Genomic DNA, 99569 nt, shown 5'->3' with positions numbered 1-99569 from the left:
GAAGACCCGGAATTTGAAACGTTCTACACGAAGAACATTTTGCTGAACGAGGGCATCCGTGCTTGGATGGCTTCTCAGGATCAGCCGCATGAACACTTTGTATTCCCTGAAGAGGTTCTCCCCCGTGGTAACGCTCTCTAATCCTTCATTCGCAGGCAACCGCGACCAAGAATCATCTGGATTTGCTTGGTGGGCTGGTAATGCTCGTTTAATCAATCTCTCTGGTAAATTACTGGGTGCTCACGTCGCCCACTCTGGTCTGATCGTTTTCTGGGCAGGTGCAATGACCCTGTTTGAGGTCTCGCACTTCATCCCTGAAAAACCAATGTACGAGCAAGGTTTGATCTTGCTGCCTCACTTGGCAACTCAAGGTTGGGGCGTTGGGCCGGGTGGCGAAGTGATTAACACTTTCCCTTACTTTGTTGTGGGTGTTCTTCACCTCATTTCTTCTGCCGTTCTCGGTCTGGGTGGAATCTACCACGCAGTTCGTGGGCCGGAAACGCTTGAGGAATATTCGTCTTTCTTCGGTTACGACTGGAAAGACAAAAACCAAATGACCAACATCATCGGCTATCACTTAATCCTCTTGGGTCTGGGTGCATTGCTGCTTGTTATCAAAGCAATGTTCTTTGGGGGTGTCTATGACACTTGGGCACCAGGTGGCGGTGATGTCCGCGTAATCACCAACCCCACGTTGAACCCCGCTAAAATCTTTGGCTATCTCACTAAAGCTCCTTTTGGTGGCGAAGGCTGGATTATCAGCGTGGACAACATGGAAGACATTATTGGAGGTCATATTTGGGTCGGGTTCATCTGCATCGCAGGCGGTATCTGGCACATTCTGACCAAGCCTTTTGGTTGGGCACGTCGGGCGCTGGTCTGGTCGGGTGAGGCTTACCTGTCCTACAGCTTGGGCGCATTGTCCTTGATGGGCTTCATTGCATCGGTGTTTGTTTGGTACAACAACACGGCTTACCCCAGCGAATTCTACGGTCCGACTGGTCCTGAAGCGTCTCAAGCGCAAGCAATGACCTTCTTGATCCGTGACCAAAAGCTGGGCGCGAACGTGGGTTCTGCTCAAGGTCCGACCGGTCTTGGTAAGTACCTGATGCGCTCTCCGACGGGTGAAATCATCTTCGGTGGAGAAACCATGCGCTTCTGGGATTTCCGCGGTCCTTGGTTGGAACCGCTGCGTGGTCCGAACGGTCTTGACTTGAACAAAATCAAGAACGATATTCAGCCTTGGCAGGTGCGCCGTGCGGCTGAGTATATGACCCATGCTCCGCTGGGTTCGATCAACTCGGTGGGTGGTGTTGCAACAGAAATTAACTCGTTCAACTACGTCAACCCCCGCGCTTGGTTGGCAAGCTTCCACTTCATCGTTGGCTTCTTCTTCTTGGTCGGTCACTTGTGGCATGCAGGTCGCGCTCGTGCGGCAGTTGCAGGCTTCGAGAGAGGAATTGATCGCGAAACCGAACCCGTGCTGTCGATGCCGAACCTTGACTAATTTTTAGTCTTGGGTCAAATCTAAGCCTCCGCCCTGTGCGGGGGCTTTTTGCATGAGAAAAGTCCGCATCAAGTCAGATGTATTGCTTAAATAAATTGCAGTGCAATAGAAGGATCAACTTGCACCGTAAAGAAGAATGACTATTGCACTATTACTCACAATCATCGCCGCGATCGCAGGCGCTCTCAGTGCAGCCGCACGCACCGCTACAAAACTAAAATCCCAGATGACTTCTTATCAGCCCAATACTGTACAAGAAGCGAAATTTGAGCAGGCAAATCAAACCAAACTGCAACCTGATCTAGATTCAGAGCGTCCCGAACCAGTTGAGGCTCCTGAGTTCTCTGAGTCTGAAGCTTCTGCTCAGGGTTCTGAAGCTTCGACGATCGCAATTCCGTCAATGATGCCGATTGCAGAGCCAGATATTTCCTTGGCAACTTCACTCAGAATTTCAGATGTGGTTGAATCGGACTTGTCGATCGAGTCTAAGCCACAAGAACATCACCATACGTCAGTTCTCGAAGAAATTGGACAGCTAGACCATAGCGAGGAGCAATTCAGCCAGCTTCAACAGCAGGCAACTGATTCAGATCATTTAGTGCGATTAACCGTTGCGGTCGAGCTAGGGGAGATGGCAAAACAAGGGCAAGCCAGCGATCGGGTCGTTGCTCTGCTGAATCAACTCATGCAAGATGCGGACATGGAGGTTCGAGTGCAAGCAGGTACCGCACTGGCGATGATTCCGATGGAAACGATCGGCGAGTAAGCGGTTAACTCCGATTGCCGTGGGTGGGGCAAGGTGGCGCAGAAATCGAGCGATCGAGCCAGCCGACCGCTTGCTGCAATCGGGGTAACGCTTCTTCTGGGTTGTCTTTCAGTAGGTAAACCAGCGCTACCGCAGATTGTTCGATCGCTCTTGCTTTCCGATTTGATTTGAGGCGATGCCAGTCGCGATCTCTGATGCTGAGGCGTTCGACGAGGGCTTGAGCGAGTTCGATCGTACTAATTTCGGAGAGGGATGGCTGAGAAGAAAGAGTGTCTGACATGATTCAGAGTGAGTAGAATGAAGCGTTCATCACTTATTCTGACGCATGGCGGCTTCTTCCGACGAGATTAACTTTGAGCAGGCTTTAGAGAACGTTGAGAGATCGCTCGATCAACTGAAAGGGCGGTATGCCCAGGTTCAGCAGGACGAACAGCAGCTTGAAACGTTACAGCAGCGAAAAGCAACGCTTCAAACTCAGAGAAAATCTGCCGCGCTCAAAGCCGAATTACGAGAAATTGAGCAACAATTAGAAGAACTGGAATTGAATCTGGAAAGTCGGCTGTTTTCTTGGTCTGGCTTGAAAGAAGTATTCTGGCAGGCGGTACGATTTGGGGGGTTGGGCATTGCGATCGGCTGGTCGCTGGCATTCATTACCCTTAAAACGCCGACTCCCACCAATTCCTCGACTCCTTCTAATAGTTTGTCTAGCCCTTAGTATTGTTATGACTCGACGTATTGCAGAACTCCTCCGCGCTGGTCAACCTGATGAAACCGTGACGATTCAAGGTTGGGTTCGTACCAAGCGAGAACAAAAAGGCTTTTCGTTTATTGAAGTGAATGACGGTTCTTCGATAGCGGGGTTGCAAGTCGTGATTAATCAGGATGTACCCGATTACGAGGCGAGTCTGAAGCGAATTAGCACTGGGGCATCGGTTGAGGTGTCGGGAGTGCTGGTTCCGTCTCCAGGGAAAGGGCAGCGAATTGAATTGAAAGCAAGCTCGGTCACGGTTTACGGGGAAGCGGATCCCGAAACTTACCCATTGCAGAAAAAGCGACATTCGTTTGAGTTTTTGCGGGAAATTGGACATTTGCGATCGCGCACCAACACATTAAGCGCAGTGTTCCGAGTCCGAAATGCCTGTGCGACTGCAATTCACCAATTCTTTCAAGAGCGCGGATTTCTGTGGGTGCATACGCCCGTGATTACAGCAAGCGATTGTGAGGGCGCGGGTGAGATGTTTGCGGTAACAAGTTTGAACTTGAAACAACCGCCGTTGAATGAACAAAAAGACATCGATTATACGCAAGACTTTTTTGGTAAGCCTGCTTATCTAACAGTAAGCGGACAGCTTGAAGCGGAAATTATGGCGATGGCGTTTAGCAATGTCTATACGTTTGGCCCCACATTTCGAGCGGAAAACTCTAATACTTCGAGACATTTAGCCGAATTCTGGATGGTTGAACCAGAGATGGCATTTTGTGATCTCGAAGGCGATATGGACTTAGCTGAGGCATTTTTGAAATATATTTTCAGCTATGTATTGGAGCATTGCCCGGAAGATATGGAGTTTTTCAATCAGAGAATTGATGACTCAGTATTAGCAACCGCAGAGAATATTATTAACAATCAATTTGAGCGGATTACTTATACAAAAGCGATCGAACTCCTCGAAAAAGCCGACAAGAAATTTGAGTATCCCGTTGAATGGGGCTTGGATTTGCAGTCGGAACATGAGCGATATTTAGCTGAGGAATTGTTTAAAAAACCAACGATCGTCACTGATTATCCAACGCAAATCAAAGCGTTTTATATGCGTCTCAGTGATGATGAAAAAACAGTTCGGGCGATGGATATTCTCGCACCTAAAATTGGGGAAATTATCGGCGGATCGCAGCGAGAAGAACGGCTGGACGTTTTAGAGCGTCGCATCGTACAGCAAGGATTAGATCCTGCAACTTATTGGTGGTATCTGGATTTACGGCGCTACGGAACTGTGCCTCATGCTGGATTTGGTTTAGGGTTTGAGCGATTGGTGCAATTTATGACAGGAATGGCGAATATTCGCGATGTGATTCCATTCCCTCGAACACCTCAAAACGTGGAGTTTTAGCGTGAGAACAATCAAGATCATTGTTGAAAAACATTCAGATGGCTATATTGCTTATCCTCTAGGAATCGAAGGTGTTGTCGTTGGAGAAGGCGACACCTATGAAGAGGCGTTAGCGGATGTTAAATCGGCAGTTCGTTCTCATATTGAGACGTTTGGGAAGAAGGTTCTCGATCCTGAGTCGCTCGTGCTAGAAGCCTTTGTTGCTGAGGCAGCGCTCTAAATGCCCAAATTTCCACAAGATGCGCCAAAAGCAAGAGTGCTTCGGGCACTTGAATCGCTTGGTTTTCAAGTAGTACGGGAGAAGCAGCATATTTCGATGAGCTGAAAAAACGAAGATGGAACAGAAACGCCCTTGACGCTGCCAAATCATCGTCAAATCAAAGCCTCAACGCTGCGATCGATTTGCACACAAGCTAATATCTCACGCGAAGAGTTTTTACAAGCTTATGAAGAGAATTGATACAGCACTATGAAGATATCAACTTTTGCAACGATCGATTGAGCATTTGCAATTTCCTTTCTTGAAATCTGTAAACTCCATAACACTTAAGGTACAGTTCAAACAATTGCTTGCACAATTAAAATAACAGGCGATATTTGTGATCCCGCTCTGTTCATTGAAGCGATGGCAATAACAAACCGACTGCCCCAACAAGCTGAAGTTGAGACTCGCACCCGCATCTTGAAAGCGGCGTTGAAACTGTTTGCAAAGCAAGGTTACGATGGCACAACAACGCGGGATTTGGCAGAAAAAGCGGGGGTGGCAGAAGGAACACTGTTTCGCCATTTCACGAATAAAAAAGCAATTCTGATTGAAGTCGCAACGCAGGGTTGGATCGAGATCCTGACCGATTTGCTGACTGAATTGAGTGAGATGGGTAGCTATAAAGCGATCGCTCAAGTAATGCGGAAACGAATGCTCAATATGCATCAGAATGCAGATCTGTTTAAGGTCTGTTTCATGGAGGCGCAGTTTCATCCGGATTTGCGCGATCGCATTCAATCCGAAGTGGTTGATAAAATGACCGATGTAGCGGAAGCATTCTTTCAAACGGCAATGGATCAAGGCATTTATCGCCCGATGAATCCAAGAATGGTCGCACGGGTGTTTTTGGGAATGTTTACGGTCGCTGGATTTAGTCAAGATACAATTATGGCTCCGGGGAGTTCTCCGAATGAAATGAAAGAGATGGCAGAGGGAATTGCCGATATCTTTTTAAATGGAGTCCTTGCAGAAAAAACTTCATGAGTCGATTGGCTGACACGCTCAAGTCTAGAAGACAACGGCTTGCAGAATTAATTGATTTCCCGGTGCTGCTGCGATCGGGAGATCCAAAACCCCGCAATTTTCCGGCGAATCCTTATCCATTTCGTGCGAGCAGTCATTTTCTCTACTTTGCGGGATTGTCTTTGCCAAAAGCCGCGATTCGGATCGAAGGCGATCGCTTGACGCTGTTTCTCGACGATCCTGATCCTTTGAGTGCCCTTTGGCATGGTGAATCACCCACTTGTGATCAGATTGCTGCGGAGATTGGAGCCGATGAAGCTTACCCGCTATCTGAAATAGCAAAGTTTGCAGCAGTATCAGATGATCCAAAGTTTACAACTGCGATCGTACAACTGCGTTTAATTCATGACGAAAGCGCGATCGCTGAAATTCGTAAAGCGGTTGCTGTGACGGTTGAAGCTCAACGGACTGGAATGCAGGCAACTCTCAAGGCGCAAAAGGAATCCCAGATTCGAGCTGCAATGGAAAGTGTGATTCTTTCGCATAACATGACCTGTGCTTATAACAGCATTGTGACTGTACACGGGGAAGTTTTGCACAATGAACATTACCATCATGCGATCGAACCTTCTGATCTGATTCTTGCCGATGTGGGCGCGGAAGCTCAATCAGGTTGGGCATCAGATGTGACGCGAACTTGGTCAGCGAGTGGGAGATTTTCGCCAACTCAGAGGGCAATCTACGAGATTGTCTTAGCAGCGCACGATCGGGCGATTGATGAAATTCGTCCTGGTGTTGAGTACCGCGATATTCATCTATTAGCTTGTGAAACGCTGGCAGAAGGCTTGCTCGATTTAGGCATTCTGCGCGGGAATGCAGCCGATTTAGTAGATCAAGATGCGCATGCGTTGTTTTTTCCGCATGGAATCGGGCATCTATTGGGTTTAGATGTGCATGATATGGAAGATTTAGGCGATTTAGCAGGATATGAAACAGGTCGATCGCGCAGTTCGCGGTTTGGACTTGGGTATCTCAGATTGGATCGACCCCTAAGAGCAGGAATGGTTGTGACGATCGAGCCTGGATTTTATCAAGTTCCAGCGATTCTCAATGATCCACAACGGCGTGAAAAATACCGCGATATGGTGAACTGGGAGCGATTAACTGATTTTGCTGATGTCCGGGGCATTCGGATTGAAGATGATGTGTTGGTGACAGTAGACGGTTCAGAAGTGCTGAGTGCTGCGCTACCAACTGATCCAAGTTTGGTTGAAAGTATTGTGGAGCAAGGTTCATGACTCGGAAATCAATTGCAAACTTCTGTGCATTGTCGTTGAGCTTATTCGTTTTATGGACAGCACCCAGCGATGCTCAAACTCTTCCGGCTGCGATTTCGGTCAGTACACCCACACAGCAAAGATTAGATCCTCAAGCGGTTCTCAAACAGTTGCGCTCTTCGAGAGTGATCTATTTGGGCGAAACGCATGATAGCGAAGCGGATCATCGCGCTCAGTTAGAAATTGTTCGATCGCTCTATCAACAAAATCCCAAGATCGCGATCGGCATGGAAATGTTTCAGCGTCCTTTTCAATCAGGCTTAGATCGTTATTTAGCAGGAGCGTCAACCGAGACGATGCTGCGGGAGTTTACCGAATACGATAAGCGCTGGGGATTCCCGTGGGAATTCTACTCTCCTATCGTCAATTTCGCTAAACAAAATCAGCTACCGGTAATTGCGCTGAATACACCTACTGAAGTCACTCGCAAAGTGGCGCGGCAAGGATTAGAAAGTCTCACCGAGGCAGAAAAGCGCTACATTCCGCCGATCGCTGAAATTCGCGCAGAGCCGGGGCGATATCGCGATCGCTTACGGGAACTGTTCAATGCGTTTCACTCTGGCAAAGGTAGGAGTCGCGGGTTTGAGCGATTCTTTCAGGCGCAGGTACTGTGGGATGAAACGATGGCAGATGCGATCGCGCAGTTTTTGAACCAGAATCCCGATCGCCAAATGATTGTGCTGGTTGGTCAAGGTCACATTGTTTATGGTGAAGGGATTCCTGATCGAGTGGCGCGACGCATTCCGCAGGTTAAACAGTCCACCGTGCTGCTGAATCCACCTGCACATTTTTTGAAAGAAGAAGCAATTGCCGATTTCTTCTGGAAAACTCGTTAAGACCGTTCTGCTAATTCCTGGACAAAGATTTGGTGCTCAGGAGATTGTAGTCCGAGTTGTAAGGTATTCATAACAGTAAACATTTCACCGTTTAACAATGCCGCCACTTCTAGCCACAATCCCGGAAATACTTGACTCTGAATGATGCCACTCTCATTCGGTTCCACTAAAACATACTGTTCATTTTCCAGTCTAAACCAGCTCAATTGATTCTCAAACGTTTGCCAAACAAGGTATTCTTGAACGCGATTCCGGCGATAGGCGTTCTTTTTTGCACCGAGATCAATGGCTGCACTACTGGTTGCAATTTCCGCCACAAGCTCTGGCGCACCTTCAACATACCTGTCCTCGCTCAAAGTTGAAGTTCCGCCTCGCACGATTCGCAGCATTGCATCGGGTTGAGGTTCATTATCAAGATCCAGTCGAGTTGTGGTGTTATCAGATCCCTGTGTACCAGGGGTTGCAATAGAGTAAATACCCAGCCAAGTGATCAGATTGAAATGCGGATCGCCATGAAAGGCGCTAACAGGGGATGCCACGTAAACCACTCCTTCAATTAATTCTGCTTCAAAGTTTTCTGGAGTGGCTGCATATCGGCGCTCGAATTCGGCGCGAGTGAGACGATCGCCGCTCGCTAGCGGCGGAACGGATTGTTGTTTGGATTGCTGCAACACCATGAGAACTTCCTTAAAGCAGATGCTTTCATTTTAGGATGCGAAATCTGTGTGTTTTCTCGATCATAAAGAATTGAATGTTGATCGATCGCCATACCTTTAACATAGAAGTATTGGGAATCAGCGCAAAGCTATGCAATTTATCGATCAAGCAGAAATTCAGGTTCAAGCCGGCGATGGCGGAGATGGCATGGTGTCATTCCGGCGGGAGAAGTATGTGCCTGCGGGTGGGCCAAACGGCGGCAATGGGGGACGCGGCGGATCCATCGTTCTCAAAACCAACGAAAATCTTCAAACCCTGCTCGATTTTCGCTACATGAGATTGTTCAAAGCGGATAACGGACAGAAAGGCGGCTCGAATAATTGCACCGGGGCATCGGGGCGCGATCTCATCATCGAAGTTCCTTGCGGTACGGTGGTTTATGATGCCGAAACCGATGAAGTGATCGGAGACTTAACCAAGCAGGGTCAGACTCTAAAAATCGCAGAAGGCGGACGGGGCGGTTTAGGCAATCATTGTTTTTTGAGTAATCGCAATCGTGCGCCGGAAAATGCGTTTCCAGGACAACCCGGAGAAGCACGATCGCTGCGACTCGAACTCAAACTATTAGCCGAAGTTGGAATTATTGGCTTACCGAACGCAGGTAAATCTACGCTGATTTCTGCATTATCGGCAGCACGTCCGAAAATTGCCAACTATCCGTTTACAACCCTGGTTCCAAACTTGGGAGTGGTTCGCAAACCAACCGGAGATGGCACTGTGTTTGCAGATATTCCGGGATTAATCGAAGGCGCACACATGGGAATTGGACTCGGACATGATTTCTTGCGCCATGTGGAGCGGACTCGATTACTGTTGCATCTGGTTGATGTCACTGCCGATGATCCGATCGCAGATTATCAAACCATTCAGGGCGAACTTGATGCTTATGGACGAGGGTTAAGCGATCGTCTCCAGATTCTTGCAATCAATAAACTTGATGCGGTCGATCCAGAAAGCGAGGAAGTGAACGCGATCGTTTCTGAATTAGAACAACTGAGCGGTACGACCGTGTTCAAAATTTCAGCCGTATCACATTTTGGACTTGAGACATTAATGCGGCAAGTTTGGCAGACTCTCGATGAGTTGAAAGCGCAGGAAGAAGCAGAACAACTCGCGATCGAAGAGTCAATCGAGGAAACAGCCATGTCTTTGGAACCCAGAAGCTAAGAGAAAAGACCGCTATTTTAGTGAGCGATCGTTTTATTGTTGGCAGCTTATCCAGCAATGCAGCGATCGCTGCATTGTTATTGATTTAACACATCATCGTAAGGGATAGCCTAAGGGCGAACAGATTAGCTCCTCAGAGATAGGGAGTTTTGGGGATCAACAGTGAGACATCCCCTCGGACAGAAAGCGACTTGGCACCCGTGGTAGAGGGGAACCTAAACGCTTCTCAACTAGATTAATTGCATTAATAAACCTTTGTGCCGCATTACCAAGATCACGTTGCTAGGCGATCACAAAAAATCATTAGATAACGCACTGAATCTCATTTAAGACACTAGGATTTATTCACTATGTATGCACCCATCTGGACAGGAAAAGTTTATCCCTTAGGCGCAGCTTGGGACGGAAAAGGAACCAATTTTTCCCTCTTTTCCGAACACGCCACTGGTGTCGAGGTCTGCTTATTTGATCCAGATGGTTCAGAATTGCGTTTACCGCTCTACCAAGGACAGAACTTTCTTTGGCATGGTTATGTTCCGGGAGTTGCACCTGGACAGCGATATGGCTTTCGAGTTCATGGAGCATGGGAACCTCAGCGCGGACACCGGTTTAATCCAAATAAGCTTTTAATTGATCCTTATGCCAAAGCGATCGACGGCGATGTTCAACATGGTGAAGCAATCTTTAGCTACCGATGGGGCGATCCAGCAGAAGATTTAGGCTTTTCTGATTTAGATGATGCTCATTTAGTGCCTAAGTGTGTAGTGGTTGATCCATCATTTAACTGGCAGGGCGATCAACTCCTACAAACCCCTTGGAATGAAACCGTAATCTATGAGATGCACGTCAAGGGATTCACAAAGAACCATCCTGATATTCCCGAAGAGCTACGGGGAACTTATGCCGGAGTTGCACATCCAGCGGCGATCAAGCATTTGAAAGCGCTGGGTGTGACTGCGGTTGAACTCATGCCTGTGCATCACTTCCTGGCGCATCCAGGGCATCTAGCCGGCAAAGACTTAAGCAACTATTGGGGCTACGATTCGATTAACTTCTTCTCGCCGTATTCCGGCTACAGTGCGGATAAGAGCCTAGGTGGACAAGTGCGAGAATTCAAACAAATGGTCAAAGCTTTGCACGAAGCTGGGATCGAAGTGATTTTGGACGTGGTTTACAATCACACCGGGGAAGGAAATCACTGCGGCCCAATGCTTTCACTGCGAGGCATTGATAACAAAACGTACTATCGCTTGGTCGAAGGCAATGAGCGGTACTACATGGATTTTACCGGATGTGGCAATTCGCTGAATGTTCAAAGCCCCCAAGTGCTCAAGCTGATTATGGATAGCTTGCGCTATTGGGTAACAGAAATGCACGTTGATGGTTTCCGGTTTGACTTAGCATCGGCACTAGCGCGGGAACTGTATGCGGTAGATAACTTAGCGTCGTTCTTCGACATTATTCATCAAGATCCGATTCTTGCAGGTGTGAAGTTGATTGCGGAACCTTGGGATGTTGGGGATGGTGGCTATCAAGTGGGTAACTTCCCAATTCTCTGGTCAGAATGGAACGGAAAATATCGCGATGAAATGCGCGACTTTTGGCGCGGACAAGATGGTAAGCTCGGCGAATTTGGTTATCGATTCACAGGGAGTCCAGATCTCTATCAACTCAATGGTAGAAGACCTCACGCCAGCATCAACTTCATCACAGCGCACGATGGCTTCACGCTTCGAGATTTGGTGAGCTACAACGAAAAGCACAATGAAGCAAATGGTGAAGACAATCGCGACGGTGAAAGCCACAATCGCTCCTGGAATTGCGGAGTGGAAGGTGAAACCGATGATGCTGAAGTTCTGAGACTGCGCGATCGACAACAGCGCAATATTCTCACAACCTTGATGTTGTCGCAGGGCATTCCGATGATCGTCATGGGCGATGAAATGGGTCGGACTCAATCCGGCAACAACAATGCTTACTGTCAGAATAATGAACTGTCTTGGTTAGATTGGGAGTTGCGCGATCGTAATGCAGATTTGCTCAATTTCACACAGCGATTGATTCATTTCCGCCAAGCGCATCCTGTGTTCCGTAGACAGCGCTGGTTCCAAGGTCAAGCAATTCACGGTTCGAGTGTGAGTGACATTGCTTGGTTTAATCCCGATGGTAATGAAATGACCACTGAGCAATGGTGTAATGGATACGCCAAAGCAATTACGGTGTTTCTGAATGGTAGTGAACTGCCCGATCGAGGCCCGAAAGGTGGACGCATTAAAGACAATAGCTTCCTACTTCTGTTTAATGCTCATTGGGAAATGATTGATTTTGTTTTGCCTGAGCGGTTACGCCAACGCAAGTGGACAGCACTGATCAATACAAAAGAGCCGCGCTTCCTGGATGAAAAGATTATCTTCACAGGGACGAAGAATGTTCCGGTTATGGGTCGATCGTTGGTTATCTTGCAATCTGGAAACGGTAAAGCTTAGGTGTGCAAAACCCTCTGCTGTTTGAGTAGACCTGCTGCAGGAATCTCTGACAGGATTCATGCAGCAGGTAATCAAGTTATTCCGCGCCCTCGATCGGCGCAAATCCCTGACGCTGAACGTTCTCTGTCACCACGCGCGGTTCTAGGAATTGGAGCAGATAATCGACTCCGCCTGCCTTAGAACCCACGCCGGAGAGCTTAAAGCCTCCGAAGGGTTGACGAGCGACGATCGCGCCTGTAATGCCGCGATTGATGTACAGATTGCCGACTTCAAACTCTGCCTGTGCTTGCTCAATGTGCGAAGGAGTACGCGAATACAATCCACCCGTCAGGGCGTAAGGCGTTCCATTTGCCATCTCTAATGCTGCTTGGAACGAGTTTGCTCGCATCACTGCTAACACTGGGCCAAAAATCTCTTCTTGAGCGATCTTCGCATCGGCTGGAACATTGGCAAAAATCACAGGACTGATGTAGTAGCCACCTTCGGGAGCGGGAAGCTCGATCGCAACTTCCGCTTCAGTCCGTCCTTTTTCGATGTAGTCTCGGATGCGCTGTTGTGCTTCACCGTCGATCACAGGACCAACTTTTGTACTTGGTCGTTCCGCTTCTCCGATATTGAGCGATCGTGTGGCTTCGATCAATCGCGATAGGAAGGTTTCGTAGACGGGTTCTAGGACGATCGCTTTAGAGCAAGCCGAACATTTCTGACCACTGTATCCAAAAGCAGATTGCACCACACCTTGAACGGCTTGATCTAAGTCTGCACTTTCATCAATGATGATGGCATTCTTACCACCCATTTCAGCAACAACGCGCTTCAAGTGCTTTTGTCCGGGTTGTAGAACGGCAGCATCTTTGTAGATTTGACATCCGACGGCTTGCGATCCGGTGAATACAATCATGTGGACATCAGGATGCTTAACCAAATGTGCGCCGATCGTATGACCTTCACCGGGAATGAATTGGAACACTCCGCGAGGAATTCCTGCTTCGATTAGCACTTCTGCAATTTTGGCAGCAATCACTGAGGAAGTCTCGGCAGGCTTCAATAAAGCACAGTTTCCAGCCACCAAAGCTGCAACCGTCATTCCCAATGGAATTGCTAAGGGGAAGTTCCAGGGAGAAATCACTAGAACAATTCCGCGAGGATGATAGCGATAGTGGTTCGTTTCACCAGGGAAATCATAGTCTACGCCTCGATCGAGCCGTTCCATCTCATCGGCGTAATAGTTGCAGAAATCGATCGCTTCTGAAACCTCTCCGTCGCCTTCTTTCACAGGCTTACCCACCTCAAAGGTCATCCAAGCAATCAATTCTTCGCGCCGTTGTTCAAATAGGTTGGCAGCTTTGCGAAGGATTTGAGCGCGTTCACTAGCAGAAGTCCGTCGCCATGCGGGAAACGCTGCTTTCGCAGAGTCGATCGCTTGATTTGCTTGCTCAATGCTGATCATGCCGATCGTGCCTACCGTTTCACTGCATCGCGATGGATTCTCGGACTTGAGCTTTTGATCGGTTTCAACAAACTCACCATTGATTAGTGGTAAGTAGGTTTTTCCGAACTGTTGCCGCACTGATTGAAGTGCTGCTTGAATGCGATCGCGCTTGGCACTATCGGCGTAGTCGGTGTCGGCTGCATTCTCGAACTTATCTAAAGGTTTCAGTTCAAGCTGTCCGTTCGCTTTCGGAGCGGCGATGAGTTCCTCGATCGGGCGTTCTTCTAAGTTCTGCCGCAAAAATGAACTATTCGCCGTGTTCTCCAACAATCGACGAATCAGATACGACATTCCCGGAATCAGTTCGCCATAAGGACAATACACCCGAACGCGATAGCCTTGATTGACGATCGCTTTCGCTAACTTATCGCCCATTCCGTACAACGTTTGAAACTCAATTCGATGTTTGGGAATGTTCAGATCTTTGGCAATCGCTAACGCATGAGCTTGCGATCGTACATTATGACTACCGATCGCAGCATTCAACACCGCATGATTTTCGAGCAATAGTTCTGTTAACCGCTCATAGTTCGCATCGGTTTCAGCTTTGTCATTAAACACAGGCTGATCCCAATCCTTCTGAACCGCTTTGATCGTTTCTTGATCCCAGTATGCTCCTTTAACCAATCGCACTGTTACCGGGGTTCCGCGCTCTTTTGCCCAATTAACTAAGCCTTGTAAGTCCTGCTCACTATCGCGCAAATAGCCTTGAATTGTCATGCCCACATCAGAGCGCGATCGAAACTCGTCTTCTAGCAGCAAATCTTTCAGCGTGGAGAGCGTCAAATCTTTGTAAGCATATTGCTCCATATCAAAGTGAACGGCTGCTCCTAGCTCTTGAGCGCGTTGCAGCAAGGTTCGAGCACGATCGGCAACTCGCGCTTTACTGCCTTCTTCATCCAACGGATCGAATTGTGAATAGAATGCTGTGAGCTTGACCGAAACCTGAACTTTCGGCAGCGGTTGACCCTCGGCAAAATCGATTTGCTCAACTTTTGACCAGGATTTCGAGGCTTCGGTTAGTTGCGCCATCAAATCGAGATAACGATCGAGATACGATTGCGCCTCCGCTTCAGTGATCACCGCTTCACCCAGCAGATCGACCGTAAACGCCATCTTTTCTTTTCGCAGCCGCTCGATCGTTTTCAACACCTGCTTGAGATTTTCACCCGCAATGTACTTATGCGCCAACGCTTCCACCGCAGTAGAAAGCGTGGTTGCAGCCAGTTGTCCGGGCATTGACTCAGCATTAGCGAAGTTAAGCAAACTTTTCAGAGCCGCCGGAAGTTCGACGGTACGATCGCTCATGTATTCTTGTAAATGTCTAGCAATTTCGGGCTTACTTCGCAGCGACGGCAAACAATCAATCAGGCGAAACAACTGCACCCGCAATCCCGGATTGCCCATTGCCCAGCCCAGCAGCTTATCATCCCACTGCATCTGATCCCGCATCTGAGCCAACCACGATCGCGACTCACGAGTCGCACTGAGGAGTTGGCGTGCGATCGCTTGCGTCTGAGATTCGTAACGGTCATGAAAAGCCTGACTCACCATAACTTCAACGTCTCCAATAGATAATCTGGGATTCGGGGCAAGTGCTTAATCTCTTACAGTTCCATTCTCAAATCTGTCATGTTCCTCACAGCAGGAAATGACAAAGAAGATTCACATATCCTCACTAAAACCAGAGGATATTTATAGTCTGTCATTTATTCCCGGTTTCGGAAGGAGATTTTTGGAGCGTAAGTTACAAAGTTTGTAGTTTTTAATTTATGTTCCGAATTTAATGATCTACTACTGTAGGATTTTTTGCATCCTACAAAATAACAATCAAATTATGCCCCGTCTTTCTGAATTACATCCCCTGCTTTACCACACTCGTATTCATCAAAAACGCTTGTTTCGTCAAATGAACGATCGCTTCCAAGGTCGTCAATTCGCCGAAGAAATCTGCACTGAATCCTTACCCTTTAGTTGTGTTAAACATCAATCGTTATTGCGGCGGAAGTTAGGTGATTCTGACCCAAGATTGCAGGAAAATAAAATTACGAATCTACAGCTTGCACACCGAACGATCGATGGAATTGTGATCCAACCTGGTGAAACCTTCTCGCTCTGGAACTGTGTCGGAGAGGCGACCGCACAAAAGGGTTATGTTGAGGGAATGCAGCTTTCGCGTGGAGAAGTCAAAACCGGGATCGGTGGCGGTTTGTGTCAATTAGCCAACCTTTTATATTGGATGGCGCTTCATACGCCATTAACCGTGATTGAGCGTCATCATCACAGTTTTGATCCCTTTCCCGATGAAAATCGTACCTTACCCTTTGGTAGTGGAGCCGGGATTTTTTACAACTACATTGATCTTCGATTTTATAATCCCACTGACCAGCCGTTTCAAATCCGAGTGTGGCTCACAGAAAATCATCTAAAAGGTGCAGTTTACACTGATCCAAATTGGCCCTATACCTATCATGTCTTTGAGCGGAATCATCGCTTTATTCAAAAGAACGATCGCGTTTATCGTTCCAATGAGATTTGGCGATCGCGCATCGATAAACGCACCGGAAATCATCTAGATGAAGAACTTTTAATTACAAACTTTGCTGAAGTGAAATATGCGATCGACTTATCTGAGATCACTCAGAAAGAAGCCCTGATTTCAGAATCAGGTGTACTATAAGAGCTTGTAGCGCGAAACAAAGACGCATGAGTTCAGCCGTACAGTTTGGATTGATTTGCTTTTTGGTATTCTTTGCTCTATCTCAAGTCTTTCAATGGGCGCAAGAACTGACGCTGCCTCTGCCATTTTTTATCTTGGCGGGAGCAGCTTTATCGATCGCCTCAAACTTCGATCGACGGGCAGGATTTCCCTTCAACTTAATCAATCTTCCAACACCTGAAGCGCCTCCAGTCGAATCCCCAACCCTCACTCAATCCTCGACCCCAAAATTCCCCCGCGAAGTCTCCTTCACCATCCGCAAGCCTGAAAAACAGGATCAGTAAACTGCTCCCCTCTTCCGTCACAATGGATTCATAGTGACGTTCATTTCTCTGACCTTTATGTTTAACCGCTTCGTATTGGCGTTTGTCGCGATCGCGCTCTTTTGTTTCACGATCGCACAACCCGCTTGGGCAAGTCTCGACGACGATCGCTTTGATGGCGAAATCTTTGCGCTTTATGCCGGAAACGGCTCACTGGTGCCGCCAAAAGTCACGTTAGCGGATGCGTTCAACCAGAAAAAACCTGTCCTGATGGTGTTCTACACCGACGATAGCAGCGACTGTAAACGTTACTCCAGCGTCGTTTCGCAGGCGCAAGCCTTCTACGGTCGCGTGATTGACATTATGCCGATCCGGGTCGATTCGCTTCCTGTGAAAGACAAGTTTGACCCGAAAGAACCTGGCTACTACTACAAAGGCTTTGTGCCGCAAACTCTGGTCTTTGACCAAAACGGCAAAGTGCGGCTCAACGAAGTCGGAACCATCCCTTACGAAAAGATCGATGATGAATTCCGAAGCATTTTTGATCTTCTGCCACGATCGGAGTCCGTGATTCTCAAACGCCGTCCGGTGAACGAAATCAACACGGAGCTGGTTCCGCAGACGAAATAACCTTGATCCTTAAGAATCACGTCAAGAAAGCCCACACGAGCGGATTTCCTCGATAAGATTTCGAGTAGGACACCTAGCCCCTCTTCCTGAGATGCCCGACACCTACAGCACTGAGGAACTACTCCAAATTCTGTCACGAGAGCGGCAAGCCTGCATCAACGGGCAACGCTTAAATCTTGCCGCAATGCCGTCTGGAATTAATCCACTGCTCGATCGCTTTGTTAACTCAGACGGCATCCAGCGCTTTACGGCTTACCGCGACTTCCGGAGTGCCATTCACCAGTACCAGATCGAGCATCAAGTTTCGGGCATCGTCTGGACGGCTCTAACGATCGAAGGTAAAACGTGCCGCTGCCCCAGAATCCACGAGCAGTTAATTAGCTTGCCGTCTGATTTGGCAATTCTCAAAGCTGAGAAAGCAAAGATGATCGAATTTTGGCGCTCCGTCACGATCGGATTTGATTCTTATCTGAGTCTGAATAGCGGCAAACTGCATCAACGGGTGACTCAGGAAGACATTGAGCGAATTGATGCGCGATCGGAGTGGGCAGTCTTGAGCCAGCAGGGAAAAGCGGAAACCCTAGAACTAATCTTGCAACTCGGTTGGGGTAAGCCTGAAGAAGCTGTTTACCGTCGAGGATTTCCAGAGTCAGGCAGTGAATATATTCATGCAGTGCGACCGGGACGAGTGCCGATCGGGTGATGGCGCAATTTTTGATCCCAATCAAACGTATCGCTATGCACTTTAGCGGTCTTGGGATTCTGCGCCTCGCGTTGGTTTTGTCCTACTGAACCCGAATCCAGCGAACGCAGAACACAATGATCCAACCATTCGGCGCTGTATTGGATTTGCAAAACGCTGGGACACTACCTTAGAAGTAGATAGCATTAGAAGTAGATAGCATTGAAAGCTGATATTTCTATTCCAGAAGTATGTAGTAACACGCCTTTAAGGTGATAGAAAGAATTACCTGATGCTAATCTTTCGTAGAAGTTTTGTGACAAGCTTGTGTCAGAATTCGCTACTTGCCTGATAAACTACACTCAATAAAATAGTTTTTGTCACTAGAATAAATTTTATTGAGTTGAGTTAGCCTTACAGTGAAGTTTTTGCTAATGTTTTAGGCAGAGTCTGTTCTAGTGATACTTAGCACCCTCATCAGCATTTTTTACTCATATTTTTTCGCATTTAAGCATTGATTCAGCGCCATGAATTTCGCCCTTAGTTTTATCAAACTGTTCTGCGATCGCGCAGTCTTCGGTTCTGGAAATCCTGCTATTCCGCACACCTCTGCCGACAGGTCAATCTAAAATGGCGGGCGAAAAAATTGCTATTGTCGAAGATGAAGCGATTGTTGCACTTAGTTTGCGAGCGCGATTAGAAGCCGCGAATTATGCGGTCACTGGAATTGCTGACTGTGCATCTTCCGCGCTATCACTTGTTAAAAATACGGCACCCGATCTTGTTCTTTTAGACATCAAATTAAAAGGCGATCAAACCGGAATTGACATCGCTCAAATAATTTACGATCGCTGGCGAATTCCAGTGATTTTTCTCACAGGTTATCCTGATCTAGCCATACTTCATTCTGCCGAAACAGCAGATTTATTCGGCTATTTAGTAAAGCCAATTGATCCCATTGCTCTCTATGGCGCAATCAAAATTGCACTGCAAAAGTATCAGTATCAACAGCACCTTGAAAAAGTCATTCAGGAACGCACGACTGAATTAGAAATCATGAGTCTGTGCTTGCAGCAAGAAACTGCAAAATCTCAACGTCTAGAGAGCGAAATTCCCCAAGCCCTCGACGAACTGCACGCCCTCAAATCACGACTTGTCACCACCGTTTCTCATGAACTTCGTACACCTTTGGCGATCGTTCTCACTTCGGCTGAATTGATCGAGCGGCTCGGTGCAGACTGCTCATCAGAACGACGATCGCGCTATTTCCAAAAAATCCGCGATGCGATTCAAGCCATGACAACCATCTTGACTAACACGCTAACCCTTGAAAGAACGAACGCAGCTACACTCAAAGCGCAGTCCGCTCCCTTCAATCTGCATCAGTTGTGTCTGGAAATTCTTTCTACTGTCGAGCCTCAGTACCGCATCCAGTCTCGATTTTTTGGTGAACCACAAGTTAATCTTGATGCTGAGTTGTTCCGGCTGATTTTGACTCATCTGCTCAGTAATGCGCTCAAATTCTCAGAAGAAGACATCGATTTAGAAGTTCGATACTGCGGAGATCGAGTGACGCTGATCGTGAGCGATCGCGGTCTAGGCATTCCACCCGAAGAGGTGGCTCTGGTGTTTGAGCCATTCTATCGAGCAAAGAACGTGAGTACGATCGCGGGGGGCGGCTTGGGTCTCGCGATCGTCAAGCAATGCGTCGAGCTTCATGGCGGCACGATCGCAGCGCAGAGCGAATTAAGGCAAGGAACGATCATGCGGATCGAATTGCCGATCGACGCAACAGTCTAAATTGAAAGCCGTTTAATTATTGCCCTCAAACTACTTGGTAAGAAAAGCAAAACGTTGCCCAAACACTGACATCGAGCGCAAAAAGCTCAGAAGCGTTAATCCAGGAGGATGTGCCGCTTGCACAATGAAGATCTTGTAAAACTGCTTGTGCAACCTCAAGAAAGTTAGGCAAAGAGCGCACAAATCCTGTTCCTGAACCGAGTACTGCCTGCGCTTGCTGAAACGGAACGCGACTGCAAACTAGATAAATTTCAGCGAGTCCAGAGGGAGCTTGAATAATCCAATCTGTAAGAGACTGCGGAACGATCGCGGCTTCGCTCGGCGCGATCGACGTTTGCGCCTGTCCATTCTGCATTGAATTTAACAGAATACCTGCTCCTTGGTGATCAAGCCCCAACACCAAAAAATGAATCGGACTCAACTCTCCATTTTCAATCCGTAGCCGAATCGGAGTTCCGACAGGAAGCGCAAGAACTTTTCCATCTGAAGGCATAACCGTTGCCGCAGACGATCGCTCGGTGTGTTGCGCTGCTACCTTAACATCGTTGACCTCAAGCGATGCTCGCACCGCCAACTCAGAAACCGTAGAATTTGTGGTTAAGCTCAGCAGCTTCGCCCCTAAAAGCGTTTGCAGTCGTGGTGCAAGGCGGCGAACCGCTAACTTTATGGCTTCACCCGATTCACCCGATGTGCCTACGATCGCGTCCCGTCCTTGCGAAAATAAGCCATACCTCGCAGGTGGAATCGTGCCTTTCATCGCATCAGAAGTCAGCGCTGCCACTTGAGTCGTTTCCTCAACTTTGCTGAATAGATAGTCTGCCGCTTGTTCTCCCGCGATCGCGGCTGATACTCTTGGCAATCCAGACAGCGCACTCACCGCATCCACCCGCTCAACCCGATTCAAAGCGGCATCGATTGCGATCTCTAATTTGACATCCTTTGCAAAGGTGCGGATTCTTTCTCGAACTCGTTGCCCAATCTGTAAATTTGCTGATTCAGTTAGCAATCGCGCTTTTGCAACCAATCCATTACGCTCAGCAATTTGTAACAGGGGACGATCGTCCGTTTCGACCCGCAGCACCGCACCCGGACTATACGCTTCTAACACTTGTGGCGGTAGTCCTCCCAGCCAGAGTTGCACTAGCTTATCGTCGATCTCCCTGATTACCCCATCTGCGGGTGGTTGAATCGCGGCAACGTGGAAAGGTTTAAGGGGACGATCGCGGTTTTTTTGCCCTATTAATGTTGGCTGTTGCCTGCTATCCACCCGTTTCGCAATCAGTTCCGAAGCTTGTTGCAGGCTAATCCGCAAAGTGGTTTCGGGTGCTGCTTGCCACAGTTGTTGCGTCAGCGCATAAGTAAACAATCCTGCAGTAAACCCATTCCACAGCGATTCTGCCGTCAACTGTTGGTCTGTTGCAGCCGAGAGAACAACTCCGGGCAGTTGTCCCGATCGCCATCTCACCCGCGCTTGAGTGCGATCGAGTCCGGTACTGGCAAGCAGCGTTTCTTGGAATTCCAGTTCTGCGGCGATCAGTTGAGAAGCTGGGTCACTGGGGCGCGATCGCAGCTTTAAGTTACCGCGCTGTGAATAGCCAGGATAAAAGTATCCTGCATCCAGAACCGTTGTGACTTGTGAAGTTGCAAGCGATCGCAGCAATAACAATAAGGTGTCTTGAGAAAGCGCGTTGGCGATCGCGTCTTCTTTTGGATCATCTACCGTTAGCAAAACAGGCTGAATATCATCTGCGGTCGTACCCAGTTTTTGTAAGCTGCCAAATCCGCTAAAGTGAAACACAACCACATCATCGGGTTGCGCTTGTCGAGTCAAATGCTCTATGAAATGCGTTTCGATTTGCGATCGCGTGGCTTTCTGGTTTGTGAGAACCACGATATCACTGGGATGAAACCCAAAGCGATGAATTAACAGTTCCCTTTGCAATTCCAAATCGGTTAAACAACCATTTAACGATGAATTGCGATATTGGTTAATCCCAACCAAGAGCGCGAGTTTGCGCGGCGTGGGCTGTGCCAAAACTCTAGCCGCACGACCGAGTAAGAGTTGATCGACTCCCCAGGCTCCGCAAAAGATTCCGGCTGCTTGCAATAGCGATCGACGTTTCATGCCCTGATCCCGCGCCTCTCTTTTTCAGAGTAGCAGGTTGAGATTCTTCTCGGAACCCGCATCGATCTGGATCGCTTACGTTTTGCTTCGATCTTTTGCTGTACTGAGAATAAGCCGATACACTGCAAGGTCAGGTGTATCATGTAAGCCGTTTAATCGGTGTCAGGGAGAATCATCAATGGGTTTACCTTTTGTTTTAGAGATTGCGATCGGATTGGTGTTTACCTATCTAATTTTGAGTTTGTTGGCATCAGAGATACAAGAGCTAATCGCAACAGTGCTGCAATGGCGAGCCAAACACTTAAGAGACTCGATCGAGGTGCTGCTTGGAGGCGGCATTCATTCCCCAGAAGAACAGCGCGTTCGGGATTTAGTGGCGCAATTGTATGATGATCCTCTGCTCAAGAATGTCAATCAAGAAGCAAAAGGCGTAATGGCGCAAGGGTTTCGGAAAATTACTCGCGCCCTGGTTCCCGGAAATCGACCTGGAGCGTTTGGCAATCAAGCAACAGGCCCGTCCTACATCGCCCCGGAGACTTTCGCAACTTCGCTGATCGAGCGTTTGGGTGTGAATTCAATGGTCGATAAGCTCTCAGCAGTGCGATTTGAGAAATTTGTCGATCGCATTGCGGGGCATTATTGGGTGAATCAGTATGGAGAAGTGGAATTGCCCTCGGATGACACCTTTAAGGATGGCTGGGAGCGCGGCGCAATTCGAGAAATCGCTGCCAAGTCAAATCAACCGAGCCTGAGTGCCGATCAAAACTTCCGCTTGCTGGTTGAAGATTACGATCACATCCTCAAAGCTTATCAATCTGGACAAGCCGATCTCGAAACGAGCATTGCGCGACTCGGAGAAGGATTAGATGCTTACATCGCTGCTTGCTCCAACTTAGATCAAAGCTTTTCTGACACTAAGCTGTATGTGCGGCGATTGCAGTCTTATAAATCAAGCCTATTTGGTCAAAACAACGATCGCGCCGTCCTCGCTGGCGGATTGAGACCGAGCATTGCCGAGATTGCAGAACTCGTCAATCAAGGTACCACGACGCATCAAGAAGTCGCTGCTGCTTACGATCGCATTGCCAATCAAGCTCGCCCGATCGAGGCTCAGGTGAATGCTTCACTCCGGTCTCAGATCGAAGATTACCGCATGGGGCTTGATCCGAATGCTCTGGATCAACCGACGAAATTTGAAGACTTAGACTATGGCCTCCAGCAGATCTTTCTCTCAAATGCAGTGAAGGATCTCACCCCGGAAGAGCAGAAGATGTATACAGAGTATCAGTCTTATAAAAAGATTCGCGATGGACTGAGCCGTCTGCCGGATACAGTGAAGGAAAGTATGTCAATTTTGGCGCGACGGGCACAAACGCGGGTGCAGAGAACAGAAAACGAGATTAATCAGTTTCGCGATGAGGTTGCGACTTGGTTCGATCGATCGATGTCTCGCGCTTCTGGAGTGTATAAACGCAACGCAAAAGGGGTCGCGCTTATACTCGGTCTTGCCCTAGCGACGACGACAAATTCTGATACATTTCATATCTCCAGTCGCTTAGCAGGTGATGACAGTCTACGACGCGTCATTACGAATCGTGCTGCTCAAGTGACAACTCAGAACGCTCAAAATCCGGTGATTACTCAAGCACAGCTTAATGAGCTAAAAGCCGCAACTGATCAAGCGCTGCAAGACATTCCGTTTCCGATCGGCTGGAGTCCAGCTAATCTAACGCGGCAACTGGGCTGTCAGACCGTTTCTGGAACTGCCGCAGCCTGGAATGATGTTTATAACCGTTGTTTCACGTCCCAGCAATCTGTTGCTGCTTCAAATCCGCTGAACCTCCTGCTGGGTCTGCTGCAAATGATTGCAGGCTGGGCAGTGAGCGGACTTGCGATCGCGATGGGTGCGCCGTTTTGGTTTGATTTACTCGGTAAGTTGGTGAATGTTCGCAATTCGGGTGGCAAACCAAAACGTACCGCTGAAGAAGAACAGAGAACGAATTAGGGCTGAACAAATTAGGGTTGATACCGAATCAATTTGTTGATGCGACAGATCCTTCGCCCCCTAAATCCCCCATACTGGGGGACTTTGAGAATCCGAAACAGATTTGGCTTGAAGTCCCCCACGAGTGGGGGATTTAGGGGGCTTCCAAGATCTGTCGCACTCAAAAATCAATTTGGTATGAACTGCGATCGTAGGAGCGACACGATCGCAGTTCAAAAAATTTACCGAGTAAGTTTCTTTACTCTGGTTGATCACAGGATCATTTTTTCCATTGCAATTTGCAAATCTTGAGTTAAATCAGCAACCGCTTGTTTAGCTGCACGACGACTGCTTTGATAAACAGCAGCCCGATCGCTAACTGAAATCGGATCGCCAATAGTCATTAAAACTGATTGTTTCCCTAACTTAGGTCGCTTAAACGCATTGCCGCCTTTAATCCGCGTAATCATATCCCACAACAGCAGCGTGGTTTCGGCAAAGCGATCGAGCGACGGTTTTTCCAGCACATACTTTCCGGTCACAGCAACAAAACTTTCAACCAGTCGCATATGCCAAATTCTTAAGCTCGCTTCTTCAGCAACGCGATCGGCAAGTCCGCGATCGACCGGAGGAATTTCGCCCAGTTTGAGATCTTCGCGGAAGATGAGATCCCAGGCTGCCTGCTCTAGCCGACGACAGCGATCGATCACATTGCCTTTTGTTTGCAAGTTAAAATACTGTTCTGCCACCGTCAAAGCGGCATCGAGTAAAATCTCAAGCCGGAGTGCCAGTCTTGCATTCGGTTCAGCGTTTTCAACGGAGGGTAAATCCTGGTGATAAAACCTTCTGTAGAATGATTCCATGACCGTTAGCATATGTTCTGAGATCGCGTACAATCTCGCATAACGATCTGAGGTATTCGGCTTAATTCCTGTGTCTGCTTCTAGCGATTTCAAAAGCTGATCTACAGGTTTCCAATCTTGTTTCACATAGTGGTATTGAATTCCAATTGGAACAATCACAACTTGTTCTGAGCGATCGGCTTTCTGCAAGTCCTCAACGCACCAAAAAGCCATTTGCGCGATACCGGGTTCGAGCGGGCTAACAATCTCGTTATGTCCGTTGGTTGCGCCTTCTGGGGCTGCCATTAGCGGGAATTGTCCATTTGTTAAGAGATCGCGGGCGGATTTTAATCCGACACGATCGAGCTTGCCCCGATGAATAGGAGTGCCGCCGAGTTTAGAGTACATCCAGCCGATGTGAGCACCCGCCCACAAAGGAATGCCGCGATCGTACATAAAGTGGGCGTGAGTGGGAGATTGGAGCCGAATTCCTGTTTGGCGTGCCGTTCGCGGTAAAAGATAGTGAACCAGATACATCAAGCAAAACGGATCGTCTGCACTGGGATGCCGAAAGGCCAGCAATAGCCGGATCTTTCCAGCTTGGAATTGCTGATACAGTTCTGCAAGCTGTTCGACGTTCACCGCATCGATTTTGGCGATCGAGGTTTTGCGACGCATCCACACTGGAAGGATCAATCGTGCCACGCGCAGGATGTTGCGATCGAGGTCAGGCGGGATGAATTCTAAAGGTGGCTGGACGAATTGACGCGGGTGCGGCACGATCGGAAGCTCCTACAAAAACAAGATATAAACACAAGCGATGCTTGTATCTTAGAGGCGGTTTTTTCAGTTGATCACACTGGCGTTACAGATTGAAAAGCGGCTCAAAAAATGAAATTCAACTTCAATTTCCATCCGGTTTCAGTGCGGATCAATTCGATTTGACGAATAAATTCGCGAAAGTAAAATCGGCGTTCTGCCTCGGATAGATCCAGCCAAAATTGCGGAATCGAAACCGTTTGCGCGATCGCCTTCAAATTCACGGGCGGTAGCTGAGACACTTTATTTTGTAGTTCCGCAATCTCGCTCCGAAGTTTGTACGATCGCAGGTCTGCGGTTTCCGCATCTAGAATTCCGGTTTCAGTCAATGATGGGATCTGATTTAAGATGGCTTGCTTTTGCCCGATCGCGCCTTGAATGTTCGATTTGATTGCATCAATATCTGGAGTCCCCATTTCTGAAACTGCGCGGGGTAAGTCTTCACAAATCTGATCGATCGTGCATTGCAAAATTTCTTCGTAGGCAATTCCTTTACATTGTTTAGGACATTGCATCGGGCGTAGATATAAATATTCTTTTTTGCCTTTTTTGTGCGATGTCACTCGCGTTACGGTCATGCCAGATTGACAATCGCCACAGGTGACAAGCCCCGCCAGCGATCGAGGAGCGCTGGCAGTTCGAGCAGGCAATCGGCGGTTGCGTCGGAGTAAGCGATCGATTTGGGCGGCTTCGTCGCGCGACAAAATTGCGGGATGCGTATCGGGAATCGTTTCACCGGTTTGGTATTCTAAATCGCCTCGATACACCGGATTGGTGAGCCAGCGCTGCCCCGTGGAGACGGAAATTTTTTTGGCGTATTTCTTTTCTAAAAATCGAACTGCACCCCGTAAAGAACCATACAGCAAGAAATGATCAAAGAATTCTTTAACCACAGGAGCAGTGGCGCGATCGAGAATATATCGGTTGCGACTGCGCCGATATCCGTAAGGGGCTTTTCCCGGTGGCGCAAGGCTTTTGATGCGGTTACGGGCATGACCTTGGCGGATTCTTCGGCTTTTCTGATTGTGCTGTAGCTCCTGTAATTGTTGTAATGTCGCCGCTGATAACTCGTCTGATTCAACAGAAATCACTTCAACGTTAAGAGATTCGAGTTGAGTTAAACGATCGCGAATCTCTGCAATCGAACTTCCCAGATCTTCAAGTCGTCGAATGAGTAATTGCACCGTTTCAGTTTCACAATCCCGAAGCAGTTGATTGAATTGAGCGCGATCGACCGTCTCACCCGCAAAATCCTGATAGATCTGATCAATCTTCTGTTCCCACAGCGTTGTATTTGGCGTTTCTTCCAGTAGAGGATCGCTGTAGAGATAGGCAATCACTTTCATGTTAGAGATTATGCTTCTCCCAGTTCAACAATATTGTGATCAGGATCTTTGACAAACAATGCAGCCCGACCCGATGCGCTCATTTGAAATTCGCAATGATGGGCAATTAACTGCTGTTTCGCGGCTTCCAAATTTGCCACCGAGAATGCTAAGTGCCGATTTCTTCCCCACTTTTCAGCATTTAAAACTTCCGTCGCCCGGCTCGAATCAGCAATCAGATGGATCTGAAACGATCCAATTTCGTACCAAGCCCCCGGAAACTTCAAGACGCGCTCAACCTTTTGCAACCCCAACACCGTGCCATAGAAATGCTCGGATTTCTCTAAGTCAGAAACAACGATCGCAGCGTGTAGAAATTGCGTCAATTGAATCATTGCGCTCGGTTGAAGTGAGGGGGATTATTATACGGATTATAGGGCGCGGGTTCCGATTTAGCAGACGGTTGCTCTGCTGTCTTAAAAATGTTGACAAATAGAATATTGCGAGCGCGATCGACACAGCCAATAATGTCAGGATTTCTTGTGCCTGTCGGCAACTGAAAATAATTTGAGCGACCCGGCTGCGGAAAATCATCGCGGTTGCTCGTTCCTCCCGGACGCGGAAAATCAAAGCCATCTCCGGGTAAGGCTCTAGCGCGGCGAATCTCCGAGCCACAAAGGTTAGAATGGTCTCCCGCTTTTCTCACCCGAATCACAATTTGGCTGTCGGTTGAGGATTGGCTGAATTGTTCAATTAATAAATTCTGAGGAATGCCATATTCCTGTGCTTTAACAGCAGCGGGAATCAGCGCCGCAGTCGTCATCAGTAGAACCATTAGTTTACGTTTCATAACGAAATCCTTTTAGAAATTGAATGAAGCGGATTAAGGCGATCGATCTGAGTTAAAAGATCTAGTAATCGTGGATTTTCGCTGCGATTGGGTCGGCTTTTTGCCCCCTAAATCCCCCACGAGTGAGGGACTAAGAGAAGAGGAATTCCCCCGACTTGAAGAAACCTTCTAATCTTCAAAGTCCCCCAGAATGGGGAATTTAGGGGGCTAACCCGAATCCACAAACGCAGCGATCGCTCTCACATCAGTTCAGTAGGAATTACTTCAGCGAGTTATGCAGGCTTATGCGATCGCGTCACGAAACTTTAGAAACGTTTTCCACTTTTTTGCAGTTTGAAGGCGATCGAGCTACCACTTGGGCGATCGATGCTCGGTTGCGACGCAGTATGCAAAAACGGATGGAGACAGCCTCCGGATCGTCAGAGTTTTGGGCATTGTATTGGTACAAATTCTGGCGAGAATCCTGCGATCGCGTGTCGATCGATCATCTCACCGCATATCTACAAGAAACCTGCTACTGGTCAGCGCACAAAATGTTGCTGAGCTTTGCGGCGGTGCAATACACGCTACCGGACTGCTTTCAAGTTGCGATCGCCAAAGTTGAGAAAATCTTACAGAACTTTAATCCACAACACGGATTTAATCTGCAAAACTATGCCAGCGCGATTTTCTCAAGCACAATCCGAGACACGCTGCGCCAACGTCAAGAAATTGATATTTGTACAAACTGGGCATTACTGAGAAAAGTCAGTCAAAAACGCTTAATCGAGTCACTTGAGAATGCAGGATTATCATCAGGAGTGATCGCATCCTACATCCTCGCGTGGAACTGTTTCAAAACACTCTACACTCCACCCCAAAACGCTTCTACGCGCAAACTCCCGCGCCCAGATGAGCGAACCTGGAGCGCGATCGCTCATCTGTACAACAAAGAGCGCGAATCTCTCCCGGAAGCCTCATCTCCGGCGATCGAGAAATGGCTTATCGCTTGTGCAAACTCAGCCCGAAACTATCTCAACCCCTCGGTCGTTTCCATCAACACGCCCAAACCCGGATACGATTCCGGTGAATTGCTAGACGATGTGCCCGAAAGTCCGCGAGAATCTTTGATCTCTGATCTAATCGCTGAAGAAGAACTAGAAGAACGGCAAGACCAACGATCGCAAATTAACCAAGTCCTCGAAATTGCGATCGCTGAACTTGATGCAGAACTGCGATCGATCTTGCACCTCTACTACGCAGAACGCTGCACCCAGCAGCAAATGGCAACCCGCCTCAATATCAAGCAATACACGATTTCTCGTCGGCTTACCAAAGCCAAAGAACTCCTACTAAAATCCCTTGCCGCTTGGAGCCAAACCACGCTGCATATTTCCATCACCCCTGCCCTACTTCAAACCATGAGCGCAGTTCTCGAAGACTGGCTGCAATCCCACTACACTCCCTAAGCGCAATCCCTAACAATCCCTAAAATGTATGTCCTTCGATCTTTTTCTCGACACCGATCCCGTCCAACTCCAGCAGCCCAACTGGACTGCTTATCTCAATCAGCTTTCTCTCACAGCGCTGCTTCCTTGGTTTGAGGCAGAATCATCAAATGTGCGGCTCTCACTCAACACCAGCGCCCGCCAAAGCATCTGGGCATTCGTCACCGGAACGGCTTTCACCGTTAACGGCTTTCGATTCGTCGTGATTCCAACTGAAGCGATCGACCACGACGAACTCCGCATTCCCCAAGAGTGGATCGATTTACCCGTTTGGGCAGGCGACTATTACCTCGCGGCACAGGTTGAACCCGACGAAGGACGAGTCAGCATTTGGGGCTACGCCACCCATCACACGATCAAAACTCAGGGCAGATTCGAGGGGAGCGATCGCACCTACAGCCTCACCGCCGATCAACTCAGCAATCCCGAAATTCTCTGGCTCACTTCCGAGCTATGCGCCCCGGTTCTTCGAGCCGAAGTCGCGCCATTACCTGCGATGTCGATCGAGCATGCGAATAATTTGATCGATCGCGTGAGTAATCCCGATATTCTCATGCCGCGCCTAGCGATTCCGTTCCCATTGTGGGGTGCATTAATGGAGCATGGTGGTTGGCGACAACGGTTGCATCAATCTCGTCAGGGTCTAGCAATTCAGCCCTCGATTCTAGAATGGCTGCAAACCGGAATAACGAATCTTTTCGGATGGGAGCGGGTCGAGCTTCAGCCAAGCTACGCCGCCGCCCGCAGCACAGAGCTTGAGACTCCCACACTGGCTCTATCTCGCTTGCTAGAAATTGCCGGACAATCCTATGAATTGCGCGTGATGCCACAGCCTGACGAGTCGTGGCGGCTTGAGCTGAGCAATACGCTACCGGGCGGAATGATTCCGGGCGGATTTAAGCTGCGCTTGTTAACCGAGGATTTACAGCCCTTTGAAGGCAATGAGGCGATCGCACCAACAGCAGTAGAATCCTTGTCGATCGACGTTGCCTTAGAACCCGGAGAAGGGATTGTCTGGGAAACCGAACCAATCGCAGCGCAGTACGATCGAGAAATTCTCCAGTTTTAGCACGGCTGCCATGCATTCTCAGCGAGGTGAGGCTGACGCTCAAGCCCTACAAACGACCTGGATACTCGATCGTGCGCGAGGCGATACCGTTTTCAGCAAATCACAGCCCACGAACCTGAGAATACTACCTAACCTAGAAGAATAGATTAGTCGGTTCTCGGTTCTCGGCTGTTCTAACTGTCCTCATCACGATTTGCGGGTTGCGGACGCTGGAAAAAATTCGCCACCGTTTTCAGCGTCACAGGTTCGCGCTCTCGACGGCGTTTGCGATGATTTAAAGCAGAATTGGGACGCTGGCGTTTGCGCGATCGCGTCTGTTGCTCGACACCTTCATCTGATCGGCGCTTGCGGGGTTCGATGTTCTCGTCTTTTGTCAACCACCAATCGACAATAAACCCGCTTGCCAGCCCCCCAAGCGCGCCTAATAAGATGCTAAATAATGCAGGGTAGCCAAGCCCGTAAAAGCTAATCAGGAACAATAGCCAAATCTGAAGCCCAACGGCAAAGCCTTTAGAAACTGGTTCTCCTTTCGCAGCCACAATGGTTCATCCCTAAAACGCTTCTTGAGAATACAGCGAATTTAGCCCGATCGTGCTTCGCTGGCTGCTTTTATTATGGCGAGTTTTAGCGAACCTGCTGCAAGGACGATCGCTCTTAACGATCGTCCGTCTCACTCTAAGCTCGAAGTGAACTCGGCAAAACCCGACTCAAAATCACATACAGCACTGCTGCTGAAACCACTCCGTTAATTGGCGCAATCCCAAACCCTGTTGCACTAGAGAACTGGGCAATCGCAGCCGCGACCCCATAAGCAATCACACCTGCCCAATTAAACGCAGGGAGCGGTGATTCGAGCGATGGGAAACTTCCCTTACGGGAAAACCAATAATCCGCCATGATAATGCCTCCCACTGGAGGAATCACCGTTCCTAGAAAGAGCAGAAACGGAATCATCTGTCCGTAGATTCCACCTAGCGCAAGAATCAATGCGAAGGTTGACCCCCCCAACACAAAAGCGGTTCGCTTTGAAGTACGGAAAAAGTTACTGCCGGCGATCGAAAACGCATAGATTGTGTTGTCCTGAGTTGTCCAGACGTTCAGGATCAGTAGAATTAATCCACCCAGCAGCAATCCTTGTTTTGCCATCGCTTCGATCAAATCATTGGTACCGTACACCAAGGTACAGAATGCACCCGCGAAGATGAGCAAGCCATTGATCAACATAAACGCAGACAAGGTACTCCAGACTGCATTCTTGGTTGAATCTGCGTAGCGGCTCCAGTTTGTTGCCTGAGTTCCACCAGAGATAAAGGTTGCAATCACAACGGCGATCGCTTCTGTAAAGCCAATTGACTGAGTTGGAACTAAAGCAAACAGATTGCCTGCGTCTCGAAACCCGATCGACAGACTTAAGGCAATCAGAACGAGCATGGCGGGGACGGCTAATCGGCTTAACCAGTCCATTGCCGTATACCCCAGATAAGCCGTCACACAGAACGCATAGGTGAAAAACGCGATCGCAAACCACTCTAGCGATTCTGGCAGATTCAGCAACTTTAGCAACGCATCTGCAATAAACGCATTCGTCACCGCATACCAACCGATTTGGGTAAAACCCAAAATAAAATCGACCCAGCGCGACCCGATCGCCCCGAAGCTAAATCGCGCCATCAGCACGGTACTCAACCCGCTTTTTGCCGCGATATAGGCGAGTGCAGCACAGTATGACCCTAATGCCACATTCCCGATGACCATCACCCAGAGCATATCCGCAAAGCGTAGCGATGATCCGAGTTTGCCCCCTGCAAGCAGCGTCGTCGAAGTCAGCGCAAACCCCATTAATAAAGGAGCCAACGACCAGATCGGTTTACGATCGGACAGGGGCACGGCAGACAAGGGATAGTCCTGATTCGCCTGTGAGCGATCAGGGACTTGTGATTCACCAATAAGACTCATACGAGAATTCGCCTAGTAAAGATTCCCGATATTCTGCAATACTTAGGCAAATCTTAGGGTATTAGACGTTACCGCAAAACGTTGCGGTAGAAAGCAGGCTTTCCGCTAACCACACTGCCCGCGCTGTCTTAAAAAGTGATCGCATAGCACGAGGGCAACCATCGCTTCAACCATCGGAACCGCACGCGGCAACACACAGGGGTCGTGTCTACCTTTCGCTGCTAACGTTACGGCTTCCCCGGTATTGGTCACGGTCTTCTGTTCCTTGCGGATGGTTGCGGTCGGTTTGAATGCTACACGAATGACGATATTTTCTCCGTTTGAGATTCCGCCTTGTACTCCGCCCGATCGATTCGTCACGGTGCGAATTTTGCCTGCTTCATCGGTGTAGAACTCGTCATTGTGTTCGCTTCCGGTCATCAGCGTTCCGGCAAATCCCGAACCAATCTCAAATCCCTTCGTCGCGGGCAGAGACATCACTGCTTTTGCTAAGTCTGCCTCTAGCTTGTCAAACACAGGCTCACCCAATCCCATCGGAACGCTACGCGCGACGCACTCGACCACGCCGCCGATCGAATCTCCCTGCCCCCCGACTTGCTGAATCAGATCAATCATTCGTTCTGCACAGTCTTGATCTGGACAGCGCACAATGTTGCTTTCAACTTGCTCTAGTGTGACCAAGTTCGGATCGATCGCAGCTTCGAGATCTTTAATCCGCTTAACGTACCCGACAATTTCAATGCCGGATTGCTGAAGCACTTTCTTAGCGATCGCGCCTGCTGCGACTCGTCCGATCGTTTCTCGCGCCGACGATCGTCCGCCACCTGCCACCGCTCGAATGCCATACTTCGCATCGTAAGTTGCGTCGGCATGAGAGGGACGATACTTCACTGCCATATCGCTATAGTCTTGCGATCGCTGGTCTTTGTTGCGTACCAGAATCGCGATCGGCGTGCCCAGCGTTTTGCCATCTACGATGCCTGAGAGAATTTCACACTGATCGGCTTCATTTCGCGGAGTCGTAATTTTGCTTTGACCGGGGCGACGGCGATCGAGTTCGACTTGAATTTCTTCTGCAGATAGCTCGATCAACGGTGGGCATCCATCGATTACGACACCGACACCGCCGCCGTGTGATTCCCCAAAGGTGCTAATGCGAAATAAATGTCCAAACGTACTGCCCATGTTGATCTATTGGTTGATCCATTAATTGCTTAAGGTTTCGATCGTACCGGAAAACAGCCTATCGCAAGATAGATTCTTTGGGGTTGTGCATCTTTGAGGCTTTAGGGTCGTCTGTAATAGAAAGAGTCTAATGCGTTATTTGTGATGTCTTACTTAAAAAAATCAATTGCATCATGTCTAGGAATCGGGATTGCGCTTTTGGTCGCGAGTTCTCCAGCGATCGCGGCAAAGCGAGTTGTGCTCAAATACAAAATTCTGCGCGAGTCAGTTTCGGTTGAAGAACTGGCTCAGTTTGCTAGAACCGGCGAGGCTTCCAGGGATTTGAAAACTTATCTTCGGCTCTCGCGTCAGAATCCTCAAGCGGTTCAACAAACCTTGACTCGACCAATCAAGGTCAACCTAGTTTTGCTCGATCGCGTTCTCAATAGCCCGATTGGAAATGGGGTTCTCGATCAATTGGGGCAGGGAATTCAGACCTCAAAAGGTGGAGCTGAACGCCAAGCGCTACGGGCTGCTTTAGTGCTGTCTGCTAGCGGAGACGGAGCGATTTCAATTATTGAAATTCTGCAAAACTATCCAACGGAAGACGTGGTTCTCGATGGTGATCGGATTGAAGGAACATATCGACAGTTGAACGAGTTCGCCGATCGCTTACGTCCGCTAGAACGGATTCTGCGCTAAAAACAAAGCAGTCGATCTACAACCGGATCGACTGCTTTAACCGAGATAAAAGCCTGTTAATACGCTAAGGTCTCAAGCGTTTCGCGCAAATATTGATGTACCAGCGCATCTAAATCGATCTCCTGGAGGCTGCGATCGAGCTGCCACCGCTGGAACCCCGAACTTTCTGAGATCGCAAGCTTCAGACTTTCCCACATTTGAGAATCACTGAGGTGAGCTGGGTCGGTCGGATTTGCCGAAAAGGGAGAATTTGCCATGAGATACCTTGGTGTGAGAGAGCAAGCAGACCGTTCAGGCTGAGAGCAGAAGCAATAGTCTAACAAAGTCTGCCTTGTACTTCAGCATAGCTTAGTTATTTGTAGTGTCTGTGTTACGGAAAACATTTTAATACTGATTAATACTGATCGTAGTTTCACTGGCTCAAAGAAACGTACAAGAAAAGGAACAAGAAAGGTGGCGCAACCTTTGAGTCACGCCACCTGCTAACCTTCACCTACAAACCTTGAATCGCGCTTATGCAGAGACCATCTCTCGCAATTCTGCCTCTAGAGCGCGTAATAGCTTCTCATCGCCGCGCTCTTTTGCCGCCTGCATTCGACGGGTCACGTTGCGCTGAATCGTGATGCGGTGAGCATCGCTTACCGAGGGCGATCGCCGCACAAGACTCAACCGCCGGAATTTCGTCGGAGCTTGCAGGGGTTGTACTGTACTGCGGGGTCGCGGTGCTTCCGACCAGTCTGCACGAGGAATATTCATCTCAGCGATCGTCTGACAAGTCCAGCCTTTGGGAGCGCGGCGATCCTGCATTTCTGCTTCGGTGACTTCGATGCTCGGAGCAGAATATTGATAAGATTGAGCAAAACGGGAGTGGCGCATAAGAAAACTCAGAATTTTATCTAACTGACTTGCTCTAAACCGGATGAGCAACTTAAATATATTCTGTATCTTATGCGACAGCCTGGAAATAGAAAATACTCCTTAAGAAACATTCAAAAATCTGACTCCTGCGATTGGAGGCTCTTTAAGTGGGCGCAGACATCGCCAGAATCCCACTGAAGTTCTGCCAGCAGCAGCGTACTGATGCCCGTAATTAATCCCGTCGCGAGAAACTGCCACTCGCTCACGATCGGCAAGACAGTCAGCCCTGCCAGATTTAATAAGCCAATAAAAGCGAAAGCACGCGACTGCATTTTTACGCCGGTGTAAAGATAGCCCACGCCATCGATCACAAGCCAGAGTGGGCATAGATTCAGCAGAATATAGCCCCAGCCCAAAAAAACTCCTAAATCGGTCAGCACCACTCCAAGCACCATCAGAAACACCCAAGCGTTGATGACATCGTTGAGCGGTTTAATCGTGCGCCAGTGCCGGGAAAGCCTGAGCATTGCGATCGTGCCTACGATCGTCAACCCTGTCCACAGCACTGCTTGCAGTTGCCAATCCACCATCCAAAACTGAGCGATCGAGAAAATCAAAGTCGAGATTATTCCCCATAAGAGACAGGCTTGGTCGATGCGGGTGTAAAACGTGGACAAAACGGTTTTTTCGCCTAATTGCCAGTGAACTCGCCACAGCCCTGGTAAATCTTCGATTTCAAACGCCGATCGCTTTCTTCTCAGTAAGGGTGAGGTGAAGCTGAACCATTCCGGCTCAAGTAGAATTCTCCAGTTCATTTCTTAACAAAAGTTATTATTTTTCTAAGGATACTGCGATCGCACCATAGAAGCTACTCTTCGATGCAAACAGTAAAAAATTGATGTTAGTTAAAAGGTTTAAACAAAAGGGTCAGTTAATAATTAATTTATGAAATGCTTTTGATTAAAGCTGTAGCAATAGTTTCAATTCGGTACAATTAATACTTAAGAGACACCTTCTGAAACATTATCTAGATTTCTAGAGATATAGCTATGAAAAAAGTAATCAGCAACAAGCAGACAACTTATTACCAATTACTTTTTTCCTAGCATTAATTTAGCGTTGCGTTATCCGTTGACAACGTTGCCGCCGTTTGGATGCAGAATTTGACCCGACATGTAACTCGAATCATCCGATGCCAAAAATACGTAGCTGGGTGCCACTTCTTCTGGTTGTCCCGCTCGTTGCATCGGTACTTGCTGACCGAACGATTCGACCTTTTCCGGTGGGAAGGTAGACGGAATCAAGGGTGTCCAAATTGGGCCTGGCGCAACCCCGTTCACTCGAATTTCTTTCTCAACCAGCGATTGAGATAACGATCGCGTAAACGCCACGATCGCGCCCTTAGTCGAAGAGTAATCAAGCAGCGAGGGACTCCCCTGATATGCCGTTACAGAAGTTGTGTTGATGATTGCGCTTCCCGCTTTCAGGTGCGGCAGGGCTGCCTTTGTCATGAAAAACATGCTGAAAATATTGGTGCGGAAGGTGCGCTCTAACTGCTCTGCGGTAATATCTTCGATCGTCTCTTGCGGATGTTGCTCCGCCGCATTATTCACCAAAATATCAAGATGACCGAATTCCTCGAGCGTCTTTTGTACCGCTTGTTGACAAACCGCTTCTTCACCAATGTCGCCCGGAAGCGCAATACAGCGACGACCCTCTTGTTCAACTAGGCGAACAGTTTCCTTGGCATCTTCATGTTCGTTCAGATATGAAATTGCGACGTCCGCGCCTTCTTTAGCAAAGAAGATCGCAACAGCGCGACCAATTCCACTATCGCCACCTGTAATTAATGCAACTTTATCAAGTAACTTATCGCTGCCTTTGTATTTAGAGTCCTGGCTCCGAGGCAGTGGATTCATTTGGGACTCGCGCCCCGGTTGCTGGTCTTGCTGTTGAGCGGGCTGTGTTGGTTGCTTCTCTGAGGCTTGTACCATTGGATCCTCCTGTAATGTTGCACATTGGCGGCTTGGGCAATCCTGAGAGGATCACCCAATGTGAAAAACTACCGCCAAACCTGATTGCCGTTCTCGTCCAGACGAGCCATACGAATCATGTCAGAGATTTCCTCAGCATCTTTGACGTGGTGCAGCGCTTTCTTTTCACCTTCGGGCGTGTCAACCACGAAGTAGGTCGGAACGGTAATATGGTCGCCTGTAATGTCAGGGGCATCGACTGCAACTTGTTGTGCTTTTTCTTCGATCGACATCGATTCATCGATGCGATCGCCAGGATTTGCCGTCAAACCACCTTTTTCAAGCTCTTTTAAATGCGCTAATTTCTGTTTAGGATCAACCTCTTGAGGAGTCATCGGTTGATTAATTTCACCACTATTGTCAGCAGGTTTTGAGTCGTTATTCATAAAGTAAAAAATTGAACTCTATCTGATATAAAAATAAAAAAAAGAGGCAGTAACTACCTCCTTCAAATGTATGAGTTAACTAATCGTCCAAAAGCGTGAAGTCCATTCGCATAAATCGGCTGAATTGATTAGGGTCTTCCTTTTGGTCCAACTCCAATGACTGCAACTTTGTGTCGATAAATTAACTCAGCGCCATACCATCCGGTAATGCCTAAAGTGGCTGCAACAAGCACTGAAATAATGATTCCAGTCGGCAAAATTGCGCCCGTTTGATTGCCCCAACGAAGCCACAAGTTTGCTGCCGATAATGCCAGTGCTGCAATATTGCCAACCATGTGCGCCCAGCCTGCACTGTGTTCGCGCACTCGTTGAATTCGCAGAAAATCACTCATGCCTGTTGCCGCAGCAACCAAACCTGAGATTAAGCCACCAATCAGGAGCCAGAAAGAAGCACGCGCCCAGAAAGCATCACTGGTCAGCCAGTAAGCGCCATCGGTGAGCAGCGTACTGGTTAACAGCGCGATCGGAAAGGTGACAATCAGCGGGTGCAGCGGGTGCTTGGCGACATGAACGGTACTGGGAACGCCACTATCGCGCAATTCTGCCTCATCCGATTCAATCAATAGCGGAATATTTGGAGTGGTTCTAGACATGGTGTTCTCCTGTTAGAGTAATCTAGCTTCTAAGATGACGGAAACTGATGGACGATGGCTTCTGACTGAAGGATTAATTTTCCTTTCAATGCAGCCAATCGTTTGATCTGGAGCGACATGTCTCCGACCTCGAAGTTTTTTAGGTCAAGTAGTTCTTTCGCTTCATCTAGCATCGCTTCGGTAAAGGCAGGGGGTAATTCTTGATGGTCTAAATACTCGACATTTTCGAGTACCACTCGCTGCCCGTCTGAGCTAATTTTTGGAACAGCAGTAAAAGCAACTGTTTTTCGTTCTTGTGAGTTTTGTAAAACTACTTCTGTACTCAGGCGAACTTTGCCGTCTCCGGGTAGCCCAAAGTTGATCTTTTCCGTATCAACGATTGCCGTTTCACTGTCAACTTGCACTTCTAAATTCAAATCCTGCATCTTGCTACGAACAAAATCAGATCGAAATGCCCGGTTAATATCGGCTTCTGTTAAGGTGACGATCGCCTCTGCTTCGGTGGGATGCGTTAGCTCAATTTTTCCAAAGGCAAGGCTGAGTGGATTAACCGCAACTGACCCAGTGTTAAACTCCATGCTCTCGATGCGGAGGTCTTGCTTCATCACCATTCCTTCGCCTGCGATCGCGACGGAATTGAGTGTGCCAGTGATGACTTTAAGGGGATCAATATCAATTTCAACGTTTAAGTTTTTAACTTCATCAAGCTGACTTTTTATTCCTACTTCTGCAACTTTACTAATCGCTTGATCATCTAAATCGGGCATGATTTGCTCCTAAGCCAGTCTAATCAGCCTTACTTTAGACAATTCAAAAAGCTTCTAAATCTACACACTGACAGAGTAAAGTTGTAATCTCGCTCTCTCTAGGGGCGGGAGACGCGGGATGGCAGTTCGATCGTAAATGTAGAACCGAGTCCAAGTTTGCTCTGGACTGAGACTTCGCCCCCCATTAACTCGGTCAGCGCTTTGGTAATGGCAAGTCCTAACCCTGTGCCGCCATGCTGCCGCGTTGAAGTTTGATTGATTTGCCGAAATTCCTGAAAAATGGTTGCGAACTCAGAGTCGTCAATACCCATGCCAGTATCTTGAACCACAATCTGAATCCTGTCGTATTTTCCAGACTGAACTTGAACGCAAACCGATCCAGAATCCGTGAATTTAATTGCATTTGAGATGAGGTTCACAAGAATTTGTTTGACGCGGGCACGATCGTTAATCAAAATGGGATTGTTTGGAGCAAGATGGGTATGAATGGATAAGTTTTTTTGTGCCGCTAGCGAGTGCATTTCTTGAACGGTTTGTGTCACTAACTCATTCAAGTCAAAGGCTGCTAGCTGAAGTTCAATTTGCTTTGTGCGCAGATTAGAAAAATCTAAAATATCTTCAATTAAACTGAGTAAATGTCGTCCATTTTCAAAAATCCGCTCGATCAACTTCATTTGATGCGGCGGAATTTGGCGATGAAATTGCCGTAGTAGCAGGTCAGAAAATCCAAGAATCGCAGTTAAAGGGGTTCGCAATTCATGAGACATGGTTGCGATGAATTGCTCTTTCAATCGATCGGATTCGATCAGCTCTAAATTTTGTAATTGGATTTTTCTTAATTGCTCTTCAATTTGCTTACGATTTGTGATATCACGCAATAACCAGCGAAGCGCGACCGTTTCTCCACTTTCTGTCTTGACGGCTACGATCGTTAATGCGGCTTCAAATCGCGCGCCATTACGGGCGACAAATGAAATCTCCCACTCGCGTACTCGATCGATCGATTGCAGTTGCAGCAAAAGGGATTGAAAAACATTGCGATGTTCTTCTGCAATAAAATTAATTAAAACTTTCCCGACAATATACTTTTTCTCGATCTGTAATAGCTCACATGCAACGCGATTTGCTTCCTGAATTTTGCCGTGCTTGTCGGTAATCAAATATCCGTCTGGAGCAAAATCAAATAGCTCTTCATAACGCCGCTGCTCAGCTTCTAAGGCTTGTCTTGTCTCAGAAAGTTGTTGATTTTGTTCACAGATCTCTTCTTCGATGACTTTTAGCTCTTCTAAAGCTTCTGATAGGGCAGAAAGATACTCTGGAAATGAGGCATCTGATGTAGCCGAAGGTGTTTTATCAGCTGCTTGGTAAAGTTGGTTAAATTGTTGATCGACGGTTTCTAATTGTTGTATTAGTTTTTGCCGATCGCGGATATTTTTTGATTCATTCATAACTCTACGATCGAAGTCTTCTAAAAAAGATTTATCTAAATTCGCTGTCTAAAAATCAGAAGCAATCCGTCTGAATTGATCATAGGTGGGGTGTAATAGCCACTCAAGCTTACGAAATTTTAAGTTTGCGTTAGGCGGATTTGGCTGCCACTCCTAGATTGCATCATTACAAATCCTATAGATTCTTGACTCTATCGTGAGGACTGATCACGGAATGTTTAGTAAAATGCGCTAGATTGTCAGAATCTGTCCGCCGATTTGACTCATGCCGACTCACAATCATCGATGGTTTTTTCCCTCTGTCCACATCGAGCCAGAATTATTCGAGATTTACCGCTCGACGCATCAGTTTTATCAAGAGGTGCAGTCGCGTGAAGCGCACGATCGCTACTGTGAATGGTATGCTGCGGCATCAGAACAACATCGCCGCGAACTTGAAAAAATGCGCGGCGATGTCAATGTATTCGGTTGGTTTCGGCGCAGAAGTTAGATCGCTTCAAGTTCAAACTCTTGCAGATGAGCGCGGAATTTTCCTTCAAATTTCACTAAATACGGAAAATTTGCACTCACCGGACGACCTTGCCATTCTTTTACGATCGCCATAATTTCGCCTTCTTGACCCTGAATGTCAAACGGCTGATTGCGGTGTTCTGGATGGTGATACACCACGACTGATTCTTTCACCCGAACACGATCGCCAATTTTCATCACCTTGAGTGTTCCTCTCTCCGCAAGATTCACCACAATTACTCGACCTAACCGCAGGATAGACAACTTTTTAATCTTTGCATAATGCGTGTCGATCGCTCTATCGTTTGAGCAAATCGTTATTGATGCGCTGACGCAATGATTCAAGCATCGGCTGAATTCGACCGGCTTCGCTCTTAACGCGCTGCTGCATTCCGATCGGATCGCGGTAGTACCAAGTTCCTAATGCTGCACCCCCACCCAACATCAAAACCAGTAAAGTTTTCAGCACAAATCGATTCTTGCGCTTCGGCTTCACGATTTCAGTCGGTGGAATCACGATCGGGGGTGGAATGTCCGGAGCTTCTGCGCTCGGTAACGGCATCGAAACGGGCACTCGGACTTCTGGCAAAGCGGCGGAAACTTGGCAATGAGTGAGAGCGATCGAAGCGTTATCGTGTCCGTTGCGCTGATTGGCAAAATCGAGCCAGGACTTGACGGCAGCTTCGATCGAGAACTTATCCACTAAAATCAGTTCTGCATAGTCTGACCAAGACTGCTCGACAAAGCCGTTATCGCTCATGCCATCCGAACACAGCAGCAGCATTCCGTCTTCTTCGAGAATAAAGCGCCGCACACTTGGATGCAGGTGATGTCCGGCACGGGTTCCCATTGCCTGAGTCAGTGCGCCGGAATCCGGACGTTTTAGCGCTTCTCGATACAGCGATCGACCCATCCGAACTTCCCGCACCGCGACATCATCATCGACAGTGAGCTGATGACAGTATTCCGGCGTAATCCAGTAAGCGCGGCTATCTCCGACACTGACGATATAAAGTTCGTGAGCGTTATTCGCGATCGTTCCTCCGGGTAGCGTGACCCGCTGCGGGATTTGCAGCGCCATTACGAGCGTTGTGCCCATGCGCCGACGCGCTGCGCGATTCTGGGCATCATTTTGCGCGGCGATCAGATTGTTTACGACTCGGACGATCGCTGCCAACTGATCCCCAATCAAATCCGGTGGCAAGGGTTCTGGCTGTCCCGCAATTTCCGAAAGCAGCGCTTTTACCTGCAATTGAATCGACTGTACAGCTAACTGACTGGCAACTTCTCCGCCCTCATGTCCGCCAATGCCATCACAAACGATCGTTAACCGTGCTGACAAGTCATCAAACGTCTGAGTTTTAGAAGTCATCGGGTAACAGGTGTCTTCGTTATGCGGTTGGCGACCGATATCCGTTGCACCGTACACCTGAGTTCTAAGCGGCAGTTGGGCAGCCTGTTCGAGTAGAAGCTGATTCAACCGTCTGGAAATGTCGCGATAATTAGCATCTACCGCTTGCATCAAGGCGCAAATCGCTTGTAGAGAGTCTGCGATCGCAGGTTTGGCATCCAAGAGCAACATCAGCCAACTTTCTGCCAGATTTGCCAGCGTCGGCTGATGGAACGATTCCTCGGTGTTGGCTTCATCTAGAACTAATTCTCTCAACCGAATTCGCCAGCCTTCAACCCGAATGTGATCTGGAGAAAGCAAACTAGAAGCAACTCCCAACTCCTGGAGCGGTGTCCACAGTTCCAAAATTTGCCACAGCCAGTAAATTTGTCGTGTAGGGCTGCCTTGATACCACGCTTCGGCGATCGAAGGCTGCAATTCCCCAGTTTCGGCAATCGGAACATTTTCCAGCAGTAAAATCTCGTCGCCCCCGTCGCGGCAGACTCCATACACCTCGGGAATGTGCAGACGATACGGATACAGCAGCAGATAGTTTTGTGCCAATTCTGACGCGAGGAGCGGCACTTGCGGATCGCTTTCCGGTTGCGTATCTAGCCAAATTTGGGAAGTCTTGACCTCGTAGCGATCGCCGATCGTCGTTCCATTTTTTTTGCGCTGTGCAGCCGTTCCCACTGCCCAGACGTAATGAAACCCTTGAGGCTGAGCGCGACTCACGGCAAGGGTGGAAGGACGATCAAAGAGTTTGCCAGTTAGGTTCATAGTGCCAGGCTAGGATGAAGGGGCGAATCGCAACGAATCTTACCGCCAACTGTGCCGAAATGATCAACAGATTGCCGGAATGTTGCATTCACGGTTTGAAGTTTGTATTAAAGCATGACTTTCCAGTACGCGATCGCTGCACGTTGGATTGGGATGAAAAACGGTCTGAAATTATGACTCCTACGATGGTTTGGCTGATTGTCGGTGCGGGACTCTGTTTGGTTGAATTCGTTCTGCCGACTGCGTTTATTGCCTTTGTGTTGGGCTTGAGTGCTTTACTGGTTGGGATCGTCGCTCACCTCTTGCCGCTTGGGGCACAAGTGGTACTGTGGGTGATTTTGTCGATCGTATTGATGTGGGTGTCTCGTCGGTTTGTCAATCGTCGCGCCTCGTTTAAGCTCGATGCTACCGAAGCCGAAACCCTCACGGCAATTCCCCCCGGAGAAGTCGGCCGCGTTCGGTATGAAGGGAATTCTTGGGCGGCAAAGTGTGAAGGCTCGCTGATTGAGATTCCCGCAGGCCGGCGCGTTTACGTCGTGGGACGCAAGGGAACAACTTTGATAGTGATGCCAGAAGAATTTTAAGGAGAGGTTTTATGTGGGGTTGGTTTATTGCACTTGTGGTTGGCGGTGGAGCGATTTCAAGCGTCAAAATTATTCAGCAGGGAAACGAGGTGCTGATTGAGCGATTGGGGAGCTACGATCGCAAACTTTCTCCGGGTCTGAGTTTTGTGATTCCGGGACTCGATCGCGTTGCCTTTCAAGAAACGATTCGGGAAAAAGTCCTCGATATTCCGCCACAAGGCTGTATCACTCGCGATAACGTTTCGATCACGGTGGATGCTGTCGTGTACTGGCGCATTGTCGATATGGAGAAAGCCTATTACAAGGTGCAAAATCTACAATCGGCAATGGTGAATCTGGTTCTAACGCAAATTCGCGCTGAAATGGGACAGCTAGAACTCGATGAAACGTTTACGGCACGATCGCAGATTAACGAGATTCTGCTGCGTGAACTCGATACGGCAACTGATCCTTGGGGTGTAAAAGTGACCCGTGTCGAACTGCGTGACATTGTTCCATCGAAAGCGGTTCAAGAATCGATGGAACTGCAAATGTCCGCAGAACGCCGCAAACGGGCTGCAATTCTCACATCTGAAGGGGAACGAGAATCGGCGGTGAACTCGGCACGCGGTAAAGCAGAGGCTCAAGTGCTAGACGCTGAAGCGCGTCAGAAAGCGGCGATTTTGGCGGCTGAGGCGGAGCAAAAAGCGATCGTCCTCAAAGCCCAAGCGGAACGTCAGCAAGCCGTCCTGAAAGCTCAAGCGACCGCAGAAGCGATTCAAATTGTGACGCAAGCGCTGAATGGTGATCCGCGTGCGGCGGAAGCAGGTAAAGTGCTGCTCGCGATGAGCTATCTGGATATGGGTACGACAGTCGGTAAGAGCGACAGCAGCAAGGTGATGTTTATGGATCCGCGCAGCATTCCGGCGACGTTGCAAGGAATGTTGTCGATGGTGGACGAAAACGGGAAGGGTTAATTACCTTCTGGTAGAGGAGATCTCGCTTCGTTTGAGGTTGATGTCCTGATAGAACAGCGATAAACTGATCCCCTTAAATCTTAAATAGAGGAGAGGTTCGCCGTATATTACGGATTACAGCGGGATGGGCATGACTCATCCTGCTTTCTGTTGTCAGTTGACAGCTTCCAGGAGTTCTTCTGCATTTTGAGATTTTGAGCATTTTCCTGACGATGCTTAAGAATTCGAGGTTTTTGAGAGGCATAACGATGCCCATCACCTACTGAGCAGCAAGCTAACGGTTCAAATCAGCGGCGGCTAATAATCTCGAAGTCAGCACCAGTAACTTTTAACTGTCCGCTGCATTTGAATTGTTGTACCGCTCACGCTGTTATCATTTCAGCTTTTGCACCGGGTGGTACTGGCTCGAAGTGCAAAACCATGATTTGCTCTAGACGCAACCCTAAAGATTCGTATGTACGCCCATTGCGATCGCTGAATTCAACTTCAAATGCAGCACCCTCCGCTAGTGTCTCAACAACTGTACCAACCTGCCCACGCCACAAATTGTATTGGGGAAGGTCAACGACCAGAGCGACAACATCTAGCAACTTAACTGTATTATTTATCATGCTTGTTACCTCCACCAATTACAGAGGATAGCAGGTCGTTAATTTGGGAATCTCTGAACCCTGCTCAATGATCCAACCACTGCGGAGAGTTGCACTTCTATTTTGCCATTCAATTGTGAAGTCTAGAGTGTAACGTTGCCCAAACTCATCCTGTCTTCCTAACTGGGCTTCCTGAACTTTGACGACCTCAAGCAGAATTTGACGCAACTCTTCAGCATCATCAGCCGTCATTTCAAGAATTGACGAAAAAAGTCGCGCTTTGTGCTTGCCATCGTCATGCTCTAAATTGAGGCAATAGTCGCGTAGCTTACGAATATCAACAATTGCATTCTCTGAGTTTGGAATGAGCATCTTAAAGCAGCACTATTTCATAAGTGACTTCATAAGTGTTTGCTGCACTTAAGCCTTTGCCATATAGCACTTGCTTCTGGTCTAGTCGCTATCCAGCCCAGTGGCAAAATGGACAATGGGTTCGTCACTTCATCCTGTTTCACAACAAGTTCACTAAAATCGAGGCTTAGTTCTGCTAGAGCCTCGACGAAGCTTGTGAGTTGTCTGGATTGATTAACAAGAGCGATCGATTACAGCGATCGCTCTTGTCCACTCAACACCTTTTCGCAATCAAGTGCCGCTAAAAGTTGCCATGCTCCGTATTCGCGGTTTTAAGTCGATCGACCACTTCCACGACAGGAAGCGCACCTAACTCACCCGAAGCACGAGTCCGAATACTCAAGGCATTCGCTTCGACCTCTTTGGCTCCAATCACCGCCATCACCGGAATTTTGTCTTTTTCAGCATTGCGAATCAGCTTACCGAGTCGATCGCCCGCCGGAGCCACTTCTGCCCGAATTCCTGCTTGCTTCATTTGCTGAGCCACTTCGGTTGCAAACGATCGAAACTCATCGCTCACCGGCAACAGTCGAATCTGCTCTGGAGCGAGCCACACTGGGAAATCTCCCGCATACTCTTCGATCAGAATTCCAATCAGTCGCTCCAATGATCCAAAGGGCGCACGGTGAATCATGACGGGACGCTTACGGCTTCCATCTTCTGCGACATATTCGAGGTCAAAGCGCTCTGGTAAGTTGTAATCGACTTGAACGGTTCCGAGTTGCCATTCGCGATCGAGCGCATCACTAAAGATAAAGTCGAGTTTCGGGCCATAAAACGCCGCTTCCCCAATACCCTCGAAGTAGTTCATGCCAAGCGTTTCAACCGCACGACGAATTGCACCCTCAGCTTTCTCCCACGCTTCATCTGAACCGATGTATTTATCAGAGTTTGGATCGCGGAAGCTGAGACGCGCTTTGAAGTTCTTCAGTTGCAGACTCTTGAACACCGAGAGAATCAGATCGACAACACTGAGGAACTCTGCATCAAGTTGTTCAGGAGTGACGAACAAGTGAGAATCATCCACCGTAAAGCCGCGCACTCTGGTTAATCCACCGAGTTCACCGGATTGCTCGTAGCGGTAGACGGTGCCAAACTCAGCCAAGCGCATCGGCAAATCGCGGTACGATCGCAGTTCACTTTTATAAATCTGGATGTGAAATGGACAGTTCATTGGCTTCATCACAAAGCCTTGCTCCTCAGTCCGGGCTTTGTCATCCTCTGCCATCATCGGGAACATATCTTCGCTGTATTTCTGCCAGTGTCCCGAAGTTTTGAACAGGTCAACTCTAGCAATGTGAGGCGTAACAACCGGGAGATAACCGCGCTTAGTTTGCTCCTGTTTGAGAAAGTCTTCCAGGGTCGATCGCAGCACGGTTCCTTTCGGTGTCCACATCGGTAAACCAGGCCCAACTAAATCCGAAAAGATAAACAGCCCTAGTTCCTTCCCTAACTTGCGATGATCGCGCTTCATCGCTTCTTCTTTGCGGCGCTTGTATTCGGCTAACTGCTCTGGGGTTTCCCAAGCCGTACCGTAAATGCGCTGCAATTGGGCTTTGGTTTCATCGCCGCGCCAGTATGCCCCCGCAACCGATTCGAGATCGATCGCATCCGGGTTCAATTCGGCGGTGCTGTCAACGTGTGGGCCTGCACAGAGATCCCACCAGTGATCGCCCAGATGATAGATCGTGATCGGCTCTTGTTTGATGTCGTCGAGAATTTCTAGTTTGTACGGCTCATTGATCGTTTGAATTCTGGCTTTTGCTTCTTCGCGGCTCACTTCCTCGCGGGTCACAGGCAAATTGCGACGAATAATTTTCGCCATCTCTTTTTTGATCGCCTTGAGATCTTTTTCGGTAAATGGCTCCGGGCTATCAAAATCGTAGTAAAACCCGTTTTCGATCCAAGGCCCGATCGTCGCCTGCGCCTTCGGAAAAAGTTTTTGCACCGCCATCGCCATTACGTGCGAAGTCGTATGACGAATCTTCTGTAAGGCTTCGGATTCGCTAGTTTTAGGCAAGTAAATTTTTTCCGACTGAGAAGAAGCGTCTGACATAGAACGAGTAAATGGATGAATGCCTCATCTATCTTACCGATCCCCTGTCATTGTGTGTTCAATCATTATGTGTTCAATCATCGCGTGCTCAATCTGTAGGGTTTCGGGGTAAGATGAGGAAAGGTTACGAAATGTAAAGAAAATAAGGAAACTCTGACGCAGGCTTCTGTTTTTAACGATGTTTAACTCAAATCTACCCGACCGAGACTTACTCAAAACTGTCTTAGAACCGCTGCTGGATGATTTTCAGTATTGGTTTTCGCGATCGCGCACTCTGCTCGAAACCGAAACCCTTTTCTTTCTCTCACCCAAAGAGCAAGCCAACCTGCTTGATCGTGTGATCCAGACGCAGCAGGAAGTTAACGCCGTTCAAGCCTTGCTCAAAGCGACCGACGGACAAGCAGGTGTTGATACTTCTGTTTTGGTCGCTTGGCATCAACTCGTGAGCGAATGTTGGCAAGTGAGTATGAAGCTGCGATCCCAGAGATCCTCCTAGCGGCTTCAAACTCTCTCTTAAATGGGATGCCAGGATTTAACAAAATCTGAGAGACTATTAGATAATTAGAAAACCAATTTTCATACTTCCAGACGGGACTGACTTAATTTCTGTTTGGGTAAATCTCTATTTCGTCGTCCACTTGGCTTGGGAAAGAGGCATATGATACTGCACCTGCTTTACATTCTGGCGTTCACAACACTGGCATTCTTAGCCGTTGGTAATTTGATTCGGAATATGATGGCCCTGGGAATTGAGTCGCAGCGTCAGTATGCGCCGACTGCACGATCGCAAAATCGCCCGGTTCCCCATCCTGAACTGCTCGACGAAAACGGCAGAATGATCAATGAACCGCTGTTGGTGATGCGATCGATGAGCGTGGAAGATGCGCGTGAGCAATTGGACGCAATTTATAAATCTTCGCCGGGTGGGGAATCCGCCCCATCGGGAGACGACTAGCCCCAAGCACAAAAGCCATAATTTAGAGTAAGGCGCATCGATGACGATCGCGCCTTTTCTATTCTGTGGGGGTGAATCATGACAGGCGGCCCTTCTTGGTGGAACCAGATTCGAGAAACAGTGGGACAAGGCGTTTCGGAAGCGGGCAAACGAGTTTCGATCGAGTCGCTTTCCCGATCAGTTTCCGGTTGGTTTCGAGTGGACGAAGCCGAAGTGCAGGAAATTTTGCGACAAGTGAGAGCAGAACTGCCGACGACTGAAGCGCTATTAGTCGGAAAACCGCAATCGGGGAAAAGCTCGATCGTGCGGAGTTTAACCGGGGTGTCAGCCGAAATCGTCGGTCAAGGATTCCGCCCGCATACGCAGTACACGCAGCAGTACAGCTATCCCACTCAAGAGTTACCTTTGCTTGTGTTTACGGATACGGTCGGTTTAGGCGACGGAATGCAAGAAACTTCAGAGGTGATCCGCGAATTAATCGGCGAACTCCAGCCTGATCAAACTCGTGCTAAGGTTTTGATTCTCACCGTAAAGATCAGTGACTTTGCCACCGATACTCTCAAACAAATCGCGAGCCAAATTCGCGCTAAACACTCTGAAGTCCCTTGCTTACTTGCTGTCACCTGTTTGCACGAATTGTATCCAGCCGAGGTGAGTGATCATCCTGACTATCCACCCAGTTTTGCGAATGTCGATCGCGCCTTTTCCACAATTCAGCAGAACTTTGCAGGATTGTTCGATCGCGCTGTCTTAATCGATTTCACCCTAGAAGAAGACGAATTTCACTCGCCGTTTTATGGATTGGAAGCGTTCATCGAAGCGTTGTCGGAACTATTACCCGAAGCAGAAGCAAGAACGATCGCGCAACTGTTGAACGATCGAGATGAAGGCAAACAAATCGGTGAACTCTATCGCGATGCCGGACGACGCTACATTTTGCCGTTTTCCGTGATGGCGGGGGCTGCGGCTGCGATTCCGATACCTCTGGCGACGATGCCTGTATTAACGGCGCTGCAAGTTTCGATGGTTGGTGCATTGGGGCAGTTGTACGGTCAGACCTTAACGCCATCGCAGGCAGGAGGAGTTGTGAGCGCGATCGCGGGGGGATTTGTGGCGCAAGCGATCGGGCGAGAATTGATTAAGTTTGTGCCGGGATTTGGCAGTGTGATTGCGGCATCTTGGGCGAGTGCGTACACTTGGGCACTGGGAGAAGCAGCTTGCGTGTATTTTGGGGATTTGCTCGGCGGGAAAAATCCCGACCCGCAGCGGATTCAAGCTGCGATGAAAGAATCGTTTCAGTTAGCAAAAGAGCGGTTCAAGCGACCTTGATCGGGTATTGAAGTGCGTTTAAAGCAGAGTGCAAGTTCGCCTGCAAAAAGTAACAGTGAAGTGGTAGGATCGCGAACTAAATAAAATGAAGCGGGATTAGATTTAGATGCCTGATCCCGCTTGAAGAATTATGCCGAGAATGACTTACCGCAGCCGCAGGTTTGATTGGCGTTAGGGTTAGTGAACTGGAATCCGCCGCCGATTAAAGCAGTGCTGTAATCCAGCATCAAGCCATAGAGATAAAGTAAGCTTTTCGGATCGCACACAACTTTAAAGCCGTCATAATCAGAAACATGATCATCAGGGCGAATGTTGTTTGGATCTTCAAAATCCATGGTGTAGGACATTCCAGAGCAACCGCCGCCGCGCACACCGACGCGCAGACACAGATCTTTACCTTGCTGTTCTCGAAGCATCATTACGTGCTTTAGGGCGGATTCGCTCATTTGAATGCCGCGCTGGGGCTGAGTAGCTGGAGTAGTTTGAGTCATGCGATCGCTCCTACGAAATCCCAATTGAAACTGGTTATATCCCTATTTTAGCAATTCTGCTCTTGCAATCACGGGTTTCCGTGCAATCGACGATTAAAAGTTACGAAGATCATTCAAAAACAAAGCCTATTTTTGATCTAAGTCAAGGCATTCGCACAATGATTCCCCTACGCTTGAATTGTGAATGGTTCAAGGACAAAGCAATGACAACTTTCGAGATTAATAACACTGTCGGCGCGGTCGTGCGTGATTATCCTGCTCTTTCGCGTCAGTTTGAACAAGTAAACATTGACTATTGTTGCGGCGGCAAAAGAACTTTAGAAGAAGCCTGTCGTCAACGCGGTATCGATCCTGAAGCATTCCTAACGCAGTTAGAGAACAATGCAGCTAAAGAACCTGCCTCGGAGATGAATTTGAGTGGTTTATCGTTGACCGCCCTAGCAAATCATATCGAGCAGACTCATCACGCCTATCTGCATACAGAACTTCCACGCCTCGAAAAGATGGTGACAAAAGTTGCTGCGGTGCATGGAGACAAAGAACCTCGTTTACTTGAAATCAGAAACGTCTTTCTAGAGCTATCGGCAGACCTGACAACCCATTTGCTTAAAGAAGAGCAAGTTTTGTTTCCGATAGTTCGACAGTTAGAAGCGAGTAATGTTCTCCCTATCTTTCATTGTGGTAGTTTGTGCAATCCTGTTTCTCGGATGGAACTTGAGCATGATGCTGCTGGACGTGCATTAGAAAAACTGCGCCAACTCACCAACAATTACACTCCGCCAGAATGGGCATGTAATACCTATCGATCGATGCTGAACGCGCTAGAGGCTTTTGAACAAGATATGCACCAGCACGTCCACAAAGAAAACAATGCGCTGTTTCCGGGTGCGATCGCATTAGAGCAAAAGTTTATCCACTCCTGATTAATGCTGTTCAAAATTCTAGTCATTCTGCATACTCTAGGAGCGACCGTCTGGACAGGTTGGGTGGGCTAGGTTAGAGATCAAGGTGCTGTAATCACAAAGGATAGTGCAATGACGCTTCCAGGCTCTAGTTCGCTTCCAGAAAAAGCTTCTCACTCTTCTGGTCAGGCTTGGTATCGTCCGATCGTGTCACCCGAACATGGAGTCTATGTGATGTTGCTAGTGTCATTTCTCACTGGAGCGGCAGCCGCACAACATTGGACAGGGGCAACTACACTCGCGCTAATTTCTGCATTTGCAGGATTTCAGGCAGAACATCCATTAGTGCTGCAAATCAAGCAGCGACGAAGTTGGAAACCTCGACTCTTAGCTTGGGGCGGACTGTATGCGGTTGTCTCATTTAGTATTGCAGCTTATTTATCTCTGCAAGCTTCTGAATTGTTGTGGTTGTATCTAGGTGCGATCGTCGCTTTTGCGATCGATGCAATTTCAGTCTTTTACCGACAGCAAAAATCATTTAGCAACGAACTATTAACCTTTGCAGCCGTTTGTCTTGCCGCACCATTTGCTCATATTGCAACAGGTGGAGCTTTGACAGCTTCAATTGTAGGACTGTGGCTGTTGAACACTCTATTCTTTAGCAGTGCCATTTTTACGGTAAAGCTGCGTAAACCGAAAACAGCATCATTAACGCCAGCACTGATTTATCACGCGATCGCAACTTTGATGGTTTGTGGACTTTGGTACTACGGCTGGTTGAGCTTGTATTCAGCGATCGGGTTTGGTGTGGTTCTGCTGAAGTTTACTTTGATTTTGGCACGACGCAATTGGTATCAAACAACAGCAATTCAAAATGTTGCCATGCTTGAAACCAGTTCTGCATTGTTATTTTTGGCAATCGTGGCACTGTCCCTACTGCCTGCCCATCTCAACTAAAGATCTTCACGGCAGAATAGCGGTATCTTGAGAAGGATGAATCAACTGTTGCAGAAGCTGTTTGAGCGATCGTCGCTGTGGTTCCCGTAGCCAAATCAAAGGCAACAGTGCCAAAAGTCGCAACACACTAGAGAACACAAACAATCCCGTCATTCCGCCAACATCCGCAAACTGCGCGAACCACCCACCGACTAAAGCGCCCATTGCTCCAGCAACACCACCGATCGCACCAGTAATTGCGAAATACTTCGTATGATGTTGAGTGGGTGCGATCTCAAGCTGCAAATTGTTGATGCACAAATCGACGGCTGAGATCGTTCCACCGCCTAATAGATGCAGCATGGGAAACCAAAGCCAGATTGACAACGAGCTTGCATCAGTTCCTAGCCACAGCACCGGAGTAACAGCAACCAGTATTCCATCTAGCAAGAGAATTGCTCGATTGCCGATTTGATCCGCTAATTTGCCCCAAAAGAACAGCATCAATAAATTGGCTCCAGCCCCCAAACCGTTATAGAGTGTGACCCAACTCAAATCAAGAGCCAGATTATCCAGCAAGTACAAATTAAAAAACGGATTGCTCAGATTAATGCCAAACGCCCAGATGCTGAAATAAAGCAGGAACAGTAGAAAATGGAAGTTGTTTAGAATGCTGCGGGATGCGGTTTCTGGTGGATCGATCGTAAAAACTTCCCCAGCAATTGCACAGTTCTGATCAACTTCTAATGTCTGCGAACAACGAGCTTGCGGATTTACATCGCTCATTCGAGACTGAAAGCCTAAGCTAATTAACCCAGCCAAAACTCCCACAATCACCATCACGCCATATCCTTCAATGCTGCCACCGCTCCAGCGCGACACCATCACCCCCAAACAGGGCAAAGCCACTAAACTGGTGAGGCTGAAGGTACTATTGCGAAAGCCGAAATATCGTCCGCGCAGTTGTCGAGGCACTAATGTTGCTAACCAAGACAGCCAGGATGCCCCACCCAGTGCACCCAGAGTATGGGTTGCCAACATTACTGCTAACGTTGCCACAATCATTTGCTGAGGGTGTGTGGGGTGAACACTAAAGACGATGATTGCGATCGCTAACGGCAACCAAAGTAAGCGAGAAATACTATAAATCCATAGGCTGTAGCGCCGTCGGCTAGTTGTTGAATCTGCCCAATAAGCTCCTAAAGGTTGCAGTAAGTTTGCCAGCATCGGAATGGAAGCAAACATTCCGATCTGGATTGGTGTTGCTTTTAGCTCGACAAGAAAATTGCTCAGTAACACTCCACCCGTAATATTAGAGAAAATTGTTGCGAAAACACCATCCAGCGTTGAAGCACGGAGGCTTGATCGAATTTCATCTTTGGAAGGTTTTGTAGCGAGAGTGGAGGGAACTGAAGTGGATATTGTCAGAAATTGTGCGGGAAGCTCTTCGAGTGGAGAAACACTCGTTTCGTCTAAATAATTTGTCACACAGGGTTAATCAAGCTCATCCCTTTCATTCAAGCACTTTATGGTGCCGATCAAATCGTCGGTTAGCGATGAAGATACTGAGTCGATGAATAGGCGAATGACTACATTTCGCAACCAGCTTAATCTTCACAAGTTTCTCACGATCGCGATCTATCCTTGGCACATAAGAGAAGCAAGAGGCTACTGGAATGCTTAAGTGCTTCTGTATTCCATCTTTGCTTAAAGCGAGGTCTGTTTTATGTCAAAAACGATCGTTAACTTAACAGAACATCATATTCTTCAAGAAATCGAACGAGTCGTAGAAGACTATCCGCAACACCCATATCAACAAGCATTTTCTCATCCTGACTTCCGTCAGCAATTGTTAGTGTGGGTTCTAAACCGGGTTCCGAGTGTGTTTACCCTGGTTGAGGACACTCAAGAAGTCAGTGTTCATCCAACCTATGCTCCCTACTGTAGCGATCCGCAGTCTTGTACCGAATTCGTCATTCGTCAGGGCATTGAAGAAATTTTGGTGCAGAATCAGCAAGAAATCGAACATTGCTTACCTGAAGAGGAAGATGCTGGGTTAGCGCCTTCTCACTGGTTCGGCTAATTGTGCATTCTTTGCTCCGCGCTGAGAAATAGAGGTTGTAACAGCATTAGGTTTTTCCTATGAAATGGCTTTCAGCATTTGTTTTAACTATCGTGCTGCTATTAACCAGCAGCGCGATCGCGCAGACCGATATCAACATCAACAATAAGAATTTAATTCGCGTGGGTGGAGATGTTACTGTTCCGGAAAAACAAGTCGTAGAAAATGCTCATGCAATCGGAGGATCGGTGACAGTACAACCGAATGCACGAGTGACGCAAACCGTGATCGCAATTGGCGGAGATGTCACCCTGAAGAAAGGCGCACGCGTAGATGGTGATGCTTATGCCGTTGGCGGTAATGTGGTGCAGGAAGAAGGAGCCACGATTGGGGGCGCGAAACAAACGTTTAATGAGGATGCAATGCGGGGAATGCAGCGCGATCGTCATTCCTTTTGGGCAGGTTACGCCGCTCAAAGTATTTTTCGGATCATGAGCGCGATCGTTTCTGCCATTGCTGGCGTGATTCTCCTCCGCGCTGCCCCCTCATTTCTGCCTAATTTGGCGGCAACCGTCCACCGCTATCCTAGCCAAAGTGCGTTATGGGGGATTGGAGCGTCTATCACTTTGGTTGCTCTCATCCTCTTTCTTGCGATTACTTTAATTAGTATTCCGTTGATCCCACTCTTGATTCTGGTTGCGAGTCTCGCCACCTTTGTTGGAACATTGGGCATCTCATTGGGGGTGGGTCAGCAAATTACAAAAAGCGACCAGCGCACTCGATTGCAACAGTTCTTGATTGGGTTGCTCATCATCACGCTCCTGTCTTTGGTTCCAGTTTTAGGCGGAATTGTGACCTTTATTGTGAGCCTACTTGGATTGGGAGCGTTACTTGCTTGGAAAGTGGGTAGAGTCCAGCCTTTGCTGATGGAATAATCTGCTAAGAATTGCTTTATTTGAGTGCGATCGACTGATCCTGAATAGGTCGGAGCTTTGCAGCAATCCATGGAGCCAGAAGCAGCAGGATTAGACCGATCAACATCAAACCCCCTTGAAACAAGTTGTAATTCGCAGCAATTCGCTCCCAAGAATAGCCCAGAATAAAGCGACCCAGAACAATCTCAAACGCCACTGCTAAAACCATCCACAGAAAGCCAACCGTGAACAATTGAGACAGCCGTGATGCTCCTAGCCAACGAATAAATAGAGCCGCGATCGTCAATATCAAAATTGAGCCCGTGATAAAAGCAACTTGATGTGCTCGAACATCACCTAGAACTGGAACTAACCAAAGCTCACGAATTGTTCCATTCAAACTTTCAGCCATAATAAACATGAGCCAAATGAGCATTGCTTTGAAAACCATCTCTTAACTCCTTTATCGAAACTCTGCCTGCTCAAGCGTCATACGGAAGAACTCGAAATAGCGGTCTGTTCCGCTCCACCACCCTGCACTGATTTGCGATGGAATCGTATAGCCATCAAACGTCTGTTCAGCTTCGTATGTTGCACCAAAGGGAATTTCAGCGTAGTGTTTATCCTCGGTTTGGTTACCCCACCGCAGAAAAGAACTCCGCAGCAGTCTGCCTTGGGCATCAATTACAAAGGTCAGCCTCAGCAGTTCACCGTCTGCCTTCAAGCTTGCTTGAATCGTGTTGGCATCAATCGCTCGCCAACTAACTCCACGAGACGGCAGCAACGCCGTCGGAAGCCAGAAGCACTCCCCCATCCAGCGCCCGATCGACGAGCGCATCACATCAGGACTCTGAGCGTTCACGACTGGGATCAAGCCCCAGAGCGAAAAGCGCGATCGTCCTGCTCCATGCATGTAGTAATCGGCTCCTTGCATCTGCATTAAACCTTTCCCTGCCGTTGCTTTCCAGACAAATCCCTGAGTTGAAAGCAATTCCTCAGCTTGCAGCGGCATCCACTCTTGGGTCGGTGCCAGTCGAAGGGTTCCGCTCATTTTGAGATGAACTGAGGAAGCAATCGGAATTTCAGGCGCAGTATCTTCAAACGCATGAAGAAAATACCGCTGCACAGGTTCCGGTTGATCTGCAATCATCTCTTTGCTAAAACGCTCGATCGAGGATGCCCTAGTTTGCAGTGTTCTCCAAGCTTGTGCGATGTCTGCGTTGTGTTTCGCTTGAGTGAATAGTAGCGCGACGATCGCGACTGCAAATAAAGCGCCGATCTCAAGTAGGATTTTTATCAGCACCAAATCACCTCCGCTCTTCTGAGCTAGTGTGTTGTTCATTAGAGGATATTTAATGCGATCGCACTTCCCAAAAGCGCGGTTGTGATTCCAAGCGCAATGATCACCTGCTTTGGAGTAAAGCGCCGTTTTTGAACTGCTGGAGCAGATGGCGAAATTACGATCGCTCTAGCGGGTTCGATCGACGGGTCGGCTTTTTGAAGTTGGGTCTGATTGGCAATGGCGAGTGTCTCTAATTCTTGGTCTGAAGCAACTGTCTGTGCTGGTTCAACCGATGTGAATGGCTCAGACGAGTCTTGCGGTTCTGAAACTTGAGGATCTGAAACTTGAGGAATAGTAGGGCGGTTCGGATCAAGTATTTTACGAGAGTTATTTGGATGAAAGTTTGTCATAGCTACACCCTGATTCAAAATCAACTGGTTCAAAGTGATAGCGGCGATCGTATTTCAGGGACAATTCTTCTGATGATGTACAAGAAAGCTAATCTCTACATCAGTTACGAAATGAGTTGCTCAGGGCGTAGAAGCTCGATATTCCTGAAAAACTTCCATCGTCAGAATATGCAAAAAGTATGGGGAAGTTGTGAGCTTTAATTAGTCTCTCGTTTGTTAAAAAAGACCCTCATTCCCTCTTGCGGAGCGTGGCGTTAGCCCTCTCCTTCTCCCTTGGAGAGAAAGAGAACCAGACTTCTAGTTCCCTCTCCTATGGGAGAGGGTTGGGGTGAGGGCAGATTGACGGTCTTCTTTTTAATTAGGTTTGTCTACTTATCAACCAATAAACTTTTGAATCGTACTCATTAGCAAATCAATTTCGTTCTCCGTTGTAAAGTAGTGAACGCAAGCACGAATACAATTCGGATTTAATATCACTCTCAAAAAAATGCTTTTCTCCTCAAGAAACTGAACTAATTGAGAATGCTTTCCATCTACTAGCTGAAATGAAATTAATCCCGCTTCTGGAGCAATTTGTTTTAAGCATTTCACATCTGATAGCTGATTTAACTGCTGCCATAGATAAGCACTCCGATCGCAAATCATCGGGTACCGCTCCTGAGCAAAGGGAGCATGAAACTCGATCGCTTCACGCAATGCTGAATATAACGGAATCGCTGAAGTGGCAATCTCATATTTGCGACCATCGGACTGAAACCGAACCGGATTTCCAGTAGCATCCGTAATCACACTCCGCCAGCCGATAAACGTCGGACTCAATCTTTCTCGCGCTTCAGGGCGAACATACAATCCGCCCACACCCGCTGCGCCACACCACCATTTATGCCCCGTAAACGCATAAAAATCAGCCTGCAACTCTGTAAGATTCAGCGGCAATACTCCGACAGATTGTGCCGCATCAACCAGAACTTGCACTGATCGCGCATGACAAATTTCAACCATTTGCTTCAGCGGTAAAACTTGCCCAGTATTCCAAAGAATATGACTAACAACAAACAATTTAGTATTGGGTTGCAGGAATTGCTCAACGATCGCACAAGGATCACCCGAATTCAGAGTCTCCAACAAGGGGCAGAGCGTTACTTCCAAATCAAAGCGCCGCTGAAGTTCGCGGACTGCTGCCACAATTCCTTGATGTTCACAATCGCTGATTAAGATGTGATCTCCTGCCTTCCAATCAATGCCCCACAGCGCAATATTGCATCCGACAGAAACATCTTCAGTGAGGGTAATCGTGTCAGCAGTTGTGCCAAGTTCCTTTGCGATCGCTTCCCGCGTTAAATTCCCTTCCTGCACAATCCAAGCATTCGCCGCACTCGAAAACGGGCCTAATTCCTGAAATCGATCGTGGGCTTGGTGCAGCGCCGCGATCGCAGGTCTTGGCATTGTGCCTTGTCCACCATAGTTAAAATAAGCTTTGCCTTTGAGATAGGGAAATTCGCTGCGGTGCTGATCGAGTTGAGACGACATGGTAGAAGGCAATTGATCTGTTTTCTAAACATAACAAAAGGAGCAGCACCGCGCTCTGTCACTCCTAGCAGTCCAGTTAATTTTGCATCAAGAAACAAAACTTCATTAAGGTATCGCTTAATCCCTCATTAATTTTGAATTGCTATTATAGGGAGAATGAGCACGATTAACGTTAACTTTCTGCAATTCTCGCTTTAGAATTAGACATAATCGATGCCTCTGGTTGATGCCGCAGTCCGCTACCTTCTACCTTTATAGAGATGTTCATCACCGCCGACCTGCTGCTAAATTATCAACGCTGTAGCCGCCGAGCTTTTCTCGATCGATATGGGGATGTGGAACAAAAAGACCCCCCCAACGATTACCTGCTAAAGCTGATACAAGATAGTGCAGAAAATCGGCGACAAGTCCTTTCGAGCCACGAGCATCGAGAGCCTAGGTATCAATCAGGCGACTGGCAAAAAGGCGCAGAAGAAACTTTAAAGTTAATGCGGGAAGGAGTCGAGCGAATTTATCAGCCTGTGTTGCTGGCTGAGGAAGCAGGCGTTACGCTCGTTGCCAATCCTGACCTGCTAGAAAAACAGCCGGGACAATCCATCTTTGGCGATTGGATTTATGTACCAAGCGAAATTAAATTGAGCAAGCGCCCAAAGCAAGAGTATCAAATTGTTGTGGCGTATTTTGCCAAGGTACTCGCAGCAGTTCAGGGGGCTTGGGTCGAGGAAGCTTGGTTAATTTTGAAAGAGCGCGGCGCGTTTTCGGTGGACTTATGGGAAACTGTTCCCCGCATGGAGGCGATTCTTGCCAATTGCATTCAAACCATAGCGCAGCAACACGAACCGGAAGTCTTTATCTCTCGGAGTCGCTGTAGTTTGTGCCATTGGTTTAGTCATTGCTACGCGATCGCCAAATCTGAACAGCATCTTTCTTTACTTCCAGGGGTGACGCAACCTCGCTACGTTCAACTGCAAGCCCTCAATCTCACGACCCTCGAAGCTCTTGCAGAAACGCCTCCTGCCCGTCTTGAACCACTTCCTGGCTTTGGCAGCGAGACGGCGCACAAAATTGTCCGACAGGCGCGATCGACGCTGCAAGATACCGCACTTTTAGGCGAAAGTCTTGCGGCTCACACCGTTGGTAAACGACCATTCCGAATGCCAACGATCCCCACTGCCGCGATCGAGCTTTATTTTGATATCGAAGCCGAGCCAAGTTTGAACCTAGTCTACCTGCACGGAATATTAGTCGTCGATCGGATAAGCCAGACCGAAACCTTCCACGCCTTACTGGCAGAAACTCCTGAAGAAGAATCAATAGCGTGGCAAAAACTAATTGACTTACTATGGGCGTATCCGAATGCGCCCATTTTTCATTTTTGCCCCTATGAAGTGCAAACCGTTGAACGACTTGGAAAGCTGTTTGAAACGCCAGAGGAATTAATTCGACCGTTGTTAGCCCGATTTATTGACTTGCATGATTGTGTGACTCAGACCGTGACGCTTCCTGTGGAAAGCTATGCGCTCAAGCATATTGCTCGTTGGGTTGGGTTTGACTGGCGCGATTCGAGTGCAAATGGGGCGCAGTCGATCTATTGGTACGCCCAATGGTTGACGACAGGCGATCGCAGTTATTTAGAGTCAATTTTGATTTATAACGAGGATGACTGCCGTGCCACCTATCAGGTGAAAGAGTGGCTGGTGAATTTTTTGAATCACGCGACTACTTCGTGCAGCGGAACGATCACGCACAATGAATTAGGTTACGCAGTGTGATTCTTATGGCAAAACTTGAAACAATTCTGATTTACCCAATCAAGTCTCTCGATGCAATCTCGGTAAGCCAGGCAAAAATTCTACCGGGCGGCAGCTTGGAACACGATCGAGAATTCTGCATTGTCGATCAATCCGACAACTGGGTAAACGGCAAACGTACCGCAAAGATTCACCAAATTCGATCGCAGTTCGATCTTAAAGCGCGACTTGTGACGCTCTCGGTGCAGAACGATCGTCCGGTGAGCTTTCACCTCGATCACGGTCGGAGCGGCATCGAAGGCTGGTTGAGTGATTATTTTGGCTTTCGGGTGTTTCTCAAGCAAGATCTCACAACTGGATTTCCAGATGATCCGGTATCGCCAGGGCCGACGATCGTCAGCGTTGCAACCCTGAAACAAGCCGCTTCTTGGTTTGAAGGAATGACGCTTGCAGAAATGCGATCGCGCCTCCGCACAAACTTAGAACTCTCTGAAGTTCCGGCATTCTGGGAAGAACAGCTTTACTCAGCAGATAAACGTTCGATCACCTTTCAGGTTGGTGAAGTCGAAATTCAAGGAATTAATTCCTGTCAGCGCTGCATCGTCCCGACCCGTGATGCCATTTCAGGAGAACCTTATCCCCAATTTCAAAAAATATTCAACACACAACGCAAAGAAGAACTTCCCGACTGGGTGCCAAAAGAGCAATTCAATCACTACTATCGTATGGCAGTCAACACTCGAATCGCCCCTGCTGAAGCCGGGAAAGTTCTCAAAGTCGGCGATCGGTTATCGCGCCGGACGAGTTGATCCTGCCGCAATCACATTCAATCGCTGTGTCACCATCGTCATGCCGCCATGCCGAACCAGCACAGCCGATATCCATTGAGATCCAGCAGTATTCGGTGCTTTACCGACTTTGAACAATCCGCCAGAAGTCAGCAAATCTAGATCGACTGTTGCAGGCTTGAGATATCCATTGGCATTGACAGGCTCTTGCACCACTGCACCCAGCAGCAAGTCATTCTCAAGCGGCTCCTGCACGATCGCATCAAAGTTAAATTCCTGTCCGGTTCGCACCTGCTCCGGTAGATTCACCTTCACCAAGGGCGGCTTCTCTCCAGTTGTAATCAAGTTGCTCTCAGACAGAACTTCCTGGCGCACGATCTTCTGGTTCTGGAACTGTTGGCGCGATCGCAGAGTTGCGTTTAATTTGACCTGCTGTCCGTCCTTTGTCTGACTTCCTGTAATCTGAGTGAGGGTCTCTGCCTGAATTCCATTTGCACTCGATCGCCAGGAGGTCAGCTCTGTTTTATAGGTCAGATTCGGGTATTGTTTCCACAGTTGCGCGAGAGACTGTTCCAGCGATCGGCGATTCAGTCCATCAGAATGCGTAAAGTTTGGGCTATAGAACTGGAGCACCTCTTGAACATTTCTACGGTTTGCAGCAGCATCGAGTTGCGTTAATGCTTGTCTGAGTTCTTGGGGGGCGGTGGCTGGAGTGCTAGCAATGGAGCGATCGCTCCCGACAGATCCTGACGCGATCGCAAGACCCAAGCTCAGTAGAAATAAAATTTGCCGAGACCGGACGCTCAGCGGGGCAGAAACTCTCAAGCGCATAAGCACACTCATCCAACAACAAACTTGTAATCACTATACACGCGAAATTCAAAGCAAACCGAACTTCTACGCTTCAAGCGGTGTCCATTCTGCCTGATAGATGCCGACAGTATTGATCGGATATTGATCGGATGATGAGCAGATCGATCGGTACAGTCAGTGATGATTTGCTGAAATAGGAATGATTTTAGCTAGTGCAGAGTCATAGCTTAACTTTAGAGTAAGCACAGTCGGAAAGAGTTACCAGGTGATCTCAAATCTCCAAACCCTCGCTACAGATCTCGGTCTCGCTACAGCTCTGGGTAAAGACGCGATTAGGAGTTACACAGAGGAGGCTGATTTATCACAGGACTTTTGGAAAGATGCGAGCTATGAAGTTAACTAAACCCTCATCTATCTTAAGAAAATTTTCCAAATAAACTTAATTATTTGTTCTACTTTATGTAACAGCTATTTCACAAACAAATGTAAGTTTATTTTGTAAAGAAGTTTATCGATAGGTGTACTTAAGGTTTAATAATCAATGCCTTCGTATTAGCAAAACGATTTTGTTTGCATTTCTTAGCAGTCAAAATAGCCGCTAGCTTCTACTTACGAACTTTTGCTAAATAAGATTGATTAAGTAAGTGACAGTTAGACACAAAATTTCATAAGTAGACACTAGAAAAATAAAGATAGATATCCATAATATGAGGTCAGGTAAATAACGGATTCCGAAGTTTGCCGAATCGTACTTCTTGTATTTTTTAGTAATCATCAAAACCATGACCACAACATTACAAAGACGCGAAAGCGGCAATGTGTGGGAGCGCTTCTGTAACTGGGTAACTTCAACCGATAACCGAATCTACGTCGGCTGGTTCGGCGTATTGATGATCCCCACCTTACTTTCGGCGACTATCTGCTACATCATCGCCTTCGTCGCTGCTCCTCCTGTAGACATCGATGGCATCCGCGAACCCGTCGCCGGCTCCTTGCTCTACGGCAACAACATCATCTCCGGTGCCGTTGTTCCGTCCTCGAACGCAATTGGTCTGCACTTCTACCCGATTTGGGAAGCCGCATCGCTCGACGAGTGGCTGTACAACGGTGGCCCTTACCAACTCGTGGTATTCCACTTCCTCATCGGCGTATTCGCTTACCTCGGTCGCCAATGGGAACTCTCCTACCGTCTCGGTATGCGTCCTTGGATCTGTGTTGCTTACAGCGCTCCAGTGTCTGCTGCAACCGCCGTGTTCTTGATCTACCCGATCGGACAAGGTTCGTTCTCGGATGGAATGCCCCTCGGTATCTCTGGAACCTTCAACTTCATGATCGTCTTCCAAGCCGAGCACAACATCTTGATGCACCCGTTCCACATGCTCGGCGTTGCTGGTGTATTCGGCGGATCGCTCTTCTCGGCGATGCACGGTTCACTCGTGACCTCCTCGCTGGTACGTGAGACCACCGAAGCTGAGTCGCAAAACTACGGCTACAAGTTCGGGCAAGAAGAAGAGACCTACAACATCGTGGCAGCGCACGGCTACTTCGGTCGGTTGATCTTCCAATACGCATCGTTCAACAACTCTCGCGCACTGCACTTCTTCTTGGGTGCATGGCCAGTCGTATGTATCTGGTTTACTGCACTGGGTATTTCGACGATGGCGTTCAACCTGAACGGATTCAACTTCAACCAGTCGATTTTGGATTCTCAAGGTCGCGTGGTCAATACCTGGGCAGACATGATCAACCGTGCGAACTTGGGTATGGAAGTGATGCACGAGCGTAACGCTCACAACTTCCCGCTTGACTTGGCTGTAGGGGATCAAACACCTGTTGCAGTACAAGCTCCGGCAATCAACGGCTAGTTGATAAAAAATTGTGGAGGTTACTCTTGCAAGTAACTCTCCACAACATAACCCTTGATTGAAAGATATCCCTCAGTTTTGGCTGGGGGATTTCTTGCTTTAAACTAGCTTACACTTAACAAAAGTTAAAGTTAAGCTTTGCGTCAGCGTTGAGCGGCGATCGCGATCCTTTCCGCATCATTCACGGATAACGACTGTACCACTGCACATTTAGCAGGATGCGCGAGAAAGCGGCACCTCTTGAACAACGCTTGAGGAGCCATTTAGGATGAAATGAGGGAAAATTCAGTCTCTTTCAATTTGCTTGGTCACGTCACGATTGACAAGAAATGCTCTAGCTTACGCTAATCTTGACGGAATCACATCGAAGCCGCTCGTTTTGGCATGATCGCGAAAATTTGCAGGACGGGGTAAGCTTGAGTGGCTCCGTACCAGTCATCAGTCTTGGTGTGAGGTTTTTTGATTAATGAAAGTTTTACTTCTTTACCCGCTGTTTCCAGAGTCGTTCTGGTCTTTCAATAAAGCGTTAGAACTGATCGATCGCAAGGCATCTCTGCCTCCGCTTGGCATGATTACCGTTGCTGCTATCTTGCCGCAGACCTGGGAATTTCGGTTGATTGACCGTAATGTGCGATCGGAAACAGATGCCGATTGGGAATGGGCCGATTTGGTGATTTTATCGGGCATGATTGTGCAGAAGCCTGACCTGTTACATCTCATTCACGAAGCAAAACGGCGGGGTAAATTAGTAGCGGTTGGTGGTCCGTATGTCACCTCTGTACCGGATGCAGCCCGTGATGCTGGCGCTAACTTTTTGGTGCTGGATGAAGGAGAGATTACCTTACCAATGCTGGTAGAGGCACTGGAACGGGGGGAAACATCAGGGATTCTTCGCGCTCCTTTGGGTGAAAAGCCAGATGTATCTGCTTCTCCTATCCCCCGTTTTGACTTGCTCGACCTCAACGCCTACATCGAGATGTCTGTTCAGTTTTCGCGAGGATGCCCCTTTCAGTGCGAATTCTGCGATATCATCGTTCTCTACGGACGGAAGCCACGCACAAAAACCCCGGCTCAACTGCTGGCAGAACTGCAAACTCTTTATGATCTCGGTTGGCGGCGATCGGTCTTCGTAGTCGATGACAACTTCATTGGCAATAAGCGCAACGTCAAACTCCTGCTCCGTGAGCTGGGTCCCTGGATGGCAGCGCACAAGTACCCGTTCCGGTTAAGTACAGAAGCCTCAGTGGATCTGGCGCAAGATGAAGAACTACTAGACCTGATGGTGCAGGCAAACTTCACGGCGGTCTTTCTGGGGATTGAAACGCCCGATACAGAGAGTTTGGCGATGACCCAAAAGTTTCAAAACACGCGCAATTCGCTGGTCGAAGCGGTGCAAACCATTAACCGGAAGGGCTTGTCTGTGATGGCGGGCTTTATTCTGGGGTTTGATGGCGAGAAACCGGGGGCTGGCGATCGCATTATCCAGTTTGTCGAAGCAACTGCGATTCCCAAAGCCATGTTTGGGATGCTTCACGCCCTACCGAATACCGCTTTGTGGCATCGGCTGGAAAAGGAAGGTCGTTTGCTGGCATCAAGCAAAGATCTGAGCGGGCAACAGATGGGGCTGATGAATTTTATCCCCACTCGCCCGATCGACGATCTGGCGCGGGAGTATGTCAATTGTTTTTGGGAACTGTATGAACCCAGCCGCTATCTTGCACGAGTGTATCGCCACTTTATGAATATGCAGCCAGCGCCACACAAACGCCCCTTTCAGATGTTGGAGTGGGTGGAACTACGGGCGGTGCTAACGATTTGCTGGCGACAGGGAATCAAGCGTAGTACGCGTGTCCAGTTTTGGCGGCAGCTTTTTTCCATGCTGCGGCGCAATCCAGGGGCATTTGTCCCATACATGAGTAACTGCGGCTTGCTAGAGCATTTTCTTCACTACCGTCAATTGGTACGTAGTGAAGTAGAAACTCAGTTAGCTAGCTATTTAACCGAGGCAGCAGTCCATCAAAAAGTTCAACCAGATGCGGTAGCCAGCGAGATCGCTCGCTAGAAAGTACGTTGTTGGTTGTAGGAACATCTAAGTGATCGGGGAAGCTAACCCAGCGAATTAAATTCGCGTAATCCTCTCAGAGCTTCATTTCACAACCAACAACTAACCCCTTTGCGACAGCACCACGAGACCCCACTTCACAGTCTGGAAAATCCTTCAGAATTTCAAAGTCTAATGCTGCTGGGCATTCCACCACGATCGCACCAGTCGAATTTCATCCCATCCGTAAGTTTCATCTAATCGCTCACGAATTTTAGCCAGTGAGAATTCATCGGCTTGCTGAACCGCTTCGAGAATTTTAGCTTGTCGATCGCGTGCGACTAAGCGATCGAGATCGATCGGATATTTCATCTCGATTAGTTCTGCTAAATGCGTCATCACTGTACTAAGTCGGAGATTTCGCTCCTCGGCAATGTCCGCAGGCTTCTTGCCGCGCTGAAATAGTTCAAGCGTGTAAAGCTGAGTGTAAGTTGCTTCATTCGCACTCGGCGGAACTGGAACCGAGTCGAGCTTTGTGACTTTTGGGTCAAGCTGAATAACGGTTGGCTCCGGTGTGGTTTCGGTCTGAATGGGTAAACCGTTTTCCTGGCGGAACGATCGAATTTCTGTCAGAAATACTTCTCCATACTGGGCTAGCTTGCGGCTTCCAACCCCGGAGATGTTAAGAAACTGTTGACGAGTTTGGGGCTGCTGCTGCGACATCAACCGTAAGCTTGCATTCGAGAACACGACATAAGGCGGAACGGATTGTTCATCGGCTAACCGCTTCCGTAGTTTTTGCAACCGATCGAACAATGCTTCAGATTCGGGCGTATCAACCACAGAAATGGTCGGAACCGTTAAAGCAGGTTTGGGTTTATCAATGGCAACCATCACCGATCGCTGTCCCCGCAGCACTTCCCAACTTAATTCATTTAGTTTCAGCACTGAATAACCGTCTGTGGTCTCATCCACTAATCTTTGATGAATCAACGATCGACCTAACAGCTTCCATTCTTCAGCACTGATATCTTTACCAATCCCATAGGTGCTGAGTGTGTTGTGATTGTTCTTCATCACACGATCGTTTTTAGAGCCGCGAAGAACATCGATCGTATGTGCCATTCCAAAGGTTCGACCCCGTTGATCAAATCGCGCTATACAAGAGAGAAATTTCTGTGCAGCAACTGTCCAATCTTCGACAGGTTTTGGATATTTACAGTTATCGCAGTTATCACAGTTTCCGGGAAAATCTTCACCAAAGTAGGAAAGCTGAATCGTGCGGCGGCATTCGGTTGCTTCTGCAAAGTTGATTACTCGGCGCAATTGTTGTGTTGCAATGCGCTGTTCATCTTCAAGCGGATCGCCTATGTTTGGATCAACTTTTTGCGAAATGATGTACTCGATCGTTTTCACATCAGCATAGCTATAAAACAAGGTACAAGTCGAAGGTTCTCCGTCTCGTCCGGCTCTGCCTGATTCTTGATAGTAGCCTTCGATGTTTTTGGGAATATCGTAGTGAATCACAAATCGAACATCTGGCTTGTTAATTCCCATGCCGAATGCGATCGTTGCCACAATCACCCGCACATCATCCCGAATAAATCGCGTTTGATTCTCTTTACGGGTTTCTGCGTCTAGTCCTGCATGATAAGGAAGTGCTGCAATTCCGTCCTGCTTTAATCTTGCAGCGATTTCCTCAACTCGTTTTCGGCTCAAACAGTAAATAATGCCTGCGCCCGGAGTTTCTTTAATTTGTTTAACCACTTCTTGATAAGCGGTCTTTGTTTTCGGGCGGACTTCGTAATAAAGGTTGGTTCGATTAAAGCTCGAAACATGAATTCGTGGTTCATGTAAGTTCAACTGCTGAACAATGTCTTCTCGAACTCGATGTGTTGCCGTTGCCGTTAAAGCAATAATCGGAATGTTGGGATAGCGCGATCGCAGAATGCTTAATTGGCGATATTCCGGTCGAAAGTCGTGCCCCCATTCAGAAACACAGTGCGCTTCGTCGATCGCAAATGCTGAAATCCCTACGCGCTCTGTAATATGGGGCATTACACCTTGCAAAAAGTCCTCGCTTAGCAATCGCTCTGGTGCAACGTAAAGCAGCTTAATTCGTCCTTCCATCACAGCGCGTCCTCGCGATCGGCGTTCTTCTGCCGACAAACTACTATTGAGAAACGTCGCTGCAATCCCGTTATCGCGTAACAATTCCACTTGATCCTGCATCAATGCAATTAGTGGAGACACCACAATCATCAATCCGGGTTTGAGCAAGGCTGGAAGCTGAAAACAAATCGACTTCCCGCCCCCGGTTGGCATAATCACCAACTGATCGCGATTTGAGAGTGTGTGTTCGATAATTTCGCGCTGACCTGGACGAAAACTGTCATACCCAAAGTAATGTTTGAGTGCCTCTTCGAGCGATGGAGATTCGAGTGCGAGCGGCAAGGACGTAGACATATTTCGGGGGTCAGCAACGCTATTGCTTAGAATGCCCCAAGTGTTGGAGCGCTGTAACTGCAATAGAATAGCAGTACCAGTTTAGGATAACAAGAAAATTTTAGGAGTTTGACGGGCTAGACAACAATGGCTCTTCAAAATTATGTCAACTCCTAAATCTTCTCAAGACAGTTCTGCGATCGTACTCAAATTATCTCAACCAGAAAATTCATCTTGGGTCAGACACTTGAGAAATGGAGTGACGATCGTCCTCACCCATCATTAGATTTGAAGCATTAATCGAGTCGAGCACGATCATCCAAATCAACTTGCAGCTTTCATGCTGGGGTCAAGCCATTTGCCAAGTCATTTCTTGACCTGCTAGTAAGGGCACAAGACCGGATTCTGGAAATAGCAGCTCATCAGGAACAAGCCAGGTCGTTTTGGTCAAAGTAATCTGTTCAGTGTTGCGTGGAAGTTGATAGAAATCTGCCCCATAGAAGCTGGCAAAAGCTTCAAGTTTATCAAGGGCATCGACGCTCTCAAATGCTTCTGCATACAACTCCATCGCGTGCAAAGCCGAATAGCAACCTGCACAGCCACAGGAACTTTCTTTGCTATTTCGAGAATGAGGGGCGCTATCGGTGCCTAGAAAAAACTTAGGATTCCCAGAGATTGCTGCTTGCAAAAGCGCCGATCGATGCTGCTCTCGTTTCAAGACTGGCAAGCAATAAAAATGGGGGCGAATGCCACCTTGGAATAGGCTATTGCGGTTAAATAACAAATGTTGGGGCGTGATGGTTGCAGCAATGTTGTTTGCAGAGAGGACATACTGCACGGCGTCTGAGGTAGTAATGTGTTCAAGAACGACGCGCAGGCTGGGAAATCGTTGCTTGAGCGGGATCAGATGTCGATCGATAAACACCTTCTCGCGATCAAAGATATCAACCTCGTGATCGGTCACTTCCCCATGCAGGAGTAAAGGCAGATCTACCTGCTGCATCGCTTCAAAGACGCGATCGCACTTGCGAATATCCGTCACTCCAAGGTCTGAATTGGTCGTTGCCCCAGCAGGGTAATATTTGACGGCTTTAATAAACTGAGATGCTTTTGCCGCAATAATCTCTTCAGGACTTGTGTTGTCCGTCAGGTAGAGCGTCATCAGAGGATCGAACAATTGTCCCTGTGGAACTGCTGCAAGGATGCGATCGCGATAGGCTGCTGCGTCAGCCACCGAGCGGACTGGAGGCTTCAAGTTTGGCATGACGATCGCGCGGGCAAACTGACGCACCGTATGGGGCAGAACCGCTTTCAACGCTGCACCGTCGCGTAGATGAAGGTGCCAATCGTCAGGTCGGGTAATCGTGAGCTTTTGCATTCTTCAATTATAGAGATGGCTGAATTCCGATCGCTCTCCTCCCCAAAATCATAGAATAACTTGAGCCTTTAGCCTTGATTCTGCTGTCTCCTTTCGATCTATGGTCTAGACTTAAGCAGTTAGACAGAAAGAGTCAGTCCAAGTAAATAATTCTAAGTAAATAGTGCGGTGGCTCAAGCGGTGCTTTAAGATTATTGGTGAAATACATTCGTTTAGGGTGCAATCGATACATACGCGCCCGGATGAACACAGCTATTTCTGAAGGGGTATTGTTATGAACTACCTTTGCAAATATTTTCGCAGGCTTGAAGATCGAGAGCAATTAGAACGAGGTAAATTTGATACGCAGATTCCGCCTTTAGAAGTACCTTTTCCGGCAGGTGAAACAGCCTATGATGTAGGCATTGCCTGGTGGTTAGCTCAATGTTCAAGCCTAGCTTATGAGAATAAAATTACCGTTGTCACTGAGTTAAAGGATGTGGGCTTTGATCGCATTTTTTTATTTGATACCAAGGGCACACAGGCGTTTTTAGCAAGTCATCCCGGCGTGAATGGGGGCGGCAAGTTTGCAGTGCTCGCTTTTCGGGGAACAGAGCAAGACTCGATCGATATCTTGACCGATATTAACTGCGTTACGAGATTGTTTCCAGATGAAAATCTGTTGGAAAATACAGAATTAGAAAAGAAATCAACCGAGAAACTTCCTAATCTTTATGCCCATGGGGGCTTTGTAGAAGGTATCGAAAATATCTGGGGCACAGCTATAAGAAAAGAAATTGAAGATCTTAATAACGAGCCAAACGTAGGGATAGAGTGGCTTGGTGCACCGGGGGTGAGTAATGCCTTGCTTGACTTATATAAGCAATCTAACAATATTCCGCTTTACCTTACGGGACATAGCTTGGGCGGTGCTTTAGCTACATTGGCAGCTCACAAATTGCTAGTGTATAAAGAGAGTTTTCAGGTGACAGCACTGTATACCTTTGGCTCACCCAGAACTGTTCAGCAACCTCTAGCCGACAAGATCAATGAGAAGTTTGAAAAGCGATCGGATCGGGGTGTGAATTTCCGATCACATCGGGTTGTGAATTTCATTGATGTTGTGCCTCGTTTACCACCGCGAGTTCCAGTTCTTCTAGATTTCCGTCACATCAAGAATTTGGTTTATTTCCCATGCGATCGCCGTCATAAGGAACAAGCAACGGGAAACGAAGTCAAAGGCTTTTGCGATGCAATCAAAGGCTTTTTGGGAGACACAGGTGTCCTTCTAATCTTGATGTTTGAGTTTGTGTTATCGCAAGCAACACGCTTGATCTGCACAGTTCTCGCTCTGGTGGGAATCCGCAGAGCCCTTAAGCAGAGGAAAATATTTAAGCAGAAGGAAATAGAAATCGAGCCCTATGTTCCTCGCACACTCAAAAGGCATAAGATTTCTGAATATATTCGACATTTAGAAACTGATTTGCCGATTTCGAGGTGATCTACCGCCGCACGACATTATCGTTTAGGGAACTTGAGAATAAGCTGCGGCGGAGTATGCTCAAGGTGCAACGAAGAGAACAATGCCCTGGGCTGAAGTGCAAAAGCGGTTGGATTTATGATTCGATGTCGATCGCATCTCTCCCCAAAATCATAGAATAGCTTGAGCCTTTAGCCTTGATTCTATGAATTCTCGCCAATTAGAAATTTTCCTCGACATCGCCACCGAAGCCGCTCTTGCTGCCGGAGCCGTTCTGCAAACCCATTGGGGCAAACTCGAAGACATTCGCGAAAAAGGTCGCCCCGGAGATTTAGTCACCGAAGCCGATCGCGCTGCTGAAGATGCAGTTCTCTCGGTTCTCAAGCGCCATGTGCCAGAGCATCCGATTTTGGCAGAAGAATCTGGGCAATTGGGCGATCGACAAAGCGAATTTCTCTGGGCGATCGATCCGCTCGATGGCACGACGAATTACGCGCATCAATACCCGTTTGTTGCGGTGTCGATCGGCTTACTGATCGAAGGAGTGCCGCAAGTGGGTGTAGTATTTAATCCGATCCATCAAGAACTATTCCGCGCCGCAAAAGGATTAGGGGCGACTTGTAATCGGCGGTCGATCCGCGTGTCCTCTACAACTGAACTAGAGAAAAGCTTATTGGTGACGGGATTTGCTTACGATCGAAGACAAACTCCAGACACCAACTACCCAGAATTCGCACATCTGACCCACCTTACTCAAGGCGTGCGACGCGATGGAGCCGCAGCACTCGACCTTGCTTACGTGGCAGCCGGTCGATTCGATGGATATTGGGAGCGGGGATTATCAATCTGGGATATCGCAGCCGGAATTGTTCTCGTCGAAGAAGCAGGCGGCAAAGTGACTGCCTATGACCAAACTTCTATGCAGCTTTCATCCGGAAGAATTCTTGCCACGAATGGAAGAATTCACGATCGTCTCAGTGCTGAACTGCTGCACGTTCAAGCCCATTGATACCCTAAAATTAATAGTTCTATCTCAATTCTGAGACTTGTAAACGAGAATCGATCGCAGCAGAATCCATTTAACAAATGGCTCCTATAATGAGTCGAGAGGTCATGTGCGATCGCAAAACAACACAAGTCACAACAGGTGGTGATCAGCGTGATGAATTCCCTTCGCTCTTGGATGCAACACTTTCAGCGAATTTGTAGCGAAGGAGAAAAACATCTCCATCACTCTGCGTCCGTGCGATCGCTCAAGCGCGTTAGTGGGCTGCGAAAACAACTCGCGCACAAGCCTGCGATTCCAACGCCCATCCTGATCATCGCCACCTCGATCGTATTTACAGGCGCATTGGGACGGCAGTTTTATAATCAACCCCGGTTGAGCGTGGGCAAAATCGCCCCTGAAACGATCGAGGCTCCCAGCGATGCTGCCGTTGAAAATCAACAAGCGACAGAAGAACGGCGCAGAACTGCTCGCGATACCCTAATGCCAATGTTAAGACTGGATGCGCTCGCCTCAAATCAGTCTCGACACGCCGTACAAGCCCAGCTCGCAAAAGGAGTCTTATTACGGCAGCAGCTTGGACAATTCCCCTACATCGAATCGCAAATACTTTCAGAATCCGCTCAGCAATACTTACGCAAAGCGAAAGATTGGGAATGGGAAATAGTGATTGCTGCAACTCAGGATCGCACGAATCACCTGAGCACTCAGCTCAATGATGCCATTCAGCGCCAAGCGACGATCGAACTCATTCGCTACCGCAATCAAAATTCAGCCGAGCGCTTATCTAGCCTGATTCGTCAGATTACGATGGTGCGACAACGCTATGCGACGACGATCGGGCTGATTCAACCGCCGTATGATTCGACGGTGCTAGAGATTTCTGATCCGATGTGGCAGAAGACCCAAAGCGAAGTCATGCAAATTGTTGATCGAATGCTAGCGCAGGGGATTGCACCTGGACTGTCTCCAGACCAGCTTGAAACCGCGATCGAGCGTAACGTCGAAGACACAATGCCACCAGAAACCAGAGCGATCGCAACGAAATTGTTGCTGGCTTCGCTAAAGCCTAATTTAACGCGCGATGATGAACAAACTCATGTGCAAGCTGAAAAAGCGGCGCAAGACGTTAAACCAGTGATGATCGAAATCCGGCAGGGAGAAACGATCGTTACCAGTGGACAAGTTATTTCAGCCCGTGATTTCATCTTGCTGGACTACTTCAACCTGAGTCGGCGCGAAACCAATTGGTTTGGTCTGATTGTGTTTGGTGGATTAGTTACCGGAACAGTCACAATCTTTTGGAGACTAGAGCAGCGCTATCATCCCAAAGGACTACGATATCGAGACTATTGGCTGGTGGGATTAATGTGTCTTAGTACCCCGTTGATGGTGATGATTAATGCACCTTCGACAAATTTACCGGCGATCGGGTTTTTGATGGGCACGTTTTACGGCTCGGTGTTGGCAGTGACCGGAGTAGGATTGCTGACGGTGATGTTACCGATCGGCATGGGATTAGGGGCAATGCAATGGATTCCTAGTGCAGCAGCCGGATTAATTGTGGCAGCTTTGGCGGCGCGAGTGCGATCGCGTGAGGAGTTAGCTTTGCTGGGATTAGGTGTAGGACTAACTCAAGGATTACTCTATCTATTGTTAGGTGCAGTGTCGGGAATGAGTTTGTATGGTCTGATCGGTCGGGTCGGACTTGAAGCATTGTTAGGGTTAGCTTGGAGCATTGTCGCGATCGGGATTAGTCCTTATCTAGAGCACTTGTTTGATGTTGTGACTACTTTACGCTTGGTTGAACTTGCAAATCCTAATCGATCCTTGCTCAAACGCTTAGCTGCTGAGACTCCCGGAACCTTTCAACATACTTTGTTTGTGGCAAATCTAGCAGAAGCTGCCGCACGAGAATTAGGCTGCAATGTTGAACTTACTAGAGCCGGAACGCTTTATCACGACATTGGTAAGATGCACGACCCCCTAGGATTTATCGAGAACCAAATGGGTGGTATGAACAAGCACGATGCGATCAATGACCCGTGGAGGAGTGCAGCGATCATTAAAAAGCACGTCACGGAAGGAATTGTGATGGCACGTCGAGCCAGATTACCCAAGGCAGTACAAGCTTTTATTCCTGAGCATCAAGGTACGATGACGATCGCGTATTTCTACCATCAAGCCCAACAACAAGCGAAACTTGATCCTGAGATCAAAGTCAATGAGGCGGATTTTCGCTATGACGGCCCTGCACCGCAGTCTCGTGAAACTGGGATTGTAATGTTAGCCGATTCTTGTGAAGCAGCTTTGCGATCGCTCAAAGATGCCACACCCGAAGAAGCCTTGAACATGATCAATAAGATTCTGTCCGCACGATGGAAAGATGGTCAATTAGATGAATCGGGACTCACACGATCGCAGATGAGTACGATCGCGCAAGTGTTTGTTCAAGTGTGGCAACAATCCAACCATCAGCGCATTGTGTATCCAAAGGTGAAGTCTTAGCTATTTCATTGCGCCCATTGTAGTTTTCCAAGCAAGCTCTTTGCACAGCACAATTAATGCTCTTTCTTCAGCTCCCTGAAATAACTTGGATTCGATTAGTTCTTCTAGCACTTGATGGGTTAACTGTTCCGAGAACGTTCCGCCACAGTGCAGTAAATGACTGTAGTAACAGAACTGCGATCGGCCCATCTTATTCAGGTGAAAGTGATAGATCTCTTCCCAAGTCATTCTCTGTACAGGGGTATTCACCGGAACGACCACACGCGGAATGCCTTGAATTCCGTATCGTCTACCGTTATGAGTATCTAGCTCTCCCACCAAAACTGTCCAGAGCAGCGTCCGAACTTCTTGCACTTGATCCGGTGTGAACAATGGATCAGGCTCACTGGTCAAGCGAATTCCAGAATTGAGAAACAGTGGATTGAATAACTGCGAATTGTAGACAATTCCTACTGCCCAATGGCGCGAACTACCCCCATTTCGCGACTCATCTTCGAGCTTGACGAATGTTCCAAAGCCATAATCATCAGGCAGTGGAGCTTCGGCAAAATCCATTACATCATCTACCTGCACAATGTAATCACAATGAGAATTCGACTTCACCACTTTGCCTAATCGCATAGCCTTCTCCTCGCTCATTCACTGGCATTTTACAGTGATGTGAGTTTTTGTACTATCAAATTTTGATCATTTTGTCCCAACCTGAATCACTCCTGTCTCTACCACTGTGCGATAAGATGAATCTTTGCTTGTATACGTCACCACATCACTACCATGAGTACCGGGACATTGTTCGATAAAGTTTGGGACTTGCACACCGTCGGGATTCTGCCATCGGGACAAACTCAGCTTTTCATCGGGCTACATCTCATTCATGAAGTCACCAGTCCACAGGCGTTTTCGATGCTGCGAGAGCGCGGACTGAAAGTGCTTTTTCCCGATTGCACAGTCGCAACCGTTGACCACATTATTCCCACCGACAATCAAGCCCGTCCGTTTCTCGATTCACTTGCTGAAGAAATGCTGCAAGAACTTGAGAAAAATACTCAATCGAACAATATTCGCTTTTATCCGGTTGGCTCTGGCAGTCAAGGCATTGTTCACGTCATTGCACCCGAACAAGGACTCACTCAGCCCGGAATGACGATCGCTTGTGGAGATAGCCACACCTCGACCCATGGAGCATTCGGCGCGATCGCATTCGGTATCGGAACGAGTCAAGTCCGCGATGTGCTTGCCTCTCAAACCCTAGCGCTCTCTAAGCTCAAGGTCAGAAAAATCGAAGTCAATGGCAAGCTCAATCCAGGCGTATATGCCAAAGATGTCATTCTGCACATCATTCGCAAACTTGGCGTGAAAGGTGGAGTCGGTTACGCTTACGAGTTCGCAGGTACAACCTTCGAGCAAATGAGCATGGAAGAGCGCATGACCGTTTGCAATATGTCGATCGAAGGCGGCGCACGCTGCGGCTATGTAAATCCCGATCCAACGACTTACGACTATCTCAAAGGGCGTGAGTTTGCACCCAAAGGCGAAGAATGGGACAAAGCTGTGTCCTGGTGGAACAGTCTCCGCAGTGATGCCGATGCTGTTTACGATGATGTTGTTGTTTTTGATGCGGCTGATATTACTCCAACTGTGACTTGGGGGATTACTCCGGGACAGGGAATTGGTGTAACCGAAACGGTTCCTACTCCAGAGGTAATGCCGGACGACGAAAGAGCGATCGCGCTTGAAGCCTATCAATACATGGATCTCAAACCGGGCGAACCCCTTCAGGGAACTAAAATCGATGTCTGCTTTATCGGAAGCTGCACGAACGGACGAATTTCTGATTTGCGCGAAGCAGCGCGAGTGGCTCAAGGGCGGCGCGTTGCTGAAGGCGTGAAAGCGTTTGTGGTGCCGGGATCGGAACGAGTGAAATCCCAAGCTGAGCAGGAAGGACTCGATCGCATCTTTGTGGAAGCCGGATTCGAGTGGCGTGAACCTGGATGCTCGATGTGTTTAGCGATGAATCCCGATAAGCTGCAAGGGCGGCAAATCAGCGCGTCCTCATCGAATCGGAACTTCAAAGGACGACAGGGATCAGCATCAGGTCGCACGTTGTTAATGAGTCCCGCAATGGTTGCAGCAGCCGCAATTACCGGGAAAGTAACGGACGTGCGCGAATTGATGTAGTGGAACGAGGACGCAGTGCAAACCGAAACGATCGTCAAAAGGTCGGTTCGGTTGCACAACAATACAGGGATTGGTGCACCAATCAATGGCTCAGGCTGAAGAGCATAAAGGGGGGTTGTCTTCGTTGCTATTCTGCCTCTGAATAGAACAAACGACATTAAAATGAGCTACGAACAGCAAATTATTGATTTCTACAACACCAGAGCAAATTGCGATAATAATGTAATACCAAATCAATGAGACAATTCACCCAAATTTGTCATAGCCATTACCACCGCTTTCTTTGAGTGTACTCAATTTGGGTTTACCGTCACAGTTTGCAAATCCATCTTCTGATCAGTATGTCCTGTTGTTCCCTCGTGTTAGCCTCAAACAAATAGGGAAGGGCAATTAGGGAAGGGCAATGGCTCCAGTTCAATTCCCACGACGACGGTTTATGCAAGCGATCGCAGGGACAAGTGTCCTAGCCCTGTTAGGCTGCACACGAGAACAAACCATGGTAACGCTGTACACGTTTGGCGATTCGATTCTCGATTGTGGACGATACAACGAGTCTGGAGTTCACCCAGGGCAACTGCTCGTTCAGAATGATGATCGTTTGTTTCCCGAATTTCAGGGTCAGGATCTTGCATCACGCGGTCCGGCTCGCCTTGACCATCGTGCCCGTGATGGTGCAACTGTAGAAGGGCTACAGTTGCAAGTCCAGGGATTGCAGGTTCAAGAACCTGCCATTGCTTTAATCACGATCGGGGGTAATGATCTTCTGGGTGGATTAATCGGCGATCGGGGCGTAGGCATGACAACCTTTGCCAACGCGCTTGACTGCTTCGTGCAGCAGTTACCCATTCGTCCAGTTCTGCTGGGCAATGTGTATGACCCTACACTGGGCGATGACAATCGAAATTTCTTAGGCATTGAGGCAAAAGTTGCTCGCAAAAATCTTGAGCGCATGAACAGGGCGGTTGCAGACATTGCCCACCGCTACGGGCAACTAATCGATCTCCACGCTCATTTTCTGAGTGGTGACTTATCCTGGTTCACAGCCACGATCGAGCCAAGTCTAAAGGGTGCATCGGAAGTACGACGCGCCTTTCTTCCCTATGTCCTGCGGATACGTTAACTAACAGCAAGCGATGAATGGTGGATAGACTCTGCATGATCGATCACGGTGGTAACGACAAGTCAAAACGCCAATAAAATCAATACTTTTGAGCGTTACCACCTCTACAATTAAGGTGGTAACAGGTGGTAACAGGCGTAATCCTAATTAACTGAGCGCAATACCTGAAATCTACTAATCGCAAGGATTTAACAGGGTTACCACCTCGCAATCTAAGTGTTACCACCTCTGAAGGCATGATCGCGCTTCTGCTAACAGTTGCACCCCCTACAGAAGCGCGATCGCGCCAAACAGAAAGAGGTTTTCCTGCAAAGCGGATCAAGTAGCAGGCAATCGTTACATCAAGCAACGATCGCTTCCGTTATCGCGATAGGCTCCTGAACCGTTACAAACGATGAGACTTGGTTCGGCAGGACAGCCCGGCATGGGATGATATCACTATCTAGAGTCTTGAGCATTCATCCTCGATCACATGGCTAGAATTCCCGTCTTCCGCGCTGGTAACCAATTGCTGAAAGTCCGTTTCATCATGCTGTTGTCACTCGCTACCTTGGTTGGAACTACATACGCAGGCGCCAATTTAGTGCAGCATTATGGTGAGGCTCCAGGAGATGGTGGCAGGTTAAAACCGCTGCCGGAACGAATCGCGATCGGTGCTTTTGTTGGGAGTCTCGGTGCTGTCTTCGCGGGCAGTATGTGGCTGTATGGCAAGTTCTATGTGGCTAGCATTGACTTTGATGATACCGAACAGAACCTTTACCTGAACACGGTAGAATTTTTCGGCACCAAACGCCATGAGATTGAACTCTCGAACGTGCTTGAGAGTGAAGAGCGTGCAGGGCAATTTGATTTGACTGCTTTCGACCCCGCTTCTATTTCTGTCAATGCCCCTTGGAAGTCAGTCCGTTTAGCAGGGTGGAGGTTGCCCGTGATCATCGATAGGCAAGGTGAAATCTTGCAGCCAGCGTTGTTTGAGAAGCTTTTTGAGGATGGAAGCGATTGAGAGGTAGAGTCTAGAGAAGCTGAAAGCGAAGTCTATGTCGATGCCGCCTACACCGACTATCAAGCTGAAGATGACCTCAAGAACACCGAAGAAATTTGCTTGCAGGTCGCCCGCAAACGCAATTCCACTCGTCCCGATTTCCCTGCCTTGGCATACATCCAGCAAACGACCCGTCATGCCATCGAAACGGTCTTTAGTCAGATTACGCTGCGCTTCCCGAAGTCCATTCATGCTGTGACAATGGATGGCTTTCTGCCCAAACTCACTGCATTCATCTTCGTCCAAACGCTCGAAGCTGCTTTCATGCCATAACCAGAAGTATCAGCGACGACCTGCATCGTTCTCATTGCTGCCAGGACGGGCTAGTTTTCATGACCATTTCTCTGCCAGTAGCCCTCCTTCCTTGAACTCGCAACTTGGGTTAGTAGAAGTATTTCAAAAAATGGGCTGAAACAGAAGTGGAAATCAACGGTTCTTAATTCTGGGCTTAAATCTCTGGAAAATAGCGACCATTTTAGAGCATTTCAAGGATTGCCTAAGATTGCTCATATCGGGCTTTAGCCTTACTGTATATAGGTTTTGCGTGTTACGGGACTGGCGGGACTCGAGCCTTAAATCAGAAGGCTATAAAGTAGATGAGAAGGAATCTATGGCAAGTCTTAATTCTGACGTACCTAAATCTGTACCTAAAAACAAAAGGGAGAGTCAAAACAAAAGAATCAAAAATAGTGTCAACAATGTCAACAGTTGCATCTAATCATCTAGAACCTATATATATCAATACTTTCAGGCTCTAAATTTGTTGACAGGGCAACGTCAACATTGTCAACAGTTTGTAAGCCTAAAATCCTGAAATCCAGTCGTAGCAAAGCTTCTCGATTGTTGTCATCGTGTCAACAAAAGGATCTTGTCCACTTTTGGTGAAGCAAAGATACGATCGCGAATCTCTTCAACGAAAATACTGAGGTTCGGGACAGTTCAAAGATCTCGATCAGTGTACAGTGACTTTTTATTTGGACTCTTACGCGATTTTGGTGATTTTGGAATTGAAGTCTCCTGAACCTGTGAGCTTACAAAACTCGTTTGTACGATCTCTCCCTTTTTCACCAAAATCGCGTAAGAGCCTTTATTTGTCGTGGAGACACATTAGTGTCGCTCAAGAAACAGAGCTAGACCTGGCTTACTTTTCTGCCTAAAGCCAACTTGGTAATCCTGGTGATCTAAGGCTAGGTTGTTGAACGAACATGTTCTGAAATCCTTTAATAAAGAGGATTTGCTCAGCGACATGAATTTGTTTTGATGTCATCTAATTTGGCATTGTACAAGAGCGCTCTAGGTTTTTGCAGTCTCAAGGCTCTAGATAATGTTCTTAGGTAGATCGCAGAGGCAAATCTGTTCCAAGAAATTGAGGCAGGGAATCGTGATTACGAACTTTTTAGATACTCAGAGTCTTCCACAAATTCCGTTTATCGAAATTGAGTTTCTACAGTCAGACACAGACCATTAGATCTTTTATTGTTCTCCAATAGCAGTAAATAGTTAAGGATTTAACAGAAATATCTACTGCTGGTTTGCCTCTAACCGCTTCTTATCTTTTTCAAGCTTCCTGATAGCCTCGTCCAGATAGTGTTGAATATCGAGTGCTAAAACAAATCCACTAACTTTTCCTTTTCTGCTTTCAACTTCTATTTGTAGTAGCTGTTGGACAGACTTAAGCCACTCTAATTCCTCAATTAACCTTGAATTGATGTTTTCAAATCTATACCGTTCCCTTAGCGACCGAAGAACGAGTCTTTTGCTCTCAATGTTCAATTGCAGTAGTGTAGCTATGAAAGTAGTTGGTTTTATGTATTTTAATACGGGGAGTTCGTGGTACTCCTGGCTGAGAACATCTCCATATTGATATCTGCTTAGGCTGATCATTCTGGAGAACTTCCAGGAATCACTCTGCATGATTGTAAGCAGATCTTGACCAGCAGAAGGCAAATTCTCTTCTTGTGCTGACTCTAGCACGTCGCCAATATAAGAGGATAGCTCTTGAAACTCTTTAAATTCTATTCCTTGGAATCCAAGGCTACCGTAACTATCCTCGGTTATGGAATCAATTACTGAAGGAGTAGCAATGGTAAGCCGTTTAGTGTTTTTCAGGTGGTCAATGTAGCGCTTAGTGTCCCTGAGTATTTCGTCTTTTCCTTTGTTGTAAAGTTTAACGTCAGAGAACATGAGAAAGAGTCCAAAAACGTGCTTTACTACTCCAATCTCAGTATAATTTCTACTATAAAAATCTACTTGAACGCTGCTAAGTATACTATCAAAATCGTCATCAGAAAGATCAGAAAAATACCAGAGTCGAACCCAGTTCGGAGTATTTTCGTTTTGAAAGTATCTACTATTTGATATTGATTGATTTAACTCTTCAGTATCTACAACACCCATATCAAAAAATGCTTTCCACCATAATCCGTTTGGGAATGGAGCGTGTAAGTCAAGCGAGGGGTACCTGTTGAGTACTTCTTGAAGCTTGGTATATTCTTGATTCTCATCTTTATTGGAATCAAAAGTTTGACTCGCAATCCGCTTACTTAAGCTAGCTGAATATGCTTCTCGTAATCTGCTAATATCTTTCGGAAGCACATTTCCGCGCTTGATCTCAATAGAAAAAGCTATAAGTAGCTTCAATAGATCCTGTACTAGCTCTATTTCCTCTTTTGCTTTCTTTGGCAAAGCATTGAAGATTCTCTCAAAATCTAAAACAATCTGCTTCAGGCTTCTTAGATTTTCATACCCAGCTTGCTCGTAGAAATCTCGTATCAAGTCAGTATTGTCAGATAAAAACTTTCTGATCTCTAGATTGTTTACCATACTAATGAAATTCTCAAGCGCACCCTCAAAATCTAGACACACACCAAAAGTTTTACCAATCAATTTCTCTTTAACAACCTGATATTTCTCGTCTTTTACCAGTTCATCTTCATTTGCGATAAGGAGTACTTTCAAGTCTTGATGTTCTACAAAGAAATTGACATATCCTAATAGATTAATCAGGTCAATTTGACAGCGCTCTAAATCGTCAAATATCAATATGCTTTTATCGGCATCTCTAAGATACTCCGGCAGATTAATATCCGGAGTCTGCAAATTTATGCTTCCGTCATCTTTGTTATCGTTATTTAGATCAATCTTCAATGTGCCTTTCAGTAAACCTTTAAGAATTTTTCCTGTTATTGCCATTCCTTTTGAAGAAAGTACAGGATGTAGTTGCTGAAAAAAAGCATTTTCTATCTCAGAAAAAGAGGTCATTCCATAAAGGCTAACGTACAGGCACTTGTGATTGTTCTCTTTAAGCTTTTCGCGATACCTACTAATAAACCATGTTTTCCCAGATCCCCATTGACCCTGTAAAAGAACAGCAAATCCGGGTGCGTGTGACAAATTACAGTAATAGTCTAGGTACGTTTCTATGTGACTGTTGATTGTTTTTTGCTCTTGGTTCATCTATTCCACAACTTTGCTTCATGATGCTTGGCGTAAATATAACAGTTATGCAGATGCAGGTGTTATGAGCAGGGTTTTACCGTTAGTCATTATGGCTTGATCTTGACTAGAGATTCGATGGATTTTGATGCTCCTAGATGTCAAGAAGTTGCGCGACAATCCACCATTACATGCTTTTCACTCGTTCTCGAACTGAGTCTCATCTGCTATCAATGCTATCGCTGTTTTCGCAATAGCAAAGGGTTATTCTCAATAAGCACGTCGCTTTTCGATGAGACAGAGATGAAAGCACGAGAAAATGAGGGTTTTATGCCTCTACCTTACAAAATACTAAATCGTAAGGTTAGGCTACGGGGAAGGTTTTAGGGATGCAGCAATGATTAGTTTTGAGATTGATTTGGGAGATTTAGAAGCGAGTGCCAAAGGGCGATGGGCATGGACAAGTGAAAATTTTGAGCGATGAAGAATTGGGGCGATTGTTTGAGAAGAGATTTCAGTCGTTTCGCGATCGTGCTCTATTCGCAATCTGTATGTTTTGCGGCTGTCGGATTAGTGAAGCGCTGCAACTGAAAGCGGAAATGATTCGAGGAAGCTTTATCACCTTCACCTGCGAGACTCGCAAGGGGAAGACGGGCACTTAGCAGGTGGAAGTTGTGCCTGCGCTGCGATCGATGATCCTTAACACCTTAAGGCTTTGATCGCGAATTGAACAACTGGAGTAGGTTGCGACCTCGGACAAGATTGATTACGTTTTGTCCAGGGTCATAGTTTGAATGCTTTTTGTGTGAGGTCTTTGCGCTAAGTGAATATTATGCTCGACTAGGTTAGACTAACACTTGCGTTACATCCTATATTAGGGCTGCTATATATTAGGGCTACATAAACAGCTAGATCCCCGATCTTCCCTATGGCTCCAGAGAACTCCCCTAGCCCTACTATTCACTTGGCTGGGATTGCTCAGTCACTCCTATCCGGATTTGCTCACAAAATTCTTCCGGGTCTAGATTCAGATACCGTATTGTTTGAATGAACACAGGTGGCAGTGGGCGACGGCACAAGGCGAAGGGGACAACTAGGCGCTTGAAGTCTTCTAACTCCGCTTCAGCAAGCTTTAGCCTTCTAGCGTGTCTTGCAGCTTCTCTAATAAGAGCATTTTTGGATCGCAACCCATTTTTGAGACTATTTGCACTAACAATGAGGCGACCGAGTTCAGTTGTAGCGCCTCTGGTCTTCTCCCAAGGCTTTGTGCGCTGAATCCTTGCGCGAAGTTCCTCCGATGTAGCAGGCATAGGCTGATCGACTCCCAAATTGACGTTGTTCAGAGTAATCCAACCTGGATTAACTAGGGTCATTCATTGAAGCACCCAATTCAGCATGACTCTCCCCTATGCGGGTGGTCAAGCTGCGAACTTTGCTATTTCTTCTCGGAGTTCTGCCAACTCCATTAGAACAGGGGCAAGCCGCTTTTCTAAATGAGCATTTATGCGAGCGTCTAGATGTTCAGAACGACGGGCTGAATCGTCGCTGGATTCGTCCCCATGGTCTCGAACATATTGCAGGAGAACGGCTGAGGCATTGCTACCGTTTGCCTTAGCCTTCTGCTTGAAGGCTTCCCACAAGGCATCATCACATCGGAATGTCGCAAGCTTTTCAGGCATCGTTGCACTTGTCTAGATTTTGTCTAGCTCAGTCTAACAGCCCTGACTTCAGTTGAGCGATCTTTCTGAATCCCAAAATGCCCGCATGAAGTCCACACCTCTGTCTATACAAGTCTAGATTCTGTCTAGCATTCAGGACAAAATGAATACAACATAACTACCGTTTTGGTGTATTCGGGTTTAATGGGGAATTTTTCGATGTTGGCAACCAGACAGGCAACGCTACCGACATTCGCGATCGTTGAGTTTCTGCGAAACACCGCAGACGTTCCGCTTGAACTACTTCATTCATGCTTTCTCAACGTAGAGTTCACTTGCAAACTTGTCAGAAACAATGAATGGTTATTCCTCATGCGCTCGGCAGGTGCTGCTTCGGTCCGCACCATCTGAATGACTCTAGGACTCCTTGGAAGATAGTTTTCAAGCGCTCCATTGACTTGATAGAGACATCAACCTCTCCGCAGTAACCGTCTGCCATAGTACAGGTGTATTTAGAGCCATTTAGGTTATTTAGGAAAACTACCCCTCCAGATGGGGCACTGATCATGTTATTTGCGATTGGTTGGAGATTGAGCGGTTGAGGATTCCTGCCAGCACCAAGCCCGCGTGAACGATCTTCGAGATGTTGGATAGAATTGCGTACAGCTCGAAGGTTAGGAAGGTCTATGAGCATTTGATTGTGCAACACCTCGATCTGGCTTGGAACGCTTACTTCTTTAGCAAGAACGCCAAGAAATTTCTCGAACGTATCAAGTGCGTAGAGAAATGCACGAGCGTAAATGAATGGCAAGTTGTGCTCGAACGTATGAGGAAGTCCGCCGTTCGCCCATTTTTCTCGCTTGAGGCGGAGCTCAGTTTCAAAATTAATATTGTCCCAGTCTTCACTATGCATGACTCCACGCTCCTGTTCGACAGCGCGTTGAATTTCCGAGCGGCGTATTGAGTTGCGCTTCCAATCGTTCAGGTCTGCAAACGATGGGGGAGTTGACTGTGCATCGCGAAATAGGTTCAGTGCTAAATTGGCATCAAAAAACTGCGACTCAAGAGAACTAAGAAGCTGCTGAATTCTATGCGCCCAGTCCTTGTCCTCATAATCAAGCCGGGTTCCGGGAGTGACGATTTCAAATACGATCATTGTCAGGAAGTCAGATGAAAGGTTTCTGTCTAACACTCTAGTGCAGCGTCAAGACTAAAGTGATCTCTAAAAGTCCTGCTTGATGCCTCTTTCTAAGTGTGCTTACCCTAAAATTAAGCTGTGACGATGCACTAGCTTGAGCAAGCGATCGTCGCTCAATGCAACGGCTGCAATGTACCCAACCTTCTGCTCGCGCCGCAGCAATCTAGGAGATCGCTTCGCTGCCCACACCGCAGAAGTCCAACCCGAAATGCCCATTCTGCCGTTGCCCTTGTGACAGTCGCTCTACAAAGGAATGCGGGTTTCAGAACATAACCGAATGGTGATTTATGCCATTTTTAGTCCAAGGCAAATCCTGAAGTCCAGTGTGACAGTTCCAGCAGGTCATGCCAGCGTAGCGGCGGGGGGTATGCTCACTTTTCCGGCGGTAGCCCTAGCTTCTCGCGGAAGCCTAGGATGATCGGATAGGTTTTCACTTGCGCTTGACTTAGTAAGAATGACTCGCAGCAAAAAAAAGCACCCAAGATCGAGTGCTTGTTGTGTTTTGTTTCTTAAATAGAACATGATCTCAAACCAAAGGATTCTCTCTAGAGAATGAGGGCTAGATCGTGGCATTAACATGATTGAGCGGATAGACTCAAACCAGCAGGAGGAGAGCAAATGCCAGAGTCATTCGAGCGACAAACGCTTAAAACATTGGTTGAACTGTTGGCAAGTGTGAGAGACAACGATCAGACAAACTTCGATCGCGTCACCGCATCGATCGACGCTCTAACGCTCAACATTGCTCAGTTGGCAGCACAGCAGAAACAGACTGCCGCGAATATCGATAAATTGGATGGGAAGCTAGACCGCATGATCACAGCGCTAGATGGTCATTTGGCACTAGCACAGCAACAGAGTGCGAATATTGAAGCCTTAACAAGACTGGCTACCGCTTTAGTTTCTAACAACCGCTAGAACCGCTCTGCTCGTCTTCGTAAGCGTTAATCCACAAAAAGAGATCGCCCTTCTCTTACCGTCATGTCTGGAGCTGAGGGTTGTTTCGGAACAGTACAACTTCATTCCTCTTGACGTAGGAATGAAGTTGCTCGACAACTAGAAAAGTAGGCTGTTACTCTGCTTAACATAAGGGCTAAACATCCTGGACACTTAGGCAAGACGATAAAAGGGAAGTTTGATGATTAATCCGGCATCTGAGCGTCTTCAGGAGCATGCAGATCGAATCATGCGATTGTGGGAGGAGCGGGCACGCGCTGAAATCAGCCCCTCCATGCATCACACCTCGCTGATCTTGCAAGATTCGCTACCGCAGTACTTAAGCTTCCTCGTCACTGAATTATCAACCACTATTGAACGCACCTCTGCCCGCATCAACGCTGATAAAGTGGAAAGCGATCGGATAGGCAGGAAGCATGGACGGGAACGCGCGGAATATGCTGATTACTCAATTACTCAACTGATCCTGGAGTATCACATTCTCCGCCAGGTGGTTTTTCAGGTGCTAGAGGAAGAAGCGCCGTTAACCATCCGGGAACGAGACATTATCATCAGTTCCATTGAGCAAGCTGTCAATGATGCAGCAACGCAGTTCTCACAAACGTTGAGCGAGATTCAAGAGATGTTTATGGTGACCCTGACCCATGACCTAAAAAATCCCCTGAATGTGATGAAAATGGGCACACACCTGGTTTTACGCCGATTTGAACGCGGTGATCGCTACTTTGATGTCACAGCTCGAATGATCGGTGCGATCGACCGACTGGATGGGATGATTCAAAACTTGCTCGATACGAGTCGGTTACGGGCAGGGCAGGGCTTGAGTTTAACGTTCGAGAATTGCGATTTAGAGCAGCTCCTTCAGGAAGTTATGGAGGACTTGAACTTCGCTTATGAAGAACGCTTTGTGCTGGTTTCTGGTGGTGCGGTTGAAACCCGTTGCAGCCGCAAGGAATTACGGCGAGTCATTGAAAACATCGCTGTGAATGCGGTGAAATATGGTGCTCCTAATACGCCAATCACGCTCACGCTGCAACACACTGCAACGACAGTCCACATCACTATTCATAACGAAGGTCAGCCCATTTCTCCAGAAGTACAATCCATTCTCTTTCAACAATTTCGTCGTACTAAGACTGCTGGAGAGCAGAAAGGATGGGGCTTAGGCTTATTCTTAGCAAAGAGCTTAACTGAAATGCATCAAGGAACAATTGAGGTTGAAAGTGCAGAGGGCAAGGGGACAAGCTTTATCATCAAGTTGCCAATCGCCCCGACCGAGACAGCTAACCCTCAGTCAAACCAGATCGAGAATGGCTGAGATAATTTCTTCTGAATCAATGTGCTTGGGCAAGAACCGATCAAATCCAGCTTCCAACACCGTGTTTGCGGCAAATTCTCGCGTGTAAGATGTAACGGCGATCGCGGGAAGGTGAGCCATTCTTCCTGATTCTGCCTGACGAATTTCTTGGATCAGCCAATCGCCATTCTGGTCAGGCAATTTGATGTTAGAAAGGAGGATATCTGGACGAGAGCGATGAAGGTGCACCAAAGCGTCATTGGCTTGCATGACCCAGATAGCTTCTGCTCCGGCTTCACTCAGGATAAACAGCAGTAAATCTGCCATATCACACTCATCCTCCACCAGCAAGACTTTTACTCCTGCTAAGGGTTGCGTTTGATGTGCTTGTGTTTTGCCAGTAATATTCACCTGACTAGAAGAATGTTCCATGTCTTAGTCCTTCTCTTTCTCTGACTTAATGGAGCCAATTAGTCAGTGTGCTTGCCTCATACTCAGGGGAGAAACGTGGAGAAGCCAACCACACATCAATATGTATACTTTTGTAACAAACAATGAAGGTCGTACACTTCAGGGAGATGAACAACCTAAAACCGAAGTTATAAGGACGCGCTGACGATTTTCACAGAGATCTTTAGCCACATATAAAAATGTAAGCCACGTATTTGATCGTGGCTTTTCTAATAGTTTCATCCTGCATTTATTCACCGTCCTAATTCCCCAAATAGCGGTAGGATGAATCCCGACTACTGCCCCGACTGCCCCCGACCGTTAACTGACCAGTCGGGGCACTCCATTAAAAAACGGTCGGAGCACGACCGTTCAGAGATATAGGGGTTTCAGTCTTTCGGTCGGTTCCGGTCGGCTCATCCTTCATCGTCAGAATTCCAGTCATCAGAGCAGAATTGCAGCCGATCGCTATCGAACCGACCGACCCCCAAGCTAAGCTCAATTAATGTTAGGAATTCGCTTCTAATTTCGCCAGCAGATTTGCCGCTAAACTGCCCCCAGCCTGATCGTTGACAATCCTTTGCTTTCAGCCATCCTTGACGGATTGAAAGCTCTAGAATCGCTTCCTGGATGGGGCTTAATTGGATGCCTTCATCGTCAGCTTCTTCATAGGCATCGGTTGACATTTCATACAGTCGATTCAGGCGATCAATTGATGGTGAAAAATCAATCGGAGCCATACCAATAGGATTACCATTTGCATCTAGATCGGGCACTGATGCCGGAAACCAACGACCCTGAGAATAGACCAATGCAGGACGCTTAACACCTGCTAGAGAAGCTTTTAACTGTTCTCGCAGTTCCTTGTTTTGCTTGGCTCCTAACTTAAAGATGCGATCGTCAGTCATCGCTTTTGCAATCCCCTTCAGTCCGGGAAAGATAATCGTTGCATCGTTTCGGGATTCTGCCCCCGTCCCAAAGTCCGCACCGGATAACTTGACCGAAACAATACACATCCGCGCTTTGATTTTGCGGGTGACTGTGGTGAACTTGCTCACCCAGGAATCAACCGTCTTTTGAGCATCCTTGCTCATTGCTTGCAACGTCTTGAAGGTATCCGCCCCCTCCTCAACGACTCGGAACACTCCAACGAAGTCATTCTTGCCAGCGCGATACTCTTGCAACCTTGTAGCAATGACATCCAGATCAGCGCCCATAGCTTCGATCATTTCCTCATGCTCAGTAACAATCGAGCATCCCTGCCAGTCATCTTGTCGCGCATAGATATCGAACACGCTGATCTCTGGATTCTGTCCCGGAAACAGGATGTAACGCGCCAAATATCGCGCCAATCTGGACTTGCCGCCGCCCATTGGGGAGACGATGCCTAAAATCGGGTGTTCATCTGCATCGCTCAACTCTGTCCAATCAAACAGCGGCAGAAGCTCGACGGGTTCCGGTTCAGATGGAGCCAGTGCAACGGTCGGCGCGTTAGGCTTCATTGCTGCATAGAAAGCATTTTGAAATGCGGTCTGGCTTAAGTCAGCCTGATCATTTCCGCTTCGCTCGGTGTCGATCGCAATCTTACGAATCGGCTGGGCGATCAATGCCGTGGCAAGTGTGCCAGCAAAAAATCCCATTTTCCCCTGCGGCGTTGTGGCATTGGAGGCGCAAGCCAGAAGAATCAGACTTCCCGCGAGAAGTCCCCATGATGCAATGTTCGCCCGGAAATTCGCATCAATGAAGTGCTTAATTTGGGACGTGTGCAACTCATGAGTCATAGTGGGCGACCTCCGATAATGACCCCAATAACGACAAATGCAACCTTAAGCAGAATGGGGATTTGAGCGTCAGGCACTCTGAATAAGCCATAGGCGACTGCCCCGATACCTACCAAGCAAAGCAATCCGAACGGCAGCCAGAACGCGCTTAGAAAGGGCGTATGAAAGCAGAGCGAAGTTAGGAAGCCACTACCAGCGACCCATGAAACAGCATTCAGCATCGCATCGGTGAATCTTGCCTGAATCAACGATCTCCGCATCAAATCGGCAGCTTCACTTGCGGGGTCAAGTCTGTTTGTATCCGACTTGATGACCTCCACGCGCTTTCCAAATAGGCTCTCTAGTTGCAGTTGGACGTTTGGCGTTCCGGGTGGCGAATTGTTATTTTCTGACTTCATGCTTCACCTGCGGCTGGATAGAGTTTGCGATGCTGTGCTTAAGCGCTAAAAGTGCGGCTCCGGTGAATAAACCACTGATTCCAACCGAGAGCAAAAGGAAAGCCCAGACATCATGTGGCTTGCTCTTTTGGGCGCTTTCCTTGGCTTGTGCTGCATAAGTCCGAGAGATATCGGCGGCATCTTTCGCGTTCTCGATCAGCAGTTCAATCTGGTGAATGGAATGATGCAGCGTTCGATTGAATTCAGCGATCGCGGACGATTCCGGTGAGGCGTTCGATGGCGGTTTTCTGGATTTGTTGGAGGGCATAAGCTTGCATCTTTTGAGTAATGAGTGGGGATAAGTCGATGGCGCTTCTGGCTAGGAAGTACAGCCAAAGAAAGCGCCAGGTGAGGCGCTTCGCCGTGTTCATTCGCGGGCATCCCCTCCCCCAACCCAGAACGGAGTCAGGATCGCCGCATAGAAAAGCGCGACCGCAATCAAGAAGGTTTGTCCAATGCCCGTAAGAACGGCGATTTCAGCCTCTAGGGATCTGCGTTGCACATTGCAACGGGCATCTGTGGCGACTGGGGGGATTGCCGCCAGTTCAGTTGAGGGGACGGGTTCCGGTTCAAGTTCAAGGGAGGGGACAAGATAACTTTCTGCCGCATCCCTAAACAGTTTGGCGCGAGGGGAATCGATCAAGAAGCCCAGGCGCATGATGCCGCGCTTGCTCCAGTAAATTCGGGCGATATTGTCGGGGTCAATGACCTTGATCCAGTGCGCCCCCTCCCTCAATTCGGAGCGGTTCCGGGTTTTGTGAGATCTGACAGCTTCAGCAGTACACCCGAACCCCTCAGCTACTAAAGCGGTCGGGAGTGCCCAGTCTTGAAAATCGGATGAGAACTGAGCTTTTTCAAGGATTGGCAGGAATTCATTCATAATCGATCTACCTCAATTAACCAGGGGTAGCCCAGGCCGGATCTGTGGAAGGTGGGGGACTGGGTTTTTAATTTGGTGCGCTTCGGTAGATTACCGAAAGTCACTTAACGCTATCATAAGGCAATAAGTCTTTGATGGAGGTAGGATTCAATGGTTGTTACTGCCAATGAGCCGCAAGTCCAAGTGCCTGCAAGAATCCCAAAAGTTAACGTTTATCTTCAAGACGACGTGAAAACTGACTTGGAGAAGCTAGCAAATGCAGAAAGGCGCTCTCTCTCTCAAATGGCGGCAATTCTGATCGAACAGGGGATTCAAAGAGCAAAGGCAGACGGGAAGATTCCCCCTGATCCACCACAAACGGAATGAGCTTCGGACACTTTTTGGTTGGATATTTCCGAGGGTAAGGGCTTGATTTTCCAGTACGAATCCACTACAATCCACGAAGCCTGCTAGACAGGAAGCCCTAAGACTGGGAAGCCAAATCGTTAATCTCCACATCTCCGCAGTAGGAGAGGTTTCCCAATGGTTAAAAGACGAACTCATCCAACAAGTATTAGATTGCCAGAGCAGCTCAAGTTAGCACTAGAGGCTAAGTCTGAGCTAACTGGTCTGCGCCCCGCCACTTTAGCGGTTATGGCGATCGCGCAATTTCTTGACCCGAATAATCAACCCCCCCCGAACGCTACGTAGTTGAGTGTGGGGGGTTTTGTGTTTTGCTTCTGCGCCTAATAGCAAAATTCCCCAACTGCTGCTGAAACAGCAATCGAGGAACTCCTTTGATCAACCTGATAGCGTACCTACAAGCCTGCTATCAGACAACCTGCGCTCAAACGGGCGCAGAAACAAGTTTTATGTCAGAAAAAATTGTTGAACTAATTGTAGCAAGCCAGCCGCTCAAGGCACAAGTGAGGGCGAAACAATACCCATTGAGTCTTGCACCCAGGGCGCTCTACGACCTGCTTTGGACACCACAGCGAAGTCTACGGCAGGATCTGCTGATCGCCCTGGCTGAAGCCCTAGCCTTTCAGCAGAAGGGAGGTGTGCTTTGAACCTCCCTTCTAATCGTAACTTTTGCGATTTCCCTCAAGAATGGCGCTTTACCCCGATCGCGAAAGGAGGGAAAGCTCCGATCGGCCAAGGTTGGCAGAACAAGCCTTTTCAATGGCAAGACGTGATCAGGCTTTTCAGTAAGACTTACCAGGATCGGCAGGTCAGCGCAGTTGGCGTAATCTCCGGTGAGGTTTCAGGTGGATTACTGCTACTTGACCATGACGGCTCTAGCTGCGAAAAGCTTCTCAGCGAATGGGGACAAGTCCCCCAAACCTGGAAAGTCAGCAGCGGTAAACCTGGGCATTATCAGCTAGCGTTTACGGTTCCCAAAACGTATTGGGGTGCAATCGCAACCCGGAAGTACCGAACAGGCGCAATTGATAAGGACGGCAAGCACGAACAGATTGAATTGCGTTGGAATGGGTGTCAATCACTTGTGTTTGGGGAACACCCAGAAACCCACCGGAACTACGAATGGACAGATATTGGTGGTCCAATCGCGGAAGCTCCGTTGTGTGTGATTGAAAAGATGCTCAAACCGGAGCTAGAGCATTCACGCCAACAACAGCATTTACAGAAATGGTCAGATCAGGATTGGGCGAACTCATATTTAGGTGCAATCGATCCAAATCCACTTGATTGGTATACATGGCGAGATTGTCTGTTTGCTGCACATGAAGCAGGCTTATCCGAACATGAAGCGCGATCGTGGTCCAACCGAAGCACAAAGCACACCGATAAAGGGTTTGATGCGGTATGGCAGCACATCAAGGGTAACAAGATACGAAGCATCACACTGGGAACGCTAGGCTATTTAGCAAAACAGAATGGCTGGACATCTCCGTTTCCAAGGCGGGAAAACGTCAAGGCTAACCGCGCTCAACCTGTATTAGAAGCGGTGAGTGTCGCGAAAATGCCGATCGAGCAGCTTCAAGCCGAAGTAAGTGACTTATGCGAACTGTCGCTGTCACAATCTGATCTAAGTGCAAAAATCCTTTCTTTGGCAGAACGGAGCGGTCGCCAATCGAAAGACGTTTGGGGGCTTTACACCGCAAGGCAAACAGACCTCAGCGAATCAGACAACGTTAGCAGTATTAACGAGTTGCTTTCGCTGCAAAAATCGACACTTAAAGCACGCGACATTCTGCGCCCTGAACTGGCAGAGTTGATTGAAAAAACCGCAATCGCACTTCCAACAGCGGAATCTTGGCTGATTACGACGTTGCTACCTGCAATTGGGAGCGCGGTCGGAGGAGGGCAGCGGCTTGTGGTTAGCCCAAAATCAGGCTACGTAGTCACTCCGATTTTTTGGAGCGCGATCGTTGCCAAATCCGGAAGAAAGAAGTCCCCAACCCAAGGCGCAATCCTAAAACCTTTGATGGAACTTGAAACTGACGCATTCAAGCGCTACAAAAACGCCGTGCAGTCGTACAAAAATTCGGTCAAGCAAGAAGATCCTGAGCAGCCTCCTGAAGCGCCGGTTCGAGAGAGATTCGTTACGAATAGTTCAACGCCCGAGGGGCTAGCCCGCATTCTCAGTGAAAGTCCGAATATCCTACGGTACACGGACGAACTGCGAGGATTATTCTCATTCAACCAATACAAGAAGGTTGGGGACGAAGAACAGTTTTATCTATCTCTGTTCAACGGCGAGCCTGTGATTGTCGATCGCGCTGATCCCGACAAGTCAATCGTTGCGAATCGTCCATGCGCGGGAATCACGGGAACAATTCAATCCGGAGTTCTAGAAAAGCTGCAATCCAAACTCGGATTCGACGATGCCTCTGGACTAATGGCGAGATTTTTATTTTGCTGTGAGGACTCGCCACTAGGCTACCTCGATTTGAATGACGAGGATAACTCGGCTCAACAGTTGCAGATTGTTCTCAAAGAGCTTTACGGGGCATTTCGAGGAATGTCCGATCGTGATTACCTTCTGTCTTCAGAAGCGAAAAAGTACTTTCAGCACTGGCAACACTATTTAATTGATCTTGCCAGTGCTGAAGCTCACGCAGGATTAGCGGCTGTGTACCCAAAAATCGAAACCTATACAGCCCGATTTGCGTTATTGCTCCACGTTGTAAATGCGATGTTTGTGGATAGAAATCCTGCCGTTACGATTTCGGGTGAAACGATGGAAAAAGCGATCGTGCTGGCTCAATACTATTTGAACCAAGCAAAAATCATTTACGGTACAAACGACCCGGAATCGAAGCAGGATAAGGCTTTGATGGCACTGATTGAATTAGGACGCAAGAAAGGCGTTCTAACAGCTCGTGAGGCGAAAATCGGTGTTAGAGCACTGCGAGAACAAACACCCGCACAGATTCGCGAATTGTTTACGAAGCTTGTCGAGTTGGGACACGGTTCAACCGAGGGTGAGGGAATTCGCGCAAAGTGGGTTTATTCGGAGACTCGAACCAAAAATAAAACGGAACCCGTTTCGCCTGCGGTGAAAGAATCGACATTGGTAAAACCTGCGATCGCAGAATCCAAATCGGTCGCGCTGACCGATTTGGTGGTGAAACCTGCGACTCCGATCCCGATACAAAAGGCTAGATGGCAACCGAAAGAGGGCGATCGGGTGCGTTACGTCGGTGAGAACGAAATCTTCAAAGCTCAGTATTCAGGCACTTTGAAAGTGAACTCGACAAGCCCTGACGGGGTTTCTTGTTTCACTGATGACGGTCGCCTTTCAACTTGGATTCCAGAAAAAGAACTTCAGCTATTGAACTCGGAGGTAACAGCATGACCGCACCATCACGAGCCGAAATCAAGGAACTCATTCGAGAAGTCTTTCTCGAAATGTGTGGAGGTGTTCAGCCCGACACCTCTAAACAGTGGTTAGACCTTGAGCAAGCATGGGAGAGACTTGGGTTTCCGAGCTATCACGCCTGCTACAAAGCAGTTCAATCCGGGCTGTTCCGAGAGGGTAAAGAGGTTCGTGATCGTAGAAGACCAGGCGCAAGAAGAGCTAAATGGCAAGTCAACATTGCACTTGCAAACAAGCGATTAACGCAGGACGGCGAAAAGCGCTCTAGTCGTTAAGTATGGGGGATGATTGGCGGCTTCGGTCGATCATCCCTACTCATAATGCGCTGTGAGGCTTCTATGTTCTGCTTGTCGCTGATGTGGCGGTGATAGCGTTTTAGATGAACATTAGGGCTATGACCCATCAAAGCGGCTGCAACAGTCGGATGATAGTCGAACTTAACAGTCCTAATACCAAAGGCATGACGCAACGCATACGGTGGAAACGGGACGTTGTAGCGTCGAAACTGACGCGCTACCTTGTCCCCAAGTTTTCGTTCTTCATACAGGCGATCGACATCCTTGACTTTTGGGAGTCGAATATTCCTTAAACCGAATTCATCAACCCATTCAGGGTAGAGCGCTTCAAAAACAAGCCTTTGCCCTGTTTTGCCTTTGCGAACAAACAACCCATCCTCACGCCACTCACAGAAAAACACTTCATGATCTCGTAGTCCGAATGCAGCCATCACGCCATAAATCCAACGCCAATTAGCGTTAGGGATTTTGCGCCAATAGCGCACGATATCTTCATCAGAAGGGATTTCACGGTCTTGCACCTTAGAAGCTCCGTAAGAGCCTTTGTACTGGCGCAAATTGACATTTAAACCAATGAAGTCTGCTAATATCTGAAGCTTGTTGCAGGTTTCAAGACGATTACGGGTATTGCGCTCGGTAGTAAAAACAATTTTTGTCAACAATTCTGAGGTCACAGGTTCGTCTGGCGGCAACCGCTTGTAAATCTTCTCCCAGTCGCCTTTCCATGTGCTCTCTGACAACGAATGAGTTTCAAAGTAGTGTCGCTTGAAGTCATTAATCCACGATCGCGCCGTTCGATTCTCTGGCAAGCGATCGCTATCAATGTATTGGCTCCAGTCAAATTCTTTCGAGATCAGCCGAGAACCCAATAACCTTGCCTCCTCCTCCGCACGTTTGAACCCTTTCTCGGTTGCAGGTACACCCACGCTAATCGACTGCTGGTAAGGCATTGGTCGATCGATGTGAGGTTTAGGCGGAAGAGTTGCTTTCATCCAAATCATATTCCCACGCAGAAACAGGCGCACCTTCACATGACTGTCCTTGAGACGCTGATTCACCGCTTCGAGCGCGTATTCGAGTTTTGGGGGCATAGATCAAAAATGTTGACAACTTCGTTGACACGATGACAACAGTTGAAAAGCGTTGCTGTAACTAGGCTTCAAGATGTTTCCTAGAAAAATGTTGACAGACCCTTAGAAATGTTGACATCAAGCGTCAACACCGTTAAAGCGCTGCTACATCAAGTTTCAAGGAAAAAAACTTTAATTGTTGACATTGTTGACGCTTTTCTAGAGTAAGTAATTTTTTCAGAAATCAGGGAACAGGAGGAGAGGGAGGCAAGGTTTCTTAAGATTGTCCCTAAATCTGTACCTAAATTGCTGGAAAATAGCGACGATTTTAGGGCGTTTCAGGAATTACTTAGAATTACTCCTACTAAGCCTTAACCTTACTGTATAACGGCTTTGAGTATTACGGGACTGGCGGGACTCGAACCCTCGACCTATCGCTTAGGAGGCGATCGCTCTATCCAACTGAGCTACAGCCCCGGATGAGTGGCATTATAGCAATCTCATCTAAAACGGGATTAGTGATGTAAGAAATGTTCGAGAAAGCGCGAAAAGAAAGCCGCGATCGCACCAAAGAAATGAGAGCCATCACCGGGTTCTGCGCCGATCAGTCCGTTTCCGATCGCTTCACTCACAGGCGTATAATCTACAGGTTCGGAATTGCGAGATTTGAGCGATCGCCCAATCAGTTCCCCCAGCGAAATCAACCCTAAAACCATCAATACAACTACAGCAAACACGAGCAAGTTTTGCATGATTGTCCTCCTTAAAAATTGAGCCCACATCCAGAAGCCCAAGTTTCATCCCAGGGAGCGCCACCCGTTTCTAGTCCACATAAATCGCTCGTCGCTCTTACAATCAGACGTTCTGCCTGATCCCACAGTTCCACCGTCACATTCCCTCGCATCGTGTCACGGCAAACAAACTGCATTCCGTCGATCGTCGGTGCTCGTAACGGTGTTCCCGGTAAATCTGTGGTTCCGGTCACGGTGACTCGATACTGTCGGTTTCGAGCATCCATGCGCCAATAGCCCCAAGGACGAATCACCCAATTCACTTCGGCATTCCAGGGCACAAATTCGTAGAACTGACCCCGATAGTGAATTCCAACCATCGCAACCGATTCTGTCCACCAAAGCACTCCGCGCCGTCCCCCGCCTGCGGTAAGCGCTAAATCTGGTTCATTGTCGAATGCGTTGCAGTTGAGCCAAAACCATTTACTCGGAAATGCTCCGCCCCAGTTCTTTTCACTATAGGCGGGAGCATTGACAAATTCATAGTTCTTGTCATTCCAATTGATGTAACCTGTGGCGTGTCCATGAGCCATGAGAATTTGCCATCCAGGTTCAAAAATCTGGAGCGATGAGAGCAAGCCTGCGGTGGATTGTCGATCGCCCCACCCATACACAGGCGCGATCGCATATTGCCATTCTGCAAAATTCCCGTTTGGCTCTTTCAGTCGTCCTTGATGCCAGGTTTCTGTGGCTTGATATCCTTCAGAAATGGTGCGATCGAACGCTTGCGGATCTAAAAGCTGAGGTTTGCCCGATTGCCGCCAATGTCCTAAAGCCAGTCGATCAGGTGCTGCCCAAAATCGATTCGGGTCAGGAAAAGTCCGGCACAGATACTCATCATCAATGCCTAAAATTTGAGCCACACCGCCGCTTGTGGGTTGCCCGCCTTGAGGATCTTCGATCGAATACATAAACGCAAACGTTTGACCGATTTCCGGTAAGGTGACGCGGTAATACCACCCCTCAAAAAAGCGGCGAGGAATTCGATTCCAGTGATAACCACTGTGGGGAGTCGGCAGGGGGCTAGTATTTTGAGGCATACAATCGACAATTTTCACAAGGGCCGGAGGGATTGACCGCGCATCGAAGATAGGGCGATCGCGCATTATAAATGCAGGTAAAATCGCCGACGAGGGTTCCGATCCCTTCGACACGGTGATGATCCGGGGGGAGGCGAAGCAAGTTTTGGAGTTGCCGCCGCTCTGCGGCTGCCATCGCTGCTCGAAGGCGCTGCTGAGCTTGAGACTCCAGCCGATGCTGGAGCAGCAACGTCAGAACCGAGGGAACAAGCGCGATCGTAAGAATCAGGAATACTGAAAGCATGATTCTATTTTGAGCGATCGTCTAATAATTTGGGATCAATTTGATCCTAGAAGAATTCGATCGTTTTTCCAATGCTGCCAAGACATTTCGGCGAAACGCCTCAGCAGCATTGACCGCATCACTATTGACCGCATCACTTAGGCTCTACGCCGGATAAAATGCGCCCACACCTTCCCATCGGGGCCGCAAACGCGATTCGTATAGTCATAAGGATAAAGCAGCTTACGTCCCTCGGTATCTGCATATCCAGTTAAAGCATCCCCCCAAGGATCATTCACAATATAGCCATTCGGCGTATAGCCAATCACCGTCACAATATGACCATAAGACGTAAACATGCCACACAACACCACCGGACGACCATTGATCAGTTCTTCTCGCACGTCCCGAAATGTCCACTCGGTACTAAACGTGCCATCAAATCCATAAGCATCGATCAGCTTCGATAAGGTGTTGTGATTGATTTGAGATCCTTCTCCATCTTCGTTGAAGCACCACTGCAACAATTCATCTTCAAGTTGACCGCCTTCACGGGCGCGAGTTCCAAGATAGGACATACACATCGCGATCGCCGTCACATTACAAGTAGACCAGTAAAACCGGGGATTGTCTCGCTGTGAGAAGTACGGCACATTCAATTCAACAGAACCGGGAATCGGATTAAAGGCGCGATTGCCCCGACTCATCCGCACAAAGTCCGGGAATATATAGCCCGTATTCCCAAAGTTCGGCAATTCTTCATTCAGTGACACTTTGATATGTCCGCCTTCAATCATGTAGCTTGCGACCCCGTAAAACTCATTCGCATTAAAGGTCGATCGTTCATCCGGTTGAAGCTCCGACGAATCCACCGGCCGCTTTTTGATCACGGTGTCGCGTAGCGCTGTCACCGTTAAAGCACTCGAATCATAGGGCACTTCCCGCCCGTTGCGCTCAATCTGGGCATACTGCCAGAAGATAAAGCCACGATCGCCAAAACCGGGGATCGGATCTTTCAGCGTCACTCGAAAATGTCCGCGAGTGCAGGCATATCCTGTAATTTGAAAGACTTGACCTTTCAGCACGTTTGTTCTTTGATTAGCTGCCAGCAGCGAAGAATCGGCAGGAGAAGTTTTGAAAAAGGTGGTTTGGGTGATCAGAAGATGTGCTGCTAAAGGAATATCGGGAACATCATCAAGCGAAAACCTGAGAATCTGTGCTCCTTTCGTCAGTTGCACATGGTCTTCGTAGAAATAACCAAAATTTCCGATCGGCGCGATTGTGCTCCCTAGCTCTAATTTCAAATGCCCATCAATAAAGCCGTATCGCAGTACGGGAAATGTTTGTCCGGCTTTGACTAATACCTTTTGCTGAGTGTTGAGCCGCGCAGAATCCTCGGTTGAAACCTTGAAAAAGGTGTCTCGCAGCAGTTTCACAGAAAGAGACTGTCCCACCGTTAGCGGATTACGGCTCACAGTAATGTAAAAGACGCGATTTTCGATG

Annotated in this window: 99 protein-coding genes, 1 tRNA gene and 3 pseudogenes (1 of these 103 running past the window's edge); 53 read left to right on the top strand and 50 right to left on the bottom strand. The window is 47.9% G+C overall.

Annotation, left to right across the window (positions count from 1 at the left end; all coding sequences use genetic code 11):
- The 3 genes and pseudogenes from NC981_RS19750 to NC981_RS19740 all read left to right on the top strand — a co-directional run.
- Positions 1–141: pseudogene (locus tag NC981_RS19750) on the top strand (photosystem II protein D2); the annotation flags it as partial.
- On the top strand, positions 125–1507 hold the full coding sequence (gene psbC / locus NC981_RS19745; protein WP_190378172.1) for a photosystem II reaction center protein CP43: 1383 nt from the start codon (positions 125–127) through the stop codon (positions 1505–1507). The pseudogene NC981_RS19750 and the gene psbC, both read left to right, overlap by 17 nt.
- A gap of 136 nt (positions 1508–1643) precedes the next feature.
- Positions 1644–2273: a HEAT repeat domain-containing protein gene (locus NC981_RS19740; protein ID WP_348244497.1), complete on the top strand. Its 630-nt coding sequence runs from the start codon at positions 1644–1646 to the stop codon at positions 2271–2273.
- 4 nt (positions 2274–2277) lie between these two features.
- On the opposite strand, the gene NC981_RS19735 is transcribed toward NC981_RS19740, so the two are convergent.
- A complete protein-coding gene (locus NC981_RS19735; RefSeq protein WP_348244496.1) occupies positions 2278–2553 on the bottom strand; it encodes a DUF6439 family protein in 276 nt (91 codons plus the stop codon).
- Positions 2554–2598: 45 nt separating this feature from the next.
- On the opposite strand from NC981_RS19735, the gene NC981_RS19730 reads away from it, so the two are divergent.
- From NC981_RS19730 to NC981_RS19700, 7 genes and pseudogenes are all read left to right on the top strand, one after another.
- On the top strand, positions 2599–2988 hold the full coding sequence (locus tag NC981_RS19730; RefSeq protein ID WP_348244495.1) for a hypothetical protein: 390 nt from the start codon (positions 2599–2601) through the stop codon (positions 2986–2988).
- Positions 2989–2995: 7 nt separating this feature from the next.
- Entirely contained in the window at positions 2996–4384 is a 1389-nt protein-coding gene (gene asnS / locus NC981_RS19725) for an asparagine--tRNA ligase (RefSeq protein ID WP_348244494.1), read from the top strand.
- A gap of 1 nt (position 4385) precedes the next feature.
- Positions 4386–4604, top strand: coding sequence for a type II toxin-antitoxin system HicB family antitoxin (locus tag NC981_RS19720; protein ID WP_348244493.1), 219 nt, complete (start codon positions 4386–4388; stop codon positions 4602–4604).
- A pseudogene (locus NC981_RS19715) lies at positions 4605–4844 on the top strand (type II toxin-antitoxin system HicA family toxin).
- 165 nt (positions 4845–5009) lie between these two features.
- Complete coding sequence (locus NC981_RS19710; protein ID WP_348244492.1) at positions 5010–5633, top strand: TetR/AcrR family transcriptional regulator; 624 nt, start codon at positions 5010–5012, stop codon at positions 5631–5633.
- Positions 5630–6910 (top strand): aminopeptidase P family protein, encoded by a 1281-nt coding sequence (locus NC981_RS19705; protein WP_348244491.1) that lies wholly within the window; start codon positions 5630–5632, stop codon positions 6908–6910. The genes NC981_RS19710 and NC981_RS19705 overlap by 4 nt, the downstream gene beginning before the upstream one ends.
- A complete protein-coding gene (locus NC981_RS19700) occupies positions 6907–7785 on the top strand; it encodes a ChaN family lipoprotein (RefSeq protein ID WP_348244490.1) in 879 nt (292 codons plus the stop codon). Before NC981_RS19705 ends, NC981_RS19700 begins: the two co-directional genes overlap by 4 nt.
- Here the strand turns inward: NC981_RS19700 and NC981_RS19695 are convergent.
- The gene (locus tag NC981_RS19695; protein ID WP_348244489.1) at positions 7782–8462 is read right to left on the bottom strand and encodes a Uma2 family endonuclease; all 681 of its coding nucleotides are present in this window, start codon (positions 8460–8462) and stop codon (positions 7782–7784) included. The two genes, NC981_RS19700 and NC981_RS19695, sit on opposite strands and share 4 nt — an antisense overlap.
- A 130-nt stretch (positions 8463–8592) precedes the next feature.
- On the opposite strand from NC981_RS19695, the gene obgE reads away from it, so the two are divergent.
- A complete protein-coding gene (gene obgE / locus NC981_RS19690) occupies positions 8593–9669 on the top strand; it encodes a GTPase ObgE (RefSeq protein WP_348244488.1) in 1077 nt (358 codons plus the stop codon).
- Positions 9670–10019: 350 nt separating this feature from the next.
- Complete coding sequence (glgX, locus tag NC981_RS19685) at positions 10020–12155, top strand: glycogen debranching protein GlgX (RefSeq protein ID WP_348244487.1); 2136 nt, start codon at positions 10020–10022, stop codon at positions 12153–12155.
- Positions 12156–12231: 76 nt separating this feature from the next.
- Here the strand turns inward: glgX and pruA are convergent, their stop codons facing one another.
- The gene (gene pruA / locus NC981_RS19680) at positions 12232–15201 is read right to left on the bottom strand and encodes an L-glutamate gamma-semialdehyde dehydrogenase (RefSeq protein ID WP_348244486.1); all 2970 of its coding nucleotides are present in this window, start codon (positions 15199–15201) and stop codon (positions 12232–12234) included.
- A gap of 283 nt (positions 15202–15484) precedes the next feature.
- Here pruA and NC981_RS19675 point away from each other — a divergent pair, with 283 nt between their 5' ends.
- From NC981_RS19675 to NC981_RS19650, 6 genes and pseudogenes are all read left to right on the top strand, one after another.
- On the top strand, positions 15485–16327 hold the full coding sequence (locus tag NC981_RS19675) for a VanW family protein (RefSeq protein ID WP_348244485.1): 843 nt from the start codon (positions 15485–15487) through the stop codon (positions 16325–16327).
- Positions 16328–16353: 26 nt separating this feature from the next.
- Positions 16354–16650 (top strand): hypothetical protein, encoded by a 297-nt coding sequence (locus NC981_RS19670; RefSeq protein ID WP_348244484.1) that lies wholly within the window; start codon positions 16354–16356, stop codon positions 16648–16650.
- A gap of 57 nt (positions 16651–16707) precedes the next feature.
- Complete coding sequence (locus NC981_RS19665; RefSeq protein WP_190378187.1) at positions 16708–17259, top strand: thylakoid membrane photosystem I accumulation factor; 552 nt, start codon at positions 16708–16710, stop codon at positions 17257–17259.
- A gap of 91 nt (positions 17260–17350) precedes the next feature.
- Complete coding sequence (locus NC981_RS19660; RefSeq protein WP_348244483.1) at positions 17351–17962, top strand: hypothetical protein; 612 nt, start codon at positions 17351–17353, stop codon at positions 17960–17962.
- A gap of 58 nt (positions 17963–18020) precedes the next feature.
- Positions 18021–18161, top strand: a pseudogene (locus NC981_RS19655) (DUF1643 domain-containing protein); the annotation flags it as partial.
- A gap of 410 nt (positions 18162–18571) precedes the next feature.
- Positions 18572–19741 carry an ATP-binding protein gene (locus tag NC981_RS19650; protein ID WP_348244482.1) on the top strand — a complete coding sequence of 390 codons (1170 nt, stop codon included), beginning with the start codon at positions 18572–18574 and terminating at the stop codon, positions 19739–19741.
- 25 nt (positions 19742–19766) lie between these two features.
- Here the strand turns inward: NC981_RS19650 and NC981_RS19645 are convergent, their stop codons facing one another.
- A complete protein-coding gene (locus NC981_RS19645; RefSeq protein WP_348244481.1) occupies positions 19767–21866 on the bottom strand; it encodes a caspase family protein in 2100 nt (699 codons plus the stop codon).
- Positions 21867–22044: 178 nt separating this feature from the next.
- Between NC981_RS19645 and NC981_RS19640 the strand changes: the two genes are divergently transcribed.
- Positions 22045–23871 carry a hypothetical protein gene (locus NC981_RS19640; RefSeq protein WP_348244480.1) on the top strand — a complete coding sequence of 609 codons (1827 nt, stop codon included), beginning with the start codon at positions 22045–22047 and terminating at the stop codon, positions 23869–23871.
- 251 nt (positions 23872–24122) lie between these two features.
- On the opposite strand, the gene NC981_RS19635 is transcribed toward NC981_RS19640, so the two are convergent.
- From NC981_RS19635 to NC981_RS19620, 4 genes are all read right to left on the bottom strand, one after another.
- Positions 24123–25472 (bottom strand): 1-acyl-sn-glycerol-3-phosphate acyltransferase, encoded by a 1350-nt coding sequence (locus NC981_RS19635; RefSeq protein WP_348244479.1) that lies wholly within the window; start codon positions 25470–25472, stop codon positions 24123–24125.
- A gap of 104 nt (positions 25473–25576) precedes the next feature.
- On the bottom strand, positions 25577–26857 hold the full coding sequence (locus NC981_RS19630) for a recombinase family protein (RefSeq protein ID WP_348244478.1): 1281 nt from the start codon (positions 26855–26857) through the stop codon (positions 25577–25579).
- A gap of 8 nt (positions 26858–26865) precedes the next feature.
- Complete coding sequence (locus NC981_RS19625) at positions 26866–27228, bottom strand: VOC family protein (RefSeq protein WP_190378432.1); 363 nt, start codon at positions 27226–27228, stop codon at positions 26866–26868.
- A complete protein-coding gene (locus NC981_RS19620; RefSeq protein WP_348244477.1) occupies positions 27228–27686 on the bottom strand; it encodes a hypothetical protein in 459 nt (152 codons plus the stop codon). Before NC981_RS19620 ends, NC981_RS19625 begins: the two co-directional genes overlap by 1 nt.
- A 284-nt stretch (positions 27687–27970) precedes the next feature.
- On the opposite strand from NC981_RS19620, the gene NC981_RS19615 reads away from it, so the two are divergent.
- The 3 genes from NC981_RS19615 to NC981_RS19605 are packed head-to-tail and all read left to right on the top strand — an operon-like array spanning position 27971 to position 30387.
- Positions 27971–29134, top strand: a complete 1164-nt coding sequence (locus tag NC981_RS19615) for a sigma-70 family RNA polymerase sigma factor (protein ID WP_348244476.1) — start codon at positions 27971–27973, stop codon at positions 29132–29134.
- A 28-nt stretch (positions 29135–29162) separates the two neighbouring features.
- Complete coding sequence (locus tag NC981_RS19610; protein ID WP_348244475.1) at positions 29163–30242, top strand: DUF1822 family protein; 1080 nt, start codon at positions 29163–29165, stop codon at positions 30240–30242.
- Positions 30243–30252: 10 nt separating this feature from the next.
- Positions 30253–30387, top strand: coding sequence for a hypothetical protein (locus NC981_RS19605; protein ID WP_348244474.1), 135 nt, complete (start codon positions 30253–30255; stop codon positions 30385–30387).
- A 28-nt stretch (positions 30388–30415) separates the two neighbouring features.
- Here the strand turns inward: NC981_RS19605 and NC981_RS19600 are convergent, their stop codons facing one another.
- From NC981_RS19600 to aroC, 3 genes are all read right to left on the bottom strand, one after another.
- Complete coding sequence (locus NC981_RS19600; protein WP_348244473.1) at positions 30416–30781, bottom strand: hypothetical protein; 366 nt, start codon at positions 30779–30781, stop codon at positions 30416–30418.
- 136 nt (positions 30782–30917) lie between these two features.
- Complete coding sequence (gene codB, locus NC981_RS19595) at positions 30918–32198, bottom strand: cytosine permease (protein ID WP_348244472.1); 1281 nt, start codon at positions 32196–32198, stop codon at positions 30918–30920.
- 105 nt (positions 32199–32303) lie between these two features.
- A complete protein-coding gene (gene aroC, locus NC981_RS19590; protein WP_190378199.1) occupies positions 32304–33383 on the bottom strand; it encodes a chorismate synthase in 1080 nt (359 codons plus the stop codon).
- Positions 33384–33527: 144 nt separating this feature from the next.
- Here aroC and NC981_RS19585 point away from each other — a divergent pair, with 144 nt between their 5' ends.
- A complete protein-coding gene (locus NC981_RS19585) occupies positions 33528–34064 on the top strand; it encodes an alpha/beta hydrolase (RefSeq protein ID WP_190378200.1) in 537 nt (178 codons plus the stop codon).
- A gap of 56 nt (positions 34065–34120) precedes the next feature.
- Here the strand turns inward: NC981_RS19585 and NC981_RS19580 are convergent, their stop codons facing one another.
- The 8 genes from NC981_RS19580 to NC981_RS19545 form a co-directional block, all read right to left on the bottom strand.
- Positions 34121–34321, bottom strand: coding sequence for a hypothetical protein (locus tag NC981_RS19580; RefSeq protein WP_348244471.1), 201 nt, complete (start codon positions 34319–34321; stop codon positions 34121–34123).
- Between the two features lie 256 nt (positions 34322–34577).
- Positions 34578–34940: a hypothetical protein gene (locus NC981_RS19575; protein ID WP_348244470.1), complete on the bottom strand. Its 363-nt coding sequence runs from the start codon at positions 34938–34940 to the stop codon at positions 34578–34580.
- Positions 34941–35053: 113 nt separating this feature from the next.
- Positions 35054–35737, bottom strand: a complete 684-nt coding sequence (locus tag NC981_RS19570; protein WP_348244469.1) for a hypothetical protein — start codon at positions 35735–35737, stop codon at positions 35054–35056.
- Between the two features lie 309 nt (positions 35738–36046).
- Entirely contained in the window at positions 36047–36916 is an 870-nt protein-coding gene (locus NC981_RS19565; protein ID WP_348244468.1) for an SDR family oxidoreductase, read from the bottom strand.
- Positions 36917–36984: 68 nt separating this feature from the next.
- Complete coding sequence (locus tag NC981_RS19560) at positions 36985–37290, bottom strand: hypothetical protein (RefSeq protein WP_348244503.1); 306 nt, start codon at positions 37288–37290, stop codon at positions 36985–36987.
- 179 nt (positions 37291–37469) lie between these two features.
- Positions 37470–37994 (bottom strand): DUF2231 domain-containing protein, encoded by a 525-nt coding sequence (locus tag NC981_RS19555; protein WP_190378205.1) that lies wholly within the window; start codon positions 37992–37994, stop codon positions 37470–37472.
- A 29-nt stretch (positions 37995–38023) separates the two neighbouring features.
- Entirely contained in the window at positions 38024–38761 is a 738-nt protein-coding gene (locus NC981_RS19550) for a DUF2993 domain-containing protein (RefSeq protein ID WP_348244467.1), read from the bottom strand.
- A gap of 98 nt (positions 38762–38859) precedes the next feature.
- Positions 38860–40209 carry an ATP-binding protein gene (locus NC981_RS19545; RefSeq protein ID WP_348244466.1) on the bottom strand — a complete coding sequence of 450 codons (1350 nt, stop codon included), beginning with the start codon at positions 40207–40209 and terminating at the stop codon, positions 38860–38862.
- 265 nt (positions 40210–40474) lie between these two features.
- Between NC981_RS19545 and NC981_RS19540 the strand changes: the two genes are divergently transcribed.
- Positions 40475–40699, top strand: coding sequence for a hypothetical protein (locus NC981_RS19540; protein WP_190378208.1), 225 nt, complete (start codon positions 40475–40477; stop codon positions 40697–40699).
- Here NC981_RS19540 and NC981_RS19535 read toward each other — a convergent pair.
- Positions 40696–40917: a ferredoxin-thioredoxin reductase variable chain gene (locus tag NC981_RS19535; RefSeq protein WP_190378433.1), complete on the bottom strand. Its 222-nt coding sequence runs from the start codon at positions 40915–40917 to the stop codon at positions 40696–40698. The genes NC981_RS19540 and NC981_RS19535 overlap by 4 nt on opposite strands.
- A gap of 100 nt (positions 40918–41017) precedes the next feature.
- Positions 41018–42889 carry a protein phosphatase 2C domain-containing protein gene (locus tag NC981_RS19530; protein WP_348244465.1) on the bottom strand — a complete coding sequence of 624 codons (1872 nt, stop codon included), beginning with the start codon at positions 42887–42889 and terminating at the stop codon, positions 41018–41020.
- A 14-nt stretch (positions 42890–42903) separates the two neighbouring features.
- Between NC981_RS19530 and NC981_RS19525 the strand changes: the two genes are divergently transcribed.
- Positions 42904–43473 carry an NfeD family protein gene (locus NC981_RS19525; protein ID WP_348244464.1) on the top strand — a complete coding sequence of 190 codons (570 nt, stop codon included), beginning with the start codon at positions 42904–42906 and terminating at the stop codon, positions 43471–43473.
- An 11-nt stretch (positions 43474–43484) separates the two neighbouring features.
- Positions 43485–44429, top strand: coding sequence for an SPFH domain-containing protein (locus NC981_RS19520; RefSeq protein WP_190378210.1), 945 nt, complete (start codon positions 43485–43487; stop codon positions 44427–44429).
- 362 nt (positions 44430–44791) lie between these two features.
- On the opposite strand, the gene NC981_RS19515 is transcribed toward NC981_RS19520, so the two are convergent.
- From NC981_RS19515 to thrS, 3 genes are all read right to left on the bottom strand, one after another.
- The gene (locus NC981_RS19515) at positions 44792–45040 is read right to left on the bottom strand and encodes a DUF4926 domain-containing protein (protein WP_348244463.1); all 249 of its coding nucleotides are present in this window, start codon (positions 45038–45040) and stop codon (positions 44792–44794) included.
- Between the two features lie 18 nt (positions 45041–45058).
- Positions 45059–45391, bottom strand: coding sequence for a DUF6883 domain-containing protein (locus NC981_RS19510; RefSeq protein WP_348244462.1), 333 nt, complete (start codon positions 45389–45391; stop codon positions 45059–45061).
- 280 nt (positions 45392–45671) lie between these two features.
- Positions 45672–47486, bottom strand: a complete 1815-nt coding sequence (gene thrS / locus NC981_RS19505) for a threonine--tRNA ligase (protein WP_348244461.1) — start codon at positions 47484–47486, stop codon at positions 45672–45674.
- Between the two features lie 178 nt (positions 47487–47664).
- On the opposite strand from thrS, the gene NC981_RS19500 reads away from it, so the two are divergent.
- The 3 genes from NC981_RS19500 to NC981_RS19490 all read left to right on the top strand — a co-directional run bounded on the left by NC981_RS19500 (position 47665) and on the right by NC981_RS19490 (position 49770).
- Positions 47665–47982: a DUF2605 domain-containing protein gene (locus tag NC981_RS19500; RefSeq protein WP_190378214.1), complete on the top strand. Its 318-nt coding sequence runs from the start codon at positions 47665–47667 to the stop codon at positions 47980–47982.
- Positions 47983–48144: 162 nt separating this feature from the next.
- On the top strand, positions 48145–48441 hold the full coding sequence (locus tag NC981_RS19495; RefSeq protein ID WP_190378215.1) for a DUF2973 domain-containing protein: 297 nt from the start codon (positions 48145–48147) through the stop codon (positions 48439–48441).
- A 78-nt stretch (positions 48442–48519) separates the two neighbouring features.
- On the top strand, positions 48520–49770 hold the full coding sequence (locus NC981_RS19490; RefSeq protein WP_348244460.1) for a GTPase: 1251 nt from the start codon (positions 48520–48522) through the stop codon (positions 49768–49770).
- Between the two features lie 128 nt (positions 49771–49898).
- Here NC981_RS19490 and NC981_RS19485 read toward each other — a convergent pair whose 3' ends face one another.
- Entirely contained in the window at positions 49899–50261 is a 363-nt protein-coding gene (locus NC981_RS19485; protein ID WP_190378217.1) for an iron-sulfur cluster assembly accessory protein, read from the bottom strand.
- Positions 50262–50464: 203 nt separating this feature from the next.
- Here NC981_RS19485 and ric point away from each other — a divergent pair, with 203 nt between their 5' ends.
- Together ric and NC981_RS19475 are read left to right on the top strand one after the other, a co-directional pair.
- The gene (gene ric, locus NC981_RS19480) at positions 50465–51184 is read left to right on the top strand and encodes an iron-sulfur cluster repair di-iron protein (protein ID WP_348244459.1); all 720 of its coding nucleotides are present in this window, start codon (positions 50465–50467) and stop codon (positions 51182–51184) included.
- A gap of 111 nt (positions 51185–51295) precedes the next feature.
- Positions 51296–52120: a YwiC-like family protein gene (locus NC981_RS19475; RefSeq protein ID WP_348244458.1), complete on the top strand. Its 825-nt coding sequence runs from the start codon at positions 51296–51298 to the stop codon at positions 52118–52120.
- A 6-nt stretch (positions 52121–52126) separates the two neighbouring features.
- Here NC981_RS19475 and NC981_RS19470 read toward each other — a convergent pair whose 3' ends face one another.
- Positions 52127–53587: an MFS transporter gene (locus NC981_RS19470; protein ID WP_348244457.1), complete on the bottom strand. Its 1461-nt coding sequence runs from the start codon at positions 53585–53587 to the stop codon at positions 52127–52129.
- Positions 53588–53825: 238 nt separating this feature from the next.
- Between NC981_RS19470 and NC981_RS19465 the strand changes: the two genes are divergently transcribed.
- Together NC981_RS19465 and NC981_RS19460 are read left to right on the top strand one after the other, a co-directional pair.
- The gene (locus NC981_RS19465) at positions 53826–54182 is read left to right on the top strand and encodes a hypothetical protein (protein WP_190378222.1); all 357 of its coding nucleotides are present in this window, start codon (positions 53826–53828) and stop codon (positions 54180–54182) included.
- A gap of 59 nt (positions 54183–54241) precedes the next feature.
- Positions 54242–55096 carry a hypothetical protein gene (locus tag NC981_RS19460; RefSeq protein WP_348244456.1) on the top strand — a complete coding sequence of 285 codons (855 nt, stop codon included), beginning with the start codon at positions 54242–54244 and terminating at the stop codon, positions 55094–55096.
- A 16-nt stretch (positions 55097–55112) separates the two neighbouring features.
- Here the strand turns inward: NC981_RS19460 and NC981_RS19455 are convergent, their stop codons facing one another.
- The 4 genes from NC981_RS19455 to NC981_RS19440 all read right to left on the bottom strand — a co-directional run bounded on the left by NC981_RS19455 (position 55113) and on the right by NC981_RS19440 (position 58297).
- Positions 55113–55526 (bottom strand): hypothetical protein, encoded by a 414-nt coding sequence (locus tag NC981_RS19455; RefSeq protein ID WP_348244455.1) that lies wholly within the window; start codon positions 55524–55526, stop codon positions 55113–55115.
- Between the two features lie 12 nt (positions 55527–55538).
- Positions 55539–56417: a DUF6544 family protein gene (locus tag NC981_RS19450; protein ID WP_348244454.1), complete on the bottom strand. Its 879-nt coding sequence runs from the start codon at positions 56415–56417 to the stop codon at positions 55539–55541.
- Positions 56417–56767: a hypothetical protein gene (locus tag NC981_RS19445; protein WP_348244453.1), complete on the bottom strand. Its 351-nt coding sequence runs from the start codon at positions 56765–56767 to the stop codon at positions 56417–56419. Before NC981_RS19445 ends, NC981_RS19450 begins: the two co-directional genes overlap by 1 nt.
- Before the next feature lie 375 nt (positions 56768–57142).
- On the bottom strand, positions 57143–58297 hold the full coding sequence (locus tag NC981_RS19440; protein ID WP_348244452.1) for an aminotransferase class V-fold PLP-dependent enzyme: 1155 nt from the start codon (positions 58295–58297) through the stop codon (positions 57143–57145).
- Positions 58298–58557: 260 nt separating this feature from the next.
- Between NC981_RS19440 and NC981_RS19435 the strand changes: the two genes are divergently transcribed.
- Together NC981_RS19435 and NC981_RS19430 are read left to right on the top strand one after the other, a co-directional pair.
- Positions 58558–60069, top strand: coding sequence for a TM0106 family RecB-like putative nuclease (locus NC981_RS19435; protein WP_348244451.1), 1512 nt, complete (start codon positions 58558–58560; stop codon positions 60067–60069).
- A gap of 5 nt (positions 60070–60074) precedes the next feature.
- Complete coding sequence (locus tag NC981_RS19430) at positions 60075–60857, top strand: MOSC N-terminal beta barrel domain-containing protein (RefSeq protein ID WP_348244450.1); 783 nt, start codon at positions 60075–60077, stop codon at positions 60855–60857.
- On the opposite strand, the gene NC981_RS19425 is transcribed toward NC981_RS19430, so the two are convergent.
- On the bottom strand, positions 60837–61667 hold the full coding sequence (locus NC981_RS19425) for a nuclear transport factor 2 family protein (protein WP_348244449.1): 831 nt from the start codon (positions 61665–61667) through the stop codon (positions 60837–60839). The genes NC981_RS19430 and NC981_RS19425 overlap by 21 nt on opposite strands.
- A gap of 764 nt (positions 61668–62431) precedes the next feature.
- Between NC981_RS19425 and psbA the strand changes: the two genes are divergently transcribed.
- Both psbA and NC981_RS19415 read left to right on the top strand, forming a co-directional pair.
- Positions 62432–63514: a photosystem II q(b) protein gene (gene psbA / locus NC981_RS19420; protein WP_190378230.1), complete on the top strand. Its 1083-nt coding sequence runs from the start codon at positions 62432–62434 to the stop codon at positions 63512–63514.
- A gap of 466 nt (positions 63515–63980) precedes the next feature.
- Positions 63981–65576 (top strand): B12-binding domain-containing radical SAM protein, encoded by a 1596-nt coding sequence (locus NC981_RS19415; protein WP_348244448.1) that lies wholly within the window; start codon positions 63981–63983, stop codon positions 65574–65576.
- A gap of 171 nt (positions 65577–65747) precedes the next feature.
- On the opposite strand, the gene recQ is transcribed toward NC981_RS19415, so the two are convergent.
- Complete coding sequence (recQ, locus tag NC981_RS19410) at positions 65748–68021, bottom strand: DNA helicase RecQ (protein ID WP_348244447.1); 2274 nt, start codon at positions 68019–68021, stop codon at positions 65748–65750.
- A gap of 328 nt (positions 68022–68349) precedes the next feature.
- Entirely contained in the window at positions 68350–69378 is a 1029-nt protein-coding gene (pyrC, locus tag NC981_RS19405) for a dihydroorotase (RefSeq protein WP_348244446.1), read from the bottom strand.
- Between the two features lie 274 nt (positions 69379–69652).
- Between pyrC and NC981_RS19400 the strand changes: the two genes are divergently transcribed.
- The 3 genes from NC981_RS19400 (at position 69653) to NC981_RS19390 (ending at position 74351) form a co-directional block, all read left to right on the top strand.
- The gene (locus tag NC981_RS19400; protein ID WP_348244445.1) at positions 69653–70858 is read left to right on the top strand and encodes a lipase family protein; all 1206 of its coding nucleotides are present in this window, start codon (positions 69653–69655) and stop codon (positions 70856–70858) included.
- Between the two features lie 184 nt (positions 70859–71042).
- Positions 71043–71846: an inositol monophosphatase family protein gene (locus NC981_RS19395; RefSeq protein WP_348244444.1), complete on the top strand. Its 804-nt coding sequence runs from the start codon at positions 71043–71045 to the stop codon at positions 71844–71846.
- A gap of 153 nt (positions 71847–71999) precedes the next feature.
- Positions 72000–74351 carry an HDIG domain-containing metalloprotein gene (locus NC981_RS19390; RefSeq protein ID WP_348244443.1) on the top strand — a complete coding sequence of 784 codons (2352 nt, stop codon included), beginning with the start codon at positions 72000–72002 and terminating at the stop codon, positions 74349–74351.
- Here the strand turns inward: NC981_RS19390 and NC981_RS19385 are convergent, their stop codons facing one another.
- Entirely contained in the window at positions 74352–74972 is a 621-nt protein-coding gene (locus tag NC981_RS19385; RefSeq protein ID WP_190378237.1) for a hypothetical protein, read from the bottom strand.
- A gap of 153 nt (positions 74973–75125) precedes the next feature.
- Between NC981_RS19385 and leuC the strand changes: the two genes are divergently transcribed.
- The 4 genes from leuC (at position 75126) to NC981_RS19365 (ending at position 78964) form a co-directional block, all read left to right on the top strand.
- Positions 75126–76529 carry a 3-isopropylmalate dehydratase large subunit gene (gene leuC, locus NC981_RS19380; protein ID WP_348244442.1) on the top strand — a complete coding sequence of 468 codons (1404 nt, stop codon included), beginning with the start codon at positions 75126–75128 and terminating at the stop codon, positions 76527–76529.
- Positions 76530–76932: 403 nt separating this feature from the next.
- On the top strand, positions 76933–77649 hold the full coding sequence (locus tag NC981_RS19375; RefSeq protein WP_348244441.1) for an SGNH/GDSL hydrolase family protein: 717 nt from the start codon (positions 76933–76935) through the stop codon (positions 77647–77649).
- Between the two features lie 472 nt (positions 77650–78121).
- Positions 78122–78652, top strand: a complete 531-nt coding sequence (locus NC981_RS19370) for a hypothetical protein (RefSeq protein ID WP_348244440.1) — start codon at positions 78122–78124, stop codon at positions 78650–78652.
- A gap of 99 nt (positions 78653–78751) precedes the next feature.
- Positions 78752–78964, top strand: coding sequence for a hypothetical protein (locus NC981_RS19365; RefSeq protein WP_348244439.1), 213 nt, complete (start codon positions 78752–78754; stop codon positions 78962–78964).
- 1248 nt (positions 78965–80212) lie between these two features.
- On the opposite strand, the gene NC981_RS19360 is transcribed toward NC981_RS19365, so the two are convergent.
- Positions 80213–82147, bottom strand: coding sequence for a P-loop NTPase fold protein (locus NC981_RS19360; RefSeq protein ID WP_348244438.1), 1935 nt, complete (start codon positions 82145–82147; stop codon positions 80213–80215).
- Positions 82148–82563: 416 nt separating this feature from the next.
- Here NC981_RS19360 and NC981_RS19355 point away from each other — a divergent pair, with 416 nt between their 5' ends.
- Positions 82564–82788 carry a hypothetical protein gene (locus NC981_RS19355; protein ID WP_348244437.1) on the top strand — a complete coding sequence of 75 codons (225 nt, stop codon included), beginning with the start codon at positions 82564–82566 and terminating at the stop codon, positions 82786–82788.
- A 294-nt stretch (positions 82789–83082) separates the two neighbouring features.
- Here the strand turns inward: NC981_RS19355 and NC981_RS19350 are convergent, their stop codons facing one another.
- The 4 genes from NC981_RS19350 to NC981_RS19335 all read right to left on the bottom strand — a co-directional run bounded on the left by NC981_RS19350 (position 83083) and on the right by NC981_RS19335 (position 85198).
- Positions 83083–83499, bottom strand: a complete 417-nt coding sequence (locus NC981_RS19350) for a hypothetical protein (RefSeq protein WP_348244436.1) — start codon at positions 83497–83499, stop codon at positions 83083–83085.
- Positions 83500–83544: 45 nt separating this feature from the next.
- The gene (locus tag NC981_RS19345; RefSeq protein WP_348244435.1) at positions 83545–83805 is read right to left on the bottom strand and encodes a hypothetical protein; all 261 of its coding nucleotides are present in this window, start codon (positions 83803–83805) and stop codon (positions 83545–83547) included.
- A 349-nt stretch (positions 83806–84154) separates the two neighbouring features.
- Positions 84155–84940: a hypothetical protein gene (locus NC981_RS19340; RefSeq protein WP_348244434.1), complete on the bottom strand. Its 786-nt coding sequence runs from the start codon at positions 84938–84940 to the stop codon at positions 84155–84157.
- Positions 84941–85042: 102 nt separating this feature from the next.
- Complete coding sequence (locus tag NC981_RS19335) at positions 85043–85198, bottom strand: hypothetical protein (protein ID WP_348244433.1); 156 nt, start codon at positions 85196–85198, stop codon at positions 85043–85045.
- A 61-nt stretch (positions 85199–85259) separates the two neighbouring features.
- Here NC981_RS19335 and NC981_RS19330 point away from each other — a divergent pair, with 61 nt between their 5' ends.
- From NC981_RS19330 to NC981_RS19320, 3 genes are all read left to right on the top strand, one after another.
- Positions 85260–85400 (top strand): hypothetical protein, encoded by a 141-nt coding sequence (locus NC981_RS19330; protein ID WP_348244432.1) that lies wholly within the window; start codon positions 85260–85262, stop codon positions 85398–85400.
- A gap of 200 nt (positions 85401–85600) precedes the next feature.
- A complete protein-coding gene (locus NC981_RS19325; protein WP_348244431.1) occupies positions 85601–85900 on the top strand; it encodes a hypothetical protein in 300 nt (99 codons plus the stop codon).
- A 268-nt stretch (positions 85901–86168) separates the two neighbouring features.
- On the top strand, positions 86169–87257 hold the full coding sequence (locus tag NC981_RS19320; protein WP_348244430.1) for a HAMP domain-containing sensor histidine kinase: 1089 nt from the start codon (positions 86169–86171) through the stop codon (positions 87255–87257).
- On the opposite strand, the gene NC981_RS19315 is transcribed toward NC981_RS19320, so the two are convergent.
- The 5 genes from NC981_RS19315 to NC981_RS19295 all read right to left on the bottom strand — a co-directional run bounded on the left by NC981_RS19315 (position 87234) and on the right by NC981_RS19295 (position 90784).
- Positions 87234–87668, bottom strand: coding sequence for a response regulator (locus tag NC981_RS19315; RefSeq protein ID WP_348244429.1), 435 nt, complete (start codon positions 87666–87668; stop codon positions 87234–87236). The two genes, NC981_RS19320 and NC981_RS19315, sit on opposite strands and share 24 nt — an antisense overlap.
- A 434-nt stretch (positions 87669–88102) precedes the next feature.
- Positions 88103–89467, bottom strand: coding sequence for a hypothetical protein (locus NC981_RS19310; protein ID WP_348244428.1), 1365 nt, complete (start codon positions 89465–89467; stop codon positions 88103–88105).
- The gene (locus tag NC981_RS19305; RefSeq protein ID WP_348244427.1) at positions 89464–89865 is read right to left on the bottom strand and encodes a hypothetical protein; all 402 of its coding nucleotides are present in this window, start codon (positions 89863–89865) and stop codon (positions 89464–89466) included. The genes NC981_RS19310 and NC981_RS19305 overlap by 4 nt, the downstream gene beginning before the upstream one ends.
- Positions 89849–90172: a hypothetical protein gene (locus NC981_RS19300; protein WP_348244426.1), complete on the bottom strand. Its 324-nt coding sequence runs from the start codon at positions 90170–90172 to the stop codon at positions 89849–89851. The genes NC981_RS19305 and NC981_RS19300 overlap by 17 nt, the downstream gene beginning before the upstream one ends.
- A gap of 99 nt (positions 90173–90271) precedes the next feature.
- Positions 90272–90784, bottom strand: a complete 513-nt coding sequence (locus tag NC981_RS19295; protein ID WP_348244425.1) for a hypothetical protein — start codon at positions 90782–90784, stop codon at positions 90272–90274.
- Between the two features lie 150 nt (positions 90785–90934).
- Between NC981_RS19295 and NC981_RS19290 the strand changes: the two genes are divergently transcribed.
- The 5 genes from NC981_RS19290 (at position 90935) to NC981_RS19270 (ending at position 94882) form a co-directional block, all read left to right on the top strand.
- Positions 90935–91150, top strand: a complete 216-nt coding sequence (locus tag NC981_RS19290; RefSeq protein WP_348244424.1) for a hypothetical protein — start codon at positions 90935–90937, stop codon at positions 91148–91150.
- 156 nt (positions 91151–91306) lie between these two features.
- Positions 91307–91474 (top strand): hypothetical protein, encoded by a 168-nt coding sequence (locus tag NC981_RS19285; RefSeq protein ID WP_348244423.1) that lies wholly within the window; start codon positions 91307–91309, stop codon positions 91472–91474.
- 161 nt (positions 91475–91635) lie between these two features.
- Positions 91636–91833 (top strand): hypothetical protein, encoded by a 198-nt coding sequence (locus NC981_RS19280; RefSeq protein ID WP_348244422.1) that lies wholly within the window; start codon positions 91636–91638, stop codon positions 91831–91833.
- Positions 91830–94586: a DUF3987 domain-containing protein gene (locus NC981_RS19275; protein ID WP_348244421.1), complete on the top strand. Its 2757-nt coding sequence runs from the start codon at positions 91830–91832 to the stop codon at positions 94584–94586. The genes NC981_RS19280 and NC981_RS19275 overlap by 4 nt, the downstream gene beginning before the upstream one ends.
- Complete coding sequence (locus NC981_RS19270) at positions 94583–94882, top strand: hypothetical protein (RefSeq protein ID WP_348244420.1); 300 nt, start codon at positions 94583–94585, stop codon at positions 94880–94882. Before NC981_RS19275 ends, NC981_RS19270 begins: the two co-directional genes overlap by 4 nt.
- Here the strand turns inward: NC981_RS19270 and NC981_RS19265 are convergent.
- From NC981_RS19265 to NC981_RS19240, 6 genes are all read right to left on the bottom strand, one after another.
- Entirely contained in the window at positions 94879–95994 is a 1116-nt protein-coding gene (locus NC981_RS19265; RefSeq protein WP_348244419.1) for a hypothetical protein, read from the bottom strand. The genes NC981_RS19270 and NC981_RS19265 overlap by 4 nt on opposite strands.
- 382 nt (positions 95995–96376) lie before the next feature.
- Positions 96377–96450 (bottom strand) — tRNA-Arg (locus NC981_RS19260).
- A 38-nt stretch (positions 96451–96488) separates the two neighbouring features.
- The gene (locus NC981_RS19255) at positions 96489–96725 is read right to left on the bottom strand and encodes a hypothetical protein (protein ID WP_348244418.1); all 237 of its coding nucleotides are present in this window, start codon (positions 96723–96725) and stop codon (positions 96489–96491) included.
- 11 nt (positions 96726–96736) lie between these two features.
- On the bottom strand, positions 96737–97804 hold the full coding sequence (locus NC981_RS19250) for a tocopherol cyclase family protein (protein WP_348244417.1): 1068 nt from the start codon (positions 97802–97804) through the stop codon (positions 96737–96739).
- Positions 97788–98087, bottom strand: coding sequence for a DUF6464 family protein (locus tag NC981_RS19245; protein WP_348244416.1), 300 nt, complete (start codon positions 98085–98087; stop codon positions 97788–97790). Before NC981_RS19245 ends, NC981_RS19250 begins: the two co-directional genes overlap by 17 nt.
- 137 nt (positions 98088–98224) lie before the next feature.
- Positions 98225–99569: the 3' portion of a C39 family peptidase gene (locus NC981_RS19240; protein ID WP_348244415.1), read on the bottom strand. It continues 281 nt past the right edge of the window; 1345 of the gene's 1626 nt are visible here — the last part of the coding sequence; the start codon falls outside the window, past its right edge; it ends in the stop codon at positions 98225–98227.

This window comes from Leptolyngbya sp. DQ-M1 (assembly GCF_039962505.1).
Taxonomy (GTDB): domain Bacteria; phylum Cyanobacteriota; class Cyanobacteriia; order Leptolyngbyales; family Leptolyngbyaceae; genus Leptolyngbya.
This window is presented reverse-complemented; position numbering and strand designations above follow the sequence as displayed.

What these genes read in the sequence shown, in the direction of transcription:
- NC981_RS19740 (WP_348244497.1), top strand. Translation starts at nt 1,644, where the DNA reads ATGACTATTGCACTATTACTCACAATCATCGCCGCGATCGCAGGCGCT.
- NC981_RS19735 (WP_348244496.1), bottom strand. Translation starts at nt 2,553, where the DNA reads ATGTCAGACACTCTTTCTTCTCAGCCATCCCTCTCCGAAATTAGTACG.
- NC981_RS19730 (WP_348244495.1), top strand. Translation starts at nt 2,599, where the DNA reads ATGGCGGCTTCTTCCGACGAGATTAACTTTGAGCAGGCTTTAGAGAAC.
- asnS (WP_348244494.1), top strand. Translation starts at nt 2,996, where the DNA reads ATGACTCGACGTATTGCAGAACTCCTCCGCGCTGGTCAACCTGATGAA.
- NC981_RS19710 (WP_348244492.1), top strand. Translation starts at nt 5,010, where the DNA reads ATGGCAATAACAAACCGACTGCCCCAACAAGCTGAAGTTGAGACTCGC.
- NC981_RS19705 (WP_348244491.1), top strand. Translation starts at nt 5,630, where the DNA reads ATGAGTCGATTGGCTGACACGCTCAAGTCTAGAAGACAACGGCTTGCA.
- NC981_RS19700 (WP_348244490.1), top strand. Translation starts at nt 6,907, where the DNA reads ATGACTCGGAAATCAATTGCAAACTTCTGTGCATTGTCGTTGAGCTTA.
- NC981_RS19695 (WP_348244489.1), bottom strand. Translation starts at nt 8,462, where the DNA reads ATGGTGTTGCAGCAATCCAAACAACAATCCGTTCCGCCGCTAGCGAGC.
- obgE (WP_348244488.1), top strand. Translation starts at nt 8,593, where the DNA reads ATGCAATTTATCGATCAAGCAGAAATTCAGGTTCAAGCCGGCGATGGC.
- glgX (WP_348244487.1), top strand. Translation starts at nt 10,020, where the DNA reads ATGTATGCACCCATCTGGACAGGAAAAGTTTATCCCTTAGGCGCAGCT.
- pruA (WP_348244486.1), bottom strand. Translation starts at nt 15,201, where the DNA reads ATGGTGAGTCAGGCTTTTCATGACCGTTACGAATCTCAGACGCAAGCG.
- NC981_RS19675 (WP_348244485.1), top strand. Translation starts at nt 15,485, where the DNA reads ATGCCCCGTCTTTCTGAATTACATCCCCTGCTTTACCACACTCGTATT.
- NC981_RS19670 (WP_348244484.1), top strand. Translation starts at nt 16,354, where the DNA reads ATGAGTTCAGCCGTACAGTTTGGATTGATTTGCTTTTTGGTATTCTTT.
- NC981_RS19665 (WP_190378187.1), top strand. Translation starts at nt 16,708, where the DNA reads ATGTTTAACCGCTTCGTATTGGCGTTTGTCGCGATCGCGCTCTTTTGT.
- NC981_RS19660 (WP_348244483.1), top strand. Translation starts at nt 17,351, where the DNA reads ATGCCCGACACCTACAGCACTGAGGAACTACTCCAAATTCTGTCACGA.
- NC981_RS19650 (WP_348244482.1), top strand. Translation starts at nt 18,572, where the DNA reads ATGGCGGGCGAAAAAATTGCTATTGTCGAAGATGAAGCGATTGTTGCA.
- NC981_RS19645 (WP_348244481.1), bottom strand. Translation starts at nt 21,866, where the DNA reads ATGAAACGTCGATCGCTATTGCAAGCAGCCGGAATCTTTTGCGGAGCC.
- NC981_RS19640 (WP_348244480.1), top strand. Translation starts at nt 22,045, where the DNA reads ATGGGTTTACCTTTTGTTTTAGAGATTGCGATCGGATTGGTGTTTACC.
- NC981_RS19630 (WP_348244478.1), bottom strand. Translation starts at nt 26,857, where the DNA reads ATGAAAGTGATTGCCTATCTCTACAGCGATCCTCTACTGGAAGAAACG.
- NC981_RS19620 (WP_348244477.1), bottom strand. Translation starts at nt 27,686, where the DNA reads ATGAAACGTAAACTAATGGTTCTACTGATGACGACTGCGGCGCTGATT.
- NC981_RS19615 (WP_348244476.1), top strand. Translation starts at nt 27,971, where the DNA reads ATGCGATCGCGTCACGAAACTTTAGAAACGTTTTCCACTTTTTTGCAG.
- NC981_RS19610 (WP_348244475.1), top strand. Translation starts at nt 29,163, where the DNA reads ATGTCCTTCGATCTTTTTCTCGACACCGATCCCGTCCAACTCCAGCAG.
- NC981_RS19605 (WP_348244474.1), top strand. Translation starts at nt 30,253, where the DNA reads ATGCATTCTCAGCGAGGTGAGGCTGACGCTCAAGCCCTACAAACGACC.
- codB (WP_348244472.1), bottom strand. Translation starts at nt 32,198, where the DNA reads ATGAGTCTTATTGGTGAATCACAAGTCCCTGATCGCTCACAGGCGAAT.
- aroC (WP_190378199.1), bottom strand. Translation starts at nt 33,383, where the DNA reads ATGGGCAGTACGTTTGGACATTTATTTCGCATTAGCACCTTTGGGGAA.
- NC981_RS19585 (WP_190378200.1), top strand. Translation starts at nt 33,528, where the DNA reads ATGTCTTACTTAAAAAAATCAATTGCATCATGTCTAGGAATCGGGATT.
- NC981_RS19580 (WP_348244471.1), bottom strand. Translation starts at nt 34,321, where the DNA reads ATGGCAAATTCTCCCTTTTCGGCAAATCCGACCGACCCAGCTCACCTC.
- NC981_RS19575 (WP_348244470.1), bottom strand. Translation starts at nt 34,940, where the DNA reads ATGCGCCACTCCCGTTTTGCTCAATCTTATCAATATTCTGCTCCGAGC.
- NC981_RS19570 (WP_348244469.1), bottom strand. Translation starts at nt 35,737, where the DNA reads ATGAACTGGAGAATTCTACTTGAGCCGGAATGGTTCAGCTTCACCTCA.
- NC981_RS19565 (WP_348244468.1), bottom strand. Translation starts at nt 36,916, where the DNA reads ATGGTACAAGCCTCAGAGAAGCAACCAACACAGCCCGCTCAACAGCAA.
- NC981_RS19560 (WP_348244503.1), bottom strand. Translation starts at nt 37,290, where the DNA reads ATGACTCCTCAAGAGGTTGATCCTAAACAGAAATTAGCGCATTTAAAA.
- NC981_RS19555 (WP_190378205.1), bottom strand. Translation starts at nt 37,994, where the DNA reads ATGTCTAGAACCACTCCAAATATTCCGCTATTGATTGAATCGGATGAG.
- NC981_RS19550 (WP_348244467.1), bottom strand. Translation starts at nt 38,761, where the DNA reads ATGCCCGATTTAGATGATCAAGCGATTAGTAAAGTTGCAGAAGTAGGA.
- NC981_RS19545 (WP_348244466.1), bottom strand. Translation starts at nt 40,209, where the DNA reads ATGAATGAATCAAAAAATATCCGCGATCGGCAAAAACTAATACAACAA.
- NC981_RS19540 (WP_190378208.1), top strand. Translation starts at nt 40,475, where the DNA reads ATGCCGACTCACAATCATCGATGGTTTTTTCCCTCTGTCCACATCGAG.
- NC981_RS19535 (WP_190378433.1), bottom strand. Translation starts at nt 40,917, where the DNA reads ATGAAAATTGGCGATCGTGTTCGGGTGAAAGAATCAGTCGTGGTGTAT.
- NC981_RS19530 (WP_348244465.1), bottom strand. Translation starts at nt 42,889, where the DNA reads ATGAACCTAACTGGCAAACTCTTTGATCGTCCTTCCACCCTTGCCGTG.
- NC981_RS19525 (WP_348244464.1), top strand. Translation starts at nt 42,904, where the DNA reads ATGAAGGGGCGAATCGCAACGAATCTTACCGCCAACTGTGCCGAAATG.
- NC981_RS19520 (WP_190378210.1), top strand. Translation starts at nt 43,485, where the DNA reads ATGTGGGGTTGGTTTATTGCACTTGTGGTTGGCGGTGGAGCGATTTCA.
- NC981_RS19515 (WP_348244463.1), bottom strand. Translation starts at nt 45,040, where the DNA reads ATGATAAATAATACAGTTAAGTTGCTAGATGTTGTCGCTCTGGTCGTT.
- NC981_RS19510 (WP_348244462.1), bottom strand. Translation starts at nt 45,391, where the DNA reads ATGCTCATTCCAAACTCAGAGAATGCAATTGTTGATATTCGTAAGCTA.
- thrS (WP_348244461.1), bottom strand. Translation starts at nt 47,486, where the DNA reads ATGTCAGACGCTTCTTCTCAGTCGGAAAAAATTTACTTGCCTAAAACT.
- NC981_RS19500 (WP_190378214.1), top strand. Translation starts at nt 47,665, where the DNA reads ATGTTTAACTCAAATCTACCCGACCGAGACTTACTCAAAACTGTCTTA.
- NC981_RS19495 (WP_190378215.1), top strand. Translation starts at nt 48,145, where the DNA reads ATGATACTGCACCTGCTTTACATTCTGGCGTTCACAACACTGGCATTC.
- NC981_RS19490 (WP_348244460.1), top strand. Translation starts at nt 48,520, where the DNA reads ATGACAGGCGGCCCTTCTTGGTGGAACCAGATTCGAGAAACAGTGGGA.
- NC981_RS19485 (WP_190378217.1), bottom strand. Translation starts at nt 50,261, where the DNA reads ATGACTCAAACTACTCCAGCTACTCAGCCCCAGCGCGGCATTCAAATG.
- ric (WP_348244459.1), top strand. Translation starts at nt 50,465, where the DNA reads ATGACAACTTTCGAGATTAATAACACTGTCGGCGCGGTCGTGCGTGAT.
- NC981_RS19475 (WP_348244458.1), top strand. Translation starts at nt 51,296, where the DNA reads ATGACGCTTCCAGGCTCTAGTTCGCTTCCAGAAAAAGCTTCTCACTCT.
- NC981_RS19465 (WP_190378222.1), top strand. Translation starts at nt 53,826, where the DNA reads ATGTCAAAAACGATCGTTAACTTAACAGAACATCATATTCTTCAAGAA.
- NC981_RS19460 (WP_348244456.1), top strand. Translation starts at nt 54,242, where the DNA reads ATGAAATGGCTTTCAGCATTTGTTTTAACTATCGTGCTGCTATTAACC.
- NC981_RS19455 (WP_348244455.1), bottom strand. Translation starts at nt 55,526, where the DNA reads ATGGTTTTCAAAGCAATGCTCATTTGGCTCATGTTTATTATGGCTGAA.
- NC981_RS19450 (WP_348244454.1), bottom strand. Translation starts at nt 56,417, where the DNA reads ATGAACAACACACTAGCTCAGAAGAGCGGAGGTGATTTGGTGCTGATA.
- NC981_RS19445 (WP_348244453.1), bottom strand. Translation starts at nt 56,767, where the DNA reads ATGACAAACTTTCATCCAAATAACTCTCGTAAAATACTTGATCCGAAC.
- NC981_RS19440 (WP_348244452.1), bottom strand. Translation starts at nt 58,297, where the DNA reads ATGTCGTCTCAACTCGATCAGCACCGCAGCGAATTTCCCTATCTCAAA.
- NC981_RS19435 (WP_348244451.1), top strand. Translation starts at nt 58,558, where the DNA reads ATGTTCATCACCGCCGACCTGCTGCTAAATTATCAACGCTGTAGCCGC.
- NC981_RS19430 (WP_348244450.1), top strand. Translation starts at nt 60,075, where the DNA reads ATGGCAAAACTTGAAACAATTCTGATTTACCCAATCAAGTCTCTCGAT.
- NC981_RS19425 (WP_348244449.1), bottom strand. Translation starts at nt 61,667, where the DNA reads ATGCGCTTGAGAGTTTCTGCCCCGCTGAGCGTCCGGTCTCGGCAAATT.
- psbA (WP_190378230.1), top strand. Translation starts at nt 62,432, where the DNA reads ATGACCACAACATTACAAAGACGCGAAAGCGGCAATGTGTGGGAGCGC.
- NC981_RS19415 (WP_348244448.1), top strand. Translation starts at nt 63,981, where the DNA reads ATGAAAGTTTTACTTCTTTACCCGCTGTTTCCAGAGTCGTTCTGGTCT.
- recQ (WP_348244447.1), bottom strand. Translation starts at nt 68,021, where the DNA reads ATGTCTACGTCCTTGCCGCTCGCACTCGAATCTCCATCGCTCGAAGAG.
- pyrC (WP_348244446.1), bottom strand. Translation starts at nt 69,378, where the DNA reads ATGCAAAAGCTCACGATTACCCGACCTGACGATTGGCACCTTCATCTA.
- NC981_RS19400 (WP_348244445.1), top strand. Translation starts at nt 69,653, where the DNA reads ATGAACTACCTTTGCAAATATTTTCGCAGGCTTGAAGATCGAGAGCAA.
- NC981_RS19395 (WP_348244444.1), top strand. Translation starts at nt 71,043, where the DNA reads ATGAATTCTCGCCAATTAGAAATTTTCCTCGACATCGCCACCGAAGCC.
- NC981_RS19390 (WP_348244443.1), top strand. Translation starts at nt 72,000, where the DNA reads ATGAATTCCCTTCGCTCTTGGATGCAACACTTTCAGCGAATTTGTAGC.
- NC981_RS19385 (WP_190378237.1), bottom strand. Translation starts at nt 74,972, where the DNA reads ATGCGATTAGGCAAAGTGGTGAAGTCGAATTCTCATTGTGATTACATT.
- leuC (WP_348244442.1), top strand. Translation starts at nt 75,126, where the DNA reads ATGAGTACCGGGACATTGTTCGATAAAGTTTGGGACTTGCACACCGTC.
- NC981_RS19375 (WP_348244441.1), top strand. Translation starts at nt 76,933, where the DNA reads ATGGCTCCAGTTCAATTCCCACGACGACGGTTTATGCAAGCGATCGCA.
- NC981_RS19370 (WP_348244440.1), top strand. Translation starts at nt 78,122, where the DNA reads ATGGCTAGAATTCCCGTCTTCCGCGCTGGTAACCAATTGCTGAAAGTC.
- NC981_RS19360 (WP_348244438.1), bottom strand. Translation starts at nt 82,147, where the DNA reads ATGAACCAAGAGCAAAAAACAATCAACAGTCACATAGAAACGTACCTA.
- NC981_RS19350 (WP_348244436.1), bottom strand. Translation starts at nt 83,499, where the DNA reads ATGACCCTAGTTAATCCAGGTTGGATTACTCTGAACAACGTCAATTTG.
- NC981_RS19345 (WP_348244435.1), bottom strand. Translation starts at nt 83,805, where the DNA reads ATGCCTGAAAAGCTTGCGACATTCCGATGTGATGATGCCTTGTGGGAA.
- NC981_RS19340 (WP_348244434.1), bottom strand. Translation starts at nt 84,940, where the DNA reads ATGATCGTATTTGAAATCGTCACTCCCGGAACCCGGCTTGATTATGAG.
- NC981_RS19335 (WP_348244433.1), bottom strand. Translation starts at nt 85,198, where the DNA reads ATGGGCATTTCGGGTTGGACTTCTGCGGTGTGGGCAGCGAAGCGATCT.
- NC981_RS19330 (WP_348244432.1), top strand. Translation starts at nt 85,260, where the DNA reads ATGGTGATTTATGCCATTTTTAGTCCAAGGCAAATCCTGAAGTCCAGT.
- NC981_RS19325 (WP_348244431.1), top strand. Translation starts at nt 85,601, where the DNA reads ATGCCAGAGTCATTCGAGCGACAAACGCTTAAAACATTGGTTGAACTG.
- NC981_RS19320 (WP_348244430.1), top strand. Translation starts at nt 86,169, where the DNA reads ATGCGATTGTGGGAGGAGCGGGCACGCGCTGAAATCAGCCCCTCCATG.
- NC981_RS19315 (WP_348244429.1), bottom strand. Translation starts at nt 87,668, where the DNA reads ATGGAACATTCTTCTAGTCAGGTGAATATTACTGGCAAAACACAAGCA.
- NC981_RS19310 (WP_348244428.1), bottom strand. Translation starts at nt 89,467, where the DNA reads ATGACTCATGAGTTGCACACGTCCCAAATTAAGCACTTCATTGATGCG.
- NC981_RS19305 (WP_348244427.1), bottom strand. Translation starts at nt 89,865, where the DNA reads ATGAAGTCAGAAAATAACAATTCGCCACCCGGAACGCCAAACGTCCAA.
- NC981_RS19300 (WP_348244426.1), bottom strand. Translation starts at nt 90,172, where the DNA reads ATGCCCTCCAACAAATCCAGAAAACCGCCATCGAACGCCTCACCGGAA.
- NC981_RS19295 (WP_348244425.1), bottom strand. Translation starts at nt 90,784, where the DNA reads ATGAATGAATTCCTGCCAATCCTTGAAAAAGCTCAGTTCTCATCCGAT.
- NC981_RS19290 (WP_348244424.1), top strand. Translation starts at nt 90,935, where the DNA reads ATGGTTGTTACTGCCAATGAGCCGCAAGTCCAAGTGCCTGCAAGAATC.
- NC981_RS19285 (WP_348244423.1), top strand. Translation starts at nt 91,307, where the DNA reads ATGGTTAAAAGACGAACTCATCCAACAAGTATTAGATTGCCAGAGCAG.
- NC981_RS19280 (WP_348244422.1), top strand. Translation starts at nt 91,636, where the DNA reads ATGTCAGAAAAAATTGTTGAACTAATTGTAGCAAGCCAGCCGCTCAAG.
- NC981_RS19270 (WP_348244420.1), top strand. Translation starts at nt 94,583, where the DNA reads ATGACCGCACCATCACGAGCCGAAATCAAGGAACTCATTCGAGAAGTC.
- NC981_RS19265 (WP_348244419.1), bottom strand. Translation starts at nt 95,994, where the DNA reads ATGCCCCCAAAACTCGAATACGCGCTCGAAGCGGTGAATCAGCGTCTC.
- NC981_RS19255 (WP_348244418.1), bottom strand. Translation starts at nt 96,725, where the DNA reads ATGCAAAACTTGCTCGTGTTTGCTGTAGTTGTATTGATGGTTTTAGGG.
- NC981_RS19250 (WP_348244417.1), bottom strand. Translation starts at nt 97,804, where the DNA reads ATGCCTCAAAATACTAGCCCCCTGCCGACTCCCCACAGTGGTTATCAC.
- NC981_RS19245 (WP_348244416.1), bottom strand. Translation starts at nt 98,087, where the DNA reads ATGCTTTCAGTATTCCTGATTCTTACGATCGCGCTTGTTCCCTCGGTT.